Source organism: Wolbachia endosymbiont of Drosophila willistoni (assembly GCF_040084705.1).
Taxonomy (GTDB): Bacteria; Pseudomonadota; Alphaproteobacteria; order Rickettsiales; family Anaplasmataceae; genus Wolbachia; species Wolbachia pipientis.
In genome coordinates this window covers 1,094,571-1,209,913 of record NZ_CP157591.1, presented here as the reverse complement: position 1 = coordinate 1,209,913, position 115,343 = coordinate 1,094,571, and the positions used below count along the sequence as shown (strand labels likewise).

Below are 115,343 nucleotides of genomic sequence, written 5' to 3'. Positions count from 1 at the left end.
GAATGCTGAACTTGCACAAACAGGCTGTGATAGCAATAAAATAGATGATGCCATTACAGCCATTTATAGCAAAATAACAGCTTCTAAGCACTCTACGTCATACCACCACGAACCGTCATACCGCCGCGGCGCTAACAAGCAGCGGGATACTTAACCATCGTCTACACCGTCATACCGCGATTCATTCGCGGTATCTCTTAGCCGCTAACAAGAGATCCCGCTAACAAGCAGCGGGATGACGAATTACTATGCCGCCGCGAACCGTCATACCGTTGCAAACCGTCATACCGCGATTCATTCGCGGTATCTCTTAGCATAGATCCCGCTAACAGGTAGCGGGATGACGGTTGTCAGGCTAGCTGTCATCCAAGTAGCTCGACTACTTGGATCCAGGAAAAAGAATGGTGTCATGAAAGTAGCTGACACTGATTCCTTTATGATGGTGTCATCCCAGTGCCCAGACACTGGGATCCAGGAAACTTAATTGCAAGTAATGCATTGGATTTGGTGAGTATGGGTTTTGCGTTATAGAATGAAGCACTTTTGGTGAATTTATAAAGAAAGCTGGATCCCAGTGTCAAGCACTGGGATGACAAGGTATAAACCTTATCTTCATGCCGCCGCGAACCGTCATACCGCGATTCATTCGCGGTATCTCAGCCGCTAACGAGAGATCCCGCTAACAAGTAGCGGGATGACGGTTGTCGTTCAGCCGCAAACATTAAGAAATTTACCAAATGAAAAAAAAGGCAAAAGAAGCCCCGTGGTTATTATCCGCTTTAAAATATTGGCGTTTTTTATGTTTTAAACGCTTGACAAGCGAAGTTCAGCTGCTTTTAATTGCAACTAACTTATGCTGCAAACGTTTAAGAAATTTACTAAGCAGAAAAAAAGACAAAGAATCCCCGAGTTAGCTAGTCTTTTACTATCTCTGTCGAGTATTGGCATTTTTTGATGTCTTGTAACGCTTTATAAGCGCGTTCAGCTTATTTAGATAAAAATCTAGATGTAGATGAAGTTTTGTAAAGACATACAGTATCTATATACTGCAAAAAATTGAACATAAGACGCCGATACATTAAGTAATCCTTACCTTTTAATCTGCAGATTGGCGAAAGCAAATACAATAGCTTCAGTTTCATGATAAGGGGGCTAGCGGAGTTTGTCAAGGAATTCTTATTAAAACTAAAGAGCTCAAATGAAAGGAGGTAAACTCTAAAGTATACATTTAGTAGCGCTTTCTATGAGAGAAATCGTATTACCTATTCCGTAAAGCTTTATGAAAGATCCCATTCTTGGACCGGTTTTTTGGCCAAGTAACGTTTCATATAATAGCTGAAACCAGTCACGTAAGTTGGTGTAATCATATTTTTTTCCAATAGAAAATACCTGAGATTGAATTTCTTCAGCAGTAGCAGTTGTAGATAGAGAATGTAAAGTGTCCTTCAAATCTAGTAACGCTGCTTTTTCTTTTTCATTTGGAGTTTTATATGATTTTGTTGGCTTGATAAAATCGTGATAATACTTTACTGCAAAGTCTGAAAGTCTATCAAGCATTTTATTATTTTCTGGTGTAACGTTTGGTGCATAAGAGGATATAAAACCCCATAGGATCTCTTTGTTTTCAGCATTACAAGCTGCTGCTAGGTTTAAAAGTAGTGAGAAATTTATGCCTGAAGTTTCTATACTGGGAACATTGCCCTGGTGAATGTGCCAAGCAGGATTATTTATATCCTTTTCTTTGTTCTCATGATAACGCTTTACAAATTCTAAATATTCATCAGTTGATTTTGGTATCACATCAAAATATAAACGTTTAGCTTTTTTAGGACTCTGAAAAATGTACAATGCTAAGCTCTCTGTTGGTGCGTAAGTTAGCCACTCTTCAATTGAAATGCCATTTCCTTTTGATTTTGATATTTTCTTTCCTTCTTTATCAAGGAAAAGCTCGTAGCAAAACAGAAGTGGTGGCTTTTCTCCAAGTATTTCACATATTTGACTTGAAAGCACAGCAGATGGAGTTAAATCTTTTCCGTGAGCTTCGTAATTTACTCCAAATGCGGCCCACCTCATTCCCCAATCAGGTTTCCATTGCAGTTTACATTTTCCTTTTGTCACTGGAACTTCTATTTTTTCCCCGTTTGGGTCTTCATATGTGATTGTTCCTTTCTCTGTATTTGTTTCAATTACTGGAACTTGTAAAACTTGAGAAGTTTTTGGGCATATTGGCAAGAATGGACTATAAGTCTGCTGTCTTTCTTCCCGAAATGATGGAAGCATTACGTCCATCACTTTATCATAATTTTTCAGTAAGAGTAAAAGTTTTTCATCGTAAACGCCAGATTTATAACACTCTGTTGCACTCCTGAACTCGTATTCAAATTCAAACATATCAAGAAATTTACACAACAATGAATTCATATGATGACCATAACTCTGATGAGTGCCAAATGGATCAGGTATCATAGTCAATGGTTTATTTAAGTGCTCTCTTAGCATCTCTTGATTTGGCACATTATCTGGTATTTTTCGCAAACCATCCATATCATCTGAAACTGCAATGATTTTGGTTTTTATACCAGGAGCTATTTTTTTTAATGCATTTACAATAACTGTAGTGCGGAAAACCTCTCCAAAGGTTCCTATGTGGGGTAAACCAGAGGGTCCATAACCAGTTTCAAATATTATTTCTTTTTTATTAGGAAACTCTTGCAATATTTTTTCTGCTTCTTGAAATGGCCAATTTGTCATTATCGGGATTAAATAATGCATCTTAACTTAAAGTGCTACTAGTTTCAATGGATTTTTAATATAATGATATAGTATTAGTGTTAGAGCTATTATTAGAAGGTTAAAGATATGTCCACAGGTAGTATACAAACAGATCAATTATTTAAAGGTCTTACAAGACCTGCAATGCTCTTTGGTGTGAGTTATATGTTTGCAATATTAAACGTCCTGATTTGCATGCTAATTTTCATTAATTCAAATGATTTAAGAGTGATTCTCTTAATGTTACCAGGTATACATGGACTTGGTTATATAGCTTCTGCAAAAGAACCGTTGTTTATTGAATTATTTATGGTAAAATTGGGAAAGTGCTCGAAATGTTTAAATCGTTTTTACCATGGAGTCAATTCTTATGATATTGCTTAACGTTGTGTGATGCTGAGGTTTAGGGCTATTCAATCAAAGAATAAATCTACTCTGAACAGGGAAGTTCACGCTGCTGAATTTATTCCTTATTCTTGCTATTGGAATAGCACAACCTTGATGACAAAAGAAAATTGGTTGGTTAAGGTTATAAAATTAAGTGGTTTTGCATTTGAAACTGCCGATGACGAGGATTTAGTCATACAGAACAACATCAGGAATCAGATGCTAAGAAGCATTTCATCTCCGGCATTTAGTTTGTATTTTCATACTATCAGACGTAAGAAAAATATTTTTTCTGATGAATTTGCAAGTCAAGGTTTGCCGAATTTTTTCGCTAATCACGTAAATCTAAAATGGAGAGAAAAACACGCAACAAGGCAATCATTTGTTAATGACCTATACATTACGATTATCCGTAGAGCGGACACAAAAGGAGTAGAATTTTTGTCACATCTACTAAAAAAATTCGGACATGTAACTTCAAAACATGCTTGGGAAAGTGATATACGTGCCACGTATGAAGATTTAGAGGAAACGACAAATCGTGTAGTGACAAGCCTTAGAAATTATTCGCCTAAAATTCTTGGAGTAAAAGAAACTCCAGATGGTTTGTTCTGCGAAATAATGGAGTTTCTATCTAGAATCGTAAATTGTGGATTCGTTACAAATACGCTTTTTCCGCTAAGAACTGAAATATCAAGGTACTTACCAGTACATAGGTTATTCTTTGGCCGTAAGATGATACAGGTTGTGACTCATAATGAGAGTAAATATGCTGGAATAATTAGTATCAAAGAATATGGAAATCATACTTCTGCAGGAATGCTTGATTCGTTTTTACAACTTCCTTACGAGTTTATAATTACGCAATCTTTTCAATTTATAAACAGGCAAATGGCGATTGGAAAAATGCAGATACAGCAAAATCGAATGATACAGTCTGCAGATAAAGCTATTTCTCAAATAGCAGAAATTTCTCAAGCGCTTGATGACGCAATGAGTGGTAAGATTGCGTTTGGTCAACATCACCTGACTATTTTATGTATAGAAAAAAGTCCTAAATCATTGGATAACGCTCTGTCGTTGGTAGAATCAGAGCTTTCTAATTGCGGTGTTTACCCTATACGTGAGAGAGTTAACCTTGAACCAGCATTTTGGGCGCAAATTCCTGGTAATTTCGATTATATAGTGAGAAAAGCTACAATAAGTAGTCTTAATTTGGCTGGATTTGCATCTCAACATAATTATCCTACTGGTAATAAATTCAATAACCACTGGGGAGATGCCGTTACAGTTTTTGACACGACATCTGGTACTCCATTTTTTTTCAACTTTCATATAAGGGATGTTGGACACACTATGATAATTGGCCCAACTGGTGCTGGTAAAACTGTTTTAATGAATTTCCTGTGTGCCCAAGCGATGAAGTTTTCTCCAAGGATATTCTTTTTTGATAAAGATCGCGGTGCAGAGATTTTCTTAAGAGCACTTAGTGGTATCTATACTGTAATAGAACCAAGAACTAAAACAAATTTTAATCCTTTACAACTTGATGATACCTCTGATAATAGAACATTTTTAATGGAGTGGATAAAGTCTTTAATTTCGGTATATAATGATAAATTTACTTCAGAAGATATTGCACGAATTAATGATGCAATTGAAGGAAATTTTAAATTAAGAAAAGAAGACAGATTCTTGAGAAACCTCGTACCGTTTTTAGGGCTTGCAGGTCCTGATACTCTAGCTGGGGCAATATCTATGTGGCATGATAATGGTTCTCATGCTGCAATATTTGACAATAAAGAAGATTTGCTAGATTTTTCACGAGCAAGAGTATTTGGTTTTGAGATGGCTAGCTTGCTCAAAGATCCTGTTGCTCTTGGACCGGTCTTGATTTATTTATTTCATAGGATTAGTATATCTCTTGATGGCACTCCATCTATTATCGTTCTTGATGAGGCATGGGCGTTAATAGATAACCCAGTTTTTGCACCCAAGATAAAAGACTGGTTGAAGGTACTGAGAAAACTAAATGCTTTTGTGATTTTTGCTACTCAGAGTGTTGAGGATGCAAGTAAAAGTACTATTAGCGATACGCTTGTACAACAAACAGCGACACAGATTTTTTTACCAAATCTGAAAGCTACTAGTGTCTATCGGGATGTTTTTATGTTAACTGAACGTGAATATATATTAATTAAGCACACAGATCCGAGTACTAGATTCTTTTTGGTGAAACAAGGAGTCAATGCTGTAGTAGCTAGAATAGACTTAAAAGGCCTGGATGATATAATCAACGTATTATCCGGACGTGCAGAAAGTGTTCTATTGTTACACGATATATTAAATGAAGTTGGGGACAACCCAAAAGTATGGTTGCCTATATTTTATCAGAAGGTAAAAAATGTTTAAGACTAAGCTGTCATTGCTATTAATTGCGATATTTTTACTAAATATAGACTTTTTACTCTCATATCCAGTGCTTGCAGATGGAGTAAGTGGTACTGACAAGACAGAATTTGTTAGCAGATTTAATTCCACTGGCAGTTTTAGTCGTGCCTCTAATCCTGATTGTGGAGCGTTTAAAACAGCTGCAGCACTTGCTGGAATAGCGATTGCTGTTGGCGCAATATTTACTGGCATTGTTTTGATCGTTTCTTCTGCTGGTTTGTTTACCGCTCTTGTTATTGTTGGAATGATAGCTGCAATTGTTGGAGTCTGGAAAGCGATAGGAGGGCTTGTTGTTTGTGAACATAGTTTTGTTAAACACCCAGTTGCACGTGATCATGATGGAAAATACAAAAATTTTAAATTAGAAGACACAGGTTATAGTGGCTGCACCAATGAAAATTACCAAACAGAAGAGGAATATTTTTCTTGTTTGCAAAATAAAGCTCGGGAAGACGTGAACAAAAAAGATTATGACGGGAAAAGAGCAGAAAAAGAAGCCTTAAATTCTAACGTTCAGGAGAGTACAGAGAGTTATTACTGGCCAAAAAATGGTGTGCAATACAGTGAATATATAGAAGTATGTCATCGAAACCCTTTAACTTTTGGTAATCTTTTTAATAAGGTAGACTTTAATTCCAGAGGAAAACCTGGATACATAGACTTTGATGTCAGGGAGAAAGACACTGGATACGTAGATGGGTCATGGTCCTCGAAGGTTGATGGTGGTCTGGAATGTAGAGTTCTCAAAGCAGGACAGAGCGAACCCATACATGGAGCTACATTCAAAGCAGTGAGAAAAACGGGCAGATTATGTGTGGAGTTAGCCAGTGTTAGCATGCTTGGTATCGAAATGACTCCTTGGCCGCAAGGGGTTGATATGGGGTGCACGGAATTGCCACCTGACCCACTTGCTCCTATGTGTGAAAAATCTGTGATGATATTCAAAAATAAAGATGGTACAGGAGAGGAAAAAGTTCCTATTGGTAATAATGATGACTATAAAACTATTATCAGATCTAAAGAAAAAAGACTCAACGGACAAGGGGGGAAAATTTTTGTAGGTTATGATAATGCTGGCTGTTTTAGCTCGTATGTTTCTGAAGCTTGTTATAACCAGGCAGGGAGTAAATCATTAGCTCCTATTCCCGTAACTTCTATGATAGTGCAATGCATTAAGGAATCGTTAGATAATTTAGTTGCAGGTAAAGGTGCACCAAATGGTGAGAGTTTTATATCTGTAGCACAGAAAAGGCTGAAAAACACTGTAACTGCTGTTTTAGTTTTAGCTTTAATACTGTTCTCTATAAAAGCCATGTCTGGTGGAGTTCAGAGGCCTCAAGAAATGTATATGTTGATCATAAAATTCGCTTTAGTGATTTACTTCACAACAGGCAGTACCATGTCTCATTATTATGGAGAATTAACTCGTCTCTCAAATGGTTTGTCAGAGATAGTGCTAAAAGCATCATCTGAAAGTAAAGGCATATGTAATTATAAAGCAGGTACAGATTATGAATATACTCGTGCAGGAAAGAGGGTATCTTACAGTTATCTTGCACCTTGGGATAGGCTTGATTGTAGAATTTTATTTTATTTAGGTGCCCCTTTAGATGGAATTGGTGGCAAAATTGGTACTGGAGGTGTTGCAACGTTAGCAGTCTTGCTTGGTGCTGCTCCTGTCTTATTAGTTGCAGGTTCGGTAATCGGTATTATTTTTGCTGGTGGACAAATTTTAGTAGCTCTTGTCTGTATATTTATGGCCGTTCTGATGATGATGGTTATTTTGTGGCTGTGCTATGTATTTATTTTATCTCTAGTTGCTTTAAGTGTAATCATCATTTTATCACCTTTGTTCATTCCTATGGTTTTATTCCAACACACCAAAGGATATTTTGAAGGCTGGGTGAAAGAGTTGATTACCTATAGCTTATACCCGGTTATCCTTTTTGCGTTTTTGTCCTTTATGTTCATAGCATGTGATAAAATCTATTTTAAAAATTTAAATTTTGAACTGGACGAGTCATATAAAAATGAACAACCGGACAAGTCATATGAAAAGAAACAAGCAGAAATCTCATATAGTAAGAAAAAACAGTGGTTTAAATTGAAAGATGGGGAATGTGATAAAAATGAAACTACTCTTGCATGTATGATGCAAAATTATAGCTTTAAAAAGAGCAGCATACTTGGTCTATTCGACTTTACATACATGGAGTTTGGCAGCTCTCTCATCGGAGAATTATTAAAATTGTGTTTAGTATTATTCCTCTTTTACCACTTTTTAAACATTCTTCCTGGCATGGCTGCTGAACTTGCTGGTAACCATAGAGCAGCACTTGGCTCAGGTCAGACACCTGGACAAATAGTGGGCAAAGCTTTATCTGCTGCCAAAGCTGCTGCTGGGGGTGTTGCTGGAGTTGCTGGTGCTGCTGCTAAGAAGTTGAGTGGTGGAGACAAGAGTAAATCTCGAGGTTCTGGTTCTAGTAGCTCCGAGAGTGTTAACAAAAGCACTGAATGAGTTGGATTTATGCTAAAATTTTTGCTGATAATACCGTTTTTTTTTCTGTCAGGCTGCGGGGAACATCACTGTATTAAGCCAGAAAATTTATCAGGTTTGCGTGAAAAACTAGATATAGTGTCAACAGAGCAGAAATGGGTTGATTCTGGTGTTAATATCTCAGATAGAATAAGAGTAACAGAGATTGATATAGTGCCTAGTAAGGTTAATTTTTGTCCTAAGCAGTATGCAGATTTTGCAATTGGGCCTGGGAGAAATGACGTTGCATTACCATTTGCACTTAAAAAAGGCGATACGATAAGCTTTAGTGTGATTGGAAGTAAAGTGTGTAAAGATAAAGAGAGTGAGACAAAAATCAGGTATTTGAAAATCGACGAAAAGTGTAGCGAGCAAGAAACGGAACATTTTGCACATGTTTTAAATCAAGAGAAATGCCAAGGTGGCAAGGATGGGATATGTCCTAATAAATATATAATAGGCGATGCGCAATGGTTGAGTGGAAGAGAGTACTGGTTTTCGAAGTTAGATCAAGATGAAAGAAAAAAGGAAATTGAAAATATTATTAACTCTATAAAACAAGGAGAGAATATAGATTGCAGTAAGCTTTCAGGGAGCAGTGCAAGTAAGATAGATACGCACATTTTAAATTCACTCTGTAGACGTATATGTAAATTTTCTTCTGGTCGTAGAGGCGAGGATTGCGTGTATATTGAATATAATAATATAGAAATTGAGCTATTCAATGCTTTAAATTCTAGTGGTGAATCTGTTGTTGCTGAAATTATTAGTAACGTATTAAAGGGAAAACAGGTAAAAACTGACATTACATTTCTAAAAGTTGGTATGGATAATGAAACTCTTGAACACATTCCAGGTGGTGGTTTATGTACTAGTTGTGATCATAAGATGGAGAATGACCATCAAATACCAAGTTTAACTTTTAGTCTATGTAGCAGAAATGACAAGAGCTGCTACAATACAAATGACAAAGGCGGGTTCAACATAAGAGTAACGAAGAACCATAGTCTGGAAAATAGCTTGTATATAAGTGTTTCCGATAAATTCCCTGAGCATAAGCCTGGTGAAAATCAAGCGGATATATCTGTAGATATCAGCAAAGTTCATGACATGGAAAACTTGAAAGGAAAATTAAAAGACAAAACAGGCACCATATATTACGGAATAAGAGACCATGGCTGCGATTACAAAAATGAAGGTCAATTTAGTATTAACCTAACAACTAAAGAGCCACCTACAAAAACTTTTAGTGCAATATATAATTTCTTTGATGAAAAAGTGAAAACTGCATTTTTCGGCTCTAATTATAAAGACCCTAACGCAATTCACTCTGATACTAGTCCTGTAAAGTCTCTTTACGAAAGTTTTATAAAATCAAGCAGAACAAATACCATTAGATCTACTATAATATCACTATTAGTACTATATATAATCTTATATACTCTTTATTACTTTTTTGGATTAACTCATATTTCTATATATGAGTTTTTAATTATATGCGTAAAGATAGGAATCATCGCCCAGCTATTGCAGGATAATAGCTGGGACTTTTTTTATAACAACGCATTCTCTATATTTATTAACACTCCAAAACAACTAATAGAAATAGCAAATTTTAGAGGCACTACTTCAAATGTTTTTGAGTTTCTTGATTTGCCGCTCAATAGGTTCTTGTCATCGCATTCAGTATTGTTAATAGTATCTCTTATATTTTCTGGCCCTTTGGGCATTGTATCTTTTTGCTTGGTGATTTGGGGTTTAATCACAGTGAGCTTATCTATTTCTAATGCCTTATTTTCTTTTATTACATCTATAGCAATAGTTGCGTTATTGCTTTCTTTAGCACCTATTTTTATTATTTGTCTTTTATTTGCGTATACTAGGCAGATGTTTCACAACTGGGTTAAAAATTTAGCAAGATTTGCGATTCATCCAGTAGTGCTTTTAATTTTTATATCACTGATAAGCCAGGTTATGGATTATATTGTGTATTCAGTATTTGATTTTGAGGTCTGCTCTACATGTATACTTAATATTAACTTAAAGATTTTTAACCCTTGTATTTTTTATGGTTATGCTTCCAAATATACACCTAATATTACCGCTATGATGGCTTTTGTTATTTTGGGACACGCTATGAAAGCTTTAGTTGAAGCTTCTTCGACAATATCTGACTCGTTGTTTGGTGCTTATGTAGCAAGCGAACCTGGAAGACAGTATCAACAAAGCTTAATGGGAACAGTAGGGTTAGATGAACAAAGCGTTCAAAGAAGAGAAAGAGGAGGTGCTTCTCAACAGTCAGGTACGTCAAGACCTCAAATACCACAAGGGACTCAAAGGTCAACGCCTCAGATACCACCACCAGGAAGACAGCAATGATAAGTAAAAGATCACTATTGTTGATACTGTGTCTTGCAATCACTGGTTGTAACATGGATTGTGTCGAACCTGGGTTGCAGAGCAGAAACACTAGTGTTAACGTGGATGTTCCAGTTCATAAAGCTGGTGAAGAAGTTAAAATTCATTGGGTTGATTCTGGTCAAGTAATTAGTAAGGGTGAGGAAATCAAATTCACCCTCGATGGATCAGTAAATTTTTGCCCTTTTAAAGAAGACAAAAATCCAAGGAAAGTACTTGTGCCAGCTAGCTTTTGTGCTGATGGCTCAGAACCAAATTATAGTAAAGCTGCAAATATTAACGATGTGCCTAATAATTATGGCGTTGATGAAAAAGGCGTAAATAAAAACGAATTGTGCGGTGGTAAAGGATTTGGCAGCAATAGACGTTATGTAGACACTGGAATTAAAGTAAATCCTGGTGATAAGTTAAGCTTTAGCTTAGTTCCCAGAAAAATAACAATTGATTATGACAATCCAGGAGGGAAAGGTATCAGCTTTGATGACAATTGTTATAGAGCTGAAGAAGGAGGTGAAAAAGTGTCAGAAAGTGAAATATTGAATGTTAGCAAGCAAGAGGGAGAGGAATTTTTTTGTGAGGGCAAGGATGGAAAGAGAAATAAAATAAAATTTTTACCTCTTGATAAAACAAAAGCAAAGGAAAGCAAAGTGCTAGTTGGCAATGGGTACACTCCATATGATAATAAGGTACATTTTAATAAAGGTTATGTTAAAAACAACGAACCATGGATACATGGCTCGCTGTTCGATTTACGCCGAGCTAAAATAGGATTGAATGAGTTATGTGATGGAAAAAACTGTAGTTTGGATGAGAAAAAAAAGTACAGTTCTTATGAGCTTAATTGTTACTATCAGAATACATGCTATACTAGAAAAGGTATATGGAGCTATGATTCAGGTCGAGCAGGAGAACGGAACTGTGTCTCCTCTATAAGGTATAAGAAGTACGATAAAGGAAATAAATGTGATATGTATTCTTATCTAGAAAAAATGGAAGGGAATGTTAAAGCAGGTAGTTTTACTGAAGATGATAAATCTTGGGCTGAGGCTCTTGTTGCAAAAATTGGTGATCTTGGTGATCAAGATACTGATAAAGGTATGCAATGTCTTCCAGATAATGAAGTAGGTGCAAGAAAGGATAATGTGTGTTCGCAAATTAGTGACAATTTCGAGGATTTTTCTCTGAAATTAAATAGTGACTATGCAGTAAATGACAATGTAAAATATGGTAGTAGTGTGATGCTTGCTATAGCAGATTATGGTTACTATGGAGCTAATAGGGGCGGGTACCATGTTAAAGTGACTAGATCGTGTGAATATATCAATGGTGAAAAACTGTATGTGTATTTGGGTGATAACCCGCCAGGGGATCCATCTGCTCCAAAGACTAATGATTTCAAAAAAGTAGAGCACTTAGATAAAACAAAGGATAAGGTATATTATATAATAGATGGAGGTCTTTTAACAGATGAATGCAAAGACAAAAAACCTATAACAGATGAATGCAAACCTAAGAAGATATATTTCGGCATCAATGTAAGCAACGTAGAGAAAGATGACATTACGGACAAAAATGGCAAATATTACGAAAACAATAAGTATAGTGTAACTTTATTTGTCAAAAGAAAAATTAATGATTTTATTTCATCGAATGTAAACGGGGTATTTAAATTTATAAAAGAAGAAGTAATTGGGGACAGCGTTAAAGATTCATACAAAGGATATGCAAGAGGTCTTCTTCAGGGGGTAAGAGCTTTACTTACTCTATACGTTATATTTACTGTCATTGGCTATATGCTTGGAACAATACAGCTAAGTAAATTTGATTTCATTGTAAGAATGTTCAAGATAGCATTTATAGCTTTTGCCTTTAGCGATAGAAGCTGGGAACTTTTTGGTACAACTTTATCCAGACTTTTTATAGATGGTAGCACTTATTTGGTTGATAGCTTTTCTGGCTATATAGGGGAAGGGGGGAGAAAATTTGCATTCTTAGACTTGACAGCAGGAGTATTATTCACAGCAGAAACTTGGTTAAAGTTTTTATCATTGATGCTCTCTGGTCCTTTTGGCTTTATTGCATTTTTGGCAATACTCTACGCTACTTTTATGTTCTTAAAATGCATTATTAGCGCTACGTTTAAATATGTAATATCTACTGTTCTAGTGGCGTTTTTACTGTCATTAACACCTTTATTTATCGTATTTATTCTATTTCAAAAGACTAAACCCTTGTTTGATAATTGGATAAAAACGTTGGCTCATGTTTCATTAGAACCAGTCATTTTATTTTCATTTTTATCTCTTTTAAATCAGTTGATGTATTCAGTTTTATATAACCTCACAAATTTTTCTGCATGCTATCAATGTTTAATTAGCGTAAATTTCTTATCGTATGATCTGTGCTTGATGAAATCAATACTGCCTCTTGGATACAGTCCTGGCACTAGCGTTGATGTTGCACTCAGTACCGGAGAAAGGGCTGGTGGACACTTTGCAGCATTACCTATAGACCTAATCCAGGCGTTTATATACCTCATTATTGCCGGTGCAATGGAAGCTTTTGTTTCTATATCGGAAACTATGGTACAAACACTATTTAGCTCTGGTTATGGAGTTACTGGCGGTGTTGGTACAGTTGCTAAGAGCGCATCGCAAGCTATGCTGTCAACCGTTGGCCTTGATGATAAGACCCAAAGTATGATACAGAGTATCAAGCAGAAAATGAGTAAAGATCGGGGAAAAATTGAGGCTAAATTACCTAACACGCCAAAGCAACCAGACAAAAAAGAAGATTCTAAAGGAAGTTCTGATAAAACAACGAGTGATAGACCTAAAACATTAAAACAATCAGATCAGCAAAAAAATTCTGATGAAACAATAAGAAGTGATCCTAGTGCTAAAGCTAAAAACAAGGAAGAAAATGGAGAGGAGTAAGATATAAATGATATTATGGAGTAACTAATTAAAAAGATATTTTAAGTAAAGTTTTAGAAATTTATTCTGTATTTGGAAAAAGTTTAGATATGCAATCACGTTTAGGCAAATGTTGGTTTAGGGTATTACTTCTTGCAGCTTATGTGCTGATCACAGGTTGTAGTAAAAACGATATGCCTTTTCCAAGGTGTATATCTGCTGACTATTTTGGTCCTAAACCTATTGCAGTAAGCGCTCATTTTTCAAGCGACCACGATGCGTTTATTCCAGGAGATGGAGAAGTTATTGATCCTGAAACTGGCGAAATTAATTATGGTTTTCACCATAACCAAGTGGTGAAGTGGGAGGATACCGGACTCGAAACCAATGGAGATAGTTTAAAAGTGCGAGTTAATGGTGCATGGACATCTTGGAGTAATAATAACAAGAAGGAATCTAAAAAAGGCAGTTATACCTTACAAAGCTTGGAGCAGTTAAAATATGCAACTAAATTTGAAGGTAAACAAAGTGATAATAGTTTACCTAATTTTCACTTAGTTTGTAATGATTATAAACCTAGCATACAAAAATTTTCAAGTAAGCCTAATGCAAGTTGCACTGTAAATTGCAAGTGCATTAATGAAGATGATAGTGCAAATACAGTATCACGTGGTGCTCCATGTTGGTTTACCAACGGTCATGGTGCTTATCTTTTGTTTCAAACGGGGAAAGATGATCCTAACGAAAATCTAAAGTTAATGCGCGATCCTCAATATCCTACTGTACATCTAGGTTATAACTCCACAGCAGAGGGCGACAATGGATTTTTTACTTTAGACAGAGATAACACTAAATTAAAGGACAGAAATTGTAATGAGTTGAAGTTAAAAAAGGGATGGAAAATATATGTAAAAATATTAGATAGATATTACTTAGATAATGTAGGTGGCTACTCTTTTGAGTTCTTAAGTGGAGTGCAGCAGCCAAGTAGTTTTGGGTTTTTTGATTACATTTATAACTATCTAAAATGTGTATTATTGATTAACGAAAATTGCAAAGAACATTTTAATAGCAATGATCCTGCAGTTGCACAAGCTATGTTCGAAAATATAGCTGAAAAAAGTACGAGCTTTCACAATTTTGTTCTTTCCTTGCTTGTTCTATTTGTAATGATTTCATCGCTTCTTTATCTTTTTGGCATGATACGAGAAACTAAGCATGATATGCTCATCAGAATGATGAAAATCACTCTAGTAATAGTGCTTATATCTCCTGGAAGTTTTAGATTTTTCTATGATCATTTTCTTGTTTTATTCGTTAAAGGTCTTGAACAATTGATAAGTGTAATTACTAACTTTGCTCCCAACATGAACACCGGAAGTATTGCTCAAGGAGATGAAGCTAAGTTGTTTAGCTTCATGGAGGACATGTTCAATAAATTTTTTGCTTATTCTGTTTGGAAAAAGTTTGCAGCGTTTTTACATTACCAAATGTGGGCAAGCCTTCTTATGATACCGGCAATTTTCATAGGGATTGTACTATACTTCTTGTTGTGCTTGTATGCTTACATAATATTTCTCTCTGGCTTTATGGGTATAGCTTTTCTTATAGCTATCATGCCACTGTTTCTAATTTCTATTTTATTTTCACCGCTGAAAAGTCTATTTGAAGGTTGGATAAAATTCTGCATCAGTTTTTGTTTACAATCGATTATGATATTTACTCTCTTGTCATTGTTGGCTTCAATGATAATGAACACCTTTTATAGACAACTAGGTTTTACTGTATGCTACAATAAATGGTTCGAGGTAAAGTTATGTGCTCCAAAATGGGTGTTTGGCGGTTTTTGTATCGTTGATAAGCAGTACTTTGGTTGGACCCCAGGGCAAATTTTTGTACCTTACACTCTTGGAGAAGCTTCTTCTCTTAACATAGATAAAAGTATAGAAGGTATAGAAAAGATAAGCAGAGAAGGTGGTACAATAAAATTTACTGGTGGTGCTGGATATATCCCGCTTCCACCAGATTACCCTAAAGATAAAAATGGTGAACATATAAAAGGGTTTCGTTATATAGATTATCCTTTCTTTAATCCAATTCCTGGAACTAAAGATAATCCAGCAGACCACTATATTGCAGAAAGTGATATGGTAGTTAGTAATGGCTGTAGTGAAAAAGATCTAGTGCGCTTAACAAATAGTTTATCTCATGCATCAGAGAGGGCTGACATTATATTACTGATCAACAATATAGAGAAAAGGATAGGTGATGTTAGTGAAATAATAAAACGCTACTGTCAAGATATAAATAAATGCAATAGTTATAGGGAAATAATTAATGAAATAAGATCTTTAGTGCGGAGTGCGGTAGAAAAACAAGGTTGTAGAATACTGAAACTTCATGATTTATATAAGGATCCCAACAGTGAATACTGTCAGAAATGTAAAGATTGTGAGGATTGCAAAAATTATCAAGAAAATAGCGATTACCAAAGGGTGCAAGACATACAGAGAGGTTATTTAATCAATGCAGGGGAAATCTTTATACTATTCTTGCTTTCATTTTTAATGTTCTCCTTACGCACGTTCGTACAACAAATGGGCTCAAGTATCGCTGGTGGTGGATTCAGCGTTTACAATATATCTAGTATGTATCAGGCATCGCCTTTGACTGGCATAATGGAAGGATTCAAACAGCAGTGGCAAAATTTTGCTGGTAGAGGACTTGAGTCTTTAGGCAGTTGGGCTACTCATTTACCGGATAGATTAGCCGGAGGTGCAGCTAATCTGCTGGGGAGAGTACCAAGAGTTGGAGGAGTGCTGAAATACGCTATTGATGTGCCACGTAAATTTGTAGGTGCTACTATTGAAGCAACGAAGTTTGCAACATCGCCTGAAAATGATGTTGATAAGCTCGAGGAAAAAATTTACAGGGCATTTGGAGTTGATAAGGAAGATATTACACACAGAAGGATCGGTAAATATTTAGATTATTATAAAGGATACGTAGGATCACATTTGGGCTATACAATAGAAGATGCTATGAAGTTTACTTGGGAGCATGGTCTTGACTCTATAGGAAAGCATGGCTATGATCATAACCTACTCTATAGAGCAAAAGAATATAGGCGAGATTTCTTAGAGAAGCTTCATGATTACACTATCGGCCGTAAGAGAGAACCAGAAAAAGACAATCCTGATCAATCAAATAAGGTAGAACGAGAGTTAGGCACGGAACTAGTAAGAGATAACCATGATCAGCCACTAGAAGAAGGCGACCCTCTTCGACTACGAGGGGGAGGTCAGCCAGATAAGGTAGTACGAGAACTAAGCACAGAACAAGAAGACAAGCCTAATCAACTACAGCATGATCAGCCAACAGAAGAAGATAAGCCTGATCAATCAAATGAAGTGACACGAAATTTAGGCACGGAACCAAAAGGTTCAGATGAAATTGATGATTTTGGATCTGCTTTTGAAGGTATGGAAAAACGTGCTGAAAGAGAAGGCAGAAGAAATCAAGATAAAGTTTACAACCTCTCACCACTTTTTGAAATGAACACTCCAGAAGCTGTAGAAAAACGTGCTGAAAGAGCTAGAAGAAAAGAAGAAAGAGATCGAAAAGACGAAGTTTATAATCTTAAGCCTTTATTTAAAGAACCAAAAAATCCAGAAGAGTACGTTAAGGCACTTTTTGAAATGAATACCCAGGAAGCTATAAAAAAACGTGCTGAAAGAGAGGAAAAAAGAAATCGAGAAGACAGTAAAAGGAAATTACCGGAACCAATGAGGAAACCAGATGCAAAAGGAGATGAGAAGAGGATTGAAGATGAAGACTAATAAAAATTTCAAAGGCCTTGATTATTATAAATTGCAGCAAGACAAAGATGGCAACATAAAGTTAAATGACTACGACGACATTTTAAATGCGCGTAGGGCAAGGGTAGACTTGTTGCGGGATAACACATCACTTGACAAGGATGTCAATTTTGCTAAATTGAATAAAGCTTTGAGTGAGAAATTTGTAGATAATCATAGTTTATTGTCTGAATTTGATAAGGAAGACAAAGAGATTGTACAAGAAAGGATTAAGGTGTTTAGTATTTTAGAAAGTCTTGAAGACCTTAAAAGCGTGAAAAGTGAAGATCTGTTAGAGGTTAGCTTACTGCTGTCAGATCTTAGCTTCATAGAGAGAAATGTTGTACTAAATACCGATCAGAATTCTGATCTAGCAGGATTTAAAAACCTATTTATTGAAAAAAAAGCATCTGGTGAAGAGTATAGTGAAGAAGAGTGTAGAGGCTTTCTTGATAATATAGATAAAATCAATACTATAATTAAGTTAGAGTTAGAAAGCAGAATTGAAGGGCTAAATCATGATGAAAAAAATGATCATGATGATTTACAAGATGAGATTGGTCAAGCAATTAATGCAGCAGGCAAATCAGAAAAAGATAACTGATGAGTCTTGTGTTTGTGTTTTTCTTACAAGCGACTCGATAGCTTCTCTCTATTAAACTGCTAAAGCCATATTGACATTAATCATATAGTATAAATAATTAATTATTTTGGAGCTTATTTAATATGCTACGCATCATTGCAGGCAAATATCGCGGAAGAAAAATAACTACAGGTAAGCATTTAGCTGCACGACCAACTATGAGTATTGTTCGAGAAGCAATATTTAGTATACTTTCCTCAAGAAAACCTATTTATAACTTGAATGTACTTGATTTGTTCTGCGGAAGTGGCTCTTTTTCATTTGAAGCGCTTTCTCGCGGCGCTAAACATGCATTCATGGTGGATTCAGATTATTACAATTTGCAACTGCCTAAAAAAACAGCAGAAGATTTTGGAATTACGGACAATGTTACGCTAATTTGCTGCAGTGCTAACTGCTTACCAAAACCTATTTCAAAATGCGACATAGTTTTTATAGACCCACCTTACAATAGCAATCTAGTTGAATCAACGTTGAATGGACTAGCTAACTCAGGCTGGTTAAGTGATGATGCATTGATAATTCTAGAGATTAGGAAAAACGAAGGTTTTGAGTGCAATAAAGACTTTAGTATAATCTTGGAACGTATTTACGGTATAGCAAGAATAATTTTTCTTTCTCTATCAACTTAAACTTGCATATACTTTTCATTGATGAGTTCCAGTTCTATTTTCGTCAAGTTTCCGGAGAAATTACTTATTCTGTACTGCCCTAGATCAAAATTTTTATTAAATTCAGAGTCTATTAAATATTCATGTGCTTCTTCAATAAATTTATTTTCTTTTTCTTCGTAACTGGTGTATTTTGTTGTACCATTATTATCCTCACAATAAACTAAATGTTCTTTATGATCAGCATGAATATTTTTATTTTCACAAACCTTTTCAGGATCGTGCTCAAGTACTTTTCTACCAACAATCAATAGCTTATAAGAAATTTCCTATGATTCCTTTTAAGCGAGTTTTGAATTTTTGAAATGTCATGACATTGTTGATACGGTTATCAAGAAACGATAAAGTATCCACAAAATCTTCTGAATAATCATTGATAAAAAAAAGTATCGTACTTAAGTACACTCCAGCTAATATTGCTCTTTTTGTATAGTAGTTAAAATCTGTTGATTGGTCATGAATGCCATACCAAATCGCACTAATAGTTCTGTATAAAAGTTTACTAGAAAAATATGTATTTTTTGGTGATACGGAGAATGATAAAACATTTTTTAAAAGTTCTCTATAATTCGGTAGCTTAGCATAGTTTGAAAGGTGTATTTGAATAGCTAACTTTACTCGCTCTCGCACTTTCATATCTTCTAAATTAGAATTTCTTAATTCAGCTTCCATTGAGCTATTTAAGTCCTCTGCTATGTGCTCCAAAGCGCTATATATTCCATTCTGAAATTTGCAAAAGCTATTAGCTAGATTAAGGTCAGTGCACACCTTTAATAGGGTTTCATCGCTTATCCCTTCAAATGGAATAACCCTAATTAGCTTATCTATTATTAACTTTTGTTCCACGCAACATCATACTAAACAGCATGTGTGATTGTACCTGAGATTTTCAAACATTCTACAAAATGCTTCACCACGTTCCTCGAAATTTTTCCATTGATCAAAAGAAGCACACGCGGGAGAAAGTAATATTGTTACTTCTTCTGCGCTATTTAAGGCCTCTTCAAAAGCCAATCTGAATGCATCTTCTAGATTGCAACATTTAACATAATCTACTTTATTCTCCATAACATTTGCAAAAGCTTCGGTTGATTCTCCAATAAGAAAAGCTTTTCTAACCCTTGTAAAATGCTTGCTTAATGATTCTATTCCACCTTTTTTGCTTCTTCCACCAGCGATCCAATTTATGTTTTCATAAGATAAGATCGCCTTTTCGCTCGATTTTGCATTAGTTGCTTTGCTATCGTTCACGAAAAACACATTTCTTATTTTGCCAAGCAGTTCATTCCTATGCCTCAGTCCTGAAAAGGACTTGATTCCATTGATAATAGTGTTGCTATCTACTCCAAGTACCTTACATACGGCATATGTGGCTGCTATGTTTTCTGCGTTGGATATTAGGTTTATTTTCACGTCGCTTACTGATAAGCTATGATTCTCTAGTTTTAACGAGATCTTCTGGATCCCAGTGCCCCTTTTGTCATCCAAGTAGCTGACACTGGGATCCAGATAATTTCGATCTATACCAGTAATCTGTTCACTATAATCAAGCAAATTGTTACCTGCCAATGATATTAGATCTCTTGCACCACCCTCTGTCATCTGAGTAGTTGGCAATGGTTTTTCTTTTCTGGATTCCAGCGTCACGCGCTGGAATGACATCGGGGAATATGTTACTGAGATTGGAATTTTGTCTCCAGTGAATTTGTTGAATATATCAACAGTAATCTCATTGTCACATCCTATTACGGCAACCTCACTACCGTTTATCAGTTTTAATTTAGTTGCTATGTAGTTCTCCATACTTCCATGCCTATCTATGTGATCTGGTGTAATATTGAGCAGTGCTGAAATGTCCACGTTAATTTCATTCATCAACTCCAATTGAAAAGAGGAGAGTTCGATTACATAAATTTCTGCATCTCTTTCTAGATCCAAAACAGGAACGCCTAAATTTCCACCAATAGCTACTTTTTTCCCTGCAGATTTTAATATGTGCCCTATTAGTGATGTAGTGGTTGATTTACCATTTGTTCCTGTGACGCCTATTACCTTCTGGTTCGTAGTTTTAGCTTCAAGAAATAGCTCAATGTCTGATTTTATTTTGCAATCAAATCTCCTTGCAAGTTTTACTATCCAATGTGGCTCTGTTGGCACTCCAGGGCTTAAAACCAATGCACTGATCTCATGCCAATTGTATTCCTTGGGATGAATAAAATTACATTTTTTATACATCATTTTTGCATTTGCTATTTGCTCTTCATGATCATCCCATGCATATATTCTTGCACCACTCTTTGTTAGAGCGTTAATGGCGGATAAACCAGTTTTACCAAGACCAAAAACCGCGACGTTTTGATTTTTGTATTTGTTTAGTTGCACTGCTAGATAACTTATGCGAACCATTTTATAAAGATATCGTACAAATTACAACAGACTTCTTTCGTAGGTTACAACTGTCATTCAATAGAAACAAAAAACTTACTTGACAAACTCCGCCAGCGCCCTTATCATGATAGTGAAGCTATTGTATTTGCTTTCGCCAATCTGCAGATTAAAAGGTAAGGATTACTTAATGTATCGGCGTCTTATGTTCAATTTTTTGCAGTATATAGATACTGTATGTCTTTACAAAACTTCATCTACATCTAGATTTTTATCTAAATAAGCTGAACGCGCTTATAAAGCGTTACAAGACATCAAAAAATGCCAATACTCGACAGAGATAGTAAAAGACTAGCTAACTCGGGGATTCTTTGTCTTTTTTTCTGCTTAGTAAATTTCTTAAACGTTTGCAGCATAAGTTAGTTGCAATTAAAAGCAGCTGAACTTCGCTTGTCAAGCGTTTAAAACATAAAAAACGCCAATATTTTAAAGCGGATAATAACCACGGGGCTTCTTTTGCCTTTTTTTTCATTTGGTAAATTTCTTAATGTTTATGGCTAAACGACAACCGTCATCCCGCTGCTTGTTAGCGGGATCTATGTTAAGGTATAGTAGGGGGATCTATGTTAAGAGATACCGCGAATGAATCGCGGTATGACGGTTCGTGGCGGTATAGCAGTTCGTCATCCCGCTACGTGTTAGCGGGATCTAGAGATACCGCGGCGGTATGACGTAGAGCTCGCGTTAGCTATACTTTTATGCTTACTAACTTAATAAAATTCCTGGATCCCAGTGTCTGGGCACTGGGATGACAAGAAGAAGGCACTAGGATGACAAGAAGAGGGCACTGCCGTCTTGGATGGAAACCAGTGTCAGCTACTTGCATAACACCCTTTTTTCTGGAAACCAGTGTCGGCTACTTGGATAACAAAAAATAGGCACTGGAATTGTAAAGAGTTTGCAAATATTAGTTATTACCTGTAGGATATAGAGAAATTAGTAAGGATTTTAATAGGAATAATATGCCATCTGTTACTTTTATTTTACCTGATGGGAGTAAGAAAAGCTATGAAGCTGCAGAGGGAGAAACTCTGCTCAATTTAGCCCACAGAAGTGATCCAGATCTGCTTGAAGGTGCATGTGAAGGTTCTCTTGCTTGCTCTACATGCCATGTAATTGTTGATCCAAAGTTTTATAATGCTGTAGAAATACATAACCCTATATCTGATGAGGAAAATGATATGTTAGACCTAGCTTTCGGCTTAACAGAGACATCAAGACTTGGGTGCCAAATAAAAATCACAAAAGATATCGACGGCTTGTGTGTAACCATACCAAGGGGTACAAGAAATATATCATTGGATAAACAGGGGAGTGATTAGCTATGCGTAAGATTTTTATCTATATTATCATCTCTTTACTTTTGTTTATTCCTGTAGCGTATAGTGGTTTTTGGTATTTTTCTGCATGTAAGGTAAAAAATCTTTTAGCTGAAACAATACTATACATTAACGACGAAAAATTTGATATTTCACATGATTTTAGTGGATTTCCTTCTAACCTAATTTTTCGTGTGACAAACCCAAAATTTTCCAATGAGCAATTAACCATCTCATCTGATGCTTTATTGATAAAAAATAGATTGTTTGATAAATCAGTATATATCTACATACCAAGCAATGAAGTCAATATTGCTGTTCATGGTGATGAGAAAAAGAATATAAAATGCCACACAAACGATAGCAGCCACTTTGTTGTTAGACTAAACGATTTACCATCTTCATTGCGATTCAACAAAAATAGTACCGTGATAGACTATATAGATACACTTCGTTACGAAGATTATGGATTAAAATGTGATGTTTTAGAAAATCAGCAAAGTGTTATAACTGAAGTGAATGATAAAAGCAATTACATTCAATTTCACCTCGATAAAGAACTGAGTGGAAATGCTAAGCTAGGATTTGATTTGTATACTTATCGGTATAAAAATACTGCAAGTCCTGAAAGTTACCTTAGTATCGACATTAAATTTGATTATGAATTTGTAAACGACATCTCGGCTTCCAGAATTAATTTCAATATAGAGAAATTTTTGATTCAAAGTAATAATTTTTCTTTTGCTGCAGATGGTGGGGTAAACAATTACAACTTAGTTACATATTCATTTAAAGACAAAATCAACGTGGCTATATCAAATTATAAAGAATTAATCTCGTTTATGATTGGTGACTCAAAAACTTCAGATGCGTTCGAAAAATTAGTACCTTCCTTATCAGAAAAAACAACTGATAATGGCATTCAATTTTCAATAAAGTACGATGATGATGTAGGGTCAAGCTTTATTGGAAAGTTATCCATCACTGATTTTATGAACCAACTCAGTAAAATAATCCAATTAACCAAGAATGAGAATAGTAATTAGCTTACTTTTCATATTGATATTCCACTCAGGCGTAAACGCTTTTACTCTGGATAATAAACTCAGAGATAAAAGCATGGAAAAACGAGCAACCAGTTTATTTGAAATAATAAGGTGTCCAATATGTTCTGGCGAATCATTGTCTGAATCTGGATCTCAGATCGCGTATGATATGCGAGAAGCAATTCGTAAAAAAATCAATGATGGATACACTGATGAAGAGATAATCTCAGAGTTAAAAAATTCTTACGGCAATTCAATTATAATCGTACCACCTAGCACTTACATTTTGTGGTTTATTCCACTTACAACTCTGCTTATTGGGTGTTTTTTAATACAAAGATACATCAATACAACCACTTAAACCTTTTATATATAGCTAAAGTGACTTAGGTTCTCTAATTGCACATAGGTCAACAATAATTTTCACACAAATCAAAACAGCATATCTTCTCCATAATCCTTGGTAATTTTACATAAGTGAAAAGTAGCATATGGTTCTCTCCGCGGTCTGAGATGACAATAAATTTGTCAAGCCGCATTATACTTGTTAGGCGGAAGTGGACGGCAACATGTTTACCACGAAGTCTAACTAAGTTCTTGCTTGTCCCTTCCATCGGCATTGCTATCTTTATTTTCAATAAAATTATTGTCCTATGCTCTTTTGATATTTATTGATAATAAAATTCTGTTTTATCAACCAACATCCTATGCATAATTACAGCTAATTTTCTTGCTACTGCTACAATTGCTTTTTTCATTCCTTTTTTCTTCGCAACCCCAGTTTTTTAATTTAAATGTCCTCTTGGTAACTGTAAGCATTGTTTGTGCAGCTTCATATAACATACTTCTACATTCCGCTGGTCCCATCTTTGATATGCTGCCATGCCGATCAACTTCTCCAGAAGAATATTGCCTTGGTGTCAACCCTATATACCCCAGTTGCGGATTAGCCAACGAAGTAAAGCTTAGAAATGCAGCGGCTGCATGGAATATGAAACAAGCGTAGAAAAAATGTGTACCAAAAAATTTATCGGTGATCTGTGGCGAGTATGCTCAATCTCAAATTTGTTTTTCAGAGAGCCAAAAACTGTCTCAATAATCGATCTTTTTCTTAACAAAATCTTCTCATTTAGCACCATTAATGAGTTTTTCATACCCTTTTTATACTGGTTACAAGCTTTAACCCTCTATCGAATAATTCGTGAAAAGATCTTTTTTGATATATCCTTTATCTCTAAACAATAATCCAGTCAATTTCTGAGTTAAATTTGGCACAGGTATCAACGTTGCCTTTTGTCACCGTAACCCCTTGAATTTCGCCAGTTTCGTTGATTACTAGATGTACCGAAAAACCGCCCATAAGTAGTCTTTCCAATCTTTGCCAACCCTTTGAAAACTTTGTTTCTCGAGGTCCTTTTTGGATGGCAAACAGCGATAGATTATGTACGAAATCCCTGTCACTTTTGACTGTTCGCAAAACCATTGCATTAAGAGCGCTAAATACCATAAAACCTGCGATTTTAGCCTGATAAACCTACTATAGGATGGCAATTTTGGAAACGCTGATTCGTATAATAATTTCAAATAATGCACATAGAAAATTTTAAAATTGTCGCACTTGATATAGCAATATTATGGTAAAAATCTCTGAATGCGTAATCTCTGGCGTCCTGGTTGGTTTTTTGCCACTTGGTAGAAGTTTTTCTGCAAAATTTTCATCGACTGTATTGCAAAAATCATCGACTATACAAAAGATTTCTGTTACTTTCTCTTTCATTGGTAACCTCCTATTTTAGGAATGAATATCAAATACCTCGGAGTTTACCCTATTTCCTTACCTTTTCTATTTTTTCTAATTTACAACTGGGGTTAGCAGTGCTGTGAGAATGGTTGAAAGCGCAAAAGAAAACCTCTCGGAAGTTAAAAATATACTGGTCGATGCAGGTTATACAGGAGAAAATTTTGCAACTCAAATAAAAACGATTATTAGAGCAACTGTAGAAGTAATAAAACGAAGTGAATTACATTCCTTTGCTGTATTGCCACAAAGATGGGTTGTAGAGCGATCTTTCGCTTGGTTAGAAAAATGCAGACGATTGTGGAAAAATTGCGAGCGAAAACTTAACACTAGCCTACAAATGGTCGTTCTTTCCTTCATTTCTCTTCTATTGAGAAGATTTTAAACAGGTTCTAAATCTTTATTTTAAAAATGTCATATTGACCACCGGTACCTGAAAATACTATTCCAATTGATCAGAGCTATCCATTTCCTTAATTTTTGTAACGTTGTCATAGGAGTACTATAATTTAGTATCAACTATGTTTTATTGTTTTTGCATCTAAAAAAATTTAGCTTATTCAAGCAGCATTTTGCCTTTTTTTGGATGTAGGGATTTTTTAGGAATTGTCTTCTTGAATTCTATGGTATTTTGTTTAACATTGAAACAAGATTCCAGTGTCAGCTACTTGCATGACATTGTTGGTTAATGTTTTATGGCTTTACGATAGCTATACAACTTATCTTAAAAGCAATATAGTGTTCACTATGCAATGAATCAAAGATAGTAAGTAAAGTCTATGAAATTTCAAATCACTACACATTTTCAACCTGCTGGAGATCAACCGCAGGCAATCGATAGTTTAATTGCGGGGCTAAATAGCAATAAAAGAGACCAAGTTTTGCTTGGAGTTACTGGTTCTGGGAAAACTTTTACTATGGCAAATGTTATTGCAAGGACAAACAGGCCTGCATTAATTATGGCACACAATAAAACTTTAGCAGCACAGCTTTATGAGGAAATGAAAGGATTGTTTCCCCATAATGCTGTTGAATACTTCATTTCTTATTATGATTATTATCAACCTGAAGCCTATTTACCACAAACTGATACTTATATCGAAAAAGATTCTGCAATTAACGAAAGAATTGAGATGCTGCGTTATTCCACCGTCTGCTCCCTTTTGGAGCGCAGGGATACGATCGTAGTTGCCAGTGTTTCCTGCATATACGGTCTTGGTTCGCCTGAGAGCTACCGCAGCATGATCATACCGCTTAGTGTTGGAAATAAAATTCGTATTAATGATTTCCTGAGCAACTTAACTGATCTTCAATACAAGCGCTCTGATGCCAGGTTTGAGAGAGGATATTTCAGAGTGCGCGGCGATATTGTTGATATATTTCCTTCCCATTATGAAAATAAAGCTTGGCGTTTATCGTTATTTGGCGATGAAATAGAAGAAATTTCTGAAGTTGATGCTATAACGGGCAATGTTACCAAAGGCGTAAATAAAATCACCATTTTTCCAAATAGCTATTACATAACCCCGCGTGAGGCTTTGTTGCAGGCAATTGAACTAGTCAAAAAAGAGCTGCATGAACGCTTGGATTATTACTACTCGCAAAACAAGATTGTTGAAGCAAAGCGCCTCGAGCAACGCACTAATTTTGATATCGAAATGATGAGAACAACAGGAATATGTAAAGGTATTGAAAATTATTCGCGTTATCTCTATGGAATGGAAGCTGGGGATCCACCACCTACTTTGTTTGAATATTTACCTAAAGACGTAATTTTATTTGTTGATGAGAGTCATGTCACCGTTCCTCAGGTTGGTGCGATGTACAGTGGTAATGAGGCGCGTAAAAAGAAATTGATTGACTATGGCTTCAGGCTCCCTTCCGCTTTTGATAATCGTCCATTAAAATTTGAAGAGTGGGAGGGAGTTAGGCCGCAGACTGTTTACATTTCAGCCACTCCCGGAAAGTATGAGTTGGCAAAGACCAGTAATGTATTTATAGAGCAAGTTATCCGTCCAACAGGGCTTACGGACCCAATCTGCATTGTAAAACCAATAGAGAGTCAAATTGATGATGTAATTCATGAGGCACAAGTGACAATAGGGAAGGGATTTTGTGTTTTAATCACTACATTGACGAAAAAAATGGCTGAAAATTTAGCTGAATATATGAGTGAAATGAATATGAGAGTGAGTTATTTGCATTCTGATATTGCTGCGCTGGAGAGAATAGAAATTATATACAAATTGAGATCTAAAGAAATCGATGTTTTAGTAGGTGTTAACTTGCTGAGGGAAGGTCTTGATATTCCAGAGTGTGGGTTGGTTGCAATTTTGGATGCTGATAAAGAAGGATTTTTGCGATCGGAAACTTCATTAATTCAAACGATTGGTCGTGCTGCGCGTAATGCTGAAGGTAGAGTAATTTTGTATGCAGATAAAATCACTGGTTCTCTGGACCGTGCATTAAGAGAGACCGAAAGAAGAAGAAAAAAACAAGAAGAACATAATATATTGTACAATATTGTCCCAAAGACTATAATAAAACCTATATCAAACACCTTACAGGAGAGGGCAATAGCAGAACCGAAAGTAAATACTAATAAGGATGATTTGAGAAAGCAAATGATAGAGCATGCTGAAAATTTAGAATTTGAAGAAGCAGCAAGAATAAAAAAATTATTGTAAGGTTAAATAACACATGATGTAATGTGCATAGTATAAAAATGTAAATAATTTTATTGATATCTTTATATTAATACTTTTTAAACATTTAGTACCGCGCAATATCTGCAATGGATGAGAAAAACTAACACCAGTGCCTTTAGGGTCAGGGACTTTGCCCTAACCCTAATAAAACGCTTAGGTGGCTGAGAGCGGTGGATTAGATCAATTGCTTCTAAATTTTTTTATGGAAGAGTGCTGCTCGGCCTTAGTGGCATACAGGTCTGTGGATGTTGTCAATTTTTCCATTCCCACACTCAACTCTAGAGTACGTTTTGGCGATCCTCCTCTAGTATTCTCACAATCCATAGACTCATAACCACTTGTTGTTGCCTCAGCTTTAGAGCTTACGTTTTCAGCATCAGTCGCCTCCGCTGAAGAGATACCGCTGTCTTTATTATCTTCGGACTTCATCTTTTCAGCTTTTGACGTACCTTTAGCAGGCCATTGCTCTTTCCTAAACGACTCTACTTCCGAACCATCATAATCACGGTTAATCCAGTATCCACCTTTGTCTTTTGTAATTGAAATATATTCTAATACGCTTTCATCGGGATAACAGGTTTTAATTGCTTTTTTAGGGGATAACCCATGTTCTTGCACCTGAAAATTTACCCATTTGTCCTTTTCAGATTTCACTGCCTTTTCGACGATGTTAATGTCGATATCTTTTATTTCTACTTTTCCCTCATGCTCCCGACTAAAAAGTTCTTTTAAGTTAAGTAAGGCACCACGACTTATATTAGCAACAACTGTTGTTTCTTGGTTTTTCTCACAATTAGAAAGAAATTGAAATGGAAACTCATTGAGATCATAGGCTTCTTCCTTATTGACACGATACTCTTCTTTCGTTTTATCTATTATCTCCTCTAAATACTCTTTTACATCAACACTATCATCAATTAAACTAGCAATCTTCCCATTTTTTACAATAAAGTTAGTATGAGGAGGATCCAAAGCATAATTATTTAAGTTAAACCAATAAAGCAATGCTTTAAACAACTTTTCTTCTTCCTTTTCCTTAGTAACTTGCTGTTTTTTAGGTTCCTCATTAGAAACCTCAGGATTTAAGAATGTTGAATCATCCCATGCTATAGGAGAAGAAATCGATGATGATCTACTCAAAGATAGCTGTGATTGATCACCAGTGGATTGACTTGAATCCATTTCCCCCGGCACCAACTGAAACAGCCCCCCTTTTCCTTCCTCTCTTTCTGATCCTTGCCTGGGAGGCCTCTCTAACCCTTCACCACGACTTCGCTTGGGAAACTCCTGTGTCGGCGATGACAATTCAGTTAAGCCAGAACTTGGACCACCACTTGAAGAACCAGAATCCTTAAGTTGTGGAGGTGAATCACCAAGACCACTACCTCTGTCTCCTCTAGATTCAAAAAACCTAGCTCCAGTTTGTTCAAGCGGTGTTCTTGGTGGCTCTGCATGTGTAGGAGAATTGAGTGGAGAAGTTACCGTTGAGGAGGATCGACTCGAGCTACGTCTCTTAAAATTCTCAAGATCAACTGCAAATTCAAAACGTCCGTTTATTTGATTATATGCAATTGGAGACCCCATAATTTTAGGAAGTAACTGAGCAATCTGCTTATTAGAGAAAGCATAAACTGGCTCTTTACAATTAGCAAATTGTGGATTTGCAGTTTTGCCTCTAATATCACTTATACAATGAAAACCATTAAATATTCCTCCATTAATCTTTGATGCATTCCTAGAACTTAAAGATTTCAACTGACCATTCTCTTCTATAAAAGGTATAAGAGCAAAACTATGCCCATTCTTTATTTTGTTTTTGTTTGTAAAGTCATCATAATCATACCCGTCAACAAACTTTCCTGTCGCTTTAAGAATTAGTTCACTCAAAACATTTTTACAATTTCCAACTTTAGACTCTACGCTGCCTGGAGTTCTAAAATCAAGCGCTACTCGCCCTTTAACATATTCTGTTACACTCCTGACTACCTTATCACTCACATTTTTAATGTATAACATACCATCTTTATATTCATAAAAGTCTGAACTCTTAAGACCACACGCCTCTAATCTTGAGTTAAATTCACTGATATAAAGACTCTTCAATAGCTCAAAAATCCTCGAATTATACCTTTTTTTGAGGTACTCGTTGCTAAAAGCTATACAGTATAGATAAGGACTACCTATCGCTCCTGTTCCAACAGTTCCATTGACCCATTCATATGCTTGTTCCTTCGTTATTCCTACTAATTCTTGTAGAAGTGCAGCCACTTTAGATCTCACAGCCCCCTCAAACTCATTAGCAAAATGAACCTTCAAGTTACGAATTACTCCATTATCTGTAGAATCTGCAAGCTTTACTTTCACTATGCCATTACCTAAATCCTCTTTATCAGGATTAGCATCTAGAACAAATGGAAAATAGTTTAAGTTATAATATTCACTTGCTACCTCAGTTCCATCACTGTAGTGCTGCTTTATTATCTCCTCTCCTATTCTTCGCAGATATTCTTTTGTATTAGTACCACTAGCAAATAAACCAACAATCTTTTTACCTTCTACAGTAAAATTAGTATTGACCTTATCGATACCATAATTATTTAAGTTAAATGCGTTAACTAGCTCTTTTGTAGAATTACCCATAACTCCCCCCTACTAAAATTGTGATGAAACAACATTACTTACTTTTACCTTTACTACTGCCAGCACTAGTAGAGCTACTACTCTCCATTTGCGAGCCAGGCTTGCTACTTTCACGTCTCTGTCTTTCACGTGCCTCAAGCATTACCGGATTAGAACCGCTATACTTTTCATACCTGCTGCTTGGAGTAAACCCTTTATCGCTATCTTTTTTATCATTATTACTATACATATTGACCCCTAAGTAAAAATATTATGCAACCAGTATACTAAAAACAAATTGTAGTGCAAGCACTTTTTTTATATTTTTTAGTATAAATTTTATTCGTCATTTTTATACTCCTGGATTCCAGCGTCACGCACTGGAATGACATGGTGAGGCGTCATCCAAGTAGCTGACGCTGGTTTCCATCCAAGAGGGTGTCATCCCAGTGCCCAGACACTGGGATCTAACTACCTTCACGATTATGTCTTTCCTACTGATTGACCTTCTACACATTTCTCAACTTTTACATCATTAGTCAATCCTCTTGGTGATTGAGCATCATTCACAGAACCTTCATTCTCAGCACCATTCCAAACACCTATTTTAAAATTGGCAAGTTCTTTTGCAAGTTCGGTGTAAAGGTTATCCGCTTCTTTCTTATTAACATTACCATTCAGACGGCTTGCTGCATAACTAGCAGACTCGTTTTTCTTCCCATTATCAAGCTTGTTTCCTTGTCCATTAGTGGGTGGCGTGGTTCCTCTTCCATTAACACTAGTATTCGCATCCCTTCCTCGGAAACCAATATTCTTTATTTTATTAAAATTAATTTTTATCCCACTTGCCACAGGCTTCTTGTCTGGAAGTTTCGGTGGACACACCTCTTTCTTCGGTTCAGGCTTCGCTTTTTTCTCTTCATTCACTTTTTCTGGTTTTTGTGAATTTTCATGATATTTTCTTTCAAGCTCAGCAAGACGCAATAGATGTTTCAAAGGACCTGACGCAATTTCAAGTTCCGGTTTGCTCAGAACAACCGGTCTTACAAATCCTGGTGAAATTTCAAAAAGGAAAACTGGCACTTTAGGTTTTTCTCTTTCATCCACTTTCATTTCTACGTTTTCGCAAACTTCTTTAGTTGCTTCTAATGATGTTTTTTCTGCTTTTTTATCTTCTTTTTCTGTAGATGCCTCTACCGCAGCCGCCAACTCAACTCCAAACATCTCTGCGAACATTGTAACAATCCATCCGACAACGGCCATTTGTAACCTGAGTTTCAGATCTTGCAATGCAGTTAATCTTTCTAACGCCCTTGCAAACTCTTCTTCTGATAACTCACCACTGCCTAATTTTTCCTGCAATTCTTTTATCTCTTTGTCCAACTTCTGATTGGAACTTAAATCGCGTGCAAAAATCTTCTTGATTAACTCCTTAAGCTTATCACGCAAAAACTTCATTATCGCAGCAATCAGGTTTTTTTCTTCCTTCTCCTTGAGCATTTGGTAGATTTTCGGATCATCTACATCTACTTCAAAAAGGTTGAAGAGAGATTCAAAGAAATTCCAGAAATCTCCGAGTACTCTTCCTTTTTCACCAGTGAAGTAATCCTCATCATCACCTTCTCCGATATGTAGCTCTCCTTGAGATGATATTTCATCGATACAACTAGAAGCCTGACGCTCACACTCGAGCCTCCTGAGCAAATCTTGTCTGGTAAGCTCCTCTATGGCTGCTTTTAGTTCATTTAGCTTCTGCTCTGCAGAGAAATCTTGCTCCCTGATTTTTCCTTGGAAGATTGAGCTACCGTTTCCGTTATTATCTGAAAAATTTTCCATTATTTTTGCCTCCTCAATAAAATTACTGCCTTTGTTGTTACCTGAAAAGCTTTCCAACATTTTTACTTCCTTCATAAAACTTAATAATTTAATTCTACAGTACTAAATATTTAAGAACTATTAATGTAAAGATGTCAATAAAATTATTTACATTTTTACACTATATATATATATTATATCATGTGCTATTTAACCTTTCAATAATATTTTTTATTTTTACTGCTTCTTCAAACTCTAGTATGCGCTTTTCTTAAATTATCCTTATTAATATTTGCTTTTGCCTCTATCCCACTTTTTCTTGTAAAGTATTTGATATAGATTTTATTATACTCTTTGGCATAACATTTGCAACATACTTTATCTATAAATGGAAATTATTATACTTGCAGCTAGACACAATTTGAAATAATTTACACTATAAAGTTAAGGAACGAGATCCCAGATACAAGTGTCTGGGCACTGGGATGACAGGAGGGGGGGTGGAATGACACCAGTATGGTTATTAATTGAATAAATAACCTCCTTATTTTCAGAAATCATTGGCAAACAAATGTGATGCCATATGTTTTTTGGCTTAGATAAGAGGTGCCCAGTTAAGTCTTCCAGGTGGAGTCTATGCATCACAAGCACAATTACTCCTTTTTTTCTATCGTTGAGTCTCGTTACTAAAGTCTGATCGAACCAGTTTGTGGCACGGTTTCTAAATGTTTCACTCAAAGCTTGAGCAGGGTTAAGCGGATCATCCACAATAATAGAGTCACCACCTTCACCGGTTAATGTTCCTCCAACTGATGTTGCGATTCTGTATCCTCTCTGCACTGTTTGGAATTTATATTTAGTGTTCTGGTCTTTGGATAGTTCTACCTCTGGAAATAGTTCTTTATACCAATCAGATTGCATTATGCACCTGGTATCAAGCGAATGTTTTTCACTAAGCAACTTAGAATAACTTGCAACTATTATTCTTGCAGTTGCCCAGTATCCATGCGGGCCACGCAACACTCATACATATGGACTTCATTGAACGCGGAGGCATATTGAATATTATGCGCCTTACTTCGCCAGCATTCGCTGCTTCCAGCCTTTCTGCTATGACTTTTATGTACTGATAATCATTATACTCACATCCCGGCACCACTGTTTGAAAGCACAGTTCAATGAATTTTAGAAAATTTATATTATCCATATGTGTATTTTAGTGAATGGAATGTAGACTTTAATAGTTTTGATTTGTCTTGTAAGATTGAGGTGTTACAGTGACAGGCTTACAATGCTGCTAATTTAGTAAATAACCTACGAGTGCTATTTCTTCAACTTTATCGAAGTAAAGAATTGATTTCCATTGCGGTAAATGAGCAACATTATTGAATCTTTACCGTTTTTCTTTACTGCTGAATCAACTTGTTTTTGAAAATCATTAGTATTTTCTATATCGGTTCCATCTAATTGGATAATAATGTCTCCTTTTTTAATACCACGCAACGTGGCATTGCTGTTACTATCTACATTGGTAACTATCACACCTTTTGTAGGTACATTATTTTTACTTTCTTTTGATTCTTTTGGCAGATTTGAAACAGTTAAACCGGTTACATAATCAGATGTTGATTTATTTTCTTCTTGATTGTTATCTTGGCCATCATTTGTAGATTCTCCGATCACAACTTTAATATTAACCTCTTTGCTCTTTCTAAGTAACTTAACTTGCACTTTTTTCTCAGGTCCAGCTCTTGAAACCATTTGAGGTAATTGTGTCATTCTATCGATTTTTTTACCGTCAAATTCTAATAATATATCACCTACTTTAATCCCACCTTTTTCTGCAGGACTATCCTTTACTATACTTGCAACCAATGCGCCTTTTATATCTTTTAAACCCAAGGACTCAGCAAATTCTTTCGTTATAGGCTGAACTTGCACACCAAGCCAACCATGTTTTATTTTTTTGCCACTTTTTAATGTGTCAATAATTGACATAGCTAAATTAGATGGTATGGCAAAACCTATACCCACGTTGCCGCCAGACTCAGATGGAGAATAGATAGCAGTATTAATACCTATAACTTTTCCATTTAAATCAAATAACGGTCCTCCAGAATTACCCCTATTAATTGCAGCATCAGTTTGAATAAATTCATTCATAGTGCCAATACTAATGTCCCTGGACCTTGCAGATATAATTCCTTTGCTTACAGAGCCACCCAAACCAAATGGGTTACCTATTGCCATAACCGTATCACCAACCCTTGCTTTATCAGAATCACCAAATGCAACAGAAGAAAGATCTTTATCAGAATTAATCTTAAGCACAGCAAGATCAGTTCTTGCATCATAGCCTAAAACTTCTGCTTTGAAATAAGTATTATCGTTCATAGTAACTGTGATATCTTTGGCGTTTTTAATAACGTGATAATTGGTTACTATAGTTCCACCTTTATCTATAATAAACCCAGAACCAAGCAACACCACCTCTTTGTTAACACTAGGGCCCCTATCCATAAAAAACTGATCAAAATGCTCAAAAAACTCTCTAAAATCATCAAAAAAATTATTTCCTGGCATAGATGGAACTCTAGTTCTGCTGTTATTTTCTTGTTTGATGATTTGTTCGCTTGAAATATTTACAACCGCAGGAATGAGTTCTTCCACTAAATCGGCAAGTCCTTGATTACAGTTGCATGCAGTAGTGCTAGCATCAACGACCTTTTTTGCATTCCAATCAAACATATTAGCATACGAAGAAAACGCAATTAGAAAATATGCAAATATAGATAAAATAAATGCCTTGCTTTTCATAGACTATTTCCACCCCTTATTTAAAATATCTAAAAAGTTATTGTTTGGTGAAAGTACAAATTTAGTATTATTTTCGGCAAATGATTTACTGTAAGCGCTCATAGAGCGATAAAAGTTAAAGAACTCTTCATCGACCTTAAATGCCTCATTATAAACTCTAGTTGCTTCAGCATAACCACGGCCCCTTATTTCGTACGATTCTTTTACTGCACTGGAGATAATTTCCCTTTTTAATTTATCAGCTTTTGATCTAACTTCCTGCCCAGCTTGCTCTCCTTCTGCTCTAATTTCTTTTGCTTCTTTTTCCCTTTCAGTTTGCATACGGCGAAATATTGCAGAACTATTTTCTTCTGGTAAGTCTGCTCTCTTAATTCTTACATCTATTATTTCTATGCCAAATTTTTCAGCTTCAGAATAAACTCCACGCTGAATCAATTGCATAACCTCTGATCTTTTTTCATTCAACAAGCTAATCAACGAAAATCTGCCTATATTTTCTCTTATGTGTGCTTCTATAACCGGATATAATCTTCTAACCAGACCTGATTCATTCCTCACAGCCTGGTAAAAAGTAACAGGATTTGTTATTTTATATTTTGCATACGCATCTACTATAATACGTTTTTGATCCGCTGTTATCACTTCCCTTGGGATCTTATCAGGACTTAAATCTAAAACTCTTTTATCAAGAAACTCTACACTATTTATGAATGGCAACTTAAAATATAAGCCACTTTCCCTAACATCCCTTACAACTTTACCGAGTTGTATAACTATCGCTTGCTTTGTTTCTTGCACAACAAATATTGAATTAAATAAAACAATCGATAAAACAACAAATACAGAAACAAAAACAATTTTAATATTACTACTCATGGTTATTTTCCTAAATTTGTAAGAGGTAAATAAGAAAACATACCTTTCAGATCATCAGTTACAACAACTTTGTCTACCTTACTGAAAATATTTTCCATAGTTTCAAGATAAATACGATTCTTAACGAGAGAAGGATTCTGTCTATATTCCTCATAAAGAGATAAAAAGCGATTTGCATTACCTTTTGCTTCATTTATTATTTCATTTTCATATGCTTGTGCATCTAATTTTATCTTTATCGCTTCACCCTTTGCTCGAGGTATAATATCATTATTATAAGCATATGCTTCGTTTATAGTACGCTCTTTGTCTGCACGAGCACTTTGTACATCTCTAAACGAACTGATTACTTTTTCTGGTGGATCAATTTTTTTCATTTGAACAGATAAAATCTCTATACCCATTTGGTATCCATCAAGAATCTGCTGCAATAGAATTCTAGTATCTCTAGAAATTTCTGGTCTGCCTTGACCAAGTGCAAAAGAGATCGTATTTTTACCTATTATTTCTCTCATGGCACTTTCAGCAGCATTTTTAACACTGAAACCGGGTTTGTAATCCCGCACTTTGAATAAATAGTCCTTAGCATCTCTAACGCGCCACTGAACCTCGAAGTTAACGTTGACTATATTTTCATCTCCAGTTAGCATCACGCCTTCACCGCGATCTGTATCTCGCCCATAAGAACTACTTACCCCAATTTCTTCACGATTTACTTCCTTAACGTTCACTTTAAAAACCTTGCCAATAGGGTAGGGGAAGTGATAACGCAAACCAGGTGTTTCTGTATTAGAATATTTACCAAAGGTAAGTTCTATACTTTCTTCACTAGGATGGACAATATAAAAGCCAGTGCAAGCATAGAACAGCAAAATAATGAAAATGATGAAATAAGGTTTTTTGCCCCTGTTTCTGGTTAATCCATTAAGAAAGAACCTTATATCAGATACAGCTTTACTTAAAATATCTTCATTATTAGGAGTTTTGTTCCCTACCGGTTTCTTTTCCAGATTCCAAGGATTATTATCATCAAACATAATGATTGATTCTATAATTAATACGCTAATATTACTTCTTTAATAAGAAAATGCAAACATAAATTGCTATTTTATTTACAAATTAATCATCAGGATGGAAAACATGATCGTACACTTCCTTTTCTCTATGTAATATGGTCGACTCTATGGAATTTTCTGGCTTTTTTTTGAATTCTTTGTTGTCACTCTTTAAGTGCACTACGTCTTTGTGAAAATGGGAATTATACCTAAATAGTAAAGCTATTATTATTAAAGTTATAACAGCCAAAAAGATGAGTGTTCTTTTTCTATACTTCATAAATGCTGCAGCTTCTTGACCTAATTTTCTATGTTACCACAAAACACGTCAAGCGAAATTATTTGAAGACAAATAAATACTGGCAATCAATTTAACACTAACTTAAGAATCAAGGAATACAATTATAATATATTTAATTAATAGTGAGGTTTAAAATGTTACATAATGAAAAAAATTCAAATTCTGTTGGAACTCAACAAAACCAACCAGAAGATAGTTTTGATTTGAATAAAACGATGCAAAATCTACCAAATTCAGATATTGCTAATGATCACAAGAAGCTAAAAGAAAGAATGACTGACCTGTTAAAAGGAGATACAGAATTCTCTAAGATGAAACAAGGAGATAAGATTCTTGTAGTAAGTACAGCAAGTGGATTATTTACGGCAGTACTACCACTTTTGGCAGTTGGTGCAACACTTGCTATACCGGGTGCTATAGTTGGTCTTGCTTTATATTTCGCTGTAAAAGTCGCTGTAAAAGCAGTTCAATCTGGATATAAAGGGCTCAAGTGGTCAGCAGAAAAAACAGTTGATGGGGCGAAATATACTGCTGGGAAAGTTAAGGACGCATCAACATACGCTGCCGGAAAAGTTAGAGATGGTGCTATGCATGTTAAAGATAAGGTGAAAGAAGGTTATGAACATTCAGTAGATTCACTGAAAAAAGGCGCTAGTTTTGTAGGCGAAGGAGTGGCAAATAAGTTCCATAAGGCATCTGGTGAGACGGACTATTTAGATAAGGTAAAAAGGTTTACTCCAGATGCAATTAAGAAATCTGACGAAATAAGAAATGATATGAAAGCAATTTTTGCTGATAAAGGAAATAATTCTGGGTTAGTGAAAAATATACTTTCTGGAATATCGTCAGAAATTGATTTAAAAATGGCAGAGAAGGCAAAATCAGGGGAGATTGAACATACTTCTGGATGGCAAGTACAGAAAGAATTCATTAATAATTTAAATGAAAAAAGCTTGCATAACTTGTTAACACAAAGGTCATTACCTAAAGGTAGTTATTTCATCGACAGTGTTTTCTCTGAACATCACGATGAAATTAAGAAGGTTATTAAAGAATGTAGAGAAAATCATTTGTACTCAAGCGTAAGCAATATGTTTGACAGAGCAGAGAAAAAAGCTAACAGGCCTTCTGTCAAAAGTTTAACTAGGTCTGTGTCATCATCATTCTCTTCACTGGGAAGAAAAGGCTCTGAACAATCTAACAGCTTGTCAAAAAGCAATTCACTAAATTCTATAGGAACTGAAAGTACTGCTACTGTCTCTGATTCAGATTCTCAGAACTTTGCAACAGTCCGTAGAAGCAATTCATCTAGTAGCTTAACTCCTAAGCTTACTCCAGTTGCTCCACCAGAACTACCTAGAAGCGCCTCATTGACTAACTTAAATGGACAAAGTTCTTTCAGTGAAGATGTTCTCAGTGATCCTATTGTGGAGCAAAACCTGGATAGTTTGAGTAACAGAACTCTCACTCACAGTAATTCTACTGATAGTGGAATGGGTTCTGGTTCTTCTACGCTAACAAGAAAACAAGTTCTTCCTTTAAAAGAAGAATTTGACAGAGAACTCGAAGAAAAGTTGGCAAAACGACGCGCATCTCTAGATCAACCTAGTGCAGAACCTGTCAACTCAAGAGCTACAGCAACTCCAGGAACAGTGTAATAAGTAAAACTTCTACCTTCTCCAAAAGGATGTTACTCAATGAGTAACGTCCTTTTTTTGTTTTTAAACTATAGAAAAATCCTAGATCCCAGCGGTATGCGTACAACCGTATGAACATTGTGATTTCTCTGCTAGGAAAGGTGTCATCCGAGTAGCTGATACTGGGATCCAGGAAAGTTTGCTTGTTTACAAGCAAACTAGCATAGGAAGTGGTTACAACGTTTTCGATGAGATTATATGGAAAACTGGATTCCAGTGTCAAGCACTGGAATGACATCACAGGGGCACTGGGATGACACCTTTACGTTTGAGGCAAACTAGCTATAACACTTAACATACTACCTTTGCAAACAAATGTTCATACAGTACGCGCTGGCGTTATTTTCTCTTGATGAATAAATCTCGGTAGAGTATAGTAGCAATGCATTTATGTAGCTACTAATGAATAATTTAGTTTTGGTTTATACAACTTTTTCAAATTTTGAGGAGGCTAAAACTGTTTCTGAAGAATTGTTAAACGAGAAATTAATTGTATGTGTAAATATATTTCCCGAAGTGAATTCTCTGTATTTATGGGAAGGTAAAATTAGTAATAGTTGTGAAGTAGTGGCAATTATGAAGAGCAGGAATGATCAAGTTGATAAAATTGTAGAAAAAATCGAAGCAATGCATTCTTATGATCAGCCAGCTATTGCTGTGATGCCCATAGAAAAAGCAAATAAATCTTTTACTAATTGGGCTAATAGTGTTATTGATGTAAGTAGTATTGGGGTGTAGCCAAGTGGTAAGGCAGCGGTTTTTGATACCGCCACGCGAAGGTTCGAATCCTTCCACCCCAGCCATATTGAAGTGGGTGTGAAATGATATCACTTTTCTATAAATTAAGATTATTGAATTATATATTAGGTAGTCTAAAAGATATAATTGTGAAACTGTTTCTCTTCACAATGTATCTTTACACATTCAGCATTGTGCTCATGTTTCTCAGCAATGGTTTTTGGTATGCTGTAGAATTTTGCTCTTTCAAAAATGCGTTTTACCGTTTGTTTCAATATTGCAAGTGGTATTATGAAAATAGGGAAGATCTCGGTTACGGAATTTCTATTCGAATATTAGTGGCGTTTCTTACTCCGCATTTTCTCTATAAATTATTACTTGGCACAGGCTGGAAGTCCTTTTTAAAGGAAAAGATAATACAGATACTCAACACAAGAAGAAAAAAGGGTAGTGAGTTCAGTAACAGTAGCAAACCAAGTGGCAGTAGTTATAGTGATAAGAATAATTATAGCAATAACAGTGGTAACAATGAGCGTCAAACTCAAGATGCAAAGCGAAAAGTAAACATGATAAAGCAGCTATTAATCAAAGATATAGAGGCAACTATAGATAGGAGATTGAATTATATTTTTTTCGGTAAAAGGAGTAAACCTCATTAAGTATATAAAAAGGCTTTATCTAGTAAGGCTTTTTAAGGTTGGCTGTATTTTATTTTTTACGTATACCGGATCACAATCAGCCAATATACATGTGTGCACAAAATCTTGACTAAAGTCTGACAACCAAGAAATTGCCTTACGTTTTTCTACCAAGCTTTCTGTTTTTTTACAGTTACTTGCTGCATCAATCATTGCCTGCGCTATTACTGATTTCCACAGCAAATAATACCTTTGTATATCATCTGACGTACTATTTGTTTCATAGTGGTTAAAAAATTCTTTAAAATTGAAGTTGTTTGACATAATGATACCTCTTTGGATTGAAATTTGAAATGATTTGAGTTTATGTCGCCACAGCAGATTCCGCTAACAAGCAGCGGGATGACGGTTGTCAGGCCAGCGCCCCCATGATGTCATTCAAGTAGCTGACACTGGTTCCTTTATGACGGCAGTGCCCCTATGGTGTCATCCCAGTGTTCCTATGATGTCATCCCAGTGCCCAGACACTGGGATCCAGGAATTTTGATTGGACACTGGGTTGGTAAGCATAAAAGTGTTATGTAAAATACAACGTTCTTGATGGGATTGTGTGAAATGCTGGATCCCAGTGTCTGGGCACTGGGATGACACCATAGGAGGCTGCTTGGATGACAAAAAAAGGAGCACTGGAATGACAGCAATCTACGTCATACCGCGATTCATTCGCGGTATCTCAGCCGCTAACAAGAGATCCCGCTAACAAGCAGCGGGATGACGGTTGTCGTTTAGCCATAAACATTAAGAAATTTACCAAATGAAAAAAAAGGCAAAAGAAGCCCCGTGGTTATTATCCGCTTTAAAATATTGGCGTTTTTTATGTTTTAAACGCTTGACAAGCGAGATTCAGCCGCTTTTAATTGCAACTAACTTACGCTGCAAATGTTTAAGAAATTTACTAAGCAGAAAAAAAGACAAAGAATCCCCGAGTTAGCTAGTCTTTTACTATCTCTGTCGAGTATTGGCATTTTTTGATGTCTTGTAACGCTTTATAAGCGCGTTCAGCTTATTTAGATAAAAATCTAGATGTAGATGAAGTTTTGTAAAGACATACAGTATCTATATACTGCAAAAAATTGAACATAAGACGCCGATACATTAAGTAATCCTTACCTTTTAATCTGCAGATTGGCGAAAGCAAATACAATAGCTTCACTATCATGATAAGGGCGCTGGCGAAGGGTGTCAAGTAAGTTTTTTCGTTTCTGTGGGCTACCTGGTTTTCCTACTGAAATTTTGAAAAATGTAATCTACTCCTATATTCAAATATATCAAGCAGTAATTCAAAATCAGCCATTGCGCCTTTTGCGTTATTATACGCGAGATTGAGCAGCTCTTTGTCCTGATATAAATCAGCAAATTTAAATTCCATACATCCTGATTGTTTTGTGCCTAAAATATCTCCACTGCCTCTTAGCATCATATCCCTTTCAGCAATGTAAAATCCATCTTGTGACTCACACATGATCTTTAACTTTGAAGATGAGCTTTTACTTAAATTATCGTATAATAATACACAAAAAGATGGCTTGTTTCCTCGCCCTACTCTGCCTCTTAACTGATGCAATTGTGATAACCCAAATTGCTCTGCATTTTCTATAATCATGATGGTTGCATCTGGCACATCTATACCAACTTCTATCACAGTGGTTGCAACAAGCAGAGAAAATTCATTCCTTTTGAAGGAAAACATAACTTGATCTTTCTGCTCCTGAGTCAATTTTCCGTGTATTATCCCGACTTTATCAAGAAATGTTTTTTGTAATTCCTGAAAACGCATCTCTGCTGCAGCAATATTGGTCTCTTCGTTTTCTTCTATATATGGACAAATCCAATATGCTTTTTCGCCCCTGTTTATAGCACCTTTTAGCTTTTCAATAACATCTGGCACCCTACTAATGTTCATAGTTACAGTTTTTATTGGCAATCTGGATTTTGGTTTTTCTTTCAAAATTGAACATTCAACATCACCATACATAGCTTGCTGCAAGGTTCTTGGAATGGGAGTTGCAGTAACGAAAAGTATATCGGCATTTTCTCCTTTTCCTACCAAGCGATTTCTCTGCATCACTCCAAATCGCTGTTGTTCGTCTATGACTGCAAGCCCTAAATTTTTAAATGTAACGTTAGCTTGAAATAGTGCATGAGTGCCAATCACTATATTTAAAACACCACTTGCAAGTTCGTTCATGATAATCTTTCTTTCCTTGCGCGAAGTTTTACCAGTAAGCAGCGCAACTTTTATATCGGTACAGGATAAAACTTCCTCAATCCAATTATAATGTTGCTCCGCCAAGATAGTAGTCGGTGCCATTAGAGCTGCCTGCATGTTGTTTTCTACCACATTTATCATTGCAAAAAGTGCAACTACGGTTTTGCCACTACCAACATCACCTTGCAGCAAGCTTATCATGCGATACTTGGATTTTTGTCTCTCTGAGATCTCATCTATTGCACGAGTTTGATCATTTGTTAATTGAAACGACAATTCATTTAAAACTTGCTCTTTGTATTTACTCAATATTATAAATTCTCTTCCCCTTTCTTTCACATGATTTTTTCTTGCAAGTTTCAGCGCTAGCTGATACGCAAACAATTCATCATAAGCAAGCCTTTTTCTACAAACCTCAGCTTCCACCAATGAGCTTGGTCTGTGCAACTTTATGATGCTTTCCCTCCAACTTAACCATTTTTTTTGCTTGATTAATGTATCATCTATCCACTCTGGTAAATCAGGCAATTCCTTTAGATTAGAGCTTATTATGTTCCCAATGCGCTTATTGGTAATGCCACGGCATAATTGGTAAACTGGCTCTATGCAAGCTATTTCTTTAAATTGGTTGATGTCAAGCGACACGTAATCTGGATGAGTAATTTGCCAATGTTCAGCAAATTTTTCGAGTTTGCCACTGATGATCACATTCGCTCCAATTGGAAATAGTTTATATAAATACTTAACTGAGTAATTAAAAAAGACTATGAATATATACTGACTCTCACTTTCAACGATTATTTTATATGGTCTACCTCTAAAAGTGGGCGACTGATGCTCATAAACTTTTGCAATGAAAGTTGTAAATTCTCCAACTCGAGCATCAGATAGTAACTTGCTTCTATCCACATAACTAAGTGGCTTATAAAACAGCAGATCCACCACCTTGTCCCCACCACAAAGTTTAGGCAATATTGCGGAATGGAACTTAGGTATATTCTCCAGCCTGCTATTTAGAAAAATCTGATTGCTCATTGAGATTCATACATGTGTAAAACTGTTATAGAGCCTTTTTAAAATCTTGTCACCTTATGGTCAGGTATGCACTATAGCTAGCACAGCTCTCTAACGTTATACCGCGATTCATTCGCGGTATCTCAGCCGCTAACACGTAACGGAATGACGAATTTGTTGTTTTTAAAATCGTCGGTAAGCCTAAGTTACCCCTAACTATATTTGCTATCATAGGGCTTATAGTAGGTATTTTATTAACTTATTAATCATTTTTATGTATTATTATACCATTAGCAGTCTATATCAAGGTATTAATGATGAACGGCTCTACACCAAAAGAAAAGGAAAATCCAATAGTTACACTAAGAGCTCAAGCAGAAAAGTTTGGTTTTAGCAGGTTGAGGGCTGGTAAAGATAATGCTGAAGCGAATTCTGGTGCAACTATGTACGTAGATCTTCCAAGAATGAAACTTGTTATTCAGAACAAAGTTATAACAAAAGAGCTTGTTGATGAATTATATAATAAACATACCAACCTCATTTCAAATGACAAAAATAAGTACCGCCAATTTGTAAAACAAGTTTTTACAGAGCTATTTGAATATGCTGAAGCAGAAGTTCCAAATGATTCTATTCTAGAAGAACTAATCACTAATTGTAACCAGGCTGCTTATGTGGGTGCATTGTATGGTAAAGGAGGACCTATCCTTCATTTGGCTGAAACATATGGGTTATTGTTTCAGTCTAATCATGTAACACATATTAATTGTAGTGATCCAAGTCATGCGGCAATCAGAATTGAAGAAAAAATTGCAGTTCGCACTTTTGCAGAACTGGAAGAAGAATTATGTAAATTGGATAGCTCGCTAGAATTCACACTTAAGTCTCAAGGTGATAAAAATGTAACATATGAAGATGGTAAATTGTCACTTACTGTTCCTAAGAGACTGAAGGACTATAATATAGGTGATAAAAACTTGTTTGACGTTATAAAAGAGTGTTTTCAGAAATTTTGCGAGAGGCTTGGATTTTTTAAAATAAAAATAGAGCATGGCTTGGATAAGCCACCAAAAGTGAACAGCCATCTGGAAAATATGGAACCGCCCATTCATAGCAATGAGTATGGAAATACACCTGGAAACTAACAATTAAAATATTTCAAGCGCTGTTAGCTCATTTGCACAATCAATGACTTCAGAACTTGGGAACTGGTTTTTAAACCAAGTGTACTGGCGTTTTGCGTAGTGTCTTGTGTTTGTTTGAGCAATCTGTATCGCTTCGTCTAAAGTAATCTCACCTTTCAAATACTTTACAATTTCTGGCACTCCATGTGCTTTCATAGCTGGCAAATTTGGAGCTAAGTTCATACTAAGTAGCTTTTTTACTTCATCAATTGCTCCATTTTCGATCATTTTGATAAAACGAGAATTTATTTTTTGGTATACATCCTCACGTTTAGGCAAAATTGTATATATCTTAAAATTATCGAATAAAGGAGGCTGTCTATTTTCTTGCCATACAAAGATTGTCTTACCAGTTTCAGTGATAACTTCAAGTGCTCTTGAAAGACGGTGCGAGTCATTAATACAGATTTTATCTTGAACTTTTGAGTCTTTGCTTAATACTAATTTATAGAACTCCTCTTTACTTAAATTTTTCCTGAGCTCACTTACGTTTTTTCTCACTTCCTGACTTATTTGTGGCATTGATGATAAGCCTTTGATGAAACTGCTGATGTAAAGCCCGCTTCCTCCAGTGATGATAGGTATTTGAGCATTTTCTAATGCGTGATTAACTTCTTTTTCTAAATCCTCTAACCATAGACCCACGGAATAATTTTCTTTTGCTGAAACATAACCATATAATTTATAAAATTCTTCTTGCTTTAGTGGTTGAGCAGTAATTATGGGAATTTCTTTGTATACCTGCTTTGAATCACAATTTATTATACTAATATTTCCATATTTTTCTCTCAGGTTATCGCATAATTCTGATTTACCTGAGGCCGTAATTCCTGTAATAATTACTATATTATTTTTCATTTATATTAATTTAATTAACATATGATAAAGTGTAGTAAAAGTTTGGATTCTACAATCTAAAGTTTGGAGATTTTTATGGCAGAAAACAACGACAATAATTCATTTACTAAGCGTTTCACAAACAGGACTCCTGGCGGTACAGGGGAAGGTTTTTCCAGTAAGTATTCGTCTCAAAACACCAAAGAACGGGCATTAGGGGAAAAAGGAAAAATTTCTGAATTAGCAGGCAAAAAAACCGAATCCAAGGAAGCTTTTTCTGAAAGTGGCGGCATAAAAAGTAAAAGCAGAACTGTCAATGAAAGATCTTTTGCTGATGCAACAAAAAGAAGTAGGTCAGATCTTATATACTTAGTCCGTGGTAAAGATCGTGGAAAATCAGCGTGGCATTATGTATTAGTTGATAAAGAGAAAAGAGAAATGTTTCTAGCAAAAAGCAGAACTGGCTCTATAGATGTTGCAGACTATGGAGAGATTTTGTATTCAGGATGGGGAGAGGATCCACCACAGGCAATAATTGATAAAGTCAATGAAGAGTTTGGGTTGTAGCAAATCTGCATAACAAATGGTAAGCTGCGTTGCATTACGTTTACAAAAACTAGCAGTTACTATATAAGATACAGTGCAACAAAACTGATCTAGTTGTTATGAATAAGTTTTTAGCTATATGGTATCTAAAATAATAAATGCAATACAGAACAATTTATTAGTGTGTTTTCCAACAGAAACAGTGTATGCTCTTGCTTGTAATGCACTAGATAATGAATCTATAGGAAAAATATATCAGATAAAGAAACGCTCTCAAAATAAACCACTGTCTATATTTGTTAGTGATATTTACAATTTGACAAAAATAGCAAAGGTAAAGGAAAGATATATTGATTTAATAAACCACTTTTCTCCTGGACCAATTACCTATATTTTACCACTTAAAAACAACAACATATTGCCAAACGAATTCTTTAAAGATAGTATAGGTATCAGAATTCCTGAGCATCCTATTGCAATTTCAATACTAAACAAACTGAAAGTTCCAATAGTTGCAACTAGTACAAATATTTCAGGAAAAGAAAGTGTATGTAAGGCAAACGATATACCACAATCCATTAAGCAACATTTATCTGTAGTGATTGAAGATGACGAACTAGTTTCTGGTATAGAATCTACTATTATTGACTTAACCGAAGATAAGATTAAGGTTTTAAGGGAAGGTGCAATTTCATTACAAACAGTAAACAACGCATTTTCAAACTAAAATCTATAGGAGAAAGAATGAAAAAAGTAATAGGCCACAACCAAGCCAAAAAAAAAATAATGAACAACTTATCTGTTCAGTCTTGGCTGATCTGTGGTAAAAAAGGTATAGGAAAAGCAACACTTGCAAAATCCTTCTCCAATTGGTTACTCATAAAAAACTATAATGAAGTAGCATTGGACTTACACATTGTTGAAGGTGATACTATCGGAATAGAAAAAGTCAGAGAAATGAAAAACTTTCTACACTTAAGTCCCATTCAATCAGAACACAAAATAGCTATAATAGATAGCTTAGAGGCAATGACTAATAACGCTAAAAACGCAATATTGAAAATATTAGAAGAGCCGCCAAAAAATTCTAAGATATTTATAATTAGCCATAAGCCATATGATATACAAACCACTATCCGGTGTAGGTGCTTTCAGCTAAATTTACTCCCATTAACTTATGATGAAACAAAGCAAGTTGCTTCATCTCAATGTAAATTTGATAATCAAACGTTTGACGAAATGATTACTTTATTTCCTGGAATGCCAGGAATGATAATAAATACAATAAGTAGTGATGCTTATGAAGCATACAAATGCTTTTATAAATTTCTTCATGATTTAAAGAATCCCAATATGATTAATAAAGTAATTAATAGCGAAATCGAACTAGAACTAGCATCATATATAATTCAGGCCTTCATTTTAGAAAGCATAAAGAGAGAGGTAAATGGTGTTGAAATTCTGCTAAGTCAGTGGAAAAAAATAGATGAACTTTTCGTTGCCGCAAAGCAACTCCACTTAGATAAAAAGCATGTTTTAGCTAATGTAGTTAATATCATGACATAAGTTTACAAAGTATAATACTTTTAACATAAATTCATGATAAAATTCTGTTAATTTAATACTCGAAGTATATAATTTGACTGATAATAAATTAACTGTATGGCAATCAATAGAAGTTTTGACGAAAGCCATATTGAACATGCAGAAAAAATTAAGCTTAATTAAGAATATAGCTTCAGATCAAGACATAACCCTAGAAAAAGGAAAGGAGTTGTTAAGTGGCATTTATGAAGCAAATTTTAAGCTAAACAAGACAATCAATATAGCTACTTTGCCAAAAATTGGCTATCATATGCTAAATGGTGAGCTTGTTGTACGTAATCATATTACGGAAGAGGAAGTAAAGATTCCTGGAGATTTTCATTACCTTAAAGTCGTAAAATCCGATCATGATAATTATAAATTAACGTTTTGTAATTTTTTAGGTAATGAGTTTTTTGAATATAAAAAGTATGATCCACAATATTCTGGTATTTCAGATGAATATAAATTTGTGGATTTTGGTAGTGTAAAAAAGACTCATAATCTAAAATTTAAGGAATACATTGGTCATGCACCTAAATTTTTTGCTGCAGAAGGGCCTATTGAGCCTGGATCCCAAAACCATGTAATTGATCTATTTGAGCTAGTCAAAAGTGGTAAAGGTAGAAAAGTGGGAACCTTTGCTGATGAATTTGGTTATTTTGATGATCAAAATAAATTACATTATTATAATTATCACAAAAGTGTAGAAAGTAATACTTATGATCCTGAAAATTTCAGTGTAAAAATGATAAATATAGATGTGAGCAAAATCGATAAATTCTACCTCATTGCAGAACAAGGTGATATAATCATTCATCCTATTTGGGAAAATTTAGACATATTTTAAAGTTTTTTTTAGAGTATCTAAGCTTATTGTTATTATAATGATCCGATTAGGTCTGGTAGTATTGTGTTATGGAAGATAAATTGCTTGAATCAGTAAAAAACAAAAGTTATTTCAGTAAAGCAGTCGAATGGTACTGCCATAGGTATCTGTTTTGTGTAGCAGAAAGATCTTGGATGGCATTAATAGTATCGCTTCTCCTAGTATGCTTATGTTTATTAACATTAAACATATACCTGTTATTTCCTATTAAAAAAGATTTAAATTTTGTGAAGTATATGAACCACACAGAAGATGAGTTCTCTGCAATGCATAAGCTTAGTTTCAGTAAAAAGGAAGATGAATACACTTCCACAGCGAGGTACTTAATAAGTAAATACATTGAAATATACGAGTCCATTAAGATCGTTGAACCGAAGTACCAAGAAAATTTTATAAGAAACAATTCTATACATAAAATCTATCAAGGCTTTCAGGAAAAAACGAATAATGAAGCTGGTAATTTGTCTTTATCTAAAAGAAAAATCGCCAACATAAATGTAATAACATTATCTATTGATCGATCGACCAAGGACTTAGTTACATTTGCTGGAAATGCTACTGTAGTTTTTACAACCGAGCAAAATAAGGAGGATACTGTGGAGATTAGCTTCACTTTGTCGAATATAAAAGCAACTCTGGCTGGTATAATACCATTTAAATTTATTGTTAATGGTTATAAATACAGATTTTAAAATATTACTTGGTAGCTAAAAAAAATAACCAAAGTGCACATAGCAGTAATAACTGGAGGTAAAACTAGAAGAATTGGTGTTTTTTTAATAAAGTAATTCTGAGAAGGTTTTAAGAAAAAGGCGTTGTAAATTATCGGTAAAAAGTACAGAGCGTTGAGTATAGTACTAACAATTAACACTAGAGTTACAAACACAGAAAGTATTACATTGCCAGAGTTGAAAACAGCTTGAAAAATGAGAAATTTACCCCAAAAAGTCGGAGCAGGAGGCACCCCTATCATAGACAATGCACCTATAGCAAATGCTGTCATGCTAATTGGCATACTGCGTCCTATACCGTAAATCTTATCTATATATTTCTCACCTGCTCTCGTTATTATTGCTCCGGCAACGAAAAACAAAGTGATTTTTGCAAATGCGTGGCAAACTAATTGAAAAATTGCAACCCTCATGCTGAGATCACTAAAAATTGAAGCGAATAATATAATATACGACAATTGAGAGATGGTAGAGTAAGCAAGCAATTTCTTTAATTCTTTTTGCTTTAGTGCAATCAATGATGCAGTAATAATAGTAAATCCAGCAGCGTACGGAAGCCACCCTCCAGCAAACCAATTTTGCTGCACAAAACGTTGCATATTATCGACGCCGAAAGTGTATAATATAACTTTTATGATGATGAAAACTCCGGATTTCACAACAGCAACAGCGTGCAGTAGTGCACTCACAGGAGTTGGTGCAACCATTGCTTTTGGTAACCAAAAATGCATTGGCATTAATGCAGCTTTTCCTATTCCGTAAATCAGCATAGCAAAACACACTGCAATGAAAGTGATGAGTGAAGCATCAAATTTGAATATTCCACCGCTTACAAAGTCTAAAGTATGAAATTCATGATATAAAAGGCCTATTGCAGGAAAAAATAATACCAAAGAAGAGAAAAATAGCACGCCAAAGTAATAGCGTCCTGCAATCATTGATTCATTTGTTGAGTTGTAAGTAACCAGAGGGTATGTACTAATAGTTAGAAGCTCATAAAAGATAAATGTAGTGAGCAAGTCTCCAGAAAAAGCAATAAACATTGCACAGCCAATCGATATTGAAAAAAAGCATAGAAAACTTGAGTGATTGCTATCAGCATAGTTATTCTGCATATAACATATTGCATATATACTGGTCAGCACCCATAAAAACGATATTAATAAACTGAATATTACTCCGGTAGACTCTAGCTTTAAACTAATGTGCAAATTATTACCAAAATCCATGAGAATAAATTGAGAATGATCACCATATACCCAATATAAAGTGCACAGACACGTATACGTAAACAGAAGTACAGAAGAAGTGACAGTAATACTATTGTTCACTCCGGGCCATTTACCAGTAAAAAAAATAACTAACGCACTTAAAAGTGGAATCAACGCAGTAATTAATAAATAATTCTCAGTAATTGAAAATGGTAAGGAAAGAGACGTTAAAACACAGTCCATTAAATAATTCATCTTTTTGTTTAGGTAAAGCTAGAATTATACTAAAATCATAGAAAAACCGCTATGTTTTTTTGGCAAACTAGTCGTTTGTGTATGCTATAGCTATACTGCGATTCATTCCACAACTGTACGAACATTTGTTTTTGTTAAACACAACAAAGATGTCATCCCAGTGCCCTGACTACTTGGATCCAGGAAAGTTTGCTTGTGAGCAAGCAAACTAGCATAGAAAAACGTTTTCGATGAGATTGCAGAAAACCAGTGTCTGGGCACTGGGATGACAAAGGAGGACAGTGTCAAGCACTGACCATTTGCTGTGCAGTTTACCTTTAAAAATGAATGTTCATACAGTAAGCCATAAGATGACAAAAGAGTAAACTTTATCTGTGTGAGCTATAGACGCAAATTACAACAAATGCAGTAGCGTAATCTCCATCGTCACTTAAAGAAAGATGAATTTTGGAGATAAAATCCTTGCTAACGGTAAGATATGGCTTGCCTCTTACATCATTGTATATTTCTATATCTTTCATTGTAATACCCTGACCACTACCTCGTGCTTTAACAAAAGCTTCTTTTGCTGCAAAGCGTTTAGCAAAATACCTTGCTCGCATTTCTTGACTATTATACTTTCTACTTAGCTCTATTTCCTTTTCAGTGTAGATTCTATTGAGAAATTTTTCCCCGTATTTTTGTAATATTCTCAATATTCTTGGTATATATACTATGTCAGTGCCGATACCGTGTATCATTTTGCGCTAAAGTGATTTATTGCTTCCTCAATCTGCATTTCCTTTACCTCTCCAGTTGCTCTATTTTTTACTTCAACTATATTTTCACTTACTGCTTTCTTTCCGACAATTATTTGCCACGGCAAGCCTATCAGATCCATTCTAGAAAATTTTACTCCTACACTCCCTTCCGTATCATCGTAAAGCACTTCATCGCTCTTCAAAGCTTTGTATATTTTATCTGCAGCCTCCGTTACTTTCGTTTGTAAATTGATTAAACCAATTCTGAAAGGAGCTACCTCCTCCGGCCAGATAATTCCCTTATCATCATGAAAAGCTTCTATTATCGCACCAACAAGTCTTGAAACCCCAATGCCATACGAACCCATATGTATATTGACATTTTTTCCATCTTGAGAAGTAACACTTGCCTTCATAGGCTTTGAATATTTGTCGCCAAAATAAAAAATATGCCCTATTTCAATACCTTTACTAACATTTAACTGCTCTTGTGATATAGGGCAAGTCTCAGGATCATGCATATCATCTGCAACTGCGTATATACTCTTTAAACTTTCAATATCTTCACTCTCTAGTAGTTCAGAAAATTTATTGTCATAATATAAAGTGCTCTCACCAGTGTTTGCCAATATATGAAACTCGTGGCTCAAATTTCCTCCAATTGGCCCCGTATCAGCTCGAACTCCAATTGGAGTAAATCCCATGCGTTTGAAGATTTTTATGTAAGTTTTGTACATCAAATTATATGAATTCAGTGCACCTTCGTAATCTACATCAAAACTGTATGCATCCTTCATCAAAAATTCCCTGCCCCTCATAACACCATAACGTGGTCTTACCTCATCACGGAATTTCCATTGAATTTGGTATAAACAAAGTGGCAAATCTTTGTAACTTTTTACCACATCTCTAATTAAATCAGTTGCTATCTCCTCATGCGTTGGACCAAAAAGCATATCTTCCTCATGCCTATCCTTTATGCGTAGCATTTCCTTACCGTAATCATCGTAACGCCCTGATTCTCGCCAAAGACTTGCTGGTTGCACACAAGGCATTAATGCTTCAATAGCACCGGATTTGTTCATTTCATCTCTGATAATATCTTCAATATTCTTAAGCACTAAGAGACCAAGTGGTAACCACGTATAGATGCCAGATGCTATCTGCTTTATTAAACCTGCACGCAAAGAATATTGATGGGAGATAATTTTAGCATGGGCAGGCTTTTCCTTTAGAGTTGGCAGGTAATATTTGGATAAGCGCATATAATAGATCTGATTGTATTAAGTAATCTTAATACAATCAGACCTGTAGGTAAACTTATTTTGAAAAGGAAGGGAAGTGCATGGCTGACCATTTCATAGTTATCATAGTCCTTGTACAACATTTTCCTTTTGGCATCGCAACGCTTTTCCACCAAACTGTGCTATGCGATCCTCAACAGAAAGAGGAGGTGAATCTTGCACCTCATTATCCACTGAGTCAACATTATTTACTTGTGGTGAATCAACACACGAACTTGGCGGTACCGGTGACTCCTCTTCACTATCTGAGAATTGCATGACTGCTGCTCTCTCCTTAAGTCTCTTTGTCCAATCTGAATCATTATCATCCGACTTCTTTCTCTCTGCTTGCTCCCTATCTATTCTTGCAGCAAACTCTTCTGGTGTTTCTTTTTTGTCAGTGCCCCCACTATTTTCTAATTTTGCTTTCAATTCATTTGTAAAATTTTGTTGCTGCCCACTCTTTTTAACGTAGTACCTCCTCTTATCTGTTCAAACAGAGTAGAATGATTATTATTCTCAGGTTCACCAGCCTTCTTCGGTGCATCATTCTTAGGTTGCTCCGTACGCTTGGAAGCTGTAAAAAAATGCGGAGGCGGAGGTGGTAGTGCAGCATCTTGTGGCAATGGAGGAGGTGGCGGCGGTGGACTTGGATTTGGTTGTGTTCCAAACGTTACTGGAGGTGATTGAGGAGTAGGTACATTTGATTTATTCTCCAGATTAGTACAATTTTTACACACAAATTTTTGTGGTTCTTGAGATGGAGTATGGCCGAATTTCTGTCCATTAAGACCTACTTCTTTCTTATTATCATCTCTAGAAATAGCCAGTTTAACAAGATATGTCACTGAAATAAGTGCAACAACCGTAGAAACAGCAAAAATTGCTAAAGGAACTGCTGCAATAGGACCAGAACCAGAAACTGCTATAATAACATAAGGAAGATATTGACCAGATATGAAACTAAATATAGATAATAATGAAACAGCAATTAAAGGTTTCCATATAGTCTGCTTAGTTTTAGTAAGCTCCTGACTATCTTTTAGCAATGAAGAATTATTGGATATCATCATTTCTTTGCCTCACTTGTTAACGATAATTTAATAATAACCCAATTAATAATTTCTGTCAATAATTAATTATGAAAAACAAAGTTGCAATTTGAATAGATAAGCTATAAGTAATATACGACCAGCAATAGCCATACAATAGACTTCTTGTATAACCCACACTAAGTAGAAAAAAGGTGTCATCCAAGTAGCTGACACTGCTCTCCTTTGTCATTCCAGTGCTTGACACTGGAATGACACCGAAGGGGCTACTGCCGTCTTGGATGGAAACCAGTGTCAGAACTAGTTAACCATGGGGCTTCTTTTGCCTTTTTTTCCATTTGGTAAATTTCTTAAATATTTATGGCTAACATGAAGCTAAGTACGAACTTTGTTAAACATAACAAATGGTGCCATTCCAGTGCTCCTTTTTTTGTCATCCCAGTGCTTGACACTGGGATCCAGTTTTCCATATAATCTCATCGAAAATGTTGTAACCACTTTCTGTGCTAGTTTGCTTGCTTACAAGCAAACTTTCCTGGATCCCAGTGTCTGGGCACTGGGATGACAAAAAAAGGAGCACTGGGATTACACCCTGACAATCGTCATCCAGCTACTTGTTAGCGGCTAAGAGATACCGCGAATGAATCGCGGTATGACGGTTCGTGGCGGCATGACGATAACCTCGTCTCACTGCCATTAAGTTAAGGAAAAAAGATAGATTTTATGGGATAATGATGTATACCAATAAGTTTAAAGGTAGTATGAGTAAAAAAGGCAGTAATAAAATTTATTCAAAATGAATTGGCAAGTCTAGAATTTATAGAATCCCATAAATCATCTTCAAAAGATTTTATGAGAAAGAGGAAGTTATCTTTTATTGACATATTTATCTTAATTTTAAGAAAAAGTGTAAAGTCGCTGCAAGTAATACTAAACGAATTTATTTTATATAGGAAAAAAGACTATACCGTTACTGCTAGTGCTTTTAGTCAAGCAAGAAAAAAAATGAAACACAGTGCATTTTCAGAAATTAACGAAGGTGTGGTTTCCTTGTACTACCAAGACCAAAAATTTAAAACTTGTTTTGGCTTTAGAGTGTTAGCTCTTGATGCCTCCAAAATCATTTTACCAACAAGCGTTGAAATAAAAAATGAATTTGGCTCAAGAAAAATACGTAACCAAAAACCAAAAGATTTAGGTGATTATGCAAGTGCAACCTTTGCGGTTTGTTAAGATGTGCTAAATAATGTTGCCATAAGGTCAGTGTTAGATAGAGGTAACACTCATGAAATTAACTTAGCAGATGGAATGCTTAAAGTTGTAAATACTAATGACTTACTGATTTGTATATTTATCTTATAAATTTCTTTCTAGCCTTACAAAAAGAAAAATTGCTTATGTCATTCGATGTCCCAGATCATCTTTTAATGAAGTGAATGCTATGTTTGAAGAAAAAAGCCCATCTAGTGTTGAGGTTACCATATGTGCTCAGCGTAAGATAAAACAAGAAAATAGTGGAATAACGCTTCAAAGTGGTACTGCCATCTGGTGAAATTGAAGTGTTAGCTACATCATTAATGGATGAACAAAAGTTTCAAACTGGAGAATTTAAGGAGTTATATTTTTTACGCTGGGGAGTTGAGACATTTTTTGCAAAACTCAAAGGAAGACTAAGTCTAGAAAATTTTACAGGAAAAAGTGTTGAGTCTGTTAAACAGGATTTTTGGTCAGCTATCTTTATTAGCAACCTAGAAAGTGTTATGACAGAAGATGTAGAAGAAGCGTTGAATATGGACTTAACCGATGATAAGCTTAAGAGGAGCATTAACAAATCTGTCTCATTTAACGCGATCAAAAACTTGGCTTTCGACATTTTTGCTACGGAATCAGATACTGACTGCATTATGGATCAATTATCAAAGCTATTTTTGATGAACACTTTGGCGGTAAGAAAGGGAAGGAAAGTTGATCGTCATAAGGTACCTTATCTTCGTTCGTTCAATTACCAAAAAAGGGTTGGAAAACACATATTTTGACTAGAGGTAGTATTCATATCTTCTGATAATAACTGGGTAGCTTATTGCCATAGCTCCTGTAAAATGACTTCTAAACAAACTATTTCTTAAGTAATTTACACTTCAGAGTTTATCTGCTTTAAAGTTTACTCTATTCTGTTTCAGTATTTGTCATAAATCCTTAATTATTTCTGACTTTTTAGTTCAGTTTTTAACCATTCTTTCCTTAACTTAATGGCAGTGAACCTCGTCATCCCGCTACTTGTTAGCGGGATCTCTTGTTAGCGGCTGAGATACCGCGAATGAATCGCGGTATGACGGTTCGCGGCGGTATGGACGTAGGAAAACCTTTCTTGGGTTAGCTATAGAGACTCTCATCTTTAGCGAGCTTCAAGGTAATTGGTTGCTATTTGCGAAAATATTCGCATAATTTAAGTAACATTACTTAATAAAAATTAACTATGGAGCTTAATAAGATTGCAGCATCGATTTTACTTTCTGGGCTAATCATTATGATAGTTAGTAATGTAGTTGATATGCTTTACAGTCCAGAAGAATATAAGATTGAACACCAAACGATAGTAGCTGCTGGCAGCAATGAGTTCCAGCAAAAAATCGAGCAAGTGGCGCTTGATATTGGAGCGCTCATGCAGAATGCTAGCTTTGAGAAAGGTAAATCAGCAGCAAAAAAATGTATAGCCTGCCATAGTTTTGAGAAAGGTGGAATGAATAAAGTAGGACCAAACTTATGGAACATAGTTGGAAATAAAAAGGCCCATCTTGGTAACTCATTCAATTACTCAAAAGCAGTGCTTGAAAGAGGTGGAAAATGGGGGTATGAGGAGCTATTTGCCTTTTTAAAGAACCCAAAAGCCTATATAAAAGGTACACGTATGGCATTTGCAGGTATTTCCAATCCACAAGAAATTGCAGATCTAGTTAGTTATTTGCATCAATTGAGTGATAGCCCGGTTGCTTTGCCAAAGTAGTATGGATTATTGTAAATTGTTTGATGGAAATAATGGTCACATAGCATATCGAAAGCTACAAGGAAAGAAAGCTTCTGTAGTTTTTTTCGGTGGATTTGCATCCAATATGGATGGAACTAAAGCAACTGCTATTTACAAATTTTGCCAAGAAAATGACGTAGCACTTGTGCTATTTGATTATTTTGGTCACGGTCATTCAAGTGGTAATTTTATTGATTACACGATAAGTGATTGGCAAAAAAATTGTGCTAAAGTAATGAGTGAATTAACTAGCGATAAACAAATAATTATAGGTTCAAGTATGGGAGGATGGCTGATGTTGCTCACTGCCCTTCAATTTCCAGAAAAAATTGCAGCACTAATTGGTATATCGTCTGCTCCCGATTTTACTGAAGATTTGATATTCAAGCAATTGTCAGGCAAGCAAAAAGAAGAACTAGATTCTAAAGGTGTAATAGATTTTACTTCAGAGCATTGTACATACAAAATAACTAAAAATTTGATCGCAGATGGCAGAAAGAACCTTCTTTTAAACAAAAAGACAATAGATATAAACTGTCCTGTGCGCTTGCTGCATAGCATTAATGATAAAGATGTTCCTTATCAAACTTCATTGAATTTAGCTGAAAAAATTAAGTCAACCGATGTTGAAGTACACTTAATAAAATCAGCAGAGCACAATATGTCTGACAATCATTCACTGGAAGTTTTATTTAAGACCATTAGAGAATTTTGTAACCAGACTGCATTCTGTGATTTTTAGCAAAACACGATTTTTCATTTGAGCTTTCTTCAACTTAAAATAAATACAGAAAATTGCTGCCTATAGCTAAACTGACTTAGATTTACCGACAATTTGAAAAACCGTCATCCCGCTACGTGTTAGCGGCTGAGATACCGCGGCGGTATGACGGTTCGCACCATCACACTTTGGAACCTTACAGATATTGAGCAAATCCAATAATATCCTTGATTTCTTTTATATTATGGGTTGCAATTTCTGCTGCTTTCTTTGTGCCTTTTTTTAATATTTCATGTAAATGGAATTGGTCTTTTAAAAGATCATTCATTTTCTCACGTATGGGTGATATAACACTGATAATTAAATCAGCTAACTCTTTTTTGAAGTGCTTCATGTCATGTTTGTTCACTTCTTCACATACTTTTTTCACATTTACATTACTAAGCACTGAATAAATGTTTATCAAATTGCTTATTTCTGGTCGGCACTCTAAAGTAGCAAAGCCTAGAATTGAATCTGTTTTTGCTTTTTCTATTTTTTTGACAATTAAGTCATCCGTATCATCAAGGTTAATGCACGAATGTTCTGAAGGATCAGATTTACTCATCTTGCTTGTACCATCTCTTAAGCTCATTATCCTTGATGTGCAATCCAAAGTTAAGATTTCAGGTACGATGAAATGATCCAGCTTATAATGATTGTTAAAAGCTGATGCAATATCACGTGCAAGCTCCAAATGCTGTTTTTGATCATCACCAACAGGAACGTATTTAGTTTGATACAACAATATATCTGCAGCCATAAGTACTGGATAACTATATAATCCAAGAGAGGCTTTTTGTTTATCGCTGCCAGCTTTATCTTTAAATTGAGTCATGCGATTAAGCCAACCAATTGGTGTATAGCACCCAAGCAGCCAGCCCAGTTCTGCATGACCACTAACTGTGGACTGATTAAAAATAATGGACTTTTCTGGATCTATTCCACATGCAATATAAGCTGCTGCTGTTTTGAAAATATTACTTTTTAATTCACTTGCGGGAAGCTTATTTGCTGTGATTGCATGTAGGTCGACAATACAAAAAAGAGATTTGTATTTATCCTGTAAGTCTATCCACTGTTTGATTGCACCAAGATAATTACCTAAATGTAGTACGCCACTTGGCTGGATACCTGAAAAGACAATACTTGTCATTATACATTTACCTCATGCTAATCGTTTCCACAATCAGCAGATTTCTTAGAAAGAATAACCATTGCAGGGCGGAGCAACCTACTTTTGATAGTATAACCAGTTTGTAGTACCTCTACAATGGTGCCAGGCTCTTTTTCATTGTCTTCTCTTTCCACAACAGCTTGGTGTAAATTACTATCAAAAAGCTCACCAAGTGGGTCTACTTCCTCTATTCCATGTTTTTTTAGATCATTTATAATTTTTTGATAAGCTACTTTAATCCCCTCATGAACAGGATCACCGTCTTTCAAAATTTCCATTACTCTTTTTAAATTGTCGCACGAGTCGATCATATCACGTGCAAGTTTTGTGACTGCGTAGTCACTTGCATCGCTAATTTGCTTTTGCATTATACGTTTGACATTTTCATTATCTGCAACAGCACGGCGTAAATGATCTTCAAGCTGAACTGCACGTTCTTTTAATGTATTGAGATCTTCATTTAAATCATCAGTTTGCTTATGGTTATCACTTTGTTGGTCGTCACCTTTCTGCCTACTTACCATATCAGCAAACTTCTTCTTTTTCTCCTTACTGCTATCTGACATATCATTACCCTTAAGAATCTAATAAATATATAACAATTAATCTGAAAATATCAAGCGCCAGCTACATTCGTCTTTCTATGCTCGCATTTAAAAAGTTAATTAAAGTAGTTTTATAAAAAGAATCAGAAAAAGTACTAATATCATTTTGTGCCATATTAATGTAGTGTCTAGCTTTTTCCATAGAAAGCTGAATGGCATTATGGTGATTAATATAGTGTAATGCTTGGTCAAAATTGTGTCTAGCTGAAGAAAAGCATTTTTCCCAGAATTTTTGCTCTGCTGGACTGCCATTTTCGTATGCTATAATAGCAGGTAAGGTGACTTTACCTTCGAAAAAGTCTTTTCCGACTTGCTTTCCAGAAGTGCCTTGATTAGCAGTATAATCGAGCATATCATCAACTATTTGAAATGCCATACCAAAATTAAAACCAAAATTCTTTAGCCTCTCTGTTTCGTCATTTGTTGCACCAGATACTGTTGATGCAGCTTCACAGCATGCAGAAAATAAAGATGCTGTCTTTTCTCCAATGATATCAAAATAATTTTCCCTGACTGTGTGGGGGTCAAAGCGTGCTGTCATCTGCTTTATTTCACCCTTCACAAGTAAATGCGATGCTTTAGATAAAATAGAGAGAATATTTAAATTTCCACACTCTATAAGCCATCTAAATGCTAGAGTCAACAATAGATCACCAACTAAAATGCTTGATTTATTTCCCCAAATCTTATTCGCTGTTTTAACTCCATGGCGTGCCTCACTTTCATCGAGCACATCATCATGAAGTAAAGTAGCATTGTGTATAAACTCTACCGATGCAGCAACGTTGATCCTATTCTCCCCAGAATAGTTTAGCATTTTACATATAATAAAAACTAGTTTAGGCCTTATTTTTTTTCCACCTGACCTAACAAGATGAGATATAATATCAGTAGCAAGCTTAGCATCTTCATCATTGACATTTTTGAAGACAAAGTCATTCATAGCTGACAAATCAGAAGATACAATATCGTCTAATTTATCGCTGTTTGTTAAATCAGTATTTAGCATTTTAAGAGACTTATGCCTCTTGCCCTTGTGCTTTCTCGTTCTCTACTTTCTTCTTTTCTGTTTTCTTTGGTTCTGTTTCTAAAGTTACTATGCCTTTTTTGATAAACCACAGTACTCTTTCAGTTGCCTGCGCGCCTACACTTAGCCAATGTTTTAATCTATCAGCTTTCACCACAACACGATTTTTATTGTCTTTTGGTAACATTGGATCATATTGTCCTATTTTCTCAATAAAACGCCCATCTCTTGGTGCCCGTGAATCAGCTACAACTATCCTATAAAAAGGGCGTTTCTTTGCGCCAAACCTCGCCAACCTTATTTTAACTGCCATGTTAACCTTTATTCATATATTAGCCACAATTTTATACAATGAGCCGTTTTAAGTCAAATGAATTATACAGCTTTTGCACCTTATAATATAATTACCAATAATGTAGGGCAGTGCCGGGCGCACAGCTATACGAACATTCATTTTTGAAGGTAAATTGCACAGCAAATGGTGTCATTCCAGTGCTTGACACTGGAATCCAGCCTTTTTTTAATCATTAAAACGTTGTATTTTAACATAAAACGGCTACTTTTATGCTTACCAACTTAATAAAATTCCTGGATCCCAGTGTCTGGGCACTGGGATGACATCCTTTCTAGTGAAGATTGCTCTCAAATCGCAATGTTCGTACAATTGTGTGTCTGGGCACTGGATGCGTTTGAAGCAGCTTATAAGATTTTTGATTATATATCATCAAGTATAGCGTGATTAACTTCGACTTTATACTTTGATTCCAGATAGCTAATTAATTGCTCTTTTAGCGATATCATCACACGTTTTCCGGTGTCAAGCGTGTTTAATTTGCCATTTGATGAATGCATTTCTTTTAGAACACCTATTATAATTTCATTATTGTATTGAATAGGATCTGTCACTGAACCAGTTGTTTTCATATTGAAAATCTCTTCTACAAAAGAAAAGGGGTAGTTTTGTTGATCCACTTTATTGCGGTGCATCTGCTGACCTTTAACTAATTCCACACCTTGAATTTCTTCCAAATCTGTTTTTTCTCTTAGTTGAACTGCAACCTCTTGCCCGAATTTAAACATTCTTTCTTTTATAAACTCACTACGCCAAAGCTCTACCGCTAATGCCTTGCCTTCTTCAAAACTTTGCAATTTGGGTGGAAAGATATCGACGATTTTTACACTAACAACGGCGTCCCCAACGCCCTTAAAATAACCTTTCTGATCCTTTTCTCGCGAAAAAATGAAAGAAATCAAATCACCAGAATCTCCTACGTTATTACCGCTTTGATCTTTTCCACTCGCATCTACTGGACCAATAGTTTGTATAGGTAAATTATATTCACTCAATATTTCTTCAATTTCTGAACCATTGTATATCTTATAGTTCACTTGGTTTATGAAATCATTGACTCTTTCAAAAGACTTTTGGTTAGTTAGAACTGACTTTATGTCTTTTTTTAAATCAACTAAGTCTTCATCAGAGATTTGATGCGCACTTTCCACTTTTACTATGTGCCAACCAAAACTGCTTGCTAAAACTTCACTTACTTCACCTACTTTAAGAGCAAATACCTTCTCTCTCACGTCTTCTGGTAAAAAATCCTTAGTTATATTATTTACTCTAGTTTCCTCAAGTTTTGCTTTGCCAAACTCTTCTACTATCTGTTCAAAGCTTGTTTTACCCTCCTCAAATGCTCTTCTTGCTGTCTCAGCTTCTTCTTTGGTAGAAAATATTGCATTGAATATATCTCTTTGATTTTTCAGTTCTTGTTGTTCTATTATACCATCAACTTCTTCATCTGAGATCTTGATTTGATCTTCAAAATACTTTTGGCCTAGGGAAATATATTGCGCAGTTCGATACTCAGGATAATAAAAATGGGATTTATTTCTTTCGTACAAATCAAGTAAGGCTTGATCATCTGGTTCAGGAATGTTTGTAACTGCATCTTCAGTTATTTTAACAATATCAACTACTCTAGTTTGGTAGCGACTTTTGTATATCTGCTCATCAATTTTCTCGCCAAAAGTTACTGGATAATTATCTTTAAATAATGAAGTCATGAACATCATTGCAGGCAGGACTTTCTCTAGCTTTGCTATATACTCTTTCTCTGTCATATGCAGGTCATTTAGCGTTTCATAGAATTTATTTTTGTCAAATTCACCTTTATCATTTTGAAAGTATTTGGTGTTTTTAATATGGTTTTTTATAGATTCTTCTCCAACTGTCAACCCCAGCTCACTAGTTAGGTTAAACAATAGTTTTTGCTCTATAAGTGCGTTAAGCAAATCATATTTCAGCTTTTTTACTTGTTCTCTACTCGCATCAGATCCAGAAATTTGTTTTCCATAATTTTGATATAGCGACTTATACTCATCTGACGTTATAACTTCTTTTCCAACCCTAGCTACCTCTTCTTTTTCATCATCACCTGATAAAAGGTTGCCAATTCCCATGAAGATTAACAAGCAAGCTAAAAGGACAACGGTTACTTTAGTGAAAAAATTTTTAACATTCATTTTAAACCCAGTTAATTAATGATTAATTATAGAATAGTGATAATTTAATGCTTGTAAACCTGTTGCTTTATTAGCTAATATATATAATATTACAATATATTAACTTAAAATTTAACTCTCTAATCTTAAATAGGAACATATGTTTAACTGAGTTATACTATACCTTAGGAAGGGGAAATATTTTGTTTGAAATATGCTTAAAGGTAAGCGCATTTAATTAACTTAAGAGGTGGGAAGTGACAAACAAAAAGTTATTGAATGACAAAATTAATGCTTTTTTAGTTTTAATAGTTTATATTTTAGCTCTGTATAACAGTAAGGGATACTTTAAATGGGAGATGCTTTTTTGATGTCAATGGAATCTTCTAAGGGCAATAACGATAGAAATAAACAGTTTCTAGTGCAAATAGCTGCTTGGTTAGTAGACAACACTGGTTTAACTTTTAATCAAATAGCACAATGTTGCAGATTGGCCCTTGAAGAAGTACAAGACATAGCTGATGAGGAAATAGAAGTAGAAAAATATAACCCTATTATTTCTGGAATAATTACTGAAAAAGAAATCGATGATTGCAAAAAAAATCCAAATCGTGTACCAAATTTGATTATAAAAAATATAAAAAAAAGGAGTAAAGCGATTGGTAGCATTCTTGGCTTTGCCTCTACGGCAAGACGTAGAGATAAACCTGATGCGATTTATTATTTAGTAAAAAAATTTCCTATCTTGGACAATAACGTTATAGCTAAATTAATTAGTACAACAAATTACACAGTTGAGCAGGTAAGAGATGGATCTCATCATAACATGCAAAATATAAAACCCCAAGATCCTGTACTACTCGGCTTATGTAGTCAAGAAAATTTAGAAGCAGAAGTGGAAAAAGCAAAAGTAGAAGAGGAGAAGCAAGAAAGGTTAAAAAAATATAAAGAATAGCTATTGAAAATCCTCATTTTTGTGTTTTGTTAACATTAAATTAACTTGACTTGCTAGTGTTTATTAGTATAATGTAAGTAAAGTACGGGGTTTAATGATAATTAAGCTTAATACGCACTGAAACTAACTCAGCCTAATTTATTATCTTATAGTCACATTTTAGGTTAGTAAGCATCAATTAAAATTTTTGGAGGATTATGACAACAATCAATGAAGATGTTTTGGCAAAAGGAAAGGTTACAGCTCAACCTGAAAAAAGTGAGCAAATTTACAATAACGATACAGTAAAACAGATGGTCAATGAAGGTACTGAGAAAAACAGAAAAACATTAGATCTGAGCGAATTAAAAGAGAAAACAGCAGAAGAATTGTTAGAGTTAGCTGAAGAAAGAAAAATTTCAACTAACGGTAAAAGCAATGGTAGAATGCTAAAGCAGGAAATAATATTCAGCTTAATGAAAAAAATGAGTGAAGAAGGAGGCATAACCACAGGGAGTGGAATAGTGGAAATATTGCCTGATGGTTTTGGTTTCTTACGTTCAGCAAGTGCAAATTATGCCCCAAGTACCGATGATGTTTATATTTCTAACGGGCAAATAAAGAAGTTTAATTTACGTACAGGAGATATGGCATATGGAGAAATAAGGCCACCTGGTGATAAAGAGAGATATTTTACTTTAACTAAGGTTCAAAGTATAAACTCTACTGAAGTAAGTGAATTAAGAAAGTACGTCCATTTTGATAATTTGCTTCCTCTTTATCCTGAGGAAAGCATAGTACTTGAGTGTAATAATGGTGATGATAAAAAAGGCTTAAGCATGCGTGCTATAGATATAGTAGCTCCTCTTGGAAAAGGGCAAAGAGCGTTAGTAGTTGCTCCACCTCGCACAGGAAAAACTGTATTGCTTCAGCAAATGGCTAACTCTATAGCTATAAATCACCCTGAAGTAGAATTAATAGTGTTACTTATAGATGAAAGACCTGAAGAAGTAACAGATATGATACGTTCTGTAAAAGGTGAGGTAGTAAGTTCTACATTCGATGAGCCTGCTTACCGTCACGTACAGCTTGCTGAAATAGTAATAGAAAAAGCTAAAAGAATGGTTGAGCATAAAAAAGATGTGGTAATTCTACTTGACAATATTACTAGACTTGCACGTGCTTATAATGCGGTTATTCCTTCGTCTGGGAAAGTTCTAACTGGTGGTGTAGATTCAAACGCACTGCAGAGACCAAAACGCTTTTTTGGAGCAGCTCGTAATATTGAGAATGGGGGTTCTTTAACTATAATCGCCACAGCTCTTATAGAGACTGGTTCAAAAATGGATGAAGTTATTTTTGAAGAGTTTAAAGGTACAGGAAATGCTGAGATCATACTTGATAGAAAACTTTCTGATAAACGTATATTTCCAGCTATTGATATTACAAAATCCGGAACAAGGAAGGAAGAGCTATTAGTTGATAAGGCTATACTAAATAAAATATGGGTGGTGCGTAGGATACTCAATCCTATGGGACCCGTTGAAGCAATGGAATTTTTACGTGACAAACTACTTTTAACAAAGAGCAATGCTGACTTTTTTAACTCCATGAATCACTAAAAGTAAGCCAGTTATGATGGATATGCTGAGCAAAAAGTAAAACGCTCTTATAGCTAAAATAATTTGGATTTACCAAAATATATTTATAGTTAAGTTGGCAATTTACCTTAAGTTAGCGCGTGACACTGGAATGACACCCTTGGTGGCAGACAGCTAAAGGAAAATATCAACTAGGTTTATAATCTATCACTACCGTGTTTGCAATTTTGTCGTGAAAAGCTTGTTTATGTTCATCACCTACTGCACATACTAAAACTAAGATTAGTATAGCTAAGAATAAAATGGGATTACAAAGTGATATGCAATAAATTATAAAAAGAGCTATAGTCCTTTTCATTGCTTGCATTGTAGTGATTGACTCAAATGTATCTTTGTCTTTTACACGCATGCTAAATAACAAGTGTCCTGGAGTGCCGCCAAATTTTACTAGCATGAATATATGAAATATACATGGTATCATTAAAAATAAAGAAAATACAATCGTGGTGATTACAATTATTGCACCCATGATCCCTTGTATTGCGTGTGTAAGTGAGAAATCCACCGCCATTAAACCAAATGGTATTGCGATAAATAAAATACAATCAACTATAAATGCTAGAGTACGTCTTGTCATCGTTGAGTAGTTTACTTTTTTATCCATGTACTACCTATAAAGAAAAATATCAACTAGATTTATAGTCTATCACTACTGTTTTTGCAATTTTATCGTAAAAAGTCTGTTTGCGTTGATCAAATACTGCAAACAAAAATAAAATTAGCACAATTAAAAGATATAGAAAAGTATAACCATGATAATGCAGATGAAGCAAAAAGCGAAAAATAATCCAGATGCTTCCCTTAGAAATACATCTTATTGTTGCTTGCATAAGGGTAACATTTGTAAATGTATTAGCATCTTTAATATGCATACCACACAATAGTTTTCCTGGGGTACCACCAAGTTTTGTTACCATTAATATTTTGGATATTGTTAGTACTAATGTTGCGACCACTGTAGAAACTATAAATGGTATTTCTGTTGCTAGTTGTGCAAGTTCCTGAAAAGAGTCTTTATCTTGATCTTGTAATGATACGATGAATACACCATAGATAAAACCGAAGATAAAATGAGGGGAAAATATGATGAGGTCAAGTATTTCTGCTACAATACGCCTTGTAAATCCTACATAATTTACTTTAACATTTATTTCAGTATTCATAACCCCACCTATATTTCATAATATCATCATATGATATAAAAATACGTTATTAAATAACCGTAAATATACTAACTTGGGTAATATTAGCTACTTGTGCCACTCTATTATTTAAATTAATATTAAATCATTTATAACTAGGGAAGTTATGTCAACACTAATCACAGTTGCATATGGCGACGGTATCGGACCAGAAATCATGGAAGCGGTGCTGTCGATATTGCGCGAAGCAGAAGCGGAAATCTCAATAGATATTATTGAAATAGGGGAGCGTGTTTACAGTAAAGAATGGTCTCACGGAATTTCTCCAAGTGGTTGGGAATCAATTGAAAGGACAAAAATATTATTAAAATCTCCGACAACAACTCCTCAAGGTAAAGGGCACAAAAGCTTAAACGTTGCACTCAGAAAAAATCTAGGGTTGTATGCAAATATCAGACCATGCATTTCATATCATCCTGTTATAGAAAATAAATTCGATAAGTTTGATATCGTAGTGATACGTGAAAATGAAGAGGACGTTTACACCGGAATAGAGCATAGGCTCACTGGTGACTCTTACCAATGCACTAAAATTATTACTAGATCTGGCTCAGAGAAGATATGCAGGTACGCTTTTGAATATGCAAAAAAACACAACAGAAAAAAAGTAACTTGCCTGACTAAAGATAACATCATGAAAATGACTGACGGAACTTTCCATGCCGCGTTTGATCGCATTGCAAAGGAATACCCAGATATAAAGGCAGAACATTATATAGTTGATATTGGAATGGCGCGTGTTGCAACAGAACCGGAGAATTTTGATGTTATAGTAACCGAGAACTTATATGGCGACATATTATCAGATATAGTCGCACAAACCTCTGGATCTGTGGGGCTTGCCGGAAGTAGCAACATCGGGAATGAATACGCAATGTTTGAAGCAGTGCACGGTTCTGCCCCTGATATTGCAGGAAAAAACATAGCCAATCCTTCTGGTCTTTTAAATGCTGCAGTGCATATGCTAATTTACATAGGTCAAGTGGGTACTGCAAAACTAATCTACGATGCATGGCTCAAGACTTTGGAGGATGGAATACACACTGCCGATTTATATAAGGAGAAAAGAAGTAAACAGAAAGTTGGTACAAAAGAATTTGCAGAAGCTGTTATAGACAATCTAGGAAAAAAACCGAAAACATTATCTGAGCTTATAATTGGCAGTGATCCAAATAGTAAAGTGGATAAAATACAGGATAATTATGAACAGGATTATAAGATTAAAAAACTAGTGGGTAGCGATATAACGCTTGCCTGGAGTAAGCCGGCTGACTTTGACCAAATAGTGAAGTTGTTTGAAACAAGTAATCCGCAGATTATAGCAATATATTCAAAAGGCCTTGCGATTTGGCCAGGAAGTTCAAAGTCTTCAAGTGACCAAATAACCTGCAGGTTCATTGCAAATAATGAAATTACAAATAGTGATGTGAATAACTTGCTAATCAAATTTGAGGAACATAATTTTGATGTGGTGAGAATGGATAAGTTGTATTTGTATGATGGGAAAGAGGGTTTCTTCTCTTAGTGGTTGCTTGATATTTTTATGCTTGTGTGAAACATTAAATATATTATACTAATAGTATCGTGTATTTATGTGAGGTGTAGTAATGAGTCAACATTTTAAGTTAACTGGTCAGGAGTTTTATGATAATAATGATCTGTTTAACGTACTAGAGATAAAAGCTGAACAAATTGTAGGTAAGGATTATCAAGCTCTTAGCAAGTTTCTGAAAAAACAATATAATAAATTGATACTTGTAAACCATCCTGACAAAGGTGGAGACAAAAATAGATTTGATCAGATTTATAAAGCTTATCAAGAGCTAAAAAAGTACATTGAACCTTTAGAGTCAGGAAATCCTTGTGTTAAAGTCAGTGTTGGTGCTGAAAGTGATGGGCGTTTAACGGCAAGAGAGTTTCACTATAGGAGAAGTTTGTTTAATAAGCTAAAAATAAGTTTAGAGGAAGATGCTGTAGGTAAAGATTTTGATGGATTGATTTCTATACTAAAAAGAAATGACTATTCGTTTAAAAAAGATCTAGAAAAATGCATGAAACTCCAAGCTCAAATAAATAGGATTTTGCAAAATCCAAATTTAGATAATTTTAAGAAGAGTGTAGAAAGTACAAAATTAATGAAAGAGCTATATCAATATATAACAAAGCCAAGCATACAATTATTCAATTATATTACTCCTCTAGAAGAAAAGAGAAGCCTAGTTAAAGAAGATAAGAAAGCATTAGCGTTGAAATTTATAGAGCGTAAAAATGCTCTACTGCTTGTCCCAAAAATAAGTCTTCTGCCTTTCGCTCTATTAACTACAGTTACTATAGGTTGCTATTTTTCATGGTGGATCATAGGATTTAATATCATTGCTGGTAATGCCTCTCATTTATTAGTAAATTATTATATGAAAAAGTATAAAAATTCAGAAATTTCCACTGATGAATTCATGAGTAAAATAAACTATATCACGCTAGGCAATAAGCTTCTTATCAACTATCCTTTAGCTGCTTTTTCTGTTTATCTACTTACAACAAATTTCATTGCTAATAGATTAACTGTTGGTGGAACCATACTTGGTTCACTATTGTTATTGGCAGTATTAATTGAAATGTTAGCTCCTGTTTTCTCAAAAGGCTGTGAAATATATGCTGAAAAGCACACAAAAGATTTACTAGAAGAGGATCCAAGAGATAGGGTACAAAAGGAAACTGACCTGTTAGGATGGTATGATCCACGAAAACTGTTAATGCCAATTGTTATGCCTCTTATTAAAAAGTGTTTTGCGGAAGTGGTAAGCGAATTTGCTGAGAGAAATTTTGATGAAGTGAACACTAATGTGTCTGATGTTAATACTGAAGGACTATCTAAGCCTCAAGGAATTGAATTTGCACAGTAACCAGTGTAGTATAGGCTTTTAGCTCTATGCATGGACTCAAAAAAAGTAGAATTGATATTTGAAAAGTTTCAAGAATCAAATTCTGCACCAAAAATAGAGCTAAATTATATCAATCATTATACGCTTCTGGTCGCAATAGTTTTATCAGCACGGACGACCGATGTAAGCGTTAACAAAATTACAAGAGAACTTTTTAATATCGCTGATACGCCAGAAAAAATGCTGAATCTTGGGCAAAACGAGCTAAAAAAACGTGTAAATAGTATCGGTTTATATAATTCCAAAGCAAAAAATATAATCGGGCTCAGCAAAATATTGATTGAGAGGTACAATAGCAAAGTGCCTACTGATTTCGATGATTTGGTGTCTTTGCCGGGAGTGGGAAGAAAGAGCGCTAATGTGTTCTTAAATTCGGGGCTTGGCATTCCAACATTGGCAGTTGATACTCACGTTTTTAGAGTGAGCAATAGAATTGGGCTTGTGAAAGAAAAAGATGTGTTTAAAACAGAGCAATCTCTTTTAAATGTGGTTCCCAAAAAATACCTGCTTTATGCTCATCATTGGCTAGTTTTGCATGGTAGATATGTTTGCAAAGCACAGAAACCTTCGTGTGAAACGTGCATAATTCATGATTTATGTGAATTTGAGTGCAAAAGGTATAAAGTCTAGTATTTCTTCTTTTGTCATCCAAGTAGCTATAGAAACGAAAAAACTTACTTGACACATTTTGCTGGAATGACACCAGTTGTTATTCAGACAACAGTTATGCAAGAGATCTGATTACATCTAAGCTAACAATGGACCACTAGATATATTACTAACTACGTTGACCTGATTCAATATTTTATTAGTGGGATTGAAATAATTTTCTATAAATTCCTTATATATAGCTGTTAACTTGTGTATATCGTTTACTGATACGCATTCGTTTATCTGATGTGCAGTTTTGTTGATTATACCAAATTCAATCACTGGACAAACATCTTTGATAAACGCAGCGTCAGATGTGCCACCACTTGTGCTAAGTATAGCATCAATGTTGGTAACCTTACTTATTGCATCAAGCATAATATCAGTATTTCTATCGGGAGTAGAGAGGAAAACGTCCCTGCTGCTATGCATAGAAAGTTTATAATCGTTAGTTACACTGGAGCATATTTCATCAATCAGCTTATATAAGCCACCCGGTGTTTGTTCATTGTTATATCGAATGTTAAAACGTGTAGTTGCTGAGCCAGGTATTAGATTGCTAGTATTATTTCCAACATCGATAGTAGTAACTTCGCAATGTGAAGGCTGAAAATATTTATTACCATGATCAAAAGTAGTATTTTTTACCTTACTCAATATCGATATTACCTTATATATTGGATTGTCTGCTAGGTCTGGGTAGGCAACGTGCCCTTGTTTTCCATGGCAAATTAATTCAAATGTTACAGAACCTCTTCTGCCTATTTTTATGGTATCACCTAATTTCTCACTACTGGTTGGTTCGCCAACCACACAAAAATCTATCTTTTTCTGCTTATTTTTCATCCATTCCAAAACTGCCTTTGTTCCATATTCTTCCATGCTTTCTTCAGCACTGGTAATCAATGCACTTATTGAACCATTAAATTGAAACTTCTCTGCAATCAAATTTACCATAGCAGCAATAAATGCAGCTACTCCGCTTTTCATATCAGCGGCCCCTCTTCCATATAGCATTCCATCCCTCACTTCTGGTTTAAATGGACCAAATGCCCAATCTTTTAACTGACCCGGTGGTACAACATCAACGTGCCCAGCAAAGCACAAATTTGGTACTCCATTTATATATTTCGCATAAAGATTTTTAACTTTATCACCAAATTCTAAAATCTCACAATCAAAGCCGCTCTTCTTGAAGATTGTTGCTATATACTCTATTGCCCCGCTGTCTTCTGGTGTTATACTCTCAAAAGAGATCAATTTCCTAGTTAGCTCTACAGGGTCAATTTTCATGTCAATCTTAAAATACTTATACTGCTATACTGTAAACACTCTATGCACTATTTAAAACAAATATTACATCAAACCGAACAAACTTTTCTAAGGGAAGTAATAACAGATTACCACCTTGCTGATGATATCTATGAAATATGCACACAACACGGAAATGACATCTTTCTAGTTGCAGATGAAAATACAGCAAAACTTTTAAACAAAAACGTATTTAATAAAATTTCTCATTTAATTATTCCAACCCCACCTGCCATTCCAGTGTCACGCGCTGGGATGACATCAAGTAGAGAAATGACACCAAGCAGAGCTGCCTCTCTTGAAACCGTAAATCTAGTGAGAAACAAAGTAAAAGACAGTGACTTAATAGTTGCATTTGGTAGCGGCACCGTTAACGATATCTGCAAATATGCAAGCTACCTCGAGAAAAAAGATTATATATCCTTTCCAACAGCCGCTTCTATGAATGGATATACATCCGCAAATGCTTCAATATTAGTAAATGGATATAAAAAATCGTTCAAAGCACATCTTCCAAGAGCAATATATATAGATATAGACATACTTGCCAATGCGCCACTGCGCCTCACATTAAGCGGATTTGCAGATTTCATTTGTCGTTCAACAGTTCAGGCTGACTGGCTACTATCTCATTTGTTGCTTAGCACAGAATACAATGAATTACCTTTTACACTTGTTCACGATTTGGAGCAAATTTTGCTAAGAGAATATACGGCGCTTACTAAAAGAAGTGGAAAAGAGGTCCTATTACTTATGGAAGTTCTACTAATTTCAGGACTTGGAATGGTGATGTCAAAAGGCAGCTATTCTGCAAGCCAAGGAGAGCATATGATAGCTCACGCAATGGAAATGGTAACAAAAGATTATTCCTCACTACATGGTGAAAAAATTGCTGTCACAACGATTACTATGGCTAATTTACAGGAAAAGATATTATCAATACAAAACCCGATTATCAAACCGACCACTTTAGATGTAAAACATATAACTCAGTACTTTGATAATATCGAATTTGTAAGAACTTTTGAACAGAAGCAAATTATGCAGCAAAAAATCCAAGAGATTATTTGTAAAGAATGGCATAATATTTCCAGTTTAATTAAGCAAAATTTACTACCTGCAAAACACCTGCAAAAAATATTTGAAGATCTATCAATTCCACACTTACCAGAGCACCTCAGTTGGAATAAAGAACAATATTGTAAAGTGGTCGATCTTGCGTTTACAACAAGAGATAGATTCACCTTTCTTGACTTAGCTAACTGCATAGAAGAAAGTTAAGTTTTGTAGTGAAATTCTGTCATTTAAAGAGATCATAGGCCAAAAGCTAAACCCTTTTCACAATCTCTTATCCATTGTCTCCTCACCTGAGTGGATATACAACTCATTCCAAGTAACTGACACTGGGTTTCACCAATAGCACTGCTTTGCTAAACATAGTTTAGTTCGAGTGGCTGAGGAGGGACTTGAACCCCCGACCAAGAGATTATGATCCTCCTGCTCTACCAACTGAGCTACTCAGCCTAATTAAAAACCTTATTATACACACGATCTATATGTTTCGTATAATACTTCAAATCAAACAAAGATTCAAGTTTTTCCGAGTTAATAACCTTAAGTAAGGGTTTATCTTGTTTCAATTCGGCCAGAAAATCACTGTTGTTTTGTTTCACTTTCATTGCATTGCTCTGAACAATTTTATACGCCTCTTCCCTCGCCAAACCACTATTTACTAACTCAAGCAATACACGCTGTGAGAAAACTAAACCTTTTGAAGAATTTAAGTTCTTTTCAATGTTTTCCTTATTGATCACCAATTTATCTATCAAATCTGTTAATCGCACTAAAGCAAAATCCATTGTTATACAAGCATCAGGAGCAATGCATCTTTCCACAGACGAGTGTGATATATCACGTTCGTGCCACAATGCAACATTTTCTAACGCAGGAAAAACATAACTGCGTATTAAACGTGAGAGTCCAGTCAGATTTTCACTTAAAATAGGATTACATTTGTGTGGCATAGCAGAGCTTCCCTTCTGCCCAGTGGAAAAATGCTCAGAAATTTCGCCGATTTCAGTTCTTTGCAAATGACGAATTTCAACAGCAACATTTTCTATTGAACTTGCAATTACTCCCAAAACTGAAAAGAACATGGCATGTCTATCACGAGGAATGATTTGAGATGATATGGTTTCAGGTATGAGTCCCATTTCTTTCGCTACATATTCTTCAACAAACGGATCAACATTTGCAAAATTGCCTACTGCACCTGATATTTTACAAATTGAGATCTCTTTTTGCGCGCTAATTAATCTCTGATAATTGCGTTTAAATTCAGCATAAAATCTGGCAAATTTTATTCCAAGAGTTGTTGGTTCTGCATGCATTCCGTGACTGCGTCCAACACAAACAATATCTTTATAGTCCTCAGCTTTTTTTTTCAATGCTGCAAGTAAATTTTTTAGATTCTCGAGCAAAATATCACAGGACTCTTTCAGTTGCACCGCAAGGCATGTATCCAAAACATCAGAACTTGTCATTCCATAATGAAGATAACGAACATCAACTCCCGCTTTTTTAGCAATATATGTCAGAAAAGCTATAACATCATGTTTTACAATGGATTCAATTTCGTTGATACATTCAACATCAAATTCAATAGCACCAGAGAGGTTCTCAGCAATATTATTCGGAATCACTCCTAACTTTGCTTGAGCTTCACACGCTAATTTTTCTATTTTAAGCCATATATTAAATTTATTATTTTCCTCCCAAATGGAAGACATTTCTTTTCTGCTATAGCGGGGAATCATTTTTGATTTATTCCAATAATGGTGTCATTCCAGTGCGTGACACTGGAATCCAGATATAAAAGTATTTGCAAATTATTCAATGGACAACGGATTCTAGAAGCATAAAATAATGTCCATGATGAAATAAACTGGATCCCAGTGTCACGCACTGGGATGACATGAGGGAAGCACTGGGATGACACCAGCTTAGCCATGGCAGAAATTTCTTTACGGCTATAGCGTGGGATCATTTTTGATTTACTCCAATAATGGTGTCATTCCAGTGCGTGACACTGGAATCCAGGTATAAAAGTATTTGCAAATTATTCAATGGACAACGGATTCTAGAAGCATAAAATAATGTCCATGATGAAATAAACTGGATCCCAGTGTCACGCACTGGGATGACATGAGGGAAGCACTGGGATGACACCAGCTTAGCCATGGCAGACATTTCTTTACGACTATAACAAGGGATCATCTTTGATCAGCTATCATCACCATCAGTAGCTTCTTTATTCGCATCTTGCTCTGCCTCTTGTTGCTCAGACTTCTGATTTTGCAATTTTACTTGCCTTAGCTCATTTGCATCTGTTTCGGATTTCACGACGTATATAGTAATTGGTACTACTACTTCACTATGTAATTCTACGTTTACTTGGTATTCACCCAAGTTTTTGATGCTTACTCCACCAAAAGATAAACTACGGTGATCTATCACATGTCCTTCTTGTAGTAAAATTTTCGCAATTTCACGTGTTGTTACAGAACCAAAAATTTTACCATCCTCTGAAGCTTGCTTTATTAATACCACAAACTTATCATGTAGTGACAACGCAAGCTCTTTTGCTACATTTAATCTTTTTATATTCTCTTCTTCCAGTAATAAACGTTGCTCCTCTAGCTTTGTTAAATTTTCCTTGGTAGCTTTCACCGCTTTTCTTTGTGGAAAAAGAAAATTACGTGCATAACCTGGTTTAACTTTGACAACTTCACCAAGCTTACCTAAAGTCCTTATATTTTCCTTTAAAATTATCAACATAAATTACCTAAACTTTTTTAGTACAGTAAGGAATAAGAGCTAAAAAACGTGCCCTTATGATCGCTAAGCGTAACTTCCTTTGTTTTTTTGCACATACGCCTGTTAATCTTCTAGGTAATATCCTACCATAGTCAGAGGTAAACTTGGATAATAAATCTATATTCTTATAATCTATGTCTTCATCTTTAGACGCAGCAAGAGGGCAAACTTTAGAACGCCTAAAGCCAGTCCTATTATTTACAGATACGTAAGAATTATTAAAACTATTTCGTCTTTTCATCATTATGCGCTTTGCTCCTCAATTTGTTTATTCATCATATGAGATTTACCTTCAAAAATTTTATCAACCTGCACAGGAAAGTGGCGAATAACGTTCTCATTAAGTTTCATTCTACGCATAAATTCATCCAGAATGCTTGCAGTAGAACTTATGCACATTATACAATAATGACCGCTCTTCATTTTATTTTTGTGATATGCAAAATCCAAAAGACCCCAATGTTCATACTTGATTAATCCTGATGCTTCAATGTTTTTCAAAAGCATTTCCAACGCTTTGCTCGATTGAGTTGGACCGTTTATTCTAAAATCTTTCAAAATATCTTGAAAAATCTTTATTAGATGTTCTGAAATATTTCTCTTCAAAGCATTTACTGCGTTATGGATAAACGCACTTTTAGTACTGCCTCCTAGAAATTTTGTAAAATCTTGCGTTATTCCTAAATCTTTTAGGTCATCTTTCAACTCTTTATCGATTTTTGACTTCACTTCTTTTAAATTTGAAAGATCTTCTTCTAATTCAACCCATAAAATTTTTGTAAGATCTTCCAAGAAATCAGAGTAAGCAACTAGACTTTCTTTAATGTCCTCAGCACGCACTTCTAACTCTTGTTTTGTAAGCTTGTCATTTCCTTTTTTCAGAATATCCCTGATTTGCTGGAACATAATATCTGCTTTAATATTTTTCAATGAAACAGCTAGCTCTTGGACCATCTCCTCTACTTCTTGCTGTAACAATCCTTGTTGTGCTATAAAAGTAAATTCATAAAGATTCACTATATCTTCCTTTAATACCGATTAAATATTTCATTATATAAAGCTTTTTTATATAAGCAAGTTATTTGTATTAATTTCTACGCCTTTAATCCAGCTTAAATTAGATATTTCATAAATTACTTGAGGAGCAATTGAGTATGCACCTGGTAATAAGATGCTCACTTTATGTTTTTCGAGAAGAAGTTTTAGCATTATTTTGGTTCTGCCTTCATCTTTCAATATTGTGTTTAATTCCATAGCGGCTTTTTGCGAATCCGTGCACTCAGTGGTGAGAACTAATTCTTTTATTGTAGAAGTGACTCTTTTTGTAAACTCAGATATATCCTTGCCTGCTAATCTTGTTGTATTTTCCGAAGCTTCAAGATCAATTATCACAAATGTTCCTGGTGAAAATAAATCTCTTTTTTCTTCTATTATTTCATTATTATAGAATGCTATTTCAGAAATGTTATGGGGATCAGAAAGTGTGAGGATAACAAACCTTCCACGCTCTGAAGTTCTCATACGTGCATTTAATATTACCCCAGCAGTTTTTGCTGTTCTATTTTCTCCGATAAACCCAATATTTAACTTTTCCAGAAGAGTTCTAAATTTTTCAAGCGGATGATTAGTTAAATAAAATCCTAGTGAAAATAACTCATGTTCTAATTTTTCCTCTTCATCAAAATCTTCCACATTCTCAAGTTTCGGTTTGAGGACATCAAGACTACCAAACAAAGCAGCTTGACTTGATTCTCTATCCTGTTTGTTTTTATTTGCAAAGTAAATCAGCGTGTCCATTGACTCATATAGCTGCTTTCTGTTCTTATGCACGCTATCGAATGCTCCGGATTTAATCAGGCTTTCTAGCGCTCTCTTATTTATTATATGACCTGAATTTTGAATGAATTCCCATATGTCCTTACAAGCGCTTGAACGTACGTTCACTATTCCTTCCGCTATAGAAAAACCAACATTCCTCAAGGCAGCAATACCATAACGTATGCGTTCATCCTCTATTGAGAATTCAGCTTGAGACTTGTTTATATCAGGTGAAAGAACGGTAACGCCACTAAACTTTGCTGCATGATAAAATAAATTCAGTTTATCTCTATCATCAATATTCAGATTCATTAGTGCTGTAAAAAATTCTAATGGATAATTAGCTTTAAGGTAAGCCGTTTGATAAGATATCACCGCATATGCTGCAGCATGAGATTTATTGAACCCATAACCAGCAAATTTTGCAACAAGGTCAAAGATATAACTTGCCCTGTCGTAATCAACGCCATTCTTCGTTGCCCCTTGGATGAAAAGTTCACGTTGTTTATTCATCTCTTCCTTGATTTTCTTACCCATAGCACGTCTCAGCAAATCTGCTTCCGCTAAGCTATACCCGGAAAGAATACGGGCTATTTCCATCACTTGTTCTTGGTAAATTATTACCCCAAATGTCTCTTTTAATACTTCCTCAAGTAACGGATGAATATAATCTGGCTTTTCAAGTCCGTGTTTTCTTGCAACATAAGTTGGAATGTTATCCATAGGTCCTGGACGATAAAGGGAAATTAAAGCGATAATATCTTCAATGCAGTCCGGTTTTAGTTTAATTAAAGCTTCTCTCATTCCCGAACTTTCAAGCTGAAACACTCCAATTGAATCACCGCTTGAGAGTATCTCATAGGTTTTTTGGTCATTTAAAGGAACTGAAGAAATATCAATCTTTTTTCCATCACGATTAATTAAACGACATACATGATCTATTAGCGTTAGCGTACCAAGCCCAAGAAAATCAAATTTTATTAGCCCAGCTTTCTCCACATATTTCATGCTGTATTGAGTGATTGGCAAAGCCGAATTTGGATCATAGTACACAGGAACAAAATTTTCCAACTTTTGATCACATATTACAATTCCAGCAGCATGAGTTGAAACGTGACGATATATTCCTTCGAGCCTTAGCGATATATCAAGAAGCTTTGCAATTACCTCATCACTATCCCGCTCTTTCTGCAGGTTTTGATCAAACTCTATCGCTTGTGATAAAGTTACAGGATTTACTGGATTAAATGGAACCATTTTAGATATTTTATCCACTTGAGAGTAAGGCATTTGCAATACTCTACCAACATCACGCAATACTGCCCTTGCCTGCAATTTACCAAAAGTGATTATTTGAGCAACATAACCGTACTTTTTCTGAACATAATCAATAACCAGGTCCCTTTTCTCTTGGCAGAAATCGATATCAAAGTCAGGCATCGATACACGATCAGGATTCAAAAATCTTTCAAATATTAGGCCAAACTTTATTGGATCAAGGTCTGTAATCTGCAAGCCCCAAGCAACAATTGATCCAGCACCAGAGCCTCTTCCTGGACCAACTGGAATGCCATTTGCTTTGCTCCAACGAATGAAATCAGAAACTATCAAAAAGTAGCCAGCGTAGTTCATCGAAGTTATCACACTCAGTTCGTAATTCAGCCGATCGTAGTATTGTTTAAGGTCCATGTCTGTCTCATTCGCAATACGGAATTCTAATCCTGCAACTGCCTGCTCCCTCAGTTCTTCATTCTCAGTTTTATTTTCTCGACAAGGAAATTTAGGCAAAATAGGCTGCCTGCTTCTTGGCATGTAAGAGCACCGCTTAGCTATCACTAAAGTGTTATGAATTGCTTCGGGAATGTCGCTGAACAGCTCCTCCATTTCTGCCACAGACTTGAAGTAATGCTCGGTAGTTAACTTCTTTCTGTTATTCTCCAGGGCATAACTCCCCTCCGATATACACGTTAATATATCATAAGCCTCATAGTCAGACCTATTTGGAAAAAACACATCGTTCGTTGCAACTAGTGGTATATTGCGCTGATAAGCAAAGTCTATCAAAGCTTCTTCAAGCTCTAGCTCTTTATTCAGCCCATGACGCTGCAATTCAACATATAAATGACCATTAAATGCTGAAAGCAGTTTTTCAACCGTTTCTTTATCTTGCCCCAACAATAGTTGAGCCAAACATCCACCGGTTAAAGCGATCAGACCCGTACTTAAATTCAATAGCTCATCAAAATCAACGTAAGGAATATCGCTGTTATTCTTGCGCTTTCTAAAAGACTCACTCACCAAAGTGACTAAATTAGTGTACCCTTGCTCATTTTTTGCAAGCAATAATATAGGTAAATTTTGTTCTGAATGTTTAACTATAATATTGCATCCTATTATTAGCTGTATTCCCCTACTTGCCGCATATTCTGCAAATTCAAGTGAGCCAAACAAGTTACCTGAATCAGTAATTGCAACCGCTGGCATTTTATTTCGCAAACAAAGGCCGATCAGCTCCTCAATTTTAACCGAGCTTTCAAGCAGCGAATAAACACTATGAACACGCAAGTGTATGAACATAAAAAACTTTAGATCAACAAAAAAGGATAACATTAATTTACTCATGAGAACATAATTTTCATGAGAACAAAAGCCTATAAAATTCTAAAATTAAAATACAAAAACTTACTTGACACCCTTCGCCAGCGCCCTTATCATGATAGTGAGGCTATTGTATTTGCTTTCGCCAATCTGCAGATTAAAAGGTAAGGATTACTTAATGTATCGGCGTCTTATGTTCAATTTTTTGCAGTATATAGATACTGTATGTCTTTACAAAACTTCATCTACATCTAGATTTTTATCTAAATAAGCTGAACGCGCTTATAAAGCGTTACAAGACATCAAAAAATGCCAATACTCGACAGAGATAGTAAAAGACTAGCTAACTCGGGGATTCTTTGTCTTTTTTTCTGCTTAGTAAATTTCTTAAACATTTGCAGCGTAAGTTAGTTGCAATTAAAAGCGGCTGAATCTCGCTTGTCAAGCGTTTAAAACATAAAAAACGCCAATATTTTAAAGCGGATAATAACCACGGGGCTTCTTTTGCCTTTTTTTTCATTTGGTAAATTTCTTAATGTTTATGGCTAAACGACAACCGTCATCCCGCTGCTTGTTAGCGGGATCTCTTGTTAGCGGCTGAGATACCGCGAATGAATCGCGGTATGACGTAGGGATTGCATTAGCTATAATTCTTTAGTTTTCACTTTTCTTTTAACCTTGCAATGATATTTTCTTTGCCGATAAAAATTAATAGTTTAGCGAGCTCTGGTCCTGTTTCTGTTCCTGTTAAAGCTGAACGCAACTGCGTAAATAGGTTTTTTGCCTTTATATCCACTGTTTGTCGAATAGTTTTGACCCATTCTGACAACGTGTTTTCATTACAATCACCTTGGGGCAATGCATTGAACGCAATTTTTATAAGCTCCTTATCAAGAATCACAGGCTCTATATCAGATTTGCATATTTTCCACCACTTGGCCACCTCAGAAAACCTTTCTATATTGTTCCTTATAAAATACCAAAACTCTGAGGAGCCCACTCCAATTTGATTTAAACGGTCTTGCACCATTTCAAATAGCATTTGTTGCAGCACTTTGCTATTTAGCTTATACATTTCACTCAAGCTGAATTGTGCAGATGCTGAGCTAAATTTTTTAATGTCAAATGAATCAATCAAAGATTGCATACAGGCGCAAGCTTCAATTGGATTGGATGTTCCAAGCTTCACTAAATAACTAACTAGTGCCATCGGTTCAATTTCATCTTCTTTTATAGATTTGATATCCAGCCCGCCTTTCCGTTTCGATATCTTGCTATCATCAAAATGTAGCAAAGGCAGGTGAGCAAATGTAGGGATTTTCGCTTTTAATGCTTTAATCATTTGGATTTGCACTGCGGTATTAGTTACATGATCTTCCCCGCGTACAATATGAGTTACATTAAAGTCAACATCATCAGTAACAGAAGGTAACATGTATGTGTAAATTCCATCTTCTCTTTTTACCACAGGGTCGCTGACGCTACTGGTTGCAATATTTATTTCACCTTTAACTTCATCATTCCATTTTACAACTTCATTTCTATCCAATTTAAATCTAAAATGTGGTCTTCGTCCTTCTTGCTCATAACGAATTTTCTCTTGCTCAGTTAGAAGTAACGCGCTTCTGTCATATACCGGGGGAAATCCTTGTTTTAACTGCAATTTTCGTTTAATGTCTAACTCTTCTCTTGTTTCATAGCATGCATAAATATGCCCTTCTTTTATTAACTGCAAAAACACCTCATTGTAACGCTCAAAGCGCTCTGATTGCTTAAAACTTGCATCCCAATCTATGCCAATCCATTTTAGGTCTTCTATGATATCATTTATATATTTGACATCTGAACGCTGAAGGTCAGTATCATCAAAACGGAGTAAAAATTTTCCGTTTTGATTGCGTGTGTACATCCAACAAACCAAGGCAGTTCGTACGTTTCCTACGTGGAGGTAGCCAGTTGGGCTTGGAGCGAATCTTGTTAGCATTTAAATAGCAATATTGTTTACTCTAATTTATTTTAATTTTATATAAATATATGGCTAGAGCAAGCGAGATCTGCTAATACAATTGAGCAAGAGAAGAATAAGTATGGCTATAGCATTGTGGCACCTTTGATATTTGATGGATTAAGACCATATGATAAATTCAAGAAAATTCACAGCTTGACGACAAAGGCTAATGTAGCATTATATTGGTATCATGACTAACTTAGAAAAGGTGAGAGAAAAACTGCAAGATCAAATAAATTATCATAATGTTTTGTATCACCAAAAAAATAAGCCAGAAATAAGTGATGCTGAATATGATGAACTGAAGAAAAAGTTAGCTGAAATAGAGCCAGAAATTTATGCAACACAAGATAGTGTTGGTGCTCCACCTGATGAGAGGTTTTCTAAGGTGGAACATCAAGAACCTATGCTTTCCCTTGAGAATGCTTATGATGAACAAGGTGTAGAGAAATTTTTGTCTAAAATAAAGAGGTTTTTAATTGAGGACAAAATAGAGATATTATGTGAACCAAAAATTGATGGGTTGTCGTTTTCTGCAATTTATGAGGATGGAAGATTTGTTAAAGCTGCAACTCGAGGTGATGGTTTTGTAGGGGAAGATGTCACTCACAATGTTGCAACAATAAAAGGCTTTCCTAAGTTTTTGCAAGGTGTGCAAGGAAGACTAGAAGTAAGAGGTGAAATATACATCAGTAACAGCGACTTTTTAAAGTTAAATGAAAACGATGAATTTGCCAATCCTCGAAATGCAGCCGCTGGTTCTCTAAAGCAATTGGATGCAAACATTACAGCAAGCAGACCTCTTAGATATTTTGCTTATTCTTTGATTGGTGGAGCAGAGAAAAGTCAAAGTGAGGTACTAAATAAGCTTGAGGCACTTGGTTTTTGCGTAAATGAGCATCAGTCCTTAACGAGTAGTTTAGATGGAATGCTGAAGTTCTATAATGAAGTCTATAACTGTCGCTATAACTTGGATTATGATATTGATGGAATAGTCTATAAAGTAAATGATTTGGTACTACAAAATCGTCTAGGGAATACTCACAAAGCACCGCGCTCAGCACTTGCATACAAGTTTTCTGCGGTTTATGCAAAAACAAAGTTAAACAAGATATTTATACAGGTGGGCAGAACAGGGGTTTTAACTCCAGTTGCAGATTTAGTGCCAGTCAATGTTGGTGGGGTGCTAGTTAGTAGAGCAAGTCTGCATAACCAAGATGAGATAAAACGTAAAGACATAAGAGAGGGAGATATTGTAACAATCAAAAGGGCAGGTGATGTAATTCCCCAGATCGTTGAAGTAAGCAGAGATTCTCGTCTTCCAAATACACCTGAATTTGTGTTTCCTGAAGTATGCCCTGAATGTGGTAGTAAAGTACGTCAGGTTGAGGGAGAGGCAGCAGTAAGATGTCCTGAGGAATTTGCCTGTAAAGCTCAAATGATAGAAAAACTAAAGCATTTTGTATCGAAAGATGCATTTGACATTGTTGGCCTTGGTGATAAGCAGATAGAGTTTTTTTACGACCTTGGTCTGATAAAACAAATCCATGATATTTTTACTTTAGAAGAAAGATTGGATGAATTTAATCTGGAAGAACAGTCTGGTTGGGGCGAGAAATCTATAGCTAATTTGTTAAATTCTATACAAAGCAGAAGGGTAATAACTCTAGATAGGTTTATATTTTCTTTAGGTATTAGATTTATTGGCCAAGTTGCAGCAGAATTGCTTGCAGATTATTATGTTTCTTATAATAACTGGTATAATTCGATGATTGAACTGTCATTAGATAATACTGAGCTAGTAGGTATAGATGGCATAGGAAAAAAAGGGGCTGAATCTTTGGAATCATTTTTTTCTAAGGAACATAACATCAAAATGTTAAATGATCTTACTGCTTGTCTTCAAATTCTTCCTGTGAGCTCCAACTCTAGTAACTCTGTTTTAAATAATAAAATTATAGTGTTTACTGGTAAGCTACTTGCTATGAGTAGAGGAGAGGCAAAAGTAAGAGCCAAAACTCTGGGAGCAAAGGTCAGCTCACATCTTTCTGCTAAAACTGACTACCTAATTGCAGGAGAAAAACTAGGATCCAAATATAAAAAGGCAGTGGAATTAGGTGTAGAAATTTTAGATGAAGACCAGTGGCATAAAGTGATAAGTTTGGGAGTGTTCAAATGAAACTTGGATTGTATATTAAATCAAAGTTGCAAGACTATTTAGAGAGTAGCCAATTCTTTCCATCCAAGAATCATTTTATTGACTTGCCTCAATTTTTCAACAGAAGGCAAGTCTTCTGTGCTGAGCGGTAGGCGGACAGTTTGATGTTCTATGAGCCCAATATCATGCAAAAGTGCTTTAGTGGGTATTGGGTTGCTGGCAATAAATAGGGCTTCGCAAGCCTGTTGCCAGATATCTGCCTGAGGGTTCCTGCCATTGAGGCACTTCTTAACATATTCATGTGCTACATATGGCCAAACATTGGAAGCAACGGAAACCAGGCCAGCCGCACCATAAGCGGCCATATCGGATATCATATTATCATCTCCACAAAAGACCTCAATATTTGGTGCAACTTTCTTATACTGAGCTAAAGTATCAACAGTGCCACTTGAATCTTTGATAGCCCAAAATTTTTCGTGGCTGGATAAGTTGCGTACAGTTTCAGCGTGAAGATTTATTCCTGCTCTTGATGGAATATTGTAAAACATAACCGGCACATGTGCTTTCTCAAGCAGCTTTTCAAACCATAAAGTCTGCCCCATAATTCCGGGCTTTGCATAAATGGGAGTTGTCATTAGATAGCCATGAATAGGCATACCCTTGCAAAAATCAAGCCATTCAAGAGTCTGATATAGATTCACTCCTGGTACGCCAATTATAATTTTCGTATTTAATTTTAGCTTACATACGAATTCAACTAATGTACGCTTTTCAGAATCAGTAAGCGATAGGCTCTCACCTGTGCTACCCAGCAACACTACGCCATTTTCAGCTTTAACTTGCATTGTCAGTAAACGCTGCAAACTGCTATAATCTATACTATCTCCATTGCAATTAAAAGGAGTAACACAAGCAGTCCATAAAAATGTAGATTTCAATTTAAATTGTTAAAATGGTATTTCATCGTCGAGTAGTTCATCTTTTATATCGTTGTCAAAACTTTCGTGTTTATCTTTTTGTTCTGTTTCACCTTGTTTGTATTCACTTGGCTTGTAATCAGAATTTGGCGCACTATTTCGTGAATCCAAGAGAGTAAGAGCGCTATTAAAATTATATAGAACCACCTCTGTTGTGTATCTTTCACCACCGTTTTGGTCAGTCCATTTTCTAGTTCTCAAAGAACCTTCAACATAAACTTTACTGCCTTTACGTGCAAAATCTTTGACGATTTTTACTAATCCTTCACTAAAAATTACGATATTATGCCACTCTGTCTTTTCAGAGCGCATACCGGAAAGTTTGTCAGTCCAACTTTCAGACGTGGCTATTGAAAAACTTGCCATTTCTTTTCCATTTTGTGTAGTCCTAATTTCAGGATCTTTTCCTAAATTACCAACTAGTATGACTTTGTTTATGGTACCACCAGACATAATTATGCTCTAAATAAATCCTTTTATTATCTTATGTGAAAATACTATTGTCAAATTTAATTAAAAGTGCGCTTGGAGGGATTCGAACCCACGGCCTTTGCCTCCGGAGGGCAACGCTCTATCCAACTGAGCTACAAGCGCATATATATTTAAGTTATTTAATAGATAAGCCATCCAAGTCAAATTTTTGTTTTGGATAAAGCGTAAACATAATACTCCCATATCCAAAATATACATTTTGAGAATCATTCGCATGCTTTTTTATTGCTTTTTGATCTACGGTCCATACAAAAGTTACATAATTTTCAGTGACTGAGTGCACTTTTAAATCCTTAGTATTTATAAACAGTTTTCCATTTACCCATATTTTCCATGTATCGGGAGAAAGATATAAAATTGAGTCTAAACTCACTACCTTACCGTTGAAATTATCTGATACCTCCTCTTTTGCAGCTCTTGAAGATCGTAAATTGAACTTTTCCATTTCATTGACCATTCTATTAACTGGCTCTTCATCAAAAAAAATGCTTTTTACGTTACTATATTGTGACAAAACGTCAAAGTCACTTTCCACTGCTTCTCTTATTATATCGTCCCGATCTGTATAGCTTAGTTTTTGATTGTTGATAAAGAAACACTCTTTTGCACGCAAATTTGCTATATCAATAAAATCGTCGATTTCTTGATTGCCAACTTTAAGAATACTTTCAAAATATCTTTTTTCTATCATCATTCCATACTGAGAATGATGACAAACCATTTCATCATTACCTTGTTTTTCTATATATACGCATAAATTTCCACTATTTAATCCTAATATTTTATGCTCAATAAAATCTTCATTGCCAATATATTGTCGGCAAGAATACTCCTTACAAATTTCTATGCTTTCTATGATATCTTCACAACTGCAATATGCATTAACATTGGAAATGAGTAGCGTAAAAATAAAAAACAGCTTTATGTTCATCACCTTATCTACTTAATATAGTATACCAATCAAAGACTATATTAGCTCTCACTATCTCTATCATATTACCATTCAAAATCTGATTCATAGTTGCAGCATCAATATTTCTCTGCTTATTTAAAATAAGAGATTTGATCATAACATAACCTGGCAGATTTGGAATAGACTGTAGAAATAAAAAAATATGCTTATCGCTGATTGAGCTTAAATTTAGGATCACTTCACTTTTTATTACTTTTGTGCGTTCACTTTTGTTGTGGAGCTCAACTTCTTCGGGTATAGAAATTGATATTTCAGGTTCTAATATATAGTACTTTTTATATAACTTGCTAAGCTCGAAATTTAAATTTGCAATGTATCTGCTACTATGTAAATTTGAAGAGGAAATTTTTTTCCATAAATCTAGGTTTTTATTTAGAACAACTTCCTTTTTTTGAATTCCAGTAATCTGTAAATTAATAGAACGTATTTTATCAATCGCAATTTGGTTTTTATTATAAATCTTTTCGTTATAGATAACAACATATGTTAATAACCCTATTAATCCAACAGATAATAACAAATACGATATAAACTGAATTGTAGCTTTTCTTTTTAATTGAGAGATAGTCATTAATCTACATTGCCTCTCCTATTTCAACATCAATAGATAGATTTTGCTCTTTAGCAGCAGGTAAGCTAGAAATATTAATGTCATAGGTACGAAAATTATCGTTTAAATTTTTTCGTAGTTTCTCGTATTGATGAGAAATATTTTTACCGGATTGAAAATTAAACTTTAAAGTTGTGGTAATATAACTTTTTGCCTCATTATAATTCCATTCAAATGATCGAAGCTCTATACCTGGTATTTTTAACTTTTCTACATACTTAACTTGTGTAAGAGGAGAGTATTCTATTTTTGATAAAATATTATTGATATTAATAAAATCATAAATTTCATCTATTTTTTTTACATTATAGCTTTGGCTAAGTTTTGTTAATTGGTTATTTAAGGTGTTCTGCTTTGCTGATAAATTATCAGCGACATTGAAATTTGAATACAAATTTAGCAAACAAAGGGTGTTTGTTATAACTAAAACCAGGGCGAAGTATAGAAAAATTCGAGGAGAGTTTAAATAAAGGTAATTGAATAGATAAAATTCTTTAGTTTCCTTTGTATTAAAAATAGCTGCTAATTTATTCTTAAAGCTATGAAACAAAATTATGGTATCGCAAAAGTTATCTTTTTCACTTATAGCTAGTTCTGCTCCTAATAGTTTGCCTAACTCATATGGAGTTAATATGTTCACACTGTTCTCTGAAAAATTTATGACTGATAAACTAGCTTTGATATCTTCTGACACTATGATACAAAGGTCGATAGGGTTATTTTTTTCAAACCCAAACTTAGTTAAGGATCGAATAGTATCTTGCACTTCCTGATATATTCCACCAGCGATAATTCCTGGTAAATTATCATTAGTAAATGATGTTAAGCGCGTAAATACCATTTTATTCTCTTTAAGAACCACTTGTCTATAGCCTCCCGTTTTAGTTGCAGCAACTATAATTTTCCAATTATTAGGATCTTTATGTAGAATCTTTTTTGTTATATTACTTATTTCTATAGGAAACATTAATATTCCCTTAAAGTTGGAGCCTATCTCAATAAACACATTCAACCAATATTCTACTAAATGCTTTGCTTTTGATGAAACAAGAAGATAGCACCAGTTTTGATTGAATTTGTTTGGCTTCTCAACCAAAAAAACTGAACTTATGTCATTATTACGAGAAAAATGCTCCATCTTTGTTTTTGCTGATAGATAGGCACTAATCTTGTTTGCCCTTGTAATAAACTGTAGCGAGTAATTTTGATCTGCATGATTAAGCACCAGGTATAAAGGTGCTTTTTTATCTGACGAAAGACATGAAATTAAATCGGAAACTGCTTTATCGTTTTTGCCCTTAACAAAATACCTTTTATTTAAAGTATTATTTTTAAAATATAGTAACATTATGCCTTCTTCTCCAATAGAAAGCATAAACTTACTTTTGGATTTTGAACTAAACATATTAACAAAGCATATACTTATCTAGAATTAAAAAGGCAATTTATTGAAATTCATTAAACGTTAGAGGGAAATATTGTTATAAATTTTCGCAGCAACATTATTTATATTATAATTTTTTTATAAAATTACCACTAATATTAAGTTATTTAGATAACAAATTAAGAAAATTCATTAAGACGAATTTGTTGTTTTTCAAATTGTAGGTAAACCTAAGCCACTTTAGCTATATCTGCCGATTGACTTTAATTAATAAGAGTTATTAATCTATTTGCTATTCTTGTAATATTATTTCTAATGGTAAAGAAATATATATTTTTCTGGAACAGTTGTTATTTCAGATACAGAATTTATTGTAAGTAAACTAACCATTTGCTGAAGAGCGCTCATCTTCTGTGGTACTTGATGATGGAGCAACTAATTTGCTCAAAATCTCATCTTTTGGTCCCATAGCGTAAATGATACCATCTGACATGAGGATCACCTTATCAACTACGGACAATAACGGTAGCTTGTGAGTGATGATAACAGTAGTAGTATTTTGTTTTCTTGCAATGCCAATTGCATTAATTAAGCATGCCTCTCCATTGCTATCTAAGTTAGCGTTTGGTTCATCAAGTACTAAAAGTTTTGTGTGACCATAAAAAGCTCTGGCAAGTCCAAGAAGCTGTTTTTGGCCGCCAGAGAGCGTTACTCCTCCAGGACCTCCTATTGTTGTATCATATCCATTTGGTAAGCTTAGTATTAGTTCATGTATTCCTGCAATTTTTGCTGCTTTGATTATTTCTTCAGGATTTGGATCTGGCCTCATGCGAGCAATATTAGCTTTGACACTAGTGTTAAATAACTCAATATCCTGAGGTAAGTAGCCAACATAATTACCAAAATTTTCTCGATTCCAAGTATATACATCAGCGCCATCTAGTCTGACTACACCAGATATTGGCTTCCATACACCAACAGTTAATTTTGCGATAGTGGATTTACCAGAAGCACTTGCACCAATAACACCAACTACATCTCCAGGATCTATAATGAATGATATTCCTTTTACTGTCGGCTTATTGCTTCCATAAGGAGTAAAAAATACTCTATCAAATTCCAATTTTCCTTCAGGTTCTGGTAGAGCCATCGTTTGCTCTCTTTTTGGCGATGTTAATATAAGTCTTTGTAGCCTTCCATATGACATTCTAGCCTGATTTAAAAACTTCCAAGTATGAACCGCAGCGTCAAATGGTGCTAATACTCTACCCATTAAAATTGAAGCAGCGATGATGCTACCGGCAGTCTTATGAGCTGTGATTGCAAGTAATGCACCTGTTCCAATTACTGATATTTGCAGAGTTGAGCGCAAAAATTTAGTGATTCCAGTAATTACATTAGAGCGATTTTGTGCTTTAATTTGCATTGCTCGGTTCTGATCATTTCGTTTACACCAATCAGAGACTATGAATTCTGACATGCCCATAGCTTCAACCACTTCTGCATTTCTTGTTGCAACATCTATAGCATTGATATTCCGTATAGTTTCTTCGTTGGTTTCTTGTAATATTCGTTTAGTGGCAAGTTCATTCCATATTGCCATAGAGACTAATATAATAATTCCAGTAATAGCTATAAACCCCGTGGAGGTATGTATCATGAAAATCACAACAAGGTAAATTAACGACCATGGAGTATCAAACAGTGAGAATATACCATTTCCTGTAATGAAATTTTTTATCACTCCGAGATCTCGTATTGCTTCACCACTTGAAGTTGAGCTCTGCACTGACGTTAGCCTGATTGACCTTACTATCAGATCTGGTGTTGCAGTTTTATCGATCCAATCACCTATTTTTGCCATGGCTAAATATCGACAAGTTTCAAGCATTGCAGAACATGCAAATGCAGATAAAGTGATAATTGTCAGCATAGTTAGTGTTGATACACTTTCGCTCGATATCACCCGATCAAGCACTTGAGAGATATAAAGTGGTAGGAATAACATTAATAAATTGATTCCCGCACTAAACCAAAAGATAAACCAAAATGCACTTTTGCATTTTTCTAGGCAAACATATAGAGTACTTTGCTTCAATTCTTTTTTTATTGATGGCGTAATTTCCACAATCTTCCTCTTAATTTGATTACATGCACCATATACAATTTTTATTACAAAAATATTAATAACGGTAGTTAGCTTACTTTAAGTGAGTAAAATATTAATATATGTGAATAGGAAATATAAACAATGGTAAAAAGAAGTATAGTTAATATTTCCTTCATTGCCTATAGCGAAGCTACGTCATACCGCGATTCATTCCATAGCTGTACGAACATTCATTTTTGAAGGTAAACTGCACAGCAAATGGTGTCATGAAAGTAGCTGACACTGGGATGGCTTTGTTGCATCGCTACTTATGAAAGGCTAACTATAATTAGGATTATAAGCAACTTATTGAAAATCTTGTTTTTTTGCAATCAATCTGATCAAATTTAAGAATAGTAATTTGTTATTTATATTAATAAATTTAATTCTATTGAAAATAGCTAAAGCATTGAAATTCTTGAATTTTAGCCAGATTAGTGAGTGGTAGTGAAATTTCTTTTACTCAAATTTAGGTATTCACTGACCGTTCTTGTTATAAATACCAGAATAATAAGCTACTGATATTCTCCACCTTTTTTATCTTTAATCCATCATAGCTAGCGATGCAACAAAGCCCACCGATTCATTCTACTGCAACGCAGAAAATTCGTACAATTGTGCATAATGTGGGGCTTCTGGCTACATTTTTCTATTGAACTCACCTTTTCTCTATGTGACAGATTTCGTATTAAATTTTAAATTTAATGCGCCTAGATATACAAGCATTCCTAGCAAAACCATAGGTATAGAAAGCAACTGCCCCATAGTTAAATCAAGCCACAAATAGCCAATTTGATAGTCTGGTTCGCGAAAAAACTCAACGAAAAAACGTGCTATTCCATACCACATAACTGCAATACCAGTTAACGCACCGTGATACAGTCTTATTCTAGTTAAGAAAAACAGTGAATTTGCAACTGCAAAAAGTAGCAGTCCTTCAAAAAGTGCCTCATAAAGCTGGCTTGGATGATGCAGCAAATTATCACCACTCTCTGGAAATACCATACCCCATGGCATAGTTGTAACTCTGCCAAATAACTCTCCGTTTATAAAATTGCCTATGCGACCTAAAAATAAACCTATGGGAACTCCGCAAGAAACTAGGTCCAGTGCATAAAATGTAGGGATATTATGTCTTTTACACGAAATTATTACTGCAAGCAAAACTCCTATAGCACCACCATGAAATGACATCCCTCCTTCCCAGGTCTTCAATATCTCAATAGGGTTGCTTATATAAAGAACTGGATCATATATCAATACGTAGCCAAGTCTACCTCCAAGGATAATACCTACAATAGTGGCTGTTAATAACGAATCGTAAAAATTCTTAGTAAATATTTTTTGGTCATCTAGCTTATGTAAATACCAATATGCAAACACTATACCCAAAACGTAGGCTAAGGAATACCAATATATAGAAACAGGACCGATGCTGAAAATTACTGGATTTAAAGACATATTTTGCTATAAATTATTCTTAGACAATCTACTTTTTTCACGATCCCACTCTCTCTGTTTTATGGTTGCTCTCTTATCGTAGAGTTTTTTTCCTTTTACAATGGCAATTTTAGTTTTTGCAAATCCTTTATCGTTAAAATAGACCGAAAGCGGCACAACAGTTATCCCAGCAGTCTTGATTTGACCAATTAGTTTATTTATCTCCTTTTTATGCAAGAGTAATTTACGTTCCCTTTTTGGTTTATGATTTTTTCGGTTCGCAGCTTTATATTCTGCAATATGCATATTGTGCAGCCATACTTCGCTATTCTTTTCAACAACGTAGGCGTCGGAAATATTTACTTTTCTTTCTCTTAGCGATTTAACTTCACTGCTTAATAAGACCATACCCGCTTCAAATTCTTCTAAGATGAAATATTCAAACCTTGCTTTCCTATTTTCTGCAATAACTTCCATATCTAAAGATATCTTTAAGCTTCAATATATTACAGAGTTTTTGACTTAATTCATAATAAAACAGTTATCCCAATAAATATAAGGTGCCAGGCTAGTCTGATAGCAACAGGATAACAAAAATCAAGTAAGTGCTTTTTCTGTCTCTCTAGGCACAGGTTCCTTTACTTCTTTCATTTCAGGTTTAGGCTTTGACATTATATATTGACCAGCACCAACTATGAGCGCAGATCCTGCAGCTAGTCCAATTATTGCTGGTACAGATAGGGCAGTAGCAAATGCAAGTGCAACACCAACTATCACTGCAGTTACAAAACACACAATAACACCTTTTACAATTGCATTTTTTGCAGATTGTTCTTTATTCTTTCACAATTGCATTTTTTCCAATTTGTTTTTCTTCCTTTTTCTCTGGAAGCTGCATTACATCTTTATTTTCAGTAAGATCCTTTGGCGTTTTTTTATTCTCATTTTTTAACGTTTGCTTTTTTTCCGCTTCCTCTAAAAGCTGAATTATACCTTGATCTTTAGTGAGGTCTCTTGGCGTTTTTCCATCAACATCTTTTAATGAAGGGTCTGCTCCAGCTTCTAGCAGAACTTTTACTATACCTTCGTGGCCATTTTTAGCAGCAAGATGTAAAGGAGTACGTCTATCACCATTTTTTGCCTTAACCTTTGCTCCTTTTGCGATTAGAGTTTTTACTACATCTTCGTGGCCCTTTGCAGCAGCAAGATGTAAAGGAGTCTTGTCCTCAATACCTTCTGCATTAACATCTGCTTTCTCAACTAGAATTTTTACTACTTCTATGTGGTTCTTTTCAGCAGCAATATGTAAAGGAGTATATCTTTTATTATTTTGTGCATTAACCTTTGCTCCTTTTGCGATTAGAATGTCTACTACATCTTTATGGCCCCCTCTGGCTGCAAGATGTAAAGGAGTCTCGTCCACAATACCTTCTGCATTAACATTTGCTCCTTTTGCAATGAGAGTTTTTACTACATCTTCGCAGCCCTCTCTGGCAGCAAGATGTAAAGGAGTACATCCATCATCATCTTTTGCATTAACGTTTACTCCTTTATTTAATAGGTTTTTCACCTCCTCCTCATTATTATGTTTAACAGCTGAAAGCAAAGCTTTGATGTTCTCTTGTGCCTTTAATAGAGCTCCTTTTACCACTTCATGGCCTTTTTGAGAAGCAAATGTTAAAGGAGTCCATTTATAATGATCTTTCGCATTAACATCTGCTCCTTTTTCAATTAGAGTTTCTACTATATCTTCGCGGCCATTTGCAGCAGCAAGATGTAAAGGAGTCCACCCATCACTATTTTTTGCATCAACGTTGATTCCTTCTGCTTTTGATAGAACTTGTACTATCTCTTTGTGGCCATTTGTAATAGCAAGATGTAAAGGAGCCCATCCTTTATCATTTTCTGCATTAACATTTGCTCCTTTTCCAATTAGAGTGTTTACTACATTTTCGTGGTTCTTTTCAACAGCAAAATGTAAAGAAGTCCATCCATCACCATTTTTTGCATCAACAATTGCTCCTTTTCCAGTTAGAATGGTTACTACATCTTCGTGGCCATAGTGAGCAGCAATATGTAAAGGAGTAATTTTATTATCATGTTCTGCATTAATATCTGCCCCGTTTTCAATCAGAGCTTTTGCTACATTTGCACAGTTCCAATAAGAAGCAAGATGTAACAATTTGACTTCCTTAGAATTTTGACCACGAGATATAGTAAATATGTAATTTATGCCAGATCCACTATCGTTGTCAGGTTTACTCTTTTCCCACTCTTGACATAGATCTGGATCTTCTTCTTGTAACTTAGCTTTTATTTTTTCAACTATATTGTCCTTGCTCAAATCTGAAAGGTCATTTATTTTTTTTAATATTTCCATAAATTTGTCATATTTCATAACTTCCTCACTTAAAATACATAACTTAGTTGTTATATCTTTTAACATAGAAGTCAAGAACCTAAATATTCGTTATTATCTTTCCTTAAAGAGTCATTTAAGTTATATTACAGACTATGAAAAACCTCAACTTTAGGAAGGAAATCAAGTTTTTTTCTCTGTCATTTATAATTTTATTTGTTCTATGGACTGTATTGTCTGGTTATTTTGAGCCGTTTTTTATTTTTTGTGGAGTGTTTTCCTCTATATTCACATCGTTTATCTTTAGAAGGTTGATAAACGCTGAAAGAGCTCTTAGCCAGATTTTAAATAGTACGAGTAGACTGTCGTTTTATAAGTTAGTAAGTTATATACCATGGTTAATGTACCAAATCATTTTATCAAGTGTTTATGTAACAAAAAAGGTGCTACAACTCAAATCTAAGCTTGAGCCAATCATTATTCTAAGAAAATGCAAAGGGCATAATGATGAAAACATTGCGTTATTTGCCAATTCAGTCACAATCACTCCCGGAACTTTAACTATCAATGTTGAAAGTAAGCAGAAAACATATTTCTCTACCATGTATTTGATAGATAAAGATCTTGAAAGCGGCATTTCTGAAATAGAAAATAAAATCTTAAAAATACTACGTTCAGTTAAGTAATTGCTTTAAATAAGTTAACAGCATCCTTATATTCCCTTACAAGACTTTCAAGCATTTCTTTTGGAAGGCTATTGTTAACAATAGAACATAAATAATTATACAAATCTTCTAACCTTAATACGTTATTTCTCTTCTTGCTGTTGAATTTATACGGAAAAATACCTTCCATAACTTCAATAGTAGTAGCCTTGTTTAAAAATACATTTTCACTTGTCACGCTTATTCTTGCTAAAACAGTGTTAATTTCAGGTTCGTCACTCGTATAAAAATCTGATAGCTGAGTTATTCTAATAACGTACAAAGTTACTATTTTTGACAAGCAATTATCAGCATATTCACAATTTTTTATTACCTCCCACTGAGTAACCTGAGATTTACCTATTTTTGCATTGTTCGGTAATTTACTCATTGAACTTTCTCCATTTAATCCAGTGTAATAAATTATACTAATACTTTGTTAAATAAATAATAACGCGATTACAAAAATATATACTTATAGTAGTATATTATACAAAAATAGCACAATATCTAAGCATTAAAGCTAGTTTTAGCTGGGTACATGGGGCTATTCGTTATTTTGTGTTGTCCAGTGAGGTCCAAAATTAGAGGTCCACTTATATAAAGAGTTTAGTCTGCCTTCTTTGCTATAAAATAAGTTTTCCTTTTGAGCTGTTTTGTTAGTATTAACTAAATTCTAAACTAACTGTGCTATAATGAAAAAGATAAAACTCGGAATACTAATTTCAGGTAGGGGGTCGAATATGCAGGCCTTAATAGAAGCATGTCAAGATCAGAATTTTTCCGCAGAAGTTGCATGTGTTATCACAAATAATAGCGAAGCTGCTGGTCTGAAAATAGCAGAGCAAGCAGGAATCTCAGCGTTTATTGTTAAAGATAAACCGCTTGATGCTGGTAAAATTCACGAAATACTTGTTCAACATAAGGTTGATTTAATTTGCCTTGCAGGGTTTATGAGAATTCTCAAAGCTGATTTTCTGAGTAAATGGCATAACAAGGTGATAAATATTCATCCCTCTTTACTTCCGTCTTTTAAAGGCCTAAACGCTCAAGAGCAAGCTCTAAAAGCAGGTGTAAAAATTACAGGTTGTACTGTACATTATGTCACTCCTGAAGTTGATGCTGGAGCCATAATTGCTCAAGTTGTTGTACCAGTGTTACCAGCTGATGATATTCAAAGCCTCTCAGAACGCATTCTAGCTGAGGAGCATAAGTGTTATGTAGAAGCAGTAAGGTCAATAGCAGAAGATATATGACTGTAATAATTATTGACCTTGAGCGTTTTTTCCAACTTCAACAAAAAATAAATTTTCAGGTTCCAGTAAAGAACTTGCCAGTTCGTTTACTTCCTCTAATTTAACATCATTAATGATATTCGCATAATTATTTATACGGTTAACATCACGATCATTTATCTGCATATTATCTAGCAGCGTTGCTGTATTTGTGTTATTGGACAGGAAAAGGACAAGATTATTTACCAAGCCAATTTTTGCATCCTTGAACAATTGTTCGTCAATTCCTTGCTTTTTTATTCTGCTAAATGTATCTTTTACTGCTGATATAGCTTTGCTAGCAGTAGAACTATCAGTACTTATAAATCCAGATATAATATTTCCATGTTTATTGGAAATAATACTTGCATAAACACCATAAGTAATACCCAAGTTTTGCCTCAGTTCTGTCATTAATATTGAATTCAGCCTCATGCCACCAAGTGCATCAATTAAGACACCAGCGTTATAATAATTAGGATCTTCATAAGCTATACCTTTTTGAGCAAAAAGTATCACACTCTGTGGTATATCCATAAAAATATTCTTACTTTCTGCAGAACCAAAATTATTTTTTACAGGTATTTTTCTAACTTTTGATCTTTTTGACGGCAATTTAGATAAATATTTATCTAATAGCGTAATAATTTCTTCTTTTTTTGTACAACCAGCAACACTGATAACTATGTTATCTTTAGCAAAATTACGCTTTATGTATGTTAAAACATCGTCTCTAGTAATGCTCATTATAGTATCAAGAGTACCGTACACACTTTTTGAGTAAGGATGTTTTTTAAACAATAACGTATCTAATTCTTTTCCAGCAACAAAATAAGGATTTTTTTCAAGATTATTAAAATCAACTTTGGCTTTCTCGAAAACTCTATTCAACCCTTCAGGGTCAACTTTAGGACGCATTATAGTATCGCTCAGTAATGAAATTGCTTCCTCTAGATTGTCAGACAAAGTATTTAATGAAACCCTAAATGCTTCTAAATCAGCAATAAAATTTAAACTAATCCCTTTATCTTCAAGCTTTTTCGCAAAATCTTTGGCATCATTTTTTCCTGCCCCTTCTTGGATTACAAGAGAAGTAAACCAAGCAAGCCCCTGTTTTTCCTTATTCTCATACACATAACCTGCATCCTTGAACGATATATTTAGTGAAACTTTTGGCAAATCATGATTTTCTACAAATAAAAACTTAAATCCTTTACGGGTAGTGACCTCCTCTATATTTAGGTTACCACTTGCTTGTAAATTAAAGCCTAGACAGAAAAAAAATAGAAATATAATTTTACTTATTCTCATTATTATCTCCTTTTGGTAATAAACGACCAATTAACTTATTAGCAGAAAAAATAGCACGGATTTTATTATTTACATCCTCTAGATTGACATCATTAATCTTGCTATATGAAATATCTATTTCATCAAGTGGAATACCAAGTGCAAGGTGTGGCACATAGAACATCGCTATATGAGTTAAGTCAGATAGATTATCAAACTGTGCTGCCTTATACCTATATTTTGAGCTTTGTAATTCCTCGCTCGTCACCCCTTTAGATACGAAGCCATTAATAGCATTATCTAACTCTCTTTCAACAATATCTAAATTAGCGCCACTTTTTGGAATTATCATAATATCAATGTAGCCATCACTAAAAGCTAGGCTATTATAATAAGCAAACACTGATACTGCCACATCTTTATCTAAAACCAAATCTTTATACAGTTTGCTGGATTTGCCGCCACCTAAAATGTCAACCGCTAAATGAGCAGCAGAGGCTTCATTTATGTGATCAAATAAGGGAACACGATAACGAAAATATAAAACTGATTCTTTTACTTCAGTGCTCTCTAAGGTCACCGATAGACCTGCATTATGCACTGGATCCTGATTTGGGTAATTTCTCATTACAGGCTTAGCTTTAATTTCGCCATATTTTTCTTCTGCTAATTTCACTACTTCATCAAGTTCCACATCACCCACAATCAGTAATATTGCATTGCCGGAGTGATAATAGTTATCATGAAACCTCGTTATGTCATCCAAATTGTAAGTTTTGATATCGCTCTCCCAGCCGATAACAGACCTACCATAGCCAGTACGGTAAAATGCACTATCCATTTCTTCCCATAACAAGTTATGAGGTTGGTTATCAAATCTCATCTTTCTTTCTTCTAATACGATGTTTTTTTCTCTATCTATTTTGTCTTGAGTAACATTAAAGCTGCCCATTCTATCTGCTTCAACTTCCATTGCAAGTGGTAAATCTTTTTTGGGGATTAACTCAAAATAACAGGTATATTCTTTAGTGGTAAATGCGTTAAATTGAGCCCCAATGCTACTCATAGTGGCTTCTATATCTGTGAACTTCCCTGTAGTTTCAAACATTAAATGTTCAAAGTAGTGAGCCAATCCTGCTTTGCCGATTGGATCATCCATTCCCCCAACTTTGTATATTACTGCATGTAAAACGGCTGGAATCCGATGATTAGAAACAACATAAACATCTAGTCCGTTACTGAGTTTAGTATATTTTATGTTGTGCTCTATGTTTAAAGCATTCGAAGAAATTGGGTAAGTAAAAAAAAGTACAGGTAGTATAAGAAAACTAAAAAACTTATGAAGCATTATTTCGACCTAATATAAAAACAATTATTTTATTCCTCATTTTGTTTAGAAATAAGCATATCGTATATATACCACTTATATAACAATGTAAACATTCCACAAACTATAGATAAATCTGCTAAATTAAAGGCTGGCCAATACCAATCATCAATATGAAAATATATGAAATCATATACAGCTCCCCAATAGATCCTATCAACTACGTTTCCGATTGCTCCACCAATCATCAGAGAAAAACCAAGGTAAGTTGACTGATCGTCAGACTTGTATATCAAATATGCAAGTATACCAATTATTAGTATTGAAAATGCTGAAAAAAAGAAACCGCCATGTGGTAAAGCGCTACACATTCCAAAACTAATACCTGAATTCCAAACTTCAACTAGTTTTATAAAACTAGCGATCTCAATTGATTCTCCTTCATCAATCAATGAGTTTATGTACAATTTGCTCGTTTGGTCAATCAATACTATAATTAATATAACAACTAAGCATAACTTTTTCATAAATTTGCCTTTAACCTATAAACTTTAAGTATATCATAATTTATCTGTTTTGTTAACTCCTCAATACTATGGAATTTTTTTTCTGACCTTATGAATTTTAAAAGTTGTATATTGACTTTATGACTATATACGTCTTCATCAAAATCGAATATGTGCATTTCTATTATAGGCTTTTTCAGATCCTTAAAAGTAGGTCTCATACCAATATTGACTACTCCATATAACCAATTTGGATTACTATCAGGAAAAGTCACTCTAGCGTAATATGTGCCAAACTTAGGTTTTATCATGCAATCTTCTATAGGAATATTTATGGTTGGAAATCCTATTTCTCTACCTCTACATGCACCTTTTGTCACAACACCAGAAACTTGATAAGGCCTGCCGAGCAATTTATTAGCAATTTCTATTTCGCCCCTTTGTACATACTCCCTTATTGAAGAAGAAGAGCAAATTTTGCCGTCAATTGTTAATGGCTCTAATTTAGTCAAAGAGTATCCATATATTTCAGAATATTTCTCTAGAGTTAATATATTACCCAATCGTTTATGACCAAAAGTGCAATTTTCTCCGACAATTATGTGTTTAGCGCCATATTTATCTATTAAAATCTCACTGATAAAGTCATCGCAGCTAACCTCAGAAAAACCTCTATTAAAATTAATAATATATAAGTAATCTATACCATAGCTGCTGATTAGTTCCTTTTTTTGTTCTTGGTCTATTAACCTAAAATTGTTTCTACCAAATAAAACAGTTGATGGGTGAGGCTCAAAAGTTAAAACTGCAGAGGGTAATCCTCTTTCTTGTGCTACCTTCTTTAGAGTAGAAATTGCAAACTCGTGTCCTAAATGAATGCCATCGAAATTTCCGAAGGTTAGTGCTATATTATTTTCTATTCCTTGCTCACAATTATAAATAATTTTCATACAATTTGATGTTTTTACATGTTTCTTATATATAATAACTATATTTTAGTAAGCTACGGAGATAAATTGTGAAAAATGTTGTGATATATGTAAAGAAGGGCTGTCCATACTGCATAAGGGCAAAGGATTTACTAGATAAAAAAGGTGTGAAGTATGAAGAAATTGATGTGCTCAAAAACTCAGATCTATTTAACGACATAAAATCAAAGTATAACGTTAGAACAGTTCCACAGATTTTTATCAACGATAAGCACATTGGGGGGTGTGACAAATTGATGGATCTTGAAAAAGAAGGAAAGTTGGATGATATGCTAAATAATAATGACAATCACACTGATGTCACAACCTACACAAACAGCAATGATGAATGTGGAGAGTGTGTTATACCACATGATGATTTTATGTAACTTTTTATCTTGTTTTGTCGTGTAATACGTAAATGAAAACTAGTATGCTCACTTTAAACAATTCTTAATGAATTAAAAATACAATTCATTCAGTGAGTTTTTTTAGTGGGAAAAAATGACAAAAAATATTTCAATTATTAGCAGAAACTTAATTAGTATCGAATTAGTTAACAAACAAGATTTAGAGAATTTCATCAAGATTTTCACAGTGCTTGATAAACATATAGCAGCTAAAACACTTTTTACAGAAGAAGTGAGAATAGAGTATAAACAACACAACGGCATAGAAGTTGTTGAATTGCTAAAAGATACAGACTTTACATATCATGAGGTTGAAAATGTATTGAACCACCTGAGTAAACATGGAATGAAGGTGCCCAGCAGTGTTATAGCACACACCCTTTTTGCTGCATACAATCATGCACTTGAATTTAAGGATGTAGCATTTTCCTTTTCTGAAGGCTCTCCACAATTTAACATCAGAGTGAGTAAGAACACCTTCATAATAACTCCTATGAGTGAAGAGAATTTGGAATTGAATTCACAAAATAGCAGAACGCTTATAGAGTCACTAAAGAGCGAAAAAAGTATTTATGATTGTATAGTAGAAGAAAATACCATTAAAGTTATAGTGCATTCTGAAATGCATCAAGCTATAAATTTGATTATAAAATCACTGATAAAGTCTCGCCTTTTAGCAAAAGAGGAAGAAGGAAAATTCAAAGAGAAATTGAGACAACTTGCTTTTAAGGATCAAGCTTTTGTTGAGTATTCTAGCATCAGAACCATCAATAGGTATCCACATAATCATCCTCTGAGGAAGCATGAAAGTGTTACTAAGGATATAGAAAATATTTTATGTGATTTCATAACAAATGAGAACAGCGAGTTTGCTATAGAGCGACTAAATAGGCTGAGCTCAGCAGTTTCTCCGGATACTCCAAGAATCATCACTAAAACTATAGATAAACTTGTTAAGTTTCACTAAGGTATACGAGAGCCAATAGACTTCTTATATTACCTTCTGTCATCCAAGTAGCTTGGCTACTTGGTTCTTTTTTTGGGTTCCAGCTATGTACATAGCTGTATGAACATTGTAGCCGTTATTCAAGTAGCCCGCAGAAGCGAAAAACTTACTTGACAAACTCCGCCAACTCCCTTATCATAAAACTGAAGCTATTTATTTATCTTCTCTGTACAGATTAAATGACAAAAAAACTCACGTATCTGGCGTCTCATGTTTAATTTTTTGCACTATGTGCACCTTATGTCTTTATAAAACTTCTAGGTTTTTACCTAATATAAGCTAAAATGCGCTTATAAAGCATTTAAAACATAAAAAAACGCCAACTTAAAAAATGGATAGTGAATAACTAGCTACCCTAGGGTTTCTTTTGCCTTTTTTTCTGTTTAGTAAATTTCTTAATGTTTATAATTTAGATTAGTTGCGGCTTAAAAGCAACTGAATCGCGGTTATTAAACGTTTAGAATAAAAAAACGCCATACTTGAAAGTATAATGTAAGTAATTAGCCAACCACGGGGCTTCTTTTGCCTTTTTTTTCGTTTGGCAAATTTTTTAACATTTATAGCTAAACGACAACCGTCATCCCGCTACTTGTTAGCGGGATCTAGAGATACCGCGAATGAATCGCGGTATGACGGTTCGCGGTGGCATGACGTAGAATTTTATACTCACCAACTCAGTATTCCAACCTGGATTGTATCTTATCGGTAAAAAAGAAGAGCTATTTTAGGAAGTTTTTATAGGACTAAAACCAAAGAAAACTTGCATATAAGTTTATCAAGATGTAAAATTAAAGTTATTTTAAAAGAATAGGTTAATTATGAATCTTGTAACAAAATCTGCTATCGATTTTACTGCTTCATCTGTTCTCTCTGACGGAGAAATTGTTGATGATTTCTGTCTGAGTAAGCGCATAAAAAATAAGTATGCTGTCCTTTTTTTCTATCCACTTGATTTTACTTTTGTTTGCCCAACTGAATTGATATCGCTCAATAATAGAATAAATGAGTTTGCAAAGCGTGGTGTTGAAGTGATAGGAATAAGTGTAGATTCAAAATTTTCACATTATAAATGGCGAAACACTCCAGTTAATGATGGTGGTATTGGAGAGATTAGCTACACTTTAGTGTCTGATATCAAAAAGTCTATATCAAGAGACTATGGGGTCTTATATGATGACTCAATTGCGCTGAGAGCAACTTTTGTTATTGATGATAAATTTATTGTACGTCATCAATCGATAAATGATTTGCCTTTAGGGCGTAATATCGATGAATTCGTTAGAATCGTTGATGCAATTAAACATAATGAGGAGCATGGTGAAGTATGTCCAGCAGGGTGGAAGAAAGGTAAGCCAGCAATGCAGGCAAGCGATGAAGGAGTAGCTGATTATCTAAACTCATACAGTGAAGAATTATAAATTTAGTACAAAAGTTCTTATTATTGGATCTGGGGCAGCGGGTTATGCTGCCGCTATATATGCAGCACGTGCAAACTTAGAGCCAATTGTAGTAACGGGAATGCAGCCTGGTGGTCAGCTTACAATTACTACAGATGTTGAAAACTATCCTGGTTTTGTTTCAATACAGGGTCCAGAACTAATGGAGCAAATGAGGTTTCATGCAGAAAAGGTTGGAGCAAAAATAATAGATGATGAGATAAAAAGCGTTGAACAACTTGAGGACTTTAATGAGTATAGATTTAGATCTTCTGGTAATATCAATGACTACTATTCAGATGCAATTATCATTGCATCTGGTGCGCAAGCGAAGTGGCTTGGTTTAGAAAGTGAAAAGAAATTTCAGGGTTATGGGGTTTCAGCTTGTGCGACTTGCGATGGTGCATTTTTTAGGAATAAAGTTGTAGTTGTGATTGGTGGTGGAAACACTGCTGTTGAAGAAGCAATATTTTTAACTCGATTTGCCAAAGAAGTGATATTAATACACAGGCGTGATAAATTAAGAGCGGAAAAAGTAATGCAAGATAGGCTCTTTAAAAATGATAAAATAAAAGTAATGTGGAACCATACCATAGAGCAGATTCTTGGAGAAGAAAATCCAAAAAGGGTTGCTGGTATTGCGATTAAATCAGCAGAGATCGATAAAACCCAAGAATTAAAAGTGGATGGAGTGTTCATTGCAATCGGGCATGCACCAAATACGGGTATTTTTAAAGGCTTTGTTGAAATGGATGAGCAGGGTTACATCATTACAAAACCTGGAACAACTTTAACTAGTAGGGCAGGAGTGTTTGCTGCAGGTGATGTTCAAGATAAGGTATATCGTCAGGCAGTAGTTGCAGCAGGAACAGGATGCATGGCTGCGCTTGATGCAGAAAAGTTTTTAGAGTCGTAGTTAATTCTAGGATTTTGAATAAATCGCTTGCAATTTTCCTTTTCTTTTTCATAATTATATTAGTAAATTATTAGGTAGGTTTAATATGCTTTATGGAGGGGATGGGATAAATACTAATGGTTATAGATATAATCAGACAACTTCAAGACAGCTCGATGAACCAACACAAAAGTTATTTAAGGCTATTGATAACGAAAACCCGGAAGCTTTTAAACAAGCTCTGAAAGAAGGTGCGGATGTTAATGCGTTTGATAAGGAGGGCATGACACCTTTGATGTCTATTGTCAATGTCTGCGCTGTCAGCGGTGATGGACAGGCTACGTTAGAGAAAATGGCTAAATTGCTTATACAAAACAGAAGTATCAATATTAATGCTCAGAGTAAGCAATCTGTGTCTACAACACGGACGAGATATGATCCTAGTACACAAAGTGAAATATCAGAATTTATAACAACATCTAATATGCGCAAAGACACAGCTTTACATATTGCTTGTCAAGTTGGGGCTAAAGATGTGGTAAAAATATTGCTCACGCACCCAGATATAAAAACTGATATCAAAAATTATGAATATAAAAGCCCTGAAGATTGTATTGCAAGAGGATTTGAGCGCGTAATAAAATTAGAATTTAAAAAAGCACAAAAAGCAAACGAGTTGTTAGGTGCTCTTTCTAGCAGAAACATTTACCAAGCGAAAAGACCATTAAATCAAGAGTTTAACCCTAATTGCTGGAAAAGAAGCCGAAATGAAGAAATAGAAACGCCGCTTAGCTTAATTATTCAATCATGTTTACAAGGAATAACATCAGATAACAAAGAAGTATTGACAAAACTTTTAAAACATAAAGAGCTAGATTTTAGTCAAATAAAGCCAATACAAGCTATAGAGCAAGATTCGTGGGTGAAGCAAATAATTGAACAAGCCATTACAGAGCGATTAACCGCTACTATTAATAAAAAAGATTTAGATGATGTAAAAAAATTAGTAGAAGATAATTGCTTCATGAGTCATGCAATTGTTACTGCTGCATTGAGGGGTGTTAATAATCCAATCGAATCTATTACAAATTATCTAAATGAAAAATTTCCTGCAAATACATTACAACCTTTGGCAAGTACGAATGATATACCGGTAGGTTCTGAGCAAGTTGTACAAGAACTTAAAGGTGAACTTGAAAGAACGAAAGCTCAACTCATAGAAAAAGAACGAGAGCTGGATAGGGTCGTACGCGAAAGAACGAGAGGCATTAACAAAATTTCACAGTTAGAAGAAGATTTAAGGCAGGAAAAATCGGCTCAAAAAACAAAAATCAATGATCTAAATAGTGAAGTAACTCGACTTAATAGAATTGTGTATGGAAGAGCAAGCGACACTGTCGAAATTTCACGATTAAAAAGAGATTTGAAACAAGTAAGGGAAGAAAGAGATAGGCTTTCATCAGAAAATAGACTGCTCCGTAGTAATAAAAACGAAAAATCCTCGCAAGCAATTTCTTCTGGTAGAAAACTGAGCAACTACGCTTCTGCATGTTTTATATTGCTTGGAGTATATACTGTTGTTGCATGTTTAGTAATAGAAGATTATCCAGGGATAATAAGTGCTTTCTTTACAGCAGTTGCACTGGCTTTTTTTTTATTAGGATGTTGTAGTTTATATAAAGCAAACACAATACTTAGTGATGTTGAAAGCACTCAGCTTGGTGGTTTAGAACGAAGTTAAAGTTTTGATTTCTTCTCCAGGCCCTGCTGAAAATTTTTGTACATGTTAAAAACATCTTGATAATTGAGGTGAGTGTAAATTTGAGTAGTTTCCAGGCTTGAGTGACCAAGCAGTTGTTGTATTGATCTTATGTCAATATCTTCCTGAAGCAAATGAGTAGCAAAACTATGGCGAAATGCATGTGGAGATAAAATTTCTGGTAAATTTAACATTCTCCTTATTTTTTGCAAACGATTGGCCACATAAGTTCTTCCCAATTTTTTTCTTCTTACTCCCAAAAAAAGATATTGTGTTTCATTATTAGTGCCAAGATAAGGACAGGCTTTTACATATTCTTGTATACACTTTTTTACTACCGGAAGAATGAATACCTGCCTTTGTTTATCTCCCTTACCTGTTACTATTAAACTTTCATTGTTAATATCACTAACCCTAAGGTTCAACGCTTCGCTGATTCTTAAGCCTGTACTATATAGCAGGACGATAATCGCAATTTCTCTTTTTACCACCCAAGATTCGCCCAGATCGGATAGTTTCATTTCTTTCAATAAAGTTTTTATATCAGGTATTGATAATGCTTTGGGCAAAGTTCTTCTCTGAATTGGCCTTGATAAGGAAAATACAGCTTCATTGTCTATATTGTGGTTATTTTTTATGTACTTGAAGAAATTTCTGATTACTGAGAGTGCTCGAGTGTTGGATCTTGCGTTTACACCTCTTGCGTAACGAGAGGTAAGCCAACTTCTTAACTCAGGTACGCTCAATTTTTCCAAAGTGCCGACATTTACTTCTCCACCAATGTGAGTATTTAGGAAACTTATAAGATCCTTCAAGTCCCTCATGTATGACTCTAAAGTGTTTGGTGAATAAGATCTGTTGCACCTCAGCCACTCATACCATTTTTCAATGATTGAACCGAGGTCCACAATTATTTTTTAAAGAAAGCATCGATGCACGCATCTCGAAAGGCTTCATTTATATCAGGATGAGAGTGACAAATTCTGTATATATCCTCTGCTGCTGCGCTATATGCCATTGCAACTGCTGCTTCGTTGATTAGCGTATCAGCGTATGCTCCTATGATATGCACACCTAGTATTGTATCTGCTCTGCTACAAGTCAGCACTTTCACGAATCCTTCAGCATCATCAGTGATTTTTGCTCTGCCGTTTGCAGCAAATTGACATTTACCAACTTTGTACTTACGGCCAGCATTTTTGAGTTCCTCTTCGGTTTTACCAATCGAAGAAACCGCAGGGTGAGTGTAAATGACAGATGGTATGATTCCATAATCAACGTGAGGTGACTGTCCTGCTATTATCTCTGCAACTGCCACTCCTTCTTCCTCTGCTTTATGAGCAAGCATTGCTCCACCGATCACATCACCAATAGCAAATATTCCTTTCACATTAGTTTCATATCTGTTGTTAACTTGAACGAAACCGCGATTATCTTTTTCTATTTTTTCATCAATACCAAGATTCTCAGTGCATGGTTTGCGTCCTGCTGCCACCAATACCTTATCCGCCTCTATAGTGTTTGTTTGATTATCTTTTACAGAGCAAACTTTCACACTCAAAGAATTACTACTTTGTTTTATCTCCTCAACTTTAGTGCTAAGTAAAAATTTTATTCCTTGTTTTTGTAGACTAGAAAGTAGAGACTTACTTAATTCTCCATCCATTGCTGCAGCGATTCTGTCAAAAAATTCTACTACAGTGACTTCAGACCCTAGCCTCCTCCATACAGAAGACATTTCAAGCCCTATTGCCCCGGCTCCGATTACGACAAGTTTTTTTGGTACTTCAGTTAAAGATAATGCACCAGTTGATGAAATAATACTTTTCTCATCGATATTAATTCCTGGCAAAGAAATAACGTCAGAACCGGTTGCAATTACTATATTTTTTGTCTTCAGCACCTTACCTTCAACTGAAACTTCAAGATTACCTTGGTCAAAAGAAGCAAGCCCATTGATTTTAGTGATTTTGTGAAGGTTAAACAGATATTCTATACCTTTTCCAAGTTCCTGAACTCTGGCGTCCTTATAGCCTAGCATTTCTTTTAAATCGAAACTTGCATCCTTAATTTTTATGCCAAGCTTCGACAGATCATTTTTCGTGTGAGCATACTGATAGGAAGAATGAAGTAGTGCTTTGGAAGGTATGCATCCAACTCGCAAGCATGTACCACCAAAAATGCTATTTTTATCTATGCAGGCAACTTTCAATCCAAGTTTTGCAGCAGCGATAGCACACTTATAGCCTCCTGGGCCACCACCTATAACAATTAAATCATAATCAGTCATAAAAAACAAACCTATTTTCTAAAGAATAAACACCTTTTCCCTCAGTTGTTACATATATCTTATTGCGAGTAAACACTGGAGTGTGAAACACATTACCAGGTACTTTGACTACCTTTCCTGCACTTTCAGATCCCGGAAAAGCAAACATTGAACCTTTATTGCTTGTCACCCACAGTGTATGGGCATGCATAATTGGAGCAAACAATTGCGTATTTTCTATTAAATCAGATGCCCAGACTGTTTCTCCATTTTTTATATCCAGGCCAATTATTTTATCGTCTTTAGTAACTATAAAAATTCTTCCGCCTTCTTTTTGTTTCTCTGCAGGAATAAGAGGACTATAATATGACTCAATGTCTGATACACTTTTTACTTGCAGTGACTTTGACCGTAAAATATTTCCTGATTTCACGTCAATGCTATAAATATAAGAATTATTTGTAGCTATTAAAGTATCGCCAAGCACTCTCGGTGTAGTAGTTACATCTGTGAGCTGTGTATCCAAAAGGTTTGTAGCCAATTTTTGGCTCCACAATTTTTTACCGTCTTCATTAAAAGCTATTAACTCACCATTTGAAAATGGTGCTATTATTTTATCATTAGAAATTGCTGGCGATATGGAATACAAACCTCGAACCTCATTGATGCCGTTTTGATAAGTCCAAACGAAGCTGCCATCTTTTATATCAAACACGTACAGATAATTATCAATAGTCAATACTACCAATTTATTGTTTATTACTGCTGCTTTCCCTCTTACTGGAGCTCTCAATTCTTTTTCCCACTGAATCTCGCCGGTTTTTGCATCTATTGTGTGTAGAACGTTATCCACTATAAAGAAAACGTTTCCTCTGTGACGCAATAGGCTCATGTTACTAATTTTTTTTCTGTGTGAGAGGTGTAATTTCCAATTCATAGCCTTTGAGTTATCAATATCAAAGGAATATAAAGCGCCGTGCTTGTCTGATAAAATAACGCTATCTTCTGTAAGCACTGGAGCTACATATCCTTGAGATAGTTTTTTATCCACTAGACTTATTCTCTCGCTTGCCATTGTGTAACTGCTACACAATAACATTATCATGACAATTATTACTTTCATTATTTATTGAAAACAAGATTCATTAATATACATCTTAAGAACCTTAATTACAACGGAAATGTTCTTGCTGCATGTTAAAAACGTTGATTTATGAACGAAATATTATATTATTATGTGAGATAATGTATACTCTTAGAGGTAGTACACCTCATCCACTATGCGGCAACGTGCATAGCTGTACGAACATTGAGATATAAAAGTAATTTATACCAAGAAGAAAGATGTCATCCAAATAGCCTCTTTTCCTGTCATCCCAGTGCTTGACACTGGGATGGCTCTGTTGCATCGCAACTGAAAAAATCTGGTGGCTACTGACAAAATTCATTATAAAATAGCCATTTAACCGCTTAAGGAAAAATATGCCACAAAAAATGAGAGTTAGTAACTGCCATGAATATAACAAATTTCTAGAAAAAAGAGGAAATATTTTTCGTTACATCGATAAAGCTATCGAAAATTGGTATGAAAATAGTCCAAAAATGCAGGGCGGCAACTATATTTATAGTGATAAAGTTGTGATTTTAGTGCATATAATCGTTAATCTTTTTAGAATTGGCTTAAGACAAACAGTCGGGTTTATAAAAGGATATTTGCAACAAATAGGAAGAGATTTAGCAGTTATCAGCTATTCGCAAGCTTCAAAAAAAACTTAATATTAAGATCAATGATTGCAGAATTGATAAAAATAATATGGAAGATATCGAAATTGCCATAGATAGCACAAGCATCAGCATTTATAACAACACACAGCAAGGAAAATAGCGCTGACAGAAAATATCGTGGTTATGAACAGACAAGAAAATTGCATGTAATGTTGAATATAAACAGCAAAAAAGCCATAGCTGCAAAATACAGTAACGGTCTGATCACTATGGAGCTTGCGATTTACTTAAAGGAGTTAATTTTCAGCATGCCATAAAAGCACTATATGCAGACAGAGCATATGACAGACATAAACTCTATAAATTGTGTGATGAATGCGGCATAAAGACAAAAATTCCTCCAAAAAAACAATGCAGCAGAGCATCCAAAGTATGGCAGAGAGAAATGCTGCAATTAGACTAATAAAGTCATACAGCGAAGATGGAATGAAGAGGTGGAAAAGGCAAACAAACTACGGAAAAAGATCTTATGTAGAAAGTTTTTTCTCGCGACTGAAACAAACATTCGGGTTTAATTTTCGGAACAAATCTGAAATTAATCGTGGGAAGGAACTGCTACTCAAGTGTTATTTGCTTAATCAATTTACTGACATTGGTATGGCTAAATTTGAAATGGCTACATGAATTTATCGTAAATTACCACCGCATAGTTGTAACATTGTACCATATTACAATGTTCGTACAGTTGTGTGCGCGACCGGGGGTTTTATACTATTCTAGAAGTAACATACGGAAAAGGGGGGATTCGAACCCCCGACATATTTTCATATGTGCACGCTTTCCAAGCGTGTGCTTTAGACCACTCAGCCACCTTTCCATGCTTATTCATAATATTGAAAATTGTACTGCTAAACAATATAAAAACCTGGTATATAGGGTTCACCACGAAAATTCACAGTATTGTTAAACTTGCTTCTGCAAGTTGGAAATGTTTTATCGCAACCTGCGAGTATTGAATATTTATCTCCAGCAAAAATTTGGTATGGAGGCGAAGTAAACAACGTAACTACTTTATTTTTATATTCTTTTACTACACTTTCAAACGCTATTGAGCCAAAGAATTTTACTACTCCGTGCTTATAATATTCATCACTCTCAGTTAAATTCGTGTCTTCAAATCTTCTTTCGTCTATTACTTTAGTGATTGTACTTATTTTACTAAATTTTTTAGTATCGGCTTTACATTTATCATCGCAAAATTGTGCTCTGCATGCAGGAGAGTATAATTCTGCTATGCTTCTCTCAAGCTTTGCTGAAAGCCCTCTAATTTCAACAATAAATCTTCCACTACTTAATGTCACTTTACCAAAAATTCCTGAATGTAGATTCATTGTTCCCTGGGTCAAGTCTTTATAATTCACAAGAAATATTTCAATATTTGCAAAGTCGTACTTTCCTGATAAAACATCTTCTTCTTTAATATCAGCACTATTTAATATCCCTTCAATTTCTAGATTATCAGTTTTCAAATCGCTGTTTAATATTATACTACTGGCTGTAAATCCACTTGAAGATTTATAGAGTATATTATCAATATTTAAATCTTCATCATAGTCAGTGAATCCCATTACTTCTCCACCTGCGAGCTTTAATTTCCAGCACGTAGCGGTGGTAAGTAATTCTCCAGCTAAATGATTTTTTAGTGTGGTTTGCATAGGGGCCTCCTGCTTAATTGATTAAATTTGAAAGTAGCTATACGGCCAGTAGAATAAGGGCAGTGTGTTCTTTTCTCATCATCTAAGTAGCCATAAAGCGTCATTCCGGTGACCATAGGGTGTCATTCCAGTGCTTGACACTGGAATCCAGGAAATTTTGCTTGTAAGTAAGCAAACTGATTTGGTGAGCATAAAAAGTGGCTGATCTTATGCTGAATAAACGCTTTTGATGAAGTTGCATGGAAAGCTGGATCCCAGTGTCTGGGCACTGGGATGACATCCTTCTTGGTGGAGTGTCCTCAAATCACAATGTTCGTACAGTTGTGTGTCACGCACTGGGATGACAGGAGAGAGGACACCATATGTTTATTTGATCGACAAATAAACACTAACAGACAAGAATACACCACAGTTAACTGTGGTGTGTACTGGCTGGTTAGAAAGAAAACTTCACACCAGTAAGAAGGAGAATTCCTTGGTTAGAAGGTACATCAGCATCAGACTCATCTTTCAGCTTACCTGTTTCGTTAGTCATAAAATAATGGAGAGCTGCGTAAGGAACAAATTTGCTCTTACTGCATGCAGGAGACAGATCATATTGAACGCCAAGTGCACCATCATGAAGCATATCTTTGTCATTCATTCTGCTGCCAAAATACGTCAAACTTGTGTAGATATTCTCATGTTGATACCCAGCTCCTACAGTCCAATACATGGTATCTATACTATCTTTACCAAATTGAGCTTTCAGCCCTTCCACTCTTTTGCCATCAGTAGCATCTTTACTATCAATTTCCGTGTAGGTATCACCAATTAATTTTTTAATACCCTTCGGTTGACCAGATTTGCCCAAGTATGCAAAAGAGGCAGCAAACTTTACGCCTTGATCTTCATTAATCTTATAATCAGCGCTTACACCAAAATTAACACCCATCAGGTCATTATACTCCACAAATTCCTTATAAAGATGCTTATCTTTACTTGGTTGCTTTGGAAAGCCATATTCACCAACTGCAGAAGTTTTAACTTTTATGTTATGTTTATCAAAGTCATATTCATATGATGCACCAGCACTTACTATGTGCTCATAGTCTGGGCCGACATGCTTTATCGTTTCCTTATGTTCTATCTTACCGCCTTTATCTTCTGAAACTGTTTCTTTTACAGTAAACAAACCACTATCATAACGAGGTGAGTAGCTGATACCAAATCTTGCGCCCATATAATTTGGTGAGTAGTAAGCAACTCTAAATGGCAGTGTAGTCATAACGCCTTTGTTATATTTCCCTGCCATGCGGAAAGAGAATTTTTCACTTTCACTCGAAAAACTTTCAGTGTAAAGACGTGGTGTTACATAAAATGGAAAGCTAGCAGCGCTTCCTTCTAAGTTCACTTTTCTGAACCAGTCACTATCTGCAGCTCCGTCAACAGTCGCAATTCTTGTTGCATCAAGCCTCATCAGAGCCTCAGGACCAAATTGGTAACCAAGCTTCACGTCACCATATTTTGAGTTAACAAACACATGCGCACTTCTGCCTTTTGCAGCATAAACACCCTGTGAAGCTCCCTTACCTTCGGTCACTGGAACATGAAACTGCACGTCAGCACCATAAAGAAGACCTAAATCTTCATTCTTATTTTCTGCTCTGAGGTGCAATATTGCATCAGCAATCATACCCATATCGTTGCTGTAATCACCAATATTTCCTATTCCTTCATAGAATATTGGATTTGCTCCTCTTGTTATATCTGGAGTGGCATTATAATACTCTGTAGATCTGTTTGGCATAACGTTATAACGTTTATAATCTGCGCCACTTGGTCCAGCTTTGCCATAACCTTGAGCATCAACAACACCACCAAAAGTTATTCTTAAATTACTTTGCCCTTGATTGGTATCGATAATATCAACTCCACCAACTGAAACAACAGGACTTGCCTTACCTTTTTCCTCTGTATTTTTGTTAACAACTTTTATATCCTTCTTTACATCTTTAGCTTCAACTTTAGCATTCTTAGTTTTAGAACGCTTAGTTTTTGAAACTTTACCTTTTTCTATATTAGAATTCTTAGCGTTTAGAGCTTTCGCTTTTGAATCCTCTATAAGCTTTGCTTTTTTCTCATTTGCTAGCCTGATCTCCTCTTTTTTCTTCTGCTCGGCTGCTAATCTTAGCTCCTCTTTTTTCTTAAGCTCTTCAGCTTTTTTTCTTGGATCAGCATTACATATTCTGTCCATCTTTTCTTTCAGTTTTTTATTTGATGTTTTCATAACTTCCACTTTTCCAGAAGTTTTTGTGCTCTCTTGCTTTTTTATTTCCTTCATACTCTCATCAGGAAAGTCAGCTGCAAAACTGCTGAAAGAACATAAAGTTAATAAAGAAACTAGAGCAGTTCTAGTATACATAGACTTTTTCATGAAGTGCCCCCAAAAAATTTCGAAATCATATCTTAAATGTAAATAGTATAAAAATGTTGAAAATTCAACTTAAAGCAACCTTATAACGAAAATAAAAGTAAAATGCAATACCTTAAAAGCAACTTTCTTAATATGCTCAACGTGTATATTAACCAAAATTTAGTACAGAGGTTCGCTTGTTAGTGCATTATAACTCGACTATTTATTCTATGGAAGTAAAATTTTTCCACCACAAGTTATTTGCCATTCTTCTTTAAATTTCTTTAGGTATTCTTTTTTTTCGCACTCTAAAAGTAGCTCTTCCACACTTTTGTTGTAGCTTTCAGTAGTAATCCTTCCCTGATGATGCATGAACCTTAAGTAAATCAAATAAGTGTTAATTACATCTGTTTCACAATAATCTCGAATCTCTTGTATCTTGCCGCTATCGTATAAGTCCATAACTTGTGACCCATCAACTCCAATCTTACCAGGAAGATTAAATGCTGCACAAACTTCGTTCATTTTTACTCTCGCAGAAGCTCCAAAATCAGAGAGGGATTCAAGCAAATCACAATGCCAATCACTGCTATATCTCTGATTGTAACTATTCCACTTATCGCCAGCTTTATGAAAATATTCTGCTTGAATGCCATGGACCATAGCACGATACTTCAGCACTGGTATATCAAAAGTGCGTCCGTTGAACGAAACTAATCTTGGCTTTTTCTCTGATATGTAGTTAAAAAATCCTTTCACTAGCTCCTTTTCACTGGAATTTAGTGTGCCTCCAGATCTTATTTCTTGCAGTGTGAACACCTCATAACCACTCTGGTAGCTTATATTGCAAAGTAAAAAACTAATAACTACAACAAGGTGAAAAGGCTGACGCAGAAAAGAGTTTT

102 protein-coding genes, 4 tRNA genes and 5 pseudogenes (2 of these 111 cut by a window edge) are annotated in these 115,343 nt (G+C 35.0%); 46 read left to right on the top strand and 65 right to left on the bottom strand.

Annotated features, from left to right (window positions below; translation table 11 throughout):
* Positions 1-154, top strand: the final stretch of a protein-coding gene (gene alaS, locus ABL518_RS06195) for an alanine--tRNA ligase (RefSeq protein WP_010082404.1). It extends 2,480 nt beyond the left edge of the window; only the last 154 of its 2,634 coding nucleotides appear in the window; the start codon falls outside the window, past its left edge; the stop codon is at positions 152-154.
* Between the two features lie 186 nt (positions 155-340).
* Positions 341-484 carry a hypothetical protein gene (locus ABL518_RS06190; RefSeq protein WP_153801319.1) on the top strand — a complete coding sequence of 48 codons (144 nt, stop codon included), beginning with the start codon at positions 341-343 and terminating at the stop codon, positions 482-484.
* A gap of 731 nt (positions 485-1,215) precedes the next feature.
* Here ABL518_RS06190 and ABL518_RS06180 read toward each other — a convergent pair.
* Positions 1,216-2,751 carry a lysine--tRNA ligase gene (locus ABL518_RS06180; protein ID WP_010082403.1) on the bottom strand — a complete coding sequence of 512 codons (1,536 nt, stop codon included), beginning with the start codon at positions 2,749-2,751 and terminating at the stop codon, positions 1,216-1,218.
* A gap of 108 nt (positions 2,752-2,859) precedes the next feature.
* Between ABL518_RS06180 and ABL518_RS06175 the strand changes: the two genes are divergently transcribed.
* The 8 genes from ABL518_RS06175 (at position 2,860) to rsmD (ending at position 18,611) form a co-directional block, all read left to right on the top strand.
* Positions 2,860-3,156, top strand: coding sequence for a type IV secretion system protein VirB3 (locus ABL518_RS06175; protein WP_010082402.1), 297 nt, complete (start codon positions 2,860-2,862; stop codon positions 3,154-3,156).
* A 9-nt stretch (positions 3,157-3,165) separates the two neighbouring features.
* Complete coding sequence (locus tag ABL518_RS06170) at positions 3,166-5,571, top strand: VirB4 family type IV secretion/conjugal transfer ATPase (protein ID WP_095742766.1); 2,406 nt, start codon at positions 3,166-3,168, stop codon at positions 5,569-5,571.
* Positions 5,564-8,128: a type IV secretion system protein gene (locus ABL518_RS06165; RefSeq protein ID WP_010082423.1), complete on the top strand. Its 2,565-nt coding sequence runs from the start codon at positions 5,564-5,566 to the stop codon at positions 8,126-8,128. Before ABL518_RS06170 ends, ABL518_RS06165 begins: the two co-directional genes overlap by 8 nt.
* A 9-nt stretch (positions 8,129-8,137) precedes the next feature.
* Positions 8,138-10,525, top strand: coding sequence for a type IV secretion system protein (locus ABL518_RS06160; RefSeq protein WP_348994375.1), 2,388 nt, complete (start codon positions 8,138-8,140; stop codon positions 10,523-10,525).
* Entirely contained in the window at positions 10,522-13,500 is a 2,979-nt protein-coding gene (locus ABL518_RS06155; RefSeq protein ID WP_010082420.1) for a type IV secretion system protein, read from the top strand. Before ABL518_RS06160 ends, ABL518_RS06155 begins: the two co-directional genes overlap by 4 nt.
* Before the next feature lie 89 nt (positions 13,501-13,589).
* Complete coding sequence (locus tag ABL518_RS06150) at positions 13,590-17,318, top strand: type IV secretion system protein (protein ID WP_095742764.1); 3,729 nt, start codon at positions 13,590-13,592, stop codon at positions 17,316-17,318.
* Positions 17,308-17,940 (top strand): hypothetical protein, encoded by a 633-nt coding sequence (locus ABL518_RS06145; protein ID WP_010082417.1) that lies wholly within the window; start codon positions 17,308-17,310, stop codon positions 17,938-17,940. The genes ABL518_RS06150 and ABL518_RS06145 overlap by 11 nt, the downstream gene beginning before the upstream one ends.
* A gap of 122 nt (positions 17,941-18,062) precedes the next feature.
* On the top strand, positions 18,063-18,611 hold the full coding sequence (gene rsmD, locus ABL518_RS06140) for a 16S rRNA (guanine(966)-N(2))-methyltransferase RsmD (protein WP_010082416.1): 549 nt from the start codon (positions 18,063-18,065) through the stop codon (positions 18,609-18,611).
* On the opposite strand, the gene ABL518_RS06135 is transcribed toward rsmD, so the two are convergent.
* From ABL518_RS06135 to ABL518_RS06120, 4 genes are all read right to left on the bottom strand, one after another.
* A complete protein-coding gene (locus ABL518_RS06135; RefSeq protein ID WP_010082415.1) occupies positions 18,608-18,901 on the bottom strand; it encodes a hypothetical protein in 294 nt (97 codons plus the stop codon). The genes rsmD and ABL518_RS06135 overlap by 4 nt on opposite strands.
* A gap of 4 nt (positions 18,902-18,905) precedes the next feature.
* Positions 18,906-19,496: a COQ9 family protein gene (locus ABL518_RS06130; RefSeq protein WP_010082414.1), complete on the bottom strand. Its 591-nt coding sequence runs from the start codon at positions 19,494-19,496 to the stop codon at positions 18,906-18,908.
* Positions 19,497-19,502: 6 nt separating this feature from the next.
* On the bottom strand, positions 19,503-21,056 hold the full coding sequence (locus ABL518_RS06125) for a Mur ligase family protein (protein ID WP_010082413.1): 1,554 nt from the start codon (positions 21,054-21,056) through the stop codon (positions 19,503-19,505).
* 727 nt (positions 21,057-21,783) lie between these two features.
* Positions 21,784-21,921 (bottom strand): hypothetical protein, encoded by a 138-nt coding sequence (locus tag ABL518_RS06120; protein ID WP_010962879.1) that lies wholly within the window; start codon positions 21,919-21,921, stop codon positions 21,784-21,786.
* Positions 21,922-22,057: 136 nt separating this feature from the next.
* On the opposite strand from ABL518_RS06120, the gene ABL518_RS06115 reads away from it, so the two are divergent.
* Genes ABL518_RS06115 through ABL518_RS06105 form a run of 3 tightly spaced genes read left to right on the top strand, consistent with a single transcriptional unit; the run spans position 22,058 to position 23,821 of the window.
* Positions 22,058-22,417 carry a ferredoxin family 2Fe-2S iron-sulfur cluster binding protein gene (locus tag ABL518_RS06115; protein WP_010082412.1) on the top strand — a complete coding sequence of 120 codons (360 nt, stop codon included), beginning with the start codon at positions 22,058-22,060 and terminating at the stop codon, positions 22,415-22,417.
* Between the two features lie 2 nt (positions 22,418-22,419).
* On the top strand, positions 22,420-23,460 hold the full coding sequence (locus ABL518_RS06110; RefSeq protein ID WP_010962877.1) for a hypothetical protein: 1,041 nt from the start codon (positions 22,420-22,422) through the stop codon (positions 23,458-23,460).
* Positions 23,444-23,821 (top strand): cytochrome c-type biogenesis protein CcmH, encoded by a 378-nt coding sequence (locus ABL518_RS06105; protein WP_010962876.1) that lies wholly within the window; start codon positions 23,444-23,446, stop codon positions 23,819-23,821. The genes ABL518_RS06110 and ABL518_RS06105 overlap by 17 nt, the downstream gene beginning before the upstream one ends.
* 344 nt (positions 23,822-24,165) lie before the next feature.
* Here the strand turns inward: ABL518_RS06105 and ABL518_RS06100 are convergent, their stop codons facing one another.
* Both ABL518_RS06100 and ABL518_RS06095 read right to left on the bottom strand, forming a co-directional pair.
* On the bottom strand, positions 24,166-24,384 hold the full coding sequence (locus ABL518_RS06100) for a transposase (RefSeq protein ID WP_065095234.1): 219 nt from the start codon (positions 24,382-24,384) through the stop codon (positions 24,166-24,168).
* Between the two features lie 41 nt (positions 24,385-24,425).
* Positions 24,426-25,237: pseudogene (locus ABL518_RS06095) on the bottom strand (IS982 family transposase).
* 85 nt (positions 25,238-25,322) lie between these two features.
* On the opposite strand from ABL518_RS06095, the pseudogene ABL518_RS06090 reads away from it, so the two are divergent.
* Together ABL518_RS06090 and uvrB are read left to right on the top strand one after the other, a co-directional pair.
* Positions 25,323-25,643: pseudogene (locus ABL518_RS06090) on the top strand (transposase); the annotation flags it as partial.
* 394 nt (positions 25,644-26,037) lie between these two features.
* Positions 26,038-27,945, top strand: a complete 1,908-nt coding sequence (uvrB, locus tag ABL518_RS06085; protein WP_095742761.1) for an excinuclease ABC subunit UvrB — start codon at positions 26,038-26,040, stop codon at positions 27,943-27,945.
* Positions 27,946-28,146: 201 nt separating this feature from the next.
* On the opposite strand, the gene ABL518_RS06080 is transcribed toward uvrB, so the two are convergent.
* The 7 genes and pseudogenes from ABL518_RS06080 to hflK all read right to left on the bottom strand — a co-directional run bounded on the left by ABL518_RS06080 (position 28,147) and on the right by hflK (position 37,130).
* The gene (locus ABL518_RS06080; protein WP_348994374.1) at positions 28,147-30,606 is read right to left on the bottom strand and encodes a hypothetical protein; all 2,460 of its coding nucleotides are present in this window, start codon (positions 30,604-30,606) and stop codon (positions 28,147-28,149) included.
* Positions 30,607-30,640: 34 nt separating this feature from the next.
* Positions 30,641-30,835 (bottom strand): hypothetical protein, encoded by a 195-nt coding sequence (locus ABL518_RS06075; protein ID WP_010962871.1) that lies wholly within the window; start codon positions 30,833-30,835, stop codon positions 30,641-30,643.
* Positions 30,836-31,068: 233 nt separating this feature from the next.
* A complete protein-coding gene (locus ABL518_RS06070) occupies positions 31,069-32,496 on the bottom strand; it encodes a hypothetical protein (RefSeq protein WP_348994373.1) in 1,428 nt (475 codons plus the stop codon).
* Positions 32,497-32,892: 396 nt separating this feature from the next.
* Positions 32,893-33,607: pseudogene (locus ABL518_RS06065) on the bottom strand (hypothetical protein); the annotation flags it as partial.
* Between the two features lie 116 nt (positions 33,608-33,723).
* The gene (locus tag ABL518_RS06060; protein WP_095742759.1) at positions 33,724-35,217 is read right to left on the bottom strand and encodes a DegQ family serine endoprotease; all 1,494 of its coding nucleotides are present in this window, start codon (positions 35,215-35,217) and stop codon (positions 33,724-33,726) included.
* 3 nt (positions 35,218-35,220) lie between these two features.
* Positions 35,221-36,093 (bottom strand): protease modulator HflC, encoded by an 873-nt coding sequence (gene hflC, locus ABL518_RS06055; RefSeq protein WP_095742758.1) that lies wholly within the window; start codon positions 36,091-36,093, stop codon positions 35,221-35,223.
* 2 nt (positions 36,094-36,095) lie between these two features.
* Positions 36,096-37,130, bottom strand: a complete 1,035-nt coding sequence (gene hflK / locus ABL518_RS06050) for an FtsH protease activity modulator HflK (protein WP_095742757.1) — start codon at positions 37,128-37,130, stop codon at positions 36,096-36,098.
* Between the two features lie 453 nt (positions 37,131-37,583).
* Between hflK and walE1 the strand changes: the two genes are divergently transcribed.
* The 4 genes from walE1 (at position 37,584) to ABL518_RS06030 (ending at position 40,543) form a co-directional block, all read left to right on the top strand.
* Positions 37,584-39,107 (top strand): actin bundler, encoded by a 1,524-nt coding sequence (gene walE1, locus ABL518_RS06045; protein ID WP_010082451.1) that lies wholly within the window; start codon positions 37,584-37,586, stop codon positions 39,105-39,107.
* A gap of 441 nt (positions 39,108-39,548) precedes the next feature.
* On the top strand, positions 39,549-39,884 hold the full coding sequence (cutA, locus tag ABL518_RS06040) for a divalent-cation tolerance protein CutA (protein ID WP_006279213.1): 336 nt from the start codon (positions 39,549-39,551) through the stop codon (positions 39,882-39,884).
* Positions 39,875-39,949: transfer RNA gene (locus tag ABL518_RS06035), tRNA-Gln, on the top strand. The genes cutA and ABL518_RS06035 overlap by 10 nt, the downstream gene beginning before the upstream one ends.
* 135 nt (positions 39,950-40,084) lie before the next feature.
* Complete coding sequence (locus ABL518_RS06030; protein WP_251371759.1) at positions 40,085-40,543, top strand: hypothetical protein; 459 nt, start codon at positions 40,085-40,087, stop codon at positions 40,541-40,543.
* Positions 40,544-40,558: 15 nt separating this feature from the next.
* Here the strand turns inward: ABL518_RS06030 and ABL518_RS06025 are convergent, their stop codons facing one another.
* From ABL518_RS06025 to recG, 3 genes are all read right to left on the bottom strand, one after another.
* Entirely contained in the window at positions 40,559-40,846 is a 288-nt protein-coding gene (locus ABL518_RS06025) for a hypothetical protein (RefSeq protein ID WP_010962862.1), read from the bottom strand.
* 162 nt (positions 40,847-41,008) lie between these two features.
* Positions 41,009-41,209, bottom strand: a complete 201-nt coding sequence (locus ABL518_RS06020) for a hypothetical protein (protein ID WP_010962861.1) — start codon at positions 41,207-41,209, stop codon at positions 41,009-41,011.
* A gap of 595 nt (positions 41,210-41,804) precedes the next feature.
* Positions 41,805-43,826: an ATP-dependent DNA helicase RecG gene (gene recG / locus ABL518_RS06015; RefSeq protein ID WP_010082476.1), complete on the bottom strand. Its 2,022-nt coding sequence runs from the start codon at positions 43,824-43,826 to the stop codon at positions 41,805-41,807.
* Positions 43,827-44,122: 296 nt separating this feature from the next.
* On the opposite strand from recG, the gene ABL518_RS06010 reads away from it, so the two are divergent.
* The gene (locus tag ABL518_RS06010) at positions 44,123-44,950 is read left to right on the top strand and encodes a hypothetical protein (protein ID WP_038199131.1); all 828 of its coding nucleotides are present in this window, start codon (positions 44,123-44,125) and stop codon (positions 44,948-44,950) included.
* A 3-nt stretch (positions 44,951-44,953) separates the two neighbouring features.
* Here the strand turns inward: ABL518_RS06010 and miaA are convergent, their stop codons facing one another.
* On the bottom strand, positions 44,954-45,847 hold the full coding sequence (miaA, locus tag ABL518_RS06005; protein WP_010082478.1) for a tRNA (adenosine(37)-N6)-dimethylallyltransferase MiaA: 894 nt from the start codon (positions 45,845-45,847) through the stop codon (positions 44,954-44,956).
* A 75-nt stretch (positions 45,848-45,922) separates the two neighbouring features.
* On the opposite strand from miaA, the gene ABL518_RS06000 reads away from it, so the two are divergent.
* From ABL518_RS06000 to ABL518_RS05980, 5 genes are all read left to right on the top strand, one after another.
* On the top strand, positions 45,923-46,393 hold the full coding sequence (locus ABL518_RS06000) for a hypothetical protein (RefSeq protein WP_010082479.1): 471 nt from the start codon (positions 45,923-45,925) through the stop codon (positions 46,391-46,393).
* Positions 46,394-46,511: 118 nt separating this feature from the next.
* Positions 46,512-47,099 carry an L-threonylcarbamoyladenylate synthase gene (locus ABL518_RS05995; protein ID WP_006280292.1) on the top strand — a complete coding sequence of 196 codons (588 nt, stop codon included), beginning with the start codon at positions 46,512-46,514 and terminating at the stop codon, positions 47,097-47,099.
* Between the two features lie 17 nt (positions 47,100-47,116).
* Positions 47,117-47,938, top strand: a complete 822-nt coding sequence (locus ABL518_RS05990) for an AAA family ATPase (RefSeq protein WP_038199127.1) — start codon at positions 47,117-47,119, stop codon at positions 47,936-47,938.
* Between the two features lie 73 nt (positions 47,939-48,011).
* Positions 48,012-48,806 carry a hypothetical protein gene (locus tag ABL518_RS05985; protein ID WP_022626354.1) on the top strand — a complete coding sequence of 265 codons (795 nt, stop codon included), beginning with the start codon at positions 48,012-48,014 and terminating at the stop codon, positions 48,804-48,806.
* Positions 48,807-48,874: 68 nt separating this feature from the next.
* Complete coding sequence (locus ABL518_RS05980) at positions 48,875-49,537, top strand: hypothetical protein (RefSeq protein WP_010082435.1); 663 nt, start codon at positions 48,875-48,877, stop codon at positions 49,535-49,537.
* Here ABL518_RS05980 and ABL518_RS05975 read toward each other — a convergent pair.
* The 7 genes from ABL518_RS05975 to ABL518_RS05945 form a co-directional block, all read right to left on the bottom strand.
* Positions 49,534-51,030: a proton-conducting transporter membrane subunit gene (locus ABL518_RS05975; protein WP_095742755.1), complete on the bottom strand. Its 1,497-nt coding sequence runs from the start codon at positions 51,028-51,030 to the stop codon at positions 49,534-49,536. The genes ABL518_RS05980 and ABL518_RS05975 overlap by 4 nt on opposite strands.
* Positions 51,031-51,144: 114 nt before the next feature.
* Positions 51,145-51,399, bottom strand: coding sequence for a hypothetical protein (locus ABL518_RS05970; RefSeq protein WP_010962852.1), 255 nt, complete (start codon positions 51,397-51,399; stop codon positions 51,145-51,147).
* Positions 51,400-51,410: 11 nt separating this feature from the next.
* Positions 51,411-51,782, bottom strand: coding sequence for a holo-[acyl-carrier-protein] synthase (locus ABL518_RS05965; protein WP_010082456.1), 372 nt, complete (start codon positions 51,780-51,782; stop codon positions 51,411-51,413).
* On the bottom strand, positions 51,779-53,047 hold the full coding sequence (gene proS, locus ABL518_RS05960; protein ID WP_022626352.1) for a proline--tRNA ligase: 1,269 nt from the start codon (positions 53,045-53,047) through the stop codon (positions 51,779-51,781). Before proS ends, ABL518_RS05965 begins: the two co-directional genes overlap by 4 nt.
* 102 nt (positions 53,048-53,149) lie before the next feature.
* Positions 53,150-53,497 (bottom strand): hypothetical protein, encoded by a 348-nt coding sequence (locus ABL518_RS05955; protein WP_095742754.1) that lies wholly within the window; start codon positions 53,495-53,497, stop codon positions 53,150-53,152.
* Positions 53,494-54,138: a hypothetical protein gene (locus ABL518_RS05950; RefSeq protein WP_010962848.1), complete on the bottom strand. Its 645-nt coding sequence runs from the start codon at positions 54,136-54,138 to the stop codon at positions 53,494-53,496. The genes ABL518_RS05955 and ABL518_RS05950 overlap by 4 nt, the downstream gene beginning before the upstream one ends.
* A gap of 412 nt (positions 54,139-54,550) precedes the next feature.
* A complete protein-coding gene (locus ABL518_RS05945) occupies positions 54,551-54,697 on the bottom strand; it encodes a hypothetical protein (protein ID WP_182309098.1) in 147 nt (48 codons plus the stop codon).
* A 200-nt stretch (positions 54,698-54,897) separates the two neighbouring features.
* Between ABL518_RS05945 and ABL518_RS06625 the strand changes: the two are divergent.
* The 4 genes and pseudogenes from ABL518_RS06625 to ABL518_RS05930 form a co-directional block, all read left to right on the top strand.
* Positions 54,898-55,595: pseudogene (locus tag ABL518_RS06625) on the top strand (IS4 family transposase); the annotation flags it as partial.
* 51 nt (positions 55,596-55,646) lie between these two features.
* Positions 55,647-56,153: pseudogene (locus ABL518_RS06620) on the top strand (transposase); the annotation flags it as partial.
* Between the two features lie 440 nt (positions 56,154-56,593).
* Positions 56,594-57,121, top strand: a complete 528-nt coding sequence (locus tag ABL518_RS05935; protein ID WP_010082469.1) for a c-type cytochrome — start codon at positions 56,594-56,596, stop codon at positions 57,119-57,121.
* A gap of 1 nt (position 57,122) precedes the next feature.
* Entirely contained in the window at positions 57,123-57,884 is a 762-nt protein-coding gene (locus ABL518_RS05930) for an alpha/beta hydrolase (RefSeq protein WP_010082470.1), read from the top strand.
* Positions 57,885-58,059: 175 nt separating this feature from the next.
* On the opposite strand, the gene trpS is transcribed toward ABL518_RS05930, so the two are convergent.
* The 5 genes from trpS to ABL518_RS05905 form a co-directional block, all read right to left on the bottom strand.
* Positions 58,060-59,058: a tryptophan--tRNA ligase gene (gene trpS / locus ABL518_RS05925; RefSeq protein WP_070356910.1), complete on the bottom strand. Its 999-nt coding sequence runs from the start codon at positions 59,056-59,058 to the stop codon at positions 58,060-58,062.
* Positions 59,059-59,075: 17 nt separating this feature from the next.
* On the bottom strand, positions 59,076-59,645 hold the full coding sequence (locus ABL518_RS05920) for a nucleotide exchange factor GrpE (RefSeq protein WP_095742753.1): 570 nt from the start codon (positions 59,643-59,645) through the stop codon (positions 59,076-59,078).
* A 61-nt stretch (positions 59,646-59,706) separates the two neighbouring features.
* Positions 59,707-60,693 (bottom strand): polyprenyl synthetase family protein, encoded by a 987-nt coding sequence (locus ABL518_RS05915; RefSeq protein WP_095742752.1) that lies wholly within the window; start codon positions 60,691-60,693, stop codon positions 59,707-59,709.
* A gap of 10 nt (positions 60,694-60,703) precedes the next feature.
* The gene (rpsP, locus tag ABL518_RS05910) at positions 60,704-61,024 is read right to left on the bottom strand and encodes a 30S ribosomal protein S16 (RefSeq protein WP_006279266.1); all 321 of its coding nucleotides are present in this window, start codon (positions 61,022-61,024) and stop codon (positions 60,704-60,706) included.
* Between the two features lie 401 nt (positions 61,025-61,425).
* Positions 61,426-63,234: a peptidylprolyl isomerase gene (locus ABL518_RS05905; protein WP_095742751.1), complete on the bottom strand. Its 1,809-nt coding sequence runs from the start codon at positions 63,232-63,234 to the stop codon at positions 61,426-61,428.
* 331 nt (positions 63,235-63,565) lie between these two features.
* On the opposite strand from ABL518_RS05905, the gene ABL518_RS05900 reads away from it, so the two are divergent.
* Entirely contained in the window at positions 63,566-64,168 is a 603-nt protein-coding gene (locus ABL518_RS05900; RefSeq protein WP_010082495.1) for a cell cycle transcriptional regulator TrcR, read from the top strand.
* A 197-nt stretch (positions 64,169-64,365) separates the two neighbouring features.
* The gene (gene rho / locus ABL518_RS05895) at positions 64,366-65,769 is read left to right on the top strand and encodes a transcription termination factor Rho (RefSeq protein ID WP_007549497.1); all 1,404 of its coding nucleotides are present in this window, start codon (positions 64,366-64,368) and stop codon (positions 65,767-65,769) included.
* Between the two features lie 166 nt (positions 65,770-65,935).
* Here rho and ABL518_RS05890 read toward each other — a convergent pair whose 3' ends face one another.
* Positions 65,936-66,412, bottom strand: a complete 477-nt coding sequence (locus ABL518_RS05890; RefSeq protein ID WP_010082496.1) for an RDD family protein — start codon at positions 66,410-66,412, stop codon at positions 65,936-65,938.
* Positions 66,413-66,434: 22 nt separating this feature from the next.
* Positions 66,435-66,971 carry an RDD family protein gene (locus ABL518_RS05885; protein WP_006279799.1) on the bottom strand — a complete coding sequence of 179 codons (537 nt, stop codon included), beginning with the start codon at positions 66,969-66,971 and terminating at the stop codon, positions 66,435-66,437.
* A gap of 145 nt (positions 66,972-67,116) precedes the next feature.
* On the opposite strand from ABL518_RS05885, the gene icd reads away from it, so the two are divergent.
* From icd to nth, 3 genes are all read left to right on the top strand, one after another.
* Entirely contained in the window at positions 67,117-68,535 is a 1,419-nt protein-coding gene (gene icd, locus ABL518_RS05880) for an isocitrate dehydrogenase (protein WP_010082497.1), read from the top strand.
* A gap of 82 nt (positions 68,536-68,617) precedes the next feature.
* Positions 68,618-69,913 carry a hypothetical protein gene (locus tag ABL518_RS05875; RefSeq protein WP_010082498.1) on the top strand — a complete coding sequence of 432 codons (1,296 nt, stop codon included), beginning with the start codon at positions 68,618-68,620 and terminating at the stop codon, positions 69,911-69,913.
* Positions 69,914-69,943: 30 nt separating this feature from the next.
* On the top strand, positions 69,944-70,582 hold the full coding sequence (nth, locus tag ABL518_RS05870; protein WP_010082499.1) for an endonuclease III: 639 nt from the start codon (positions 69,944-69,946) through the stop codon (positions 70,580-70,582).
* A 117-nt stretch (positions 70,583-70,699) separates the two neighbouring features.
* Here nth and dapE read toward each other — a convergent pair whose 3' ends face one another.
* Positions 70,700-71,896, bottom strand: a complete 1,197-nt coding sequence (dapE, locus tag ABL518_RS05865) for a succinyl-diaminopimelate desuccinylase (RefSeq protein WP_010082500.1) — start codon at positions 71,894-71,896, stop codon at positions 70,700-70,702.
* A gap of 42 nt (positions 71,897-71,938) precedes the next feature.
* Between dapE and ABL518_RS05860 the strand changes: the two genes are divergently transcribed.
* Positions 71,939-73,195: an iron-containing alcohol dehydrogenase gene (locus ABL518_RS05860; RefSeq protein ID WP_010082501.1), complete on the top strand. Its 1,257-nt coding sequence runs from the start codon at positions 71,939-71,941 to the stop codon at positions 73,193-73,195.
* A gap of 170 nt (positions 73,196-73,365) precedes the next feature.
* Here the strand turns inward: ABL518_RS05860 and ABL518_RS05855 are convergent.
* From ABL518_RS05855 to gltX, 9 genes are all read right to left on the bottom strand, one after another.
* Positions 73,366-73,438 (bottom strand) — tRNA-Met (locus tag ABL518_RS05855).
* A complete protein-coding gene (purB, locus tag ABL518_RS05850; protein WP_010962833.1) occupies positions 73,438-74,730 on the bottom strand; it encodes an adenylosuccinate lyase in 1,293 nt (430 codons plus the stop codon). The genes ABL518_RS05855 and purB overlap by 1 nt, the downstream gene beginning before the upstream one ends.
* Entirely contained in the window at positions 74,727-74,960 is a 234-nt protein-coding gene (locus tag ABL518_RS05845; protein WP_138344574.1) for a hypothetical protein, read from the bottom strand. The genes purB and ABL518_RS05845 overlap by 4 nt, the downstream gene beginning before the upstream one ends.
* A complete protein-coding gene (locus ABL518_RS05840) occupies positions 74,957-75,190 on the bottom strand; it encodes a hypothetical protein (protein ID WP_182282649.1) in 234 nt (77 codons plus the stop codon). The genes ABL518_RS05845 and ABL518_RS05840 overlap by 4 nt, the downstream gene beginning before the upstream one ends.
* 6 nt (positions 75,191-75,196) lie before the next feature.
* Positions 75,197-75,751, bottom strand: a complete 555-nt coding sequence (gene rplI / locus ABL518_RS05835; protein ID WP_006279792.1) for a 50S ribosomal protein L9 — start codon at positions 75,749-75,751, stop codon at positions 75,197-75,199.
* Positions 75,752-75,758: 7 nt separating this feature from the next.
* Entirely contained in the window at positions 75,759-76,034 is a 276-nt protein-coding gene (rpsR, locus tag ABL518_RS05830) for a 30S ribosomal protein S18 (protein WP_007548890.1), read from the bottom strand.
* Complete coding sequence (locus ABL518_RS05825) at positions 76,034-76,807, bottom strand: 30S ribosomal protein S6 (RefSeq protein ID WP_010082465.1); 774 nt, start codon at positions 76,805-76,807, stop codon at positions 76,034-76,036. Before ABL518_RS05825 ends, rpsR begins: the two co-directional genes overlap by 1 nt.
* Positions 76,808-76,855: 48 nt before the next feature.
* On the bottom strand, positions 76,856-80,185 hold the full coding sequence (gene dnaE / locus ABL518_RS05820) for a DNA polymerase III subunit alpha (RefSeq protein WP_348994403.1): 3,330 nt from the start codon (positions 80,183-80,185) through the stop codon (positions 76,856-76,858).
* A 682-nt stretch (positions 80,186-80,867) separates the two neighbouring features.
* Positions 80,868-82,190 carry a glutamate--tRNA ligase gene (gltX, locus tag ABL518_RS05815; RefSeq protein ID WP_010962828.1) on the bottom strand — a complete coding sequence of 441 codons (1,323 nt, stop codon included), beginning with the start codon at positions 82,188-82,190 and terminating at the stop codon, positions 80,868-80,870.
* A 214-nt stretch (positions 82,191-82,404) separates the two neighbouring features.
* Here gltX and ligA point away from each other — a divergent pair, with 214 nt between their 5' ends.
* Positions 82,405-84,393, top strand: coding sequence for an NAD-dependent DNA ligase LigA (gene ligA, locus ABL518_RS05810; RefSeq protein WP_348994372.1), 1,989 nt, complete (start codon positions 82,405-82,407; stop codon positions 84,391-84,393).
* Positions 84,394-84,431: 38 nt separating this feature from the next.
* Here the strand turns inward: ligA and dapA are convergent, their stop codons facing one another.
* The 11 genes from dapA to ABL518_RS05755 form a co-directional block, all read right to left on the bottom strand.
* Positions 84,432-85,313 (bottom strand): 4-hydroxy-tetrahydrodipicolinate synthase, encoded by an 882-nt coding sequence (gene dapA / locus ABL518_RS05805; protein ID WP_038199100.1) that lies wholly within the window; start codon positions 85,311-85,313, stop codon positions 84,432-84,434.
* Between the two features lie 9 nt (positions 85,314-85,322).
* Positions 85,323-85,805 carry a single-stranded DNA-binding protein gene (gene ssb, locus ABL518_RS05800; RefSeq protein WP_010082448.1) on the bottom strand — a complete coding sequence of 161 codons (483 nt, stop codon included), beginning with the start codon at positions 85,803-85,805 and terminating at the stop codon, positions 85,323-85,325.
* Between the two features lie 67 nt (positions 85,806-85,872).
* Positions 85,873-85,946: transfer RNA gene (locus ABL518_RS05795), tRNA-Arg, on the bottom strand.
* A 13-nt stretch (positions 85,947-85,959) separates the two neighbouring features.
* Complete coding sequence (locus tag ABL518_RS05790) at positions 85,960-86,775, bottom strand: hypothetical protein (RefSeq protein ID WP_010082449.1); 816 nt, start codon at positions 86,773-86,775, stop codon at positions 85,960-85,962.
* A 4-nt stretch (positions 86,776-86,779) separates the two neighbouring features.
* Positions 86,780-87,388 (bottom strand): hypothetical protein, encoded by a 609-nt coding sequence (locus ABL518_RS05785; protein WP_010082450.1) that lies wholly within the window; start codon positions 87,386-87,388, stop codon positions 86,780-86,782.
* A gap of 4 nt (positions 87,389-87,392) precedes the next feature.
* Positions 87,393-88,832, bottom strand: a complete 1,440-nt coding sequence (locus ABL518_RS05780) for a hypothetical protein (protein WP_015589193.1) — start codon at positions 88,830-88,832, stop codon at positions 87,393-87,395.
* 361 nt (positions 88,833-89,193) lie between these two features.
* Positions 89,194-90,939 (bottom strand): type I secretion system permease/ATPase, encoded by a 1,746-nt coding sequence (locus tag ABL518_RS05775; protein ID WP_095742748.1) that lies wholly within the window; start codon positions 90,937-90,939, stop codon positions 89,194-89,196.
* Positions 90,940-91,629: 690 nt separating this feature from the next.
* On the bottom strand, positions 91,630-92,421 hold the full coding sequence (gene lgt, locus ABL518_RS05770; RefSeq protein ID WP_010962823.1) for a prolipoprotein diacylglyceryl transferase: 792 nt from the start codon (positions 92,419-92,421) through the stop codon (positions 91,630-91,632).
* Between the two features lie 6 nt (positions 92,422-92,427).
* Positions 92,428-92,877 carry an SsrA-binding protein SmpB gene (gene smpB / locus ABL518_RS05765; RefSeq protein WP_007548863.1) on the bottom strand — a complete coding sequence of 150 codons (450 nt, stop codon included), beginning with the start codon at positions 92,875-92,877 and terminating at the stop codon, positions 92,428-92,430.
* 120 nt (positions 92,878-92,997) lie between these two features.
* Positions 92,998-93,195, bottom strand: a complete 198-nt coding sequence (locus ABL518_RS05760) for a hypothetical protein (RefSeq protein ID WP_010082486.1) — start codon at positions 93,193-93,195, stop codon at positions 92,998-93,000.
* Between the two features lie 40 nt (positions 93,196-93,235).
* The gene (locus tag ABL518_RS05755; protein ID WP_010082487.1) at positions 93,236-94,846 is read right to left on the bottom strand and encodes an ankyrin repeat domain-containing protein; all 1,611 of its coding nucleotides are present in this window, start codon (positions 94,844-94,846) and stop codon (positions 93,236-93,238) included.
* Positions 94,847-94,914: 68 nt separating this feature from the next.
* On the opposite strand from ABL518_RS05755, the gene ABL518_RS05750 reads away from it, so the two are divergent.
* Complete coding sequence (locus tag ABL518_RS05750; RefSeq protein ID WP_095742747.1) at positions 94,915-95,445, top strand: Na+/H+ antiporter subunit E; 531 nt, start codon at positions 94,915-94,917, stop codon at positions 95,443-95,445.
* Here the strand turns inward: ABL518_RS05750 and ABL518_RS05745 are convergent.
* Positions 95,438-95,854: a hypothetical protein gene (locus ABL518_RS05745; RefSeq protein ID WP_010082489.1), complete on the bottom strand. Its 417-nt coding sequence runs from the start codon at positions 95,852-95,854 to the stop codon at positions 95,438-95,440. The genes ABL518_RS05750 and ABL518_RS05745 overlap by 8 nt on opposite strands.
* 304 nt (positions 95,855-96,158) lie before the next feature.
* Here ABL518_RS05745 and purN point away from each other — a divergent pair, with 304 nt between their 5' ends.
* Positions 96,159-96,719, top strand: coding sequence for a phosphoribosylglycinamide formyltransferase (gene purN, locus ABL518_RS05740; RefSeq protein WP_010082490.1), 561 nt, complete (start codon positions 96,159-96,161; stop codon positions 96,717-96,719).
* Between the two features lie 9 nt (positions 96,720-96,728).
* Here purN and ABL518_RS05735 read toward each other — a convergent pair whose 3' ends face one another.
* Genes ABL518_RS05735 through ribF form a run of 4 tightly spaced genes read right to left on the bottom strand, consistent with a single transcriptional unit; the run spans position 96,729 to position 100,810 of the window.
* The gene (locus ABL518_RS05735; RefSeq protein WP_010082491.1) at positions 96,729-98,048 is read right to left on the bottom strand and encodes a M16 family metallopeptidase; all 1,320 of its coding nucleotides are present in this window, start codon (positions 98,046-98,048) and stop codon (positions 96,729-96,731) included.
* Positions 98,035-99,375, bottom strand: a complete 1,341-nt coding sequence (locus ABL518_RS05730) for a M16 family metallopeptidase (RefSeq protein WP_010082492.1) — start codon at positions 99,373-99,375, stop codon at positions 98,035-98,037. The genes ABL518_RS05735 and ABL518_RS05730 overlap by 14 nt, the downstream gene beginning before the upstream one ends.
* Before the next feature lie 29 nt (positions 99,376-99,404).
* The gene (lspA, locus tag ABL518_RS05725; protein ID WP_006279329.1) at positions 99,405-99,881 is read right to left on the bottom strand and encodes a signal peptidase II; all 477 of its coding nucleotides are present in this window, start codon (positions 99,879-99,881) and stop codon (positions 99,405-99,407) included.
* Complete coding sequence (gene ribF, locus ABL518_RS05720; protein ID WP_010082493.1) at positions 99,878-100,810, bottom strand: riboflavin biosynthesis protein RibF; 933 nt, start codon at positions 100,808-100,810, stop codon at positions 99,878-99,880. The genes lspA and ribF overlap by 4 nt, the downstream gene beginning before the upstream one ends.
* Positions 100,811-100,878: 68 nt before the next feature.
* Between ribF and grxC the strand changes: the two genes are divergently transcribed.
* The 5 genes from grxC (at position 100,879) to ABL518_RS05695 (ending at position 106,316) form a co-directional block, all read left to right on the top strand.
* Positions 100,879-101,217 carry a glutaredoxin 3 gene (gene grxC, locus ABL518_RS05715; RefSeq protein ID WP_007550037.1) on the top strand — a complete coding sequence of 113 codons (339 nt, stop codon included), beginning with the start codon at positions 100,879-100,881 and terminating at the stop codon, positions 101,215-101,217.
* A gap of 115 nt (positions 101,218-101,332) precedes the next feature.
* Entirely contained in the window at positions 101,333-102,205 is an 873-nt protein-coding gene (locus ABL518_RS05710) for a hypothetical protein (RefSeq protein ID WP_070356897.1), read from the top strand.
* Positions 102,206-103,062: 857 nt separating this feature from the next.
* Positions 103,063-103,662, top strand: a complete 600-nt coding sequence (locus ABL518_RS05705; protein WP_012673206.1) for a peroxiredoxin — start codon at positions 103,063-103,065, stop codon at positions 103,660-103,662.
* Positions 103,649-104,596: a thioredoxin-disulfide reductase gene (gene trxB, locus ABL518_RS05700; RefSeq protein WP_010082462.1), complete on the top strand. Its 948-nt coding sequence runs from the start codon at positions 103,649-103,651 to the stop codon at positions 104,594-104,596. Before ABL518_RS05705 ends, trxB begins: the two co-directional genes overlap by 14 nt.
* Positions 104,597-104,681: 85 nt before the next feature.
* Entirely contained in the window at positions 104,682-106,316 is a 1,635-nt protein-coding gene (locus tag ABL518_RS05695) for an ankyrin repeat domain-containing protein (RefSeq protein ID WP_010082463.1), read from the top strand.
* On the opposite strand, the gene ABL518_RS05690 is transcribed toward ABL518_RS05695, so the two are convergent.
* From ABL518_RS05690 to ABL518_RS05680, 3 genes are read right to left on the bottom strand one after another with little or no spacing between them, the layout of a single operon-like run.
* Positions 106,313-107,242, bottom strand: a complete 930-nt coding sequence (locus ABL518_RS05690; protein WP_095742746.1) for a tyrosine recombinase XerC — start codon at positions 107,240-107,242, stop codon at positions 106,313-106,315. The genes ABL518_RS05695 and ABL518_RS05690 overlap by 4 nt on opposite strands.
* Before the next feature lie 2 nt (positions 107,243-107,244).
* Positions 107,245-108,624, bottom strand: coding sequence for a dihydrolipoyl dehydrogenase (gene lpdA / locus ABL518_RS05685; RefSeq protein ID WP_010082459.1), 1,380 nt, complete (start codon positions 108,622-108,624; stop codon positions 107,245-107,247).
* Positions 108,617-109,726, bottom strand: a complete 1,110-nt coding sequence (locus ABL518_RS05680) for a PQQ-like beta-propeller repeat protein (protein ID WP_010082460.1) — start codon at positions 109,724-109,726, stop codon at positions 108,617-108,619. Before ABL518_RS05680 ends, lpdA begins: the two co-directional genes overlap by 8 nt.
* A gap of 359 nt (positions 109,727-110,085) precedes the next feature.
* Here ABL518_RS05680 and ABL518_RS05675 point away from each other — a divergent pair, with 359 nt between their 5' ends.
* The 3 genes from ABL518_RS05675 to ABL518_RS05665 all read left to right on the top strand — a co-directional run bounded on the left by ABL518_RS05675 (position 110,086) and on the right by ABL518_RS05665 (position 111,012).
* Positions 110,086-110,379 carry a transposase gene (locus ABL518_RS05675; RefSeq protein WP_080717625.1) on the top strand — a complete coding sequence of 98 codons (294 nt, stop codon included), beginning with the start codon at positions 110,086-110,088 and terminating at the stop codon, positions 110,377-110,379.
* A gap of 262 nt (positions 110,380-110,641) precedes the next feature.
* Positions 110,642-110,791 carry a hypothetical protein gene (locus tag ABL518_RS05670; RefSeq protein ID WP_285520262.1) on the top strand — a complete coding sequence of 50 codons (150 nt, stop codon included), beginning with the start codon at positions 110,642-110,644 and terminating at the stop codon, positions 110,789-110,791.
* Positions 110,761-111,012, top strand: coding sequence for a hypothetical protein (locus tag ABL518_RS05665; protein WP_022626339.1), 252 nt, complete (start codon positions 110,761-110,763; stop codon positions 111,010-111,012). The genes ABL518_RS05670 and ABL518_RS05665 overlap by 31 nt, the downstream gene beginning before the upstream one ends.
* A gap of 106 nt (positions 111,013-111,118) precedes the next feature.
* Here the strand turns inward: ABL518_RS05665 and ABL518_RS05660 are convergent.
* The 4 genes from ABL518_RS05660 to ABL518_RS05645 all read right to left on the bottom strand — a co-directional run.
* Positions 111,119-111,205, bottom strand: a tRNA-Ser gene (locus tag ABL518_RS05660).
* 31 nt (positions 111,206-111,236) lie between these two features.
* Positions 111,237-112,043 carry a DUF2163 domain-containing protein gene (locus ABL518_RS05655; protein WP_010082481.1) on the bottom strand — a complete coding sequence of 269 codons (807 nt, stop codon included), beginning with the start codon at positions 112,041-112,043 and terminating at the stop codon, positions 111,237-111,239.
* Between the two features lie 436 nt (positions 112,044-112,479).
* A complete protein-coding gene (locus tag ABL518_RS05650; protein WP_010962806.1) occupies positions 112,480-114,459 on the bottom strand; it encodes a porin in 1,980 nt (659 codons plus the stop codon).
* 207 nt (positions 114,460-114,666) lie between these two features.
* On the bottom strand, positions 114,667-115,343 hold the 3' portion of the coding sequence (locus ABL518_RS05645; RefSeq protein WP_006279435.1) for a 3'-5' exonuclease. It continues 145 nt past the right edge of the window; 677 of the gene's 822 nt are visible here — the last part of the coding sequence; its start codon lies beyond the right edge, outside the window; its stop codon occupies positions 114,667-114,669.

Coding starts and splice junctions, on each gene's coding strand:
- ABL518_RS05735 (WP_010082491.1), bottom strand. CDS start 98,048: ATGAGAATAAGTAAAATTATATTTCTATTTTTTTTCTGTCTAGGCTTT.
- ABL518_RS05975 (WP_095742755.1), bottom strand. CDS start 51,030: ATGGACTGTGTTTTAACGTCTCTTTCCTTACCATTTTCAATTACTGAG.
- ABL518_RS05745 (WP_010082489.1), bottom strand. CDS start 95,854: ATGAGTAAATTACCGAACAATGCAAAAATAGGTAAATCTCAGGTTACT.
- cutA (WP_006279213.1), top strand. CDS start 39,549: ATGAATAATTTAGTTTTGGTTTATACAACTTTTTCAAATTTTGAGGAG.
- ABL518_RS05675 (WP_080717625.1), top strand. CDS start 110,086: ATGCCACAAAAAATGAGAGTTAGTAACTGCCATGAATATAACAAATTT.
- ABL518_RS06160 (WP_348994375.1), top strand. CDS start 8,138: ATGCTAAAATTTTTGCTGATAATACCGTTTTTTTTTCTGTCAGGCTGC.
- ABL518_RS05680 (WP_010082460.1), bottom strand. CDS start 109,726: ATGAAAGTAATAATTGTCATGATAATGTTATTGTGTAGCAGTTACACA.
- ABL518_RS06025 (WP_010962862.1), bottom strand. CDS start 40,846: ATGTCAAACAACTTCAATTTTAAAGAATTTTTTAACCACTATGAAACA.
- ABL518_RS06145 (WP_010082417.1), top strand. CDS start 17,308: ATGAAGACTAATAAAAATTTCAAAGGCCTTGATTATTATAAATTGCAG.
- proS (WP_022626352.1), bottom strand. CDS start 53,047: ATGCGCTTATCCAAATATTACCTGCCAACTCTAAAGGAAAAGCCTGCC.
- dnaE (WP_348994403.1), bottom strand. CDS start 80,185: ATGTTCATACACTTGCGTGTTCATAGTGTTTATTCGCTGCTTGAAAGC.
- hflC (WP_095742758.1), bottom strand. CDS start 36,093: ATGAGTAGTAATATTAAAATTGTTTTTGTTTCTGTATTTGTTGTTTTA.
- lgt (WP_010962823.1), bottom strand. CDS start 92,421: ATGTCTTTAAATCCAGTAATTTTCAGCATCGGTCCTGTTTCTATATAT.
- recG (WP_010082476.1), bottom strand. CDS start 43,826: ATGAGCAATCAGATTTTTCTAAATAGCAGGCTGGAGAATATACCTAAG.
- ribF (WP_010082493.1), bottom strand. CDS start 100,810: ATGAAAATTATTTATAATTGTGAGCAAGGAATAGAAAATAATATAGCA.
- uvrB (WP_095742761.1), top strand. CDS start 26,038: ATGAAATTTCAAATCACTACACATTTTCAACCTGCTGGAGATCAACCG.
- ABL518_RS06105 (WP_010962876.1), top strand. CDS start 23,444: ATGAGAATAGTAATTAGCTTACTTTTCATATTGATATTCCACTCAGGC.
- ABL518_RS05995 (WP_006280292.1), top strand. CDS start 46,512: ATGGTATCTAAAATAATAAATGCAATACAGAACAATTTATTAGTGTGT.
- ABL518_RS06080 (WP_348994374.1), bottom strand. CDS start 30,606: ATGGGTAATTCTACAAAAGAGCTAGTTAACGCATTTAACTTAAATAAT.
- rsmD (WP_010082416.1), top strand. CDS start 18,063: ATGCTACGCATCATTGCAGGCAAATATCGCGGAAGAAAAATAACTACA.
- ABL518_RS06175 (WP_010082402.1), top strand. CDS start 2,860: ATGTCCACAGGTAGTATACAAACAGATCAATTATTTAAAGGTCTTACA.
- ABL518_RS05950 (WP_010962848.1), bottom strand. CDS start 54,138: ATGATGATATCCAATAATTCTTCATTGCTAAAAGATAGTCAGGAGCTT.
- ABL518_RS05650 (WP_010962806.1), bottom strand. CDS start 114,459: ATGAAAAAGTCTATGTATACTAGAACTGCTCTAGTTTCTTTATTAACT.
- rpsP (WP_006279266.1), bottom strand. CDS start 61,024: ATGGCAGTTAAAATAAGGTTGGCGAGGTTTGGCGCAAAGAAACGCCCT.
- ABL518_RS06155 (WP_010082420.1), top strand. CDS start 10,522: ATGATAAGTAAAAGATCACTATTGTTGATACTGTGTCTTGCAATCACT.
- ABL518_RS05885 (WP_006279799.1), bottom strand. CDS start 66,971: ATGAATACTGAAATAAATGTTAAAGTAAATTATGTAGGATTTACAAGG.
- dapE (WP_010082500.1), bottom strand. CDS start 71,896: ATGAAAATTGACCCTGTAGAGCTAACTAGGAAATTGATCTCTTTTGAG.
- lpdA (WP_010082459.1), bottom strand. CDS start 108,624: ATGACTGATTATGATTTAATTGTTATAGGTGGTGGCCCAGGAGGCTAT.
- ABL518_RS05665 (WP_022626339.1), top strand. CDS start 110,761: ATGGCAGAGAGAAATGCTGCAATTAGACTAATAAAGTCATACAGCGAA.
- ABL518_RS06165 (WP_010082423.1), top strand. CDS start 5,564: ATGTTTAAGACTAAGCTGTCATTGCTATTAATTGCGATATTTTTACTA.
- ABL518_RS05705 (WP_012673206.1), top strand. CDS start 103,063: ATGAATCTTGTAACAAAATCTGCTATCGATTTTACTGCTTCATCTGTT.
- ABL518_RS05920 (WP_095742753.1), bottom strand. CDS start 59,645: ATGTCAGATAGCAGTAAGGAGAAAAAGAAGAAGTTTGCTGATATGGTA.
- hflK (WP_095742757.1), bottom strand. CDS start 37,130: ATGTTTGATGATAATAATCCTTGGAATCTGGAAAAGAAACCGGTAGGG.
- ssb (WP_010082448.1), bottom strand. CDS start 85,805: ATGTCTGGTGGTACCATAAACAAAGTCATACTAGTTGGTAATTTAGGA.
- ABL518_RS05790 (WP_010082449.1), bottom strand. CDS start 86,775: ATGAACATAAAGCTGTTTTTTATTTTTACGCTACTCATTTCCAATGTT.
- ABL518_RS05655 (WP_010082481.1), bottom strand. CDS start 112,043: ATGCAAACCACACTAAAAAATCATTTAGCTGGAGAATTACTTACCACC.
- purN (WP_010082490.1), top strand. CDS start 96,159: ATGAAAAAGATAAAACTCGGAATACTAATTTCAGGTAGGGGGTCGAAT.
- ABL518_RS05905 (WP_095742751.1), bottom strand. CDS start 63,234: ATGAATGTTAAAAATTTTTTCACTAAAGTAACCGTTGTCCTTTTAGCT.
- ABL518_RS06070 (WP_348994373.1), bottom strand. CDS start 32,496: ATGAAGGAAGTAAAAATGTTGGAAAGCTTTTCAGGTAACAACAAAGGC.
- rho (WP_007549497.1), top strand. CDS start 64,366: ATGACAACAATCAATGAAGATGTTTTGGCAAAAGGAAAGGTTACAGCT.
- ABL518_RS05840 (WP_182282649.1), bottom strand. CDS start 75,190: ATGATCCCTTGTTATAGTCGTAAAGAAATGTCTGCCATGGCTAAGCTG.
- ABL518_RS05785 (WP_010082450.1), bottom strand. CDS start 87,388: ATGACTATCTCTCAATTAAAAAGAAAAGCTACAATTCAGTTTATATCG.
- ABL518_RS06180 (WP_010082403.1), bottom strand. CDS start 2,751: ATGACAAATTGGCCATTTCAAGAAGCAGAAAAAATATTGCAAGAGTTT.
- ABL518_RS05875 (WP_010082498.1), top strand. CDS start 68,618: ATGAGTCAACATTTTAAGTTAACTGGTCAGGAGTTTTATGATAATAAT.
- ABL518_RS05750 (WP_095742747.1), top strand. CDS start 94,915: ATGAAAAACCTCAACTTTAGGAAGGAAATCAAGTTTTTTTCTCTGTCA.
- ABL518_RS06110 (WP_010962877.1), top strand. CDS start 22,420: ATGCGTAAGATTTTTATCTATATTATCATCTCTTTACTTTTGTTTATT.
- ABL518_RS05890 (WP_010082496.1), bottom strand. CDS start 66,412: ATGGATAAAAAAGTAAACTACTCAACGATGACAAGACGTACTCTAGCA.
- ABL518_RS06120 (WP_010962879.1), bottom strand. CDS start 21,921: ATGCAAGTAGCTGACACTGGTTTCCATCCAAGACGGCAGTGCCCTCTT.
- ABL518_RS06010 (WP_038199131.1), top strand. CDS start 44,123: ATGAACGGCTCTACACCAAAAGAAAAGGAAAATCCAATAGTTACACTA.
- ABL518_RS06125 (WP_010082413.1), bottom strand. CDS start 21,056: ATGGTTCGCATAAGTTATCTAGCAGTGCAACTAAACAAATACAAAAAT.
- ABL518_RS05860 (WP_010082501.1), top strand. CDS start 71,939: ATGCACTATTTAAAACAAATATTACATCAAACCGAACAAACTTTTCTA.
- ABL518_RS06075 (WP_010962871.1), bottom strand. CDS start 30,835: ATGTATAGTAATAATGATAAAAAAGATAGCGATAAAGGGTTTACTCCA.
- ABL518_RS05935 (WP_010082469.1), top strand. CDS start 56,594: ATGGAGCTTAATAAGATTGCAGCATCGATTTTACTTTCTGGGCTAATC.
- smpB (WP_007548863.1), bottom strand. CDS start 92,877: ATGGAAGTTATTGCAGAAAATAGGAAAGCAAGGTTTGAATATTTCATC.
- trpS (WP_070356910.1), bottom strand. CDS start 59,058: ATGACAAGTATTGTCTTTTCAGGTATCCAGCCAAGTGGCGTACTACAT.
- ABL518_RS05990 (WP_038199127.1), top strand. CDS start 47,117: ATGAAAAAAGTAATAGGCCACAACCAAGCCAAAAAAAAAATAATGAAC.
- ABL518_RS05930 (WP_010082470.1), top strand. CDS start 57,123: ATGGATTATTGTAAATTGTTTGATGGAAATAATGGTCACATAGCATAT.
- ABL518_RS05710 (WP_070356897.1), top strand. CDS start 101,333: ATGACAAAAAATATTTCAATTATTAGCAGAAACTTAATTAGTATCGAA.
- ABL518_RS06115 (WP_010082412.1), top strand. CDS start 22,058: ATGCCATCTGTTACTTTTATTTTACCTGATGGGAGTAAGAAAAGCTAT.
- ABL518_RS05900 (WP_010082495.1), top strand. CDS start 63,566: ATGGGAGATGCTTTTTTGATGTCAATGGAATCTTCTAAGGGCAATAAC.
- rplI (WP_006279792.1), bottom strand. CDS start 75,751: ATGTTGATAATTTTAAAGGAAAATATAAGGACTTTAGGTAAGCTTGGT.
- walE1 (WP_010082451.1), top strand. CDS start 37,584: ATGTTACATAATGAAAAAAATTCAAATTCTGTTGGAACTCAACAAAAC.
- lspA (WP_006279329.1), bottom strand. CDS start 99,881: ATGAAAAAGTTATGCTTAGTTGTTATATTAATTATAGTATTGATTGAC.
- ABL518_RS06190 (WP_153801319.1), top strand. CDS start 341: ATGACGGTTGTCAGGCTAGCTGTCATCCAAGTAGCTCGACTACTTGGA.
- icd (WP_010082497.1), top strand. CDS start 67,117: ATGTCAACACTAATCACAGTTGCATATGGCGACGGTATCGGACCAGAA.
- ABL518_RS06150 (WP_095742764.1), top strand. CDS start 13,590: ATGCAATCACGTTTAGGCAAATGTTGGTTTAGGGTATTACTTCTTGCA.
- ABL518_RS05695 (WP_010082463.1), top strand. CDS start 104,682: ATGCTTTATGGAGGGGATGGGATAAATACTAATGGTTATAGATATAAT.
- rpsR (WP_007548890.1), bottom strand. CDS start 76,034: ATGATGAAAAGACGAAATAGTTTTAATAATTCTTACGTATCTGTAAAT.
- ABL518_RS05965 (WP_010082456.1), bottom strand. CDS start 51,782: ATGATACACGGTATCGGCACTGACATAGTATATATACCAAGAATATTG.
- ligA (WP_348994372.1), top strand. CDS start 82,405: ATGACTAACTTAGAAAAGGTGAGAGAAAAACTGCAAGATCAAATAAAT.
- gltX (WP_010962828.1), bottom strand. CDS start 82,190: ATGCTAACAAGATTCGCTCCAAGCCCAACTGGCTACCTCCACGTAGGA.
- ABL518_RS06000 (WP_010082479.1), top strand. CDS start 45,923: ATGGCAGAAAACAACGACAATAATTCATTTACTAAGCGTTTCACAAAC.
- ABL518_RS06170 (WP_095742766.1), top strand. CDS start 3,166: ATGCTGAGGTTTAGGGCTATTCAATCAAAGAATAAATCTACTCTGAAC.
- nth (WP_010082499.1), top strand. CDS start 69,944: ATGGACTCAAAAAAAGTAGAATTGATATTTGAAAAGTTTCAAGAATCA.
- purB (WP_010962833.1), bottom strand. CDS start 74,730: ATGATTCCCCGCTATAGCAGAAAAGAAATGTCTTCCATTTGGGAGGAA.
- ABL518_RS05730 (WP_010082492.1), bottom strand. CDS start 99,375: ATGCTTCATAAGTTTTTTAGTTTTCTTATACTACCTGTACTTTTTTTT.
- ABL518_RS05980 (WP_010082435.1), top strand. CDS start 48,875: ATGGAAGATAAATTGCTTGAATCAGTAAAAAACAAAAGTTATTTCAGT.
- ABL518_RS06030 (WP_251371759.1), top strand. CDS start 40,085: ATGTTTCTCAGCAATGGTTTTTGGTATGCTGTAGAATTTTGCTCTTTC.
- ABL518_RS06060 (WP_095742759.1), bottom strand. CDS start 35,217: ATGAAAAGCAAGGCATTTATTTTATCTATATTTGCATATTTTCTAATT.
- ABL518_RS05780 (WP_015589193.1), bottom strand. CDS start 88,832: ATGTTTAGTTCAAAATCCAAAAGTAAGTTTATGCTTTCTATTGGAGAA.
- miaA (WP_010082478.1), bottom strand. CDS start 45,847: ATGAAAAATAATATAGTAATTATTACAGGAATTACGGCCTCAGGTAAA.
- ABL518_RS05755 (WP_010082487.1), bottom strand. CDS start 94,846: ATGTTAAAAGATATAACAACTAAGTTATGTATTTTAAGTGAGGAAGTT.
- ABL518_RS05915 (WP_095742752.1), bottom strand. CDS start 60,693: ATGCTAAATACTGATTTAACAAACAGCGATAAATTAGACGATATTGTA.
- ABL518_RS05845 (WP_138344574.1), bottom strand. CDS start 74,960: ATGATCCCACGCTATAGCCGTAAAGAAATTTCTGCCATGGCTAAGCTG.